Annotated in this window: 104 protein-coding genes, 1 pseudogene and 1 riboswitch (1 of these 106 running past the window's edge); of the genes and pseudogenes, 60 read left to right on the forward strand and 45 right to left on the reverse strand. The window is 69.3% G+C overall.

Annotation, left to right across the window (positions count from 1 at the left end):
* Positions 1–87 precede the first annotated feature (87 nt).
* Positions 88–1,683 (reverse strand): class I adenylate-forming enzyme family protein, encoded by a 1,596-nt coding sequence (locus tag CHC08_RS11830; RefSeq protein WP_089207283.1) that lies wholly within the window; start codon positions 1,681–1,683, stop codon positions 88–90.
* Positions 1,684–2,032: 349 nt separating this feature from the next.
* Between CHC08_RS11830 and CHC08_RS11835 the strand changes: the two genes are divergently transcribed.
* Both CHC08_RS11835 and CHC08_RS11840 read left to right on the forward strand, forming a co-directional pair.
* Positions 2,033–3,682 carry a thiamine pyrophosphate-binding protein gene (locus CHC08_RS11835; protein ID WP_089207284.1) on the forward strand — a complete coding sequence of 550 codons (1,650 nt, stop codon included), beginning with the start codon at positions 2,033–2,035 and terminating at the stop codon, positions 3,680–3,682.
* A 249-nt stretch (positions 3,683–3,931) separates the two neighbouring features.
* Positions 3,932–5,332: an MFS transporter gene (locus CHC08_RS11840; protein WP_089207415.1), complete on the forward strand. Its 1,401-nt coding sequence runs from the start codon at positions 3,932–3,934 to the stop codon at positions 5,330–5,332.
* A 94-nt stretch (positions 5,333–5,426) separates the two neighbouring features.
* On the opposite strand, the gene CHC08_RS11845 is transcribed toward CHC08_RS11840, so the two are convergent.
* Together CHC08_RS11845 and CHC08_RS11850 are read right to left on the reverse strand one after the other, a co-directional pair.
* A complete protein-coding gene (locus tag CHC08_RS11845) occupies positions 5,427–5,744 on the reverse strand; it encodes an endonuclease/exonuclease/phosphatase family protein (protein WP_338055674.1) in 318 nt (105 codons plus the stop codon).
* Positions 5,745–5,844: 100 nt separating this feature from the next.
* A complete protein-coding gene (locus tag CHC08_RS11850; protein WP_089207286.1) occupies positions 5,845–6,918 on the reverse strand; it encodes an LLM class flavin-dependent oxidoreductase in 1,074 nt (357 codons plus the stop codon).
* 110 nt (positions 6,919–7,028) lie between these two features.
* Here CHC08_RS11850 and CHC08_RS11855 point away from each other — a divergent pair, with 110 nt between their 5' ends.
* The gene (locus CHC08_RS11855; RefSeq protein ID WP_089207287.1) at positions 7,029–7,739 is read left to right on the forward strand and encodes an HAD family hydrolase; all 711 of its coding nucleotides are present in this window, start codon (positions 7,029–7,031) and stop codon (positions 7,737–7,739) included.
* A 42-nt stretch (positions 7,740–7,781) separates the two neighbouring features.
* Here CHC08_RS11855 and CHC08_RS11860 read toward each other — a convergent pair whose 3' ends face one another.
* Both CHC08_RS11860 and CHC08_RS11865 read right to left on the reverse strand, forming a co-directional pair.
* A complete protein-coding gene (locus tag CHC08_RS11860) occupies positions 7,782–9,005 on the reverse strand; it encodes an MFS transporter (RefSeq protein WP_089207288.1) in 1,224 nt (407 codons plus the stop codon).
* Between the two features lie 143 nt (positions 9,006–9,148).
* A complete protein-coding gene (locus tag CHC08_RS11865) occupies positions 9,149–9,949 on the reverse strand; it encodes an IclR family transcriptional regulator (protein WP_245878282.1) in 801 nt (266 codons plus the stop codon).
* A 132-nt stretch (positions 9,950–10,081) separates the two neighbouring features.
* On the opposite strand from CHC08_RS11865, the gene CHC08_RS11870 reads away from it, so the two are divergent.
* The 10 genes from CHC08_RS11870 to CHC08_RS11905 are packed head-to-tail and all read left to right on the forward strand — an operon-like array spanning position 10,082 to position 17,988.
* Complete coding sequence (locus CHC08_RS11870) at positions 10,082–11,614, forward strand: ABC transporter substrate-binding protein (RefSeq protein ID WP_089207290.1); 1,533 nt, start codon at positions 10,082–10,084, stop codon at positions 11,612–11,614.
* The gene (locus CHC08_RS11875) at positions 11,611–12,627 is read left to right on the forward strand and encodes an ABC transporter permease (protein ID WP_089207291.1); all 1,017 of its coding nucleotides are present in this window, start codon (positions 11,611–11,613) and stop codon (positions 12,625–12,627) included. The genes CHC08_RS11870 and CHC08_RS11875 overlap by 4 nt, the downstream gene beginning before the upstream one ends.
* Complete coding sequence (locus CHC08_RS11880) at positions 12,624–13,469, forward strand: ABC transporter permease (RefSeq protein WP_089207292.1); 846 nt, start codon at positions 12,624–12,626, stop codon at positions 13,467–13,469. Before CHC08_RS11875 ends, CHC08_RS11880 begins: the two co-directional genes overlap by 4 nt.
* Positions 13,459–14,610, forward strand: a complete 1,152-nt coding sequence (locus CHC08_RS11885) for an ABC transporter ATP-binding protein (RefSeq protein WP_089207293.1) — start codon at positions 13,459–13,461, stop codon at positions 14,608–14,610. The genes CHC08_RS11880 and CHC08_RS11885 overlap by 11 nt, the downstream gene beginning before the upstream one ends.
* Positions 14,607–15,608: an ABC transporter ATP-binding protein gene (locus CHC08_RS11890; protein WP_089207294.1), complete on the forward strand. Its 1,002-nt coding sequence runs from the start codon at positions 14,607–14,609 to the stop codon at positions 15,606–15,608. Before CHC08_RS11885 ends, CHC08_RS11890 begins: the two co-directional genes overlap by 4 nt.
* On the forward strand, positions 15,584–15,742 hold the full coding sequence (locus tag CHC08_RS49475) for a hypothetical protein (RefSeq protein WP_179281992.1): 159 nt from the start codon (positions 15,584–15,586) through the stop codon (positions 15,740–15,742). Before CHC08_RS11890 ends, CHC08_RS49475 begins: the two co-directional genes overlap by 25 nt.
* Before the next feature lie 11 nt (positions 15,743–15,753).
* On the forward strand, positions 15,754–16,845 hold the full coding sequence (locus tag CHC08_RS11895; RefSeq protein ID WP_089207295.1) for an LLM class flavin-dependent oxidoreductase: 1,092 nt from the start codon (positions 15,754–15,756) through the stop codon (positions 16,843–16,845).
* Positions 16,842–17,009 (forward strand): hypothetical protein, encoded by a 168-nt coding sequence (locus tag CHC08_RS49480; protein ID WP_179281993.1) that lies wholly within the window; start codon positions 16,842–16,844, stop codon positions 17,007–17,009. The genes CHC08_RS11895 and CHC08_RS49480 overlap by 4 nt, the downstream gene beginning before the upstream one ends.
* On the forward strand, positions 17,006–17,527 hold the full coding sequence (locus CHC08_RS11900) for a flavin reductase family protein (RefSeq protein ID WP_089207296.1): 522 nt from the start codon (positions 17,006–17,008) through the stop codon (positions 17,525–17,527). Before CHC08_RS49480 ends, CHC08_RS11900 begins: the two co-directional genes overlap by 4 nt.
* Positions 17,527–17,988: a cupin domain-containing protein gene (locus CHC08_RS11905; RefSeq protein WP_089207297.1), complete on the forward strand. Its 462-nt coding sequence runs from the start codon at positions 17,527–17,529 to the stop codon at positions 17,986–17,988. The genes CHC08_RS11900 and CHC08_RS11905 overlap by 1 nt, the downstream gene beginning before the upstream one ends.
* 161 nt (positions 17,989–18,149) lie before the next feature.
* Here the strand turns inward: CHC08_RS11905 and CHC08_RS50620 are convergent, their stop codons facing one another.
* Entirely contained in the window at positions 18,150–18,554 is a 405-nt protein-coding gene (locus CHC08_RS50620) for a PASTA domain-containing protein (RefSeq protein WP_218825259.1), read from the reverse strand.
* A 368-nt stretch (positions 18,555–18,922) separates the two neighbouring features.
* Here CHC08_RS50620 and CHC08_RS11915 point away from each other — a divergent pair, with 368 nt between their 5' ends.
* From CHC08_RS11915 to CHC08_RS11925, 3 genes are read left to right on the forward strand one after another with little or no spacing between them, the layout of a single operon-like run.
* Positions 18,923–19,957 (forward strand): NAD(P)-dependent alcohol dehydrogenase, encoded by a 1,035-nt coding sequence (locus CHC08_RS11915; RefSeq protein WP_089207417.1) that lies wholly within the window; start codon positions 18,923–18,925, stop codon positions 19,955–19,957.
* A gap of 1 nt (position 19,958) precedes the next feature.
* A complete protein-coding gene (locus CHC08_RS11920) occupies positions 19,959–20,999 on the forward strand; it encodes an amidohydrolase family protein (protein ID WP_089207298.1) in 1,041 nt (346 codons plus the stop codon).
* Positions 20,996–21,877: an iron-sulfur cluster assembly protein gene (locus CHC08_RS11925; RefSeq protein ID WP_218825260.1), complete on the forward strand. Its 882-nt coding sequence runs from the start codon at positions 20,996–20,998 to the stop codon at positions 21,875–21,877. Before CHC08_RS11920 ends, CHC08_RS11925 begins: the two co-directional genes overlap by 4 nt.
* 15 nt (positions 21,878–21,892) lie before the next feature.
* Here CHC08_RS11925 and CHC08_RS51455 read toward each other — a convergent pair whose 3' ends face one another.
* From CHC08_RS51455 to CHC08_RS11940, 3 genes are all read right to left on the reverse strand, one after another.
* Complete coding sequence (locus tag CHC08_RS51455; protein WP_245878269.1) at positions 21,893–22,243, reverse strand: hypothetical protein; 351 nt, start codon at positions 22,241–22,243, stop codon at positions 21,893–21,895.
* Between the two features lie 81 nt (positions 22,244–22,324).
* Positions 22,325–22,693 (reverse strand): hypothetical protein, encoded by a 369-nt coding sequence (locus CHC08_RS11935; protein ID WP_089207300.1) that lies wholly within the window; start codon positions 22,691–22,693, stop codon positions 22,325–22,327.
* Positions 22,694–23,038: 345 nt separating this feature from the next.
* Positions 23,039–23,503 (reverse strand): hypothetical protein, encoded by a 465-nt coding sequence (locus CHC08_RS11940; RefSeq protein ID WP_089207301.1) that lies wholly within the window; start codon positions 23,501–23,503, stop codon positions 23,039–23,041.
* Positions 23,504–23,663: 160 nt separating this feature from the next.
* On the opposite strand from CHC08_RS11940, the gene CHC08_RS11945 reads away from it, so the two are divergent.
* A complete protein-coding gene (locus tag CHC08_RS11945; RefSeq protein ID WP_218825261.1) occupies positions 23,664–26,744 on the forward strand; it encodes an AfsR/SARP family transcriptional regulator in 3,081 nt (1,026 codons plus the stop codon).
* Between the two features lie 65 nt (positions 26,745–26,809).
* Here the strand turns inward: CHC08_RS11945 and CHC08_RS50625 are convergent, their stop codons facing one another.
* The gene (locus CHC08_RS50625) at positions 26,810–27,076 is read right to left on the reverse strand and encodes an IS110 family transposase (protein ID WP_245878270.1); all 267 of its coding nucleotides are present in this window, start codon (positions 27,074–27,076) and stop codon (positions 26,810–26,812) included.
* 118 nt (positions 27,077–27,194) lie between these two features.
* Between CHC08_RS50625 and CHC08_RS50630 the strand changes: the two genes are divergently transcribed.
* The 3 genes from CHC08_RS50630 to CHC08_RS11960 all read left to right on the forward strand — a co-directional run bounded on the left by CHC08_RS50630 (position 27,195) and on the right by CHC08_RS11960 (position 29,299).
* Entirely contained in the window at positions 27,195–27,374 is a 180-nt protein-coding gene (locus tag CHC08_RS50630; RefSeq protein ID WP_218825263.1) for a hypothetical protein, read from the forward strand.
* A 309-nt stretch (positions 27,375–27,683) separates the two neighbouring features.
* Positions 27,684–28,604 carry an NADP-dependent oxidoreductase gene (locus CHC08_RS11955; protein WP_089207419.1) on the forward strand — a complete coding sequence of 307 codons (921 nt, stop codon included), beginning with the start codon at positions 27,684–27,686 and terminating at the stop codon, positions 28,602–28,604.
* Entirely contained in the window at positions 28,601–29,299 is a 699-nt protein-coding gene (locus CHC08_RS11960) for a GNAT family N-acetyltransferase (RefSeq protein WP_089207303.1), read from the forward strand. The genes CHC08_RS11955 and CHC08_RS11960 overlap by 4 nt, the downstream gene beginning before the upstream one ends.
* Positions 29,300–29,397: 98 nt before the next feature.
* On the opposite strand, the gene CHC08_RS11965 is transcribed toward CHC08_RS11960, so the two are convergent.
* Positions 29,398–29,994, reverse strand: a complete 597-nt coding sequence (locus CHC08_RS11965; RefSeq protein ID WP_089207304.1) for a DUF7711 family protein — start codon at positions 29,992–29,994, stop codon at positions 29,398–29,400.
* Positions 29,995–30,351: 357 nt separating this feature from the next.
* On the opposite strand from CHC08_RS11965, the gene CHC08_RS11970 reads away from it, so the two are divergent.
* The 6 genes from CHC08_RS11970 to CHC08_RS11995 all read left to right on the forward strand — a co-directional run bounded on the left by CHC08_RS11970 (position 30,352) and on the right by CHC08_RS11995 (position 35,695).
* Positions 30,352–30,909: a hypothetical protein gene (locus tag CHC08_RS11970; protein WP_089207305.1), complete on the forward strand. Its 558-nt coding sequence runs from the start codon at positions 30,352–30,354 to the stop codon at positions 30,907–30,909.
* Between the two features lie 129 nt (positions 30,910–31,038).
* Positions 31,039–31,620 (forward strand): copper resistance CopC family protein, encoded by a 582-nt coding sequence (locus CHC08_RS11975; protein ID WP_143653181.1) that lies wholly within the window; start codon positions 31,039–31,041, stop codon positions 31,618–31,620.
* Positions 31,617–32,189, forward strand: a complete 573-nt coding sequence (locus CHC08_RS11980) for a hypothetical protein (RefSeq protein WP_089207307.1) — start codon at positions 31,617–31,619, stop codon at positions 32,187–32,189. Before CHC08_RS11975 ends, CHC08_RS11980 begins: the two co-directional genes overlap by 4 nt.
* A gap of 203 nt (positions 32,190–32,392) precedes the next feature.
* Entirely contained in the window at positions 32,393–32,965 is a 573-nt protein-coding gene (locus CHC08_RS11985) for a copper chaperone PCu(A)C (RefSeq protein ID WP_245878271.1), read from the forward strand.
* Positions 32,965–34,209 carry a Dyp-type peroxidase gene (locus CHC08_RS11990; protein WP_089207309.1) on the forward strand — a complete coding sequence of 415 codons (1,245 nt, stop codon included), beginning with the start codon at positions 32,965–32,967 and terminating at the stop codon, positions 34,207–34,209. Before CHC08_RS11985 ends, CHC08_RS11990 begins: the two co-directional genes overlap by 1 nt.
* A gap of 313 nt (positions 34,210–34,522) precedes the next feature.
* Positions 34,523–35,695: a cytochrome P450 gene (locus CHC08_RS11995; protein ID WP_218825264.1), complete on the forward strand. Its 1,173-nt coding sequence runs from the start codon at positions 34,523–34,525 to the stop codon at positions 35,693–35,695.
* A gap of 108 nt (positions 35,696–35,803) precedes the next feature.
* On the opposite strand, the gene CHC08_RS12000 is transcribed toward CHC08_RS11995, so the two are convergent.
* The 3 genes from CHC08_RS12000 to CHC08_RS12010 all read right to left on the reverse strand — a co-directional run bounded on the left by CHC08_RS12000 (position 35,804) and on the right by CHC08_RS12010 (position 40,552).
* Positions 35,804–36,985, reverse strand: coding sequence for a metal-dependent hydrolase family protein (locus tag CHC08_RS12000; RefSeq protein WP_089207311.1), 1,182 nt, complete (start codon positions 36,983–36,985; stop codon positions 35,804–35,806).
* 460 nt (positions 36,986–37,445) lie between these two features.
* A complete protein-coding gene (locus CHC08_RS12005; protein WP_245878272.1) occupies positions 37,446–38,687 on the reverse strand; it encodes an MFS transporter in 1,242 nt (413 codons plus the stop codon).
* A gap of 104 nt (positions 38,688–38,791) precedes the next feature.
* Positions 38,792–40,552: a CocE/NonD family hydrolase gene (locus tag CHC08_RS12010; RefSeq protein WP_089207312.1), complete on the reverse strand. Its 1,761-nt coding sequence runs from the start codon at positions 40,550–40,552 to the stop codon at positions 38,792–38,794.
* A 113-nt stretch (positions 40,553–40,665) separates the two neighbouring features.
* Between CHC08_RS12010 and CHC08_RS12015 the strand changes: the two genes are divergently transcribed.
* The 11 genes from CHC08_RS12015 (at position 40,666) to CHC08_RS12065 (ending at position 56,200) form a co-directional block, all read left to right on the forward strand.
* A complete protein-coding gene (locus CHC08_RS12015; protein WP_089207313.1) occupies positions 40,666–41,259 on the forward strand; it encodes a TetR/AcrR family transcriptional regulator in 594 nt (197 codons plus the stop codon).
* Positions 41,260–41,682: 423 nt separating this feature from the next.
* Positions 41,683–42,723: a serine/threonine-protein kinase gene (locus CHC08_RS50635; protein WP_218825265.1), complete on the forward strand. Its 1,041-nt coding sequence runs from the start codon at positions 41,683–41,685 to the stop codon at positions 42,721–42,723.
* Positions 42,623–43,369 carry a hypothetical protein gene (locus CHC08_RS50640; protein WP_218825266.1) on the forward strand — a complete coding sequence of 249 codons (747 nt, stop codon included), beginning with the start codon at positions 42,623–42,625 and terminating at the stop codon, positions 43,367–43,369. Before CHC08_RS50635 ends, CHC08_RS50640 begins: the two co-directional genes overlap by 101 nt.
* A gap of 260 nt (positions 43,370–43,629) precedes the next feature.
* On the forward strand, positions 43,630–45,414 hold the full coding sequence (locus CHC08_RS12030; protein ID WP_089207315.1) for a serine/threonine protein kinase: 1,785 nt from the start codon (positions 43,630–43,632) through the stop codon (positions 45,412–45,414).
* Positions 45,415–45,706: 292 nt separating this feature from the next.
* Positions 45,707–49,084: a type 2 lanthipeptide synthetase LanM family protein gene (locus tag CHC08_RS12035; RefSeq protein WP_089207316.1), complete on the forward strand. Its 3,378-nt coding sequence runs from the start codon at positions 45,707–45,709 to the stop codon at positions 49,082–49,084.
* A 60-nt stretch (positions 49,085–49,144) separates the two neighbouring features.
* Positions 49,145–51,325, forward strand: a complete 2,181-nt coding sequence (locus CHC08_RS12040; RefSeq protein ID WP_089207317.1) for a peptidase domain-containing ABC transporter — start codon at positions 49,145–49,147, stop codon at positions 51,323–51,325.
* Between the two features lie 57 nt (positions 51,326–51,382).
* Positions 51,383–51,631, forward strand: a complete 249-nt coding sequence (locus CHC08_RS12045) for a hypothetical protein (RefSeq protein WP_143653182.1) — start codon at positions 51,383–51,385, stop codon at positions 51,629–51,631.
* 319 nt (positions 51,632–51,950) lie between these two features.
* Positions 51,951–52,403, forward strand: a complete 453-nt coding sequence (locus tag CHC08_RS12050) for a hypothetical protein (RefSeq protein ID WP_218825267.1) — start codon at positions 51,951–51,953, stop codon at positions 52,401–52,403.
* Between the two features lie 57 nt (positions 52,404–52,460).
* Entirely contained in the window at positions 52,461–53,213 is a 753-nt protein-coding gene (locus CHC08_RS12055) for a helical backbone metal receptor (protein WP_089207320.1), read from the forward strand.
* A 302-nt stretch (positions 53,214–53,515) separates the two neighbouring features.
* Complete coding sequence (locus CHC08_RS12060) at positions 53,516–55,285, forward strand: CBM35 domain-containing protein (RefSeq protein WP_179281994.1); 1,770 nt, start codon at positions 53,516–53,518, stop codon at positions 55,283–55,285.
* 345 nt (positions 55,286–55,630) lie between these two features.
* Complete coding sequence (locus CHC08_RS12065) at positions 55,631–56,200, forward strand: DUF4142 domain-containing protein (RefSeq protein ID WP_089207322.1); 570 nt, start codon at positions 55,631–55,633, stop codon at positions 56,198–56,200.
* A 162-nt stretch (positions 56,201–56,362) separates the two neighbouring features.
* On the opposite strand, the gene CHC08_RS12070 is transcribed toward CHC08_RS12065, so the two are convergent.
* Both CHC08_RS12070 and CHC08_RS12075 read right to left on the reverse strand, forming a co-directional pair.
* Entirely contained in the window at positions 56,363–57,727 is a 1,365-nt protein-coding gene (locus tag CHC08_RS12070) for an APC family permease (protein WP_089207323.1), read from the reverse strand.
* Positions 57,728–57,750: 23 nt separating this feature from the next.
* Positions 57,751–58,620 carry a carbon-nitrogen hydrolase family protein gene (locus tag CHC08_RS12075; protein WP_089207324.1) on the reverse strand — a complete coding sequence of 290 codons (870 nt, stop codon included), beginning with the start codon at positions 58,618–58,620 and terminating at the stop codon, positions 57,751–57,753.
* 111 nt (positions 58,621–58,731) lie between these two features.
* Between CHC08_RS12075 and CHC08_RS12080 the strand changes: the two genes are divergently transcribed.
* Positions 58,732–59,568 carry a FadR/GntR family transcriptional regulator gene (locus tag CHC08_RS12080; protein WP_089207325.1) on the forward strand — a complete coding sequence of 279 codons (837 nt, stop codon included), beginning with the start codon at positions 58,732–58,734 and terminating at the stop codon, positions 59,566–59,568.
* On the opposite strand, the gene CHC08_RS12085 is transcribed toward CHC08_RS12080, so the two are convergent.
* Entirely contained in the window at positions 59,460–60,950 is a 1,491-nt protein-coding gene (locus tag CHC08_RS12085) for an amino acid permease (RefSeq protein ID WP_089207326.1), read from the reverse strand. The two genes, CHC08_RS12080 and CHC08_RS12085, sit on opposite strands and share 109 nt — an antisense overlap.
* Before the next feature lie 272 nt (positions 60,951–61,222).
* On the opposite strand from CHC08_RS12085, the gene CHC08_RS12090 reads away from it, so the two are divergent.
* The gene (locus CHC08_RS12090) at positions 61,223–61,789 is read left to right on the forward strand and encodes a GNAT family N-acetyltransferase (RefSeq protein WP_245878273.1); all 567 of its coding nucleotides are present in this window, start codon (positions 61,223–61,225) and stop codon (positions 61,787–61,789) included.
* Between the two features lie 64 nt (positions 61,790–61,853).
* Here the strand turns inward: CHC08_RS12090 and CHC08_RS12095 are convergent, their stop codons facing one another.
* Positions 61,854–64,598, reverse strand: a complete 2,745-nt coding sequence (locus tag CHC08_RS12095; RefSeq protein WP_179281995.1) for a DUF7507 domain-containing protein — start codon at positions 64,596–64,598, stop codon at positions 61,854–61,856.
* Between the two features lie 514 nt (positions 64,599–65,112).
* Positions 65,113–65,937 carry an NAD(P)H-binding protein gene (locus CHC08_RS12100; protein ID WP_089207422.1) on the reverse strand — a complete coding sequence of 275 codons (825 nt, stop codon included), beginning with the start codon at positions 65,935–65,937 and terminating at the stop codon, positions 65,113–65,115.
* Positions 65,938–66,037: 100 nt separating this feature from the next.
* On the opposite strand from CHC08_RS12100, the gene CHC08_RS12105 reads away from it, so the two are divergent.
* Complete coding sequence (locus tag CHC08_RS12105) at positions 66,038–66,442, forward strand: winged helix-turn-helix transcriptional regulator (RefSeq protein WP_245878274.1); 405 nt, start codon at positions 66,038–66,040, stop codon at positions 66,440–66,442.
* Here the strand turns inward: CHC08_RS12105 and CHC08_RS50645 are convergent.
* A complete protein-coding gene (locus CHC08_RS50645) occupies positions 66,403–66,582 on the reverse strand; it encodes a hypothetical protein (RefSeq protein WP_218825268.1) in 180 nt (59 codons plus the stop codon). The genes CHC08_RS12105 and CHC08_RS50645 overlap by 40 nt on opposite strands.
* Before the next feature lie 179 nt (positions 66,583–66,761).
* Between CHC08_RS50645 and CHC08_RS12115 the strand changes: the two are divergent.
* A pseudogene (locus tag CHC08_RS12115) lies at positions 66,762–67,043 on the forward strand (sigma-70 family RNA polymerase sigma factor); the annotation flags it as partial.
* A 77-nt stretch (positions 67,044–67,120) separates the two neighbouring features.
* Complete coding sequence (locus tag CHC08_RS12120) at positions 67,121–67,882, forward strand: isocitrate lyase/PEP mutase family protein (protein WP_089207329.1); 762 nt, start codon at positions 67,121–67,123, stop codon at positions 67,880–67,882.
* A 56-nt stretch (positions 67,883–67,938) separates the two neighbouring features.
* Here the strand turns inward: CHC08_RS12120 and CHC08_RS12125 are convergent, their stop codons facing one another.
* From CHC08_RS12125 to CHC08_RS12135, 3 genes are all read right to left on the reverse strand, one after another.
* Complete coding sequence (locus tag CHC08_RS12125) at positions 67,939–68,775, reverse strand: aldo/keto reductase (RefSeq protein ID WP_089207330.1); 837 nt, start codon at positions 68,773–68,775, stop codon at positions 67,939–67,941.
* Positions 68,776–68,935: 160 nt separating this feature from the next.
* Positions 68,936–69,442: a nucleoside deaminase gene (locus CHC08_RS12130; RefSeq protein WP_089207331.1), complete on the reverse strand. Its 507-nt coding sequence runs from the start codon at positions 69,440–69,442 to the stop codon at positions 68,936–68,938.
* Positions 69,443–69,513: 71 nt separating this feature from the next.
* Complete coding sequence (locus CHC08_RS12135) at positions 69,514–70,023, reverse strand: NUDIX hydrolase (protein WP_179281997.1); 510 nt, start codon at positions 70,021–70,023, stop codon at positions 69,514–69,516.
* A gap of 61 nt (positions 70,024–70,084) precedes the next feature.
* On the opposite strand from CHC08_RS12135, the gene CHC08_RS12140 reads away from it, so the two are divergent.
* Together CHC08_RS12140 and CHC08_RS12145 are read left to right on the forward strand one after the other, a co-directional pair.
* Positions 70,085–70,654, forward strand: coding sequence for a pyridoxamine 5'-phosphate oxidase family protein (locus CHC08_RS12140; RefSeq protein WP_089207333.1), 570 nt, complete (start codon positions 70,085–70,087; stop codon positions 70,652–70,654).
* A gap of 312 nt (positions 70,655–70,966) precedes the next feature.
* Positions 70,967–71,908: a DUF5996 family protein gene (locus tag CHC08_RS12145; RefSeq protein WP_089207334.1), complete on the forward strand. Its 942-nt coding sequence runs from the start codon at positions 70,967–70,969 to the stop codon at positions 71,906–71,908.
* Positions 71,909–72,017: 109 nt separating this feature from the next.
* On the opposite strand, the gene CHC08_RS50650 is transcribed toward CHC08_RS12145, so the two are convergent.
* Together CHC08_RS50650 and CHC08_RS12155 are read right to left on the reverse strand one after the other, a co-directional pair.
* A complete protein-coding gene (locus CHC08_RS50650; RefSeq protein WP_218825269.1) occupies positions 72,018–72,818 on the reverse strand; it encodes a cytochrome P450 in 801 nt (266 codons plus the stop codon).
* Positions 72,819–73,074: 256 nt separating this feature from the next.
* Positions 73,075–74,334 (reverse strand): MFS transporter, encoded by a 1,260-nt coding sequence (locus CHC08_RS12155; protein ID WP_218825270.1) that lies wholly within the window; start codon positions 74,332–74,334, stop codon positions 73,075–73,077.
* Positions 74,335–74,572: 238 nt separating this feature from the next.
* Here CHC08_RS12155 and CHC08_RS12160 point away from each other — a divergent pair, with 238 nt between their 5' ends.
* The gene (locus tag CHC08_RS12160; RefSeq protein WP_089207337.1) at positions 74,573–75,052 is read left to right on the forward strand and encodes a hypothetical protein; all 480 of its coding nucleotides are present in this window, start codon (positions 74,573–74,575) and stop codon (positions 75,050–75,052) included.
* On the opposite strand, the gene CHC08_RS12165 is transcribed toward CHC08_RS12160, so the two are convergent.
* The 3 genes from CHC08_RS12165 to CHC08_RS12175 form a co-directional block, all read right to left on the reverse strand.
* Positions 75,015–76,073 carry an MsnO8 family LLM class oxidoreductase gene (locus CHC08_RS12165; protein WP_089207338.1) on the reverse strand — a complete coding sequence of 353 codons (1,059 nt, stop codon included), beginning with the start codon at positions 76,071–76,073 and terminating at the stop codon, positions 75,015–75,017. The genes CHC08_RS12160 and CHC08_RS12165 overlap by 38 nt on opposite strands.
* A 1,132-nt stretch (positions 76,074–77,205) precedes the next feature.
* Positions 77,206–77,487, reverse strand: coding sequence for a hypothetical protein (locus tag CHC08_RS12170; protein ID WP_089207339.1), 282 nt, complete (start codon positions 77,485–77,487; stop codon positions 77,206–77,208).
* A gap of 296 nt (positions 77,488–77,783) precedes the next feature.
* The gene (locus tag CHC08_RS12175; protein WP_089207340.1) at positions 77,784–79,385 is read right to left on the reverse strand and encodes a phospholipase D family protein; all 1,602 of its coding nucleotides are present in this window, start codon (positions 79,383–79,385) and stop codon (positions 77,784–77,786) included.
* A 220-nt stretch (positions 79,386–79,605) separates the two neighbouring features.
* Between CHC08_RS12175 and CHC08_RS12180 the strand changes: the two genes are divergently transcribed.
* Both CHC08_RS12180 and CHC08_RS12185 read left to right on the forward strand, forming a co-directional pair.
* The gene (locus CHC08_RS12180; protein ID WP_089207341.1) at positions 79,606–80,376 is read left to right on the forward strand and encodes a DUF899 family protein; all 771 of its coding nucleotides are present in this window, start codon (positions 79,606–79,608) and stop codon (positions 80,374–80,376) included.
* Positions 80,377–80,582: 206 nt separating this feature from the next.
* Positions 80,583–81,737: a phospholipase D-like domain-containing protein gene (locus CHC08_RS12185; protein ID WP_089207342.1), complete on the forward strand. Its 1,155-nt coding sequence runs from the start codon at positions 80,583–80,585 to the stop codon at positions 81,735–81,737.
* Positions 81,738–81,842: 105 nt separating this feature from the next.
* Here CHC08_RS12185 and CHC08_RS12190 read toward each other — a convergent pair whose 3' ends face one another.
* From CHC08_RS12190 to CHC08_RS12200, 3 genes are read right to left on the reverse strand one after another with little or no spacing between them, the layout of a single operon-like run.
* A complete protein-coding gene (locus tag CHC08_RS12190; protein ID WP_089207343.1) occupies positions 81,843–82,499 on the reverse strand; it encodes a 4'-phosphopantetheinyl transferase family protein in 657 nt (218 codons plus the stop codon).
* Positions 82,496–83,335: a metallophosphoesterase family protein gene (locus CHC08_RS12195; protein WP_089207344.1), complete on the reverse strand. Its 840-nt coding sequence runs from the start codon at positions 83,333–83,335 to the stop codon at positions 82,496–82,498. The genes CHC08_RS12190 and CHC08_RS12195 overlap by 4 nt, the downstream gene beginning before the upstream one ends.
* Positions 83,332–83,541, reverse strand: a complete 210-nt coding sequence (locus CHC08_RS12200; protein WP_089207345.1) for a hypothetical protein — start codon at positions 83,539–83,541, stop codon at positions 83,332–83,334. Before CHC08_RS12200 ends, CHC08_RS12195 begins: the two co-directional genes overlap by 4 nt.
* 220 nt (positions 83,542–83,761) lie before the next feature.
* On the opposite strand from CHC08_RS12200, the gene CHC08_RS12205 reads away from it, so the two are divergent.
* From CHC08_RS12205 to CHC08_RS12215, 3 genes are all read left to right on the forward strand, one after another.
* Positions 83,762–84,850, forward strand: a complete 1,089-nt coding sequence (locus CHC08_RS12205) for a M4 family metallopeptidase (protein ID WP_245878275.1) — start codon at positions 83,762–83,764, stop codon at positions 84,848–84,850.
* 25 nt (positions 84,851–84,875) lie between these two features.
* Positions 84,876–85,196 carry a protealysin inhibitor emfourin gene (locus CHC08_RS12210; RefSeq protein ID WP_143653185.1) on the forward strand — a complete coding sequence of 107 codons (321 nt, stop codon included), beginning with the start codon at positions 84,876–84,878 and terminating at the stop codon, positions 85,194–85,196.
* Positions 85,197–85,676: 480 nt separating this feature from the next.
* Entirely contained in the window at positions 85,677–87,482 is a 1,806-nt protein-coding gene (locus CHC08_RS12215; RefSeq protein ID WP_245878276.1) for a S8 family serine peptidase, read from the forward strand.
* 130 nt (positions 87,483–87,612) lie between these two features.
* Here the strand turns inward: CHC08_RS12215 and CHC08_RS12220 are convergent, their stop codons facing one another.
* Positions 87,613–88,668 carry a sigma-70 family RNA polymerase sigma factor gene (locus tag CHC08_RS12220; protein WP_245878277.1) on the reverse strand — a complete coding sequence of 352 codons (1,056 nt, stop codon included), beginning with the start codon at positions 88,666–88,668 and terminating at the stop codon, positions 87,613–87,615.
* A 73-nt stretch (positions 88,669–88,741) separates the two neighbouring features.
* Between CHC08_RS12220 and CHC08_RS12225 the strand changes: the two genes are divergently transcribed.
* Complete coding sequence (locus tag CHC08_RS12225) at positions 88,742–89,581, forward strand: alpha/beta fold hydrolase (protein ID WP_089207348.1); 840 nt, start codon at positions 88,742–88,744, stop codon at positions 89,579–89,581.
* 427 nt (positions 89,582–90,008) lie between these two features.
* Positions 90,009–91,337: an acetamidase/formamidase family protein gene (locus CHC08_RS12230; RefSeq protein WP_089207349.1), complete on the forward strand. Its 1,329-nt coding sequence runs from the start codon at positions 90,009–90,011 to the stop codon at positions 91,335–91,337.
* Positions 91,338–91,554: 217 nt separating this feature from the next.
* Here CHC08_RS12230 and CHC08_RS12235 read toward each other — a convergent pair whose 3' ends face one another.
* The 3 genes from CHC08_RS12235 to CHC08_RS12245 form a co-directional block, all read right to left on the reverse strand.
* Positions 91,555–93,594, reverse strand: coding sequence for a cellulose binding domain-containing protein (locus CHC08_RS12235; protein ID WP_089207350.1), 2,040 nt, complete (start codon positions 93,592–93,594; stop codon positions 91,555–91,557).
* Between the two features lie 218 nt (positions 93,595–93,812).
* Positions 93,813–95,042, reverse strand: coding sequence for a sensor histidine kinase (locus CHC08_RS12240; protein WP_089207351.1), 1,230 nt, complete (start codon positions 95,040–95,042; stop codon positions 93,813–93,815).
* 28 nt (positions 95,043–95,070) lie between these two features.
* Positions 95,071–95,736, reverse strand: a complete 666-nt coding sequence (locus tag CHC08_RS12245; protein ID WP_218825271.1) for a sensor histidine kinase — start codon at positions 95,734–95,736, stop codon at positions 95,071–95,073.
* A 650-nt stretch (positions 95,737–96,386) separates the two neighbouring features.
* On the opposite strand from CHC08_RS12245, the gene CHC08_RS12250 reads away from it, so the two are divergent.
* Positions 96,387–97,142, forward strand: coding sequence for an SDR family oxidoreductase (locus CHC08_RS12250; protein ID WP_089207352.1), 756 nt, complete (start codon positions 96,387–96,389; stop codon positions 97,140–97,142).
* A gap of 192 nt (positions 97,143–97,334) precedes the next feature.
* Positions 97,335–98,405 carry a ferritin-like domain-containing protein gene (locus tag CHC08_RS12255; RefSeq protein ID WP_089207353.1) on the forward strand — a complete coding sequence of 357 codons (1,071 nt, stop codon included), beginning with the start codon at positions 97,335–97,337 and terminating at the stop codon, positions 98,403–98,405.
* A 101-nt stretch (positions 98,406–98,506) separates the two neighbouring features.
* Here CHC08_RS12255 and CHC08_RS12260 read toward each other — a convergent pair whose 3' ends face one another.
* The 6 genes from CHC08_RS12260 to CHC08_RS12285 are packed head-to-tail and all read right to left on the reverse strand — an operon-like array spanning position 98,507 to position 104,683.
* Entirely contained in the window at positions 98,507–99,481 is a 975-nt protein-coding gene (locus CHC08_RS12260; protein WP_089207354.1) for a M24 family metallopeptidase, read from the reverse strand.
* Complete coding sequence (locus CHC08_RS12265) at positions 99,478–100,392, reverse strand: ABC transporter ATP-binding protein (RefSeq protein WP_089207355.1); 915 nt, start codon at positions 100,390–100,392, stop codon at positions 99,478–99,480. Before CHC08_RS12265 ends, CHC08_RS12260 begins: the two co-directional genes overlap by 4 nt.
* Positions 100,389–101,162, reverse strand: coding sequence for an ABC transporter ATP-binding protein (locus CHC08_RS12270; RefSeq protein ID WP_089207356.1), 774 nt, complete (start codon positions 101,160–101,162; stop codon positions 100,389–100,391). Before CHC08_RS12270 ends, CHC08_RS12265 begins: the two co-directional genes overlap by 4 nt.
* Positions 101,159–101,998 carry an ABC transporter permease gene (locus tag CHC08_RS12275; RefSeq protein ID WP_089207357.1) on the reverse strand — a complete coding sequence of 280 codons (840 nt, stop codon included), beginning with the start codon at positions 101,996–101,998 and terminating at the stop codon, positions 101,159–101,161. The genes CHC08_RS12270 and CHC08_RS12275 overlap by 4 nt, the downstream gene beginning before the upstream one ends.
* Positions 101,995–103,086: an ABC transporter permease gene (locus CHC08_RS12280; RefSeq protein ID WP_245878278.1), complete on the reverse strand. Its 1,092-nt coding sequence runs from the start codon at positions 103,084–103,086 to the stop codon at positions 101,995–101,997. The genes CHC08_RS12275 and CHC08_RS12280 overlap by 4 nt, the downstream gene beginning before the upstream one ends.
* Positions 103,076–104,683, reverse strand: coding sequence for an ABC transporter substrate-binding protein (locus tag CHC08_RS12285; RefSeq protein WP_089207358.1), 1,608 nt, complete (start codon positions 104,681–104,683; stop codon positions 103,076–103,078). The genes CHC08_RS12280 and CHC08_RS12285 overlap by 11 nt, the downstream gene beginning before the upstream one ends.
* 119 nt (positions 104,684–104,802) lie before the next feature.
* Between CHC08_RS12285 and CHC08_RS12290 the strand changes: the two genes are divergently transcribed.
* Positions 104,803–105,486 carry an Lrp/AsnC family transcriptional regulator gene (locus CHC08_RS12290; RefSeq protein ID WP_089207359.1) on the forward strand — a complete coding sequence of 228 codons (684 nt, stop codon included), beginning with the start codon at positions 104,803–104,805 and terminating at the stop codon, positions 105,484–105,486.
* Positions 105,487–105,591: 105 nt separating this feature from the next.
* Here CHC08_RS12290 and CHC08_RS12295 read toward each other — a convergent pair whose 3' ends face one another.
* Positions 105,592–105,942, reverse strand: coding sequence for an avidin-fold protein (locus CHC08_RS12295; RefSeq protein ID WP_089207360.1), 351 nt, complete (start codon positions 105,940–105,942; stop codon positions 105,592–105,594).
* Between the two features lie 511 nt (positions 105,943–106,453).
* Here CHC08_RS12295 and CHC08_RS12300 point away from each other — a divergent pair.
* Positions 106,454–106,891 (forward strand): cupin domain-containing protein, encoded by a 438-nt coding sequence (locus CHC08_RS12300; protein WP_089207361.1) that lies wholly within the window; start codon positions 106,454–106,456, stop codon positions 106,889–106,891.
* 100 nt (positions 106,892–106,991) lie between these two features.
* Here the strand turns inward: CHC08_RS12300 and CHC08_RS12305 are convergent, their stop codons facing one another.
* Positions 106,992–107,924 (reverse strand): SDR family oxidoreductase, encoded by a 933-nt coding sequence (locus CHC08_RS12305; RefSeq protein ID WP_089207362.1) that lies wholly within the window; start codon positions 107,922–107,924, stop codon positions 106,992–106,994.
* 334 nt (positions 107,925–108,258) lie between these two features.
* Here CHC08_RS12305 and CHC08_RS12310 point away from each other — a divergent pair, with 334 nt between their 5' ends.
* Complete coding sequence (locus tag CHC08_RS12310) at positions 108,259–109,776, forward strand: CehA/McbA family metallohydrolase domain-containing protein (RefSeq protein ID WP_089207363.1); 1,518 nt, start codon at positions 108,259–108,261, stop codon at positions 109,774–109,776.
* Positions 109,777–109,914: 138 nt separating this feature from the next.
* On the opposite strand, the gene CHC08_RS12315 is transcribed toward CHC08_RS12310, so the two are convergent.
* Positions 109,915–111,948: an MMPL family transporter gene (locus CHC08_RS12315; RefSeq protein ID WP_218825272.1), complete on the reverse strand. Its 2,034-nt coding sequence runs from the start codon at positions 111,946–111,948 to the stop codon at positions 109,915–109,917.
* Positions 111,949–112,094: 146 nt separating this feature from the next.
* On the opposite strand from CHC08_RS12315, the gene CHC08_RS12320 reads away from it, so the two are divergent.
* On the forward strand, positions 112,095–112,562 hold the full coding sequence (locus tag CHC08_RS12320; RefSeq protein ID WP_218825273.1) for a MarR family winged helix-turn-helix transcriptional regulator: 468 nt from the start codon (positions 112,095–112,097) through the stop codon (positions 112,560–112,562).
* Between the two features lie 17 nt (positions 112,563–112,579).
* Here CHC08_RS12320 and CHC08_RS49490 read toward each other — a convergent pair whose 3' ends face one another.
* Positions 112,580–112,753, reverse strand: a complete 174-nt coding sequence (locus CHC08_RS49490) for a hypothetical protein (RefSeq protein ID WP_179281999.1) — start codon at positions 112,751–112,753, stop codon at positions 112,580–112,582.
* A gap of 36 nt (positions 112,754–112,789) precedes the next feature.
* Between CHC08_RS49490 and CHC08_RS12325 the strand changes: the two genes are divergently transcribed.
* Both CHC08_RS12325 and CHC08_RS12330 read left to right on the forward strand, forming a co-directional pair.
* Positions 112,790–113,302 carry a hypothetical protein gene (locus CHC08_RS12325; RefSeq protein ID WP_143653186.1) on the forward strand — a complete coding sequence of 171 codons (513 nt, stop codon included), beginning with the start codon at positions 112,790–112,792 and terminating at the stop codon, positions 113,300–113,302.
* Positions 113,303–113,376: 74 nt separating this feature from the next.
* Positions 113,377–113,461: riboswitch (ZMP/ZTP riboswitch) on the forward strand.
* A 34-nt stretch (positions 113,462–113,495) separates the two neighbouring features.
* A protein-coding gene (locus tag CHC08_RS12330; RefSeq protein ID WP_089207367.1) for a phosphoribosylaminoimidazolecarboxamide formyltransferase crosses the window boundary here: on the forward strand, positions 113,496–114,175 show its 5' portion. Its footprint extends 478 nt past the window's final position; only the first 680 of its 1,158 coding nucleotides appear in the window; the start codon lies at positions 113,496–113,498; the stop codon falls past the right edge of the window.

Raw genomic sequence — 114,175 nt, forward strand, 5'->3', positions numbered from 1 at the left:
CCTATTTTCCGCCGCCTGCGACGGTCGGCGGCCTTGGCGGTGCGCGAACGCGGCACGCCGGCCGGAACCGTCATGGGCCCTACCGGTTCACCCCGAGGACCGGGAGTCCCGGGCGTCGGGGAGCTCCGCGTACCCGGCTCTCAGTTCGCGATACAGGATCTTGCCCGTGGCGGTCCTGGGCATCTCCTCCTCGCGGATGATCGAAAGCGATCGCGGCCGTCTGTATCCGGCGATGCGGTCCTTGCACCAGCCCAGCAGTTCGTCGGGTGAGGATGACGAGCACAACACGGCGTCGCGCAGGATGACGACCGCGTGCACGCGTTCGCCCCATTTGGGGTCGGGGACGCCGATGACGGCCACGTCCTTCACCTTCGGATTGGAGCGGAGCAGTGCCTCCACCTCGGAGGGGTAGATGTTCTCTCCCCCGGAGATGATCATGTTGCTCTTGCGGTCGACGAGATAGATGTATCCGTCCGCGTCGCGGCGGGCCAGGTCGCCGACCGTGCAGTATTCGCCCCTGAACGCCTCCCGCGTCTTCTCCGGCAGCCGCCAGTAGCCGTCGAACGTGTGGGGGTTGCACGAGTACAACTCGCCGACGTCGCCGTCGGCGACCTCGTCGCCATCCGAGTCGAGCAGTCTGATGGGTGCCGAGCCGACGTATTCACGGCCGACCGAGCCGAGCTTGGTGAACTGCTCGCCGGGATGGAGCATCGTCACAAAGCCCGCCTCCGTCGACCCGTAGAGCTCGAACAGACCGGAGTTCCTGAAAAACTCCATGGTCTCCAGCTTCGTCTCGCGGGGTGCGGGCGCCGAGGAGATCATCAACTTGCTGACCCTGTCGACGTTGTGTTTCTCACGAACGGACGCGGGGAGATCGAGCATCATCACATAGTGCGTCGGCACGAGTGACGTGAAGGTCGCCCCGTCCTCGGCGAGCGTCCGCACCAGGTGTTCGGGATCGAGGCTGTTCCTGCTGTAGATCGAGCAGGCGGCCCCGCGGCAGGTGAAGGCGCTGAAGAAGTAGAGCGAGTTCGCGTGGAACATCGGCATCACCAGCAGCGCACTGTCGTCCCTGCGGAGGTTCAGCTCGATGTCCGTCGTGAAGGACAGCAGGGCGATGCCCCGGTGGCTGCGGATGGCGCCCTTGGGTTTCCCCGTCGTGCCGGAGGTGTACATCAGCGTCCATGGATCTTCGGGACGCACCGGGACGCGCGGCTCGCCGTCCCGGGCCGCGACCAGAAGATCCTCATAGCCCCGGTAGCCCGGCGGGCAGACGCTCCGGCCGAAATGGATGTAGTTCCGCGGTGCGATCGGGAGCTCGGACCGGATCTCCTCGACCGAGCCCACGAGGTCGTCCTGAACGATGAGGGCGGCGGCCTCGCAGTTCTCGACGATGTAGCGGATCTCCGGCCCGAGAAGACGGAAATTAATGGGAACGGCCACCAGGCCCGCCTTCGCGGTCGCGGCGTAGATCTCCGCCCACTCCAGGCAGTTGAAGGCGAGGACGGCCACCCGGTCGCCTTTTCGCAGGCCGAGCCCGAGAAGCGCATTGGCGAGCCGGCAGGAGCGTGCGTTCCACTGGAAGAACGTCATGGCTCTTTCCAGGTCGCGAACGCCGATCTTTTTCGGAAAGAACCTGGCGTTCGCCGTGAGAACTTCGCCGATATTGAGGAGATCACCCATGCGACCCTCCCGCGTTCGGATTCTCCCTGGTGCGCTCCGCAGACGGCAAAAACATCGTATCGCCGGGCCCCTTACGCCTTGCCGCGCTTTTACCTCCCAAAGCCCGGGCGGAACGCGAGGCCGGCAGTGGGATATCGGAGGAGACCGCCGCCCGGACAGGCGGAAAGCGGTGCCATAATGCCGACGGGAAAGCGATATCCGCTTGTCAAACGGATCGGCTTCCATTGGCGGTCCATATAATGATTGAGCGTCTTCCGTAAATTATGATCTTAGCCCTCCAATGTATCATGGAAGTCTGACCGACCGCAGATGACCAGTGGCGGAGTTGATCGGGTGGAGGCTGACATCAATGGCATTAACCGGTTCTGATCTGGTCGCACGCGCATTACAGAAAGAAGATGTCGACACTTTCTTCTACATTATGGGTGCGCCAATGTTGTCGGTTGAGTCCGCCGCCCTGGCGCTCGGCCTGCGGGGCGTCGACGTACGGCACGAGCAGGCCGCGGCGATGGCCGCCCACGCCTACGCGAGACTGCTCAACCGCCCCGGCGTCTGCATGGCGGCCTCGGGGCCCGGAACGACCAACCTGATCACCGGGGTCGCGCACGCGTTCGCCGACTGCACACCCGTGGTGGCGCTGGGTGGGTCCTCACCGGAGTCGCAGAGCCACAAGGGGACATTTCAGGAGATCGACCAGCTGGCGATGCTTGCACCCTGCACCAAGTGGTCTGATCGGGTTCACCGTCCCGAACGAATCCCCGAGCTCCTCGACCGGGCGATCCGCGAGGCGATGAGCGGGAAGCCCGGACCCGTCTATCTCGACCTGCCGGCCGACGTGCTGTTCGCGGAGGTCGACGAGGAGAGGGTCGAATGGCCCGCGCCCTGGGACCCGGCCGGGCGACCGCGTCCGGCCGCCGCTCCCGCCGAGGTCCGGGCACTCACCGACCTGCTCGCGGAGGCGGAGAGACCCGTCGTCGTGTCCGGCACGGGTGTCCTGTGGTCCGAGGCGGAGGCCGAGCTCCAGACGTTCGTCGAGGCTGCCGGAATCCCGTTCTACACGACGCCGCAGGGCCGGGGTGCGATCCCGGAAGATCACGAACTCTGCTACCTGACGGCTCGCTCCACGGCCTTCCGCGAAGCGGACCTGATCCTCATCGTCGGGACGCGCATGAACTACATCATCGGGCATGCCTCCCCGCCGCGGTTCGGCGCCGACGCGAAGATCGCCCGTATCGACATCAGCGCCGAGGAGATCGCGACCAGCCCCCGCCGACTGGACGTGGGTGTGGTCGCCGACGCGAGGACCGCCCTGACGCAGCTGACGGGCGCCATTCGCAGCCGCGTCACCCGGAAGAACTTCGCCGCCTGGCGCGACCGGTTGGCGGAGCAGAACAGATCCAAGCTCGCCGAACACGAAAGAACGCTCGCCGACGACGCCGTGCCGATCCATCCGCTCCGGCTCTGCCGCGAGCTACGTGATTTCATGGACCGCGAGGCCATTCTCTGCGTCGACGGCCAGGAAATCCTTAATTATGGCAGGCAGGTTATTCCAACCTACGTGCCACGACATCGATTGAATTCAGGAACATTCGGCACGATGGGCGTGGGTCTGCCGCTCGGCGTGGGTGCGAAGGTGGCCTGCCCGGACAGGCCGGTCATCGTGCTCCACGGGGATGGATCGTTCGGTATGAACGCGATGGAGTTCGACACCGCGGTCCGGTGCGAATTGCCGATCCTTGTTGTCATCAGCCTCAACGGCGGCTGGACGGGCGATCCCGGGAAAGAGCGGCCGGGGCGCGAGCTCGGCTACACCCGCTTCGACAAGATGGCGGAGGCGCTCGGCGGATACGGCGAATATGTCGAGAAGCCGGATGACATCCGACCGGCCCTGGAGCGCGCCATGGCCGAGGTCGACTCGGGCCGGCCGGCCCTCGTCAACGTCGTCACCGACTGGCGCGCCCGAGCCACCACAGCCGCATTCACTGAATACGTGACATAGTCTCGACCCTTTGTGGTCTTCGTATGGCCGGTTGACGCTGTGACCATGGCGATCGGCACCCGGCCGATCGCGGAGCCGAACTTCTCATCCCGGTAAGGGCGAGACAGGGCGGGCCGGTCGCTTGTAAGGTCGGCGTCATGACCTGGCGACATTGATCCACAATCAGAGGTCGAGGCGGGACACGCTGCCGCGGACCCCCGGAGATGCCGAGCATCCCGAGTCCGCACAGTCCCCGTGAAGAAGGACCTCATGAACATCTCTTTTCTCCGTGCGCCCGACACACGTGACGCGCGCGCGAAGCGCCTGGCCGCGACGTTCTACACTTATACCTTTTTCGACCAGTTCATCCTGCTCTACCCGTTCTACGCGCTGCTGTTCGTCGACACGGGTCTGTCGACCGCGGAGATCTCCTCACTCCTGGTGATCTGGTCGGTCACCGCCATCGTGACGGAGGTCCCCTCCGGAGTGTGGGCCGACGTCGTCTCGCGGCGCCGGTTGCTCGCCCTCGCGCCGCTGCTGGCCGCCACGGGCTTCGCCCTGTGGGTCGTGGCTCCCTCCTACTGGGTGTTCGCCGCGGGCTTCGTCCTGTGGGGCACCTCGGGGGCGCTGCAGTCGGGCGCGACGGAGGCGTTGGTCTACACCGAGCTCGACCGCCTGGGCGCCGCCGACCGCTACGCCGCGATCACCGGTCGCGCCCACGCGATCGCCACCGCCGCCGTCATGGCGTCCATGGCCGTGGCCGCCCCGCTGTTCGCCCTGGGCGGCTACCCGCTGGTCGGTGCCGCCAGCGTCCTGGCGTGCGTGCTCGCCACGGCGGTCGCGACGACCTTCCCCGAGCATCGCGAGCGGGCCGGGAAGAGCGAGGAGAGCGAGGAGGAGACGTCGCCGGGCGGCTACGCCGCGATCCTGCGAGACGGGCTGCGGGAGGTGCGCGCGCACCGGTCGATCCGGCGGGCGCTGCTGCTGGTGGCCGTGGTGACGGCCCTGTGGGGGGCACTGGAGGAGTACATTCCCCTGCTCGCGGTCGGCACCGGCGTCGCCGAGCACGTCGTTCCGCTTCTGGTGCTCCTCGTCTCCGCCGGAACCGCGGTCGGTGGCGTGCTCGCGGCGACCGGGCGGCGCTTCACGGACCGGGCACTCGCCGGAATCCTCGGATTCGGGGCGCTGGCGCTCGCCGCGGGGGCGGCCAGCGGGCTCGCGGTGGGATTTGTCGTCATCGCGGCGGCGTTCTGCGCCTTTCAGATGGCGAGTGTGCTGGCCGCCGTGCGGCTGCAGCAGAGCATCACGGGACCGGCCCGCGCGACCGTGACCTCGCTGGCGGGGCTGGGCGTCGACGTGATCGCCATCCTCTTCTACGGCGGCTACGCCGCGGCCTCGACGGTGACCGGGAACGCCACGATCTTCGCCGTCTCCGCGGTGCCGTACGCCGTTGTCGCCCTCGTCCTGTTTTTCGGAGGGTTCCGTTCGCGGAGAACGGCCGCCCGCACCGATCTCGGCGACTCGCGGATAGAGGTGAACCACACCGATCTCGGCGGCTCGCAGAAGGCGGCGGACCGTACCGATCTCGGCGGCCCGCAGAGGGCGGCGGACCGTACCGATCTCGGCGACCCGCAGATGGGGGTGAACCGTACCGATCTAGGCGGCCCGTGAACGGGGACCGCGTGCACAGGTCGCGGAGGCCCGTGAGCGGGGAGCGGATCGCACCGATCTCAGCGCCCGTGAACGGAGACGGACCGCGTCGATCTCAGTGGCCCGCGAACCGGGGCAGGCCGAGTTCGGCGAAGATCGGGCGGTGATCGGTGTCCGGCAGGGCGTGGACGCCGAAGGCCTTGATCGCCATCCGTGAGTCGGCCAGCACATGATCGATCGTCACACCGGGAACGGATTCCCAGCGCTGCTGCGGCCAGGTGGCCGTCAGGCCGTTCCCGGTGGCGTCGGCCGCGTCGTGATAGCCGCTGCCGAGCAGGTCGTTCATCGGGCTGTGGTCGAGGGTGGCGTTGCAGGGCGGCGGGCGCTCGTCAGAGGCTCGCCACAGAACGGCGGGGCCCCCTTCGTCAGGGATTCTGCCTCAGGGCGGGACCCCGTTCCGTCGGAGGTTCTGCCTCAGAGCGGCGGGGCCCCGCTCCATCAAGAGGCCCCGCCTCAGGACCAGAGGCCCCGTCTCAGGACGCGGGGCGCTCGCCGGAGGCTCCGGGGAGGTCGTAGACCTGGGCGACCAGCTCGTAGGAGCGGATCCGGTCCGCAGGGCTGTGAACCATCGTGGTGATCATCAGCTCGTCGACCCCGGTGCGCTTGCGCAACTCCTCCAGCCCGTCCCGCACCTCGGCGGCGTCGCCGTACACCACGTTGGACAGGTAGTCGCGGAGGAAGTCCTCCTCGATCGAGCTGTACTGGTAGGCCTCGGCCTCTTCCGGCGTGGGAACCGGCTGGGGAGCTCCACGGCGCAGGCGGATCATGGACAGCCCTCCCGAGCGGGCCATGCGGAGCGCCTGCTCGGACGTGTCCGCGGCGACGGCGGAGACACCGATCATCGAGTACGGCCGGTCGAGCACGTTGGAGGGCTGGAAGGACGACCGGTACAGATCCAGGGCGGGAACGGTGTTGGCCGCGCTGAAGTGATGGGCGAACGCGAACGGCAGGCCGAGCATGCCGGCGAGCTGGGCGCTGAAGCCGCTGGAGCCCAGAAGCCAGATCGGCGGGCGTCCCGACTCGGGCGAACGGGGGGTGGCGACGACCCTCTCCAGCTGATGGCCCGGGGGGAACGCGCCGTCCAGGAAGGCGGTCAGCTCGGCCAGCTGCTGGGGGAAGTCGTCGGCGTCCTGGCCGTGCCGGCGCAGCGCCCGCATCGTGGCGGGATCGGTCCCGGGGGCCCGGCCGAGCCCGAGGTCGATGCGGCCGGGATGCAGCGCGTGCAGGGTGCCGAACTGCTCGGCGATGATCAACGGAGCGTGGTTGGGAAGCATCACGCCACCCGACCCCAGCCGGATGCTCTTGGTCGCGGCCGCCAGATGGGCGATCAGCACCGCGGGGGAGGAGCTGGCCACGGAAGGCATGCCGTGGTGCTCGGCCACCCAGATCCGGTGGTATCCCCACTCCTCCGCTCGCCTGGCGAGCTCGGTGCTCGCCTTCAGGGTCTCGGTGGGGGTCACTCCGGCACCGACCACGGCCAGTTCGAGGATCGACAGGGGAACCTCGGCGGAGCCGCGAATCACGCCGCGGATATTGTCTTCAGCCATAACCAGGGCAACCTGGCTAAGCGGAGCTTTATTTCCGCTTAGCCGGGCCGCAGGTACGACCCGGTACCCGGCCTCGGGTGACCTGCGGGTCCTCCCGGATAATCGACGGTATGAGCCAGGAACTGACGTATCCGGATCCGCCTACGCCTGCCTTCCTCTTCGACCTCGACGGTACGCTGATCGACAGCGTCTACCAGCACGTGATCGCCTGGCGCTCCGCGCTGGCCGGGCTGGGCATCGACCTGTCGGTCTGGCGCATCCACCGGCGGATCGGGATGAGCGGCGGACTGTTCGTCACCGCCCTGCTCCGGGAGACGGGCCTGTCGCTGGACCAGGGGCAGATCAAGGAGCTGCAGAAGGCACACGCCTCCGCCTACGCCGAGCAGGCCGACTCGGTGCGGCCCCTGCCCGGGGCGATCGAGCTGCTCTCGGAGCTGACCGCCCGCGGGGTGCCGTGGGCGATCGCCACGAGCGGCCGCGCCGCCACGGCGCGCCTCGCGCTCGGCATGCTCAAGCTTCCGGAGGACACCCCGATGATCACCCGCGATCAGGTGCGCCATGCCAAGCCCGACCCTGACCTCTTCCTCGCCGGGGCCGCCCTGCTCAAGGTCGACCCGAGGTTCGCGATGGTCGTCGGGGACAGCGTGTGGGACCTGCTGGCCGCACGCCGGGCCGGTTCGCTGGGGATCGGCCTGCTGTCCGGCGGCTACGGCCGCGACGAACTGGAGCGCGCCGGTGCCTTCCGGGTCTACGCCGACCCCGCCGACATGCTCGACCGCCTCTACGAACTCGGCGTCCGCAAGGCCGGCAGCGAGGACTAGGCATTTGGGGACCAGGCATCAACGGGCCGGCCGGGGGTCAGGTCACGTCACACCCGAACGCGGTGATGCCGCTTCGGGCACGGCTCGTCCGGCGGTGACCGTCAGCACCATGAGGGTCGCGATCACTCCACCGAGCACCATGACGGTCGAGGGGGAGGCGGCGTCCACCACGACGCCTCCGAGCAGGGCTCCAATGGCGATGGTGGCCTGGAAGGATGAGGTGAAGAGGATGGAGGCCGCCTCCGGCGAGTGGGGGGCCGAGGTGGAGAACCAGGTCTGCGAGCAGACCGGGACGGCGCCATAGGCCAGCCCCCACACGATGAGCAGCACGATCGCGCCGAGATCTCCCCCGCCGAGGACCGGAAGCAGCAGGGTCGCGCCGGCGAGCATGCAGCCACCGACGACAAACGTGGCCCGCAGACTACGTGTCACCGTCATGCCCGCGATGAAATTGCCGACGATGCCGGCGACGCCGTACGCGAGCAGGAATGTGGTGATCAGACCGGGGCTTACCCGGGTGACCTGCTGCAGGAAAGGAGTCACGTAGGTATAGGTCCCGAAATGGGCCAGAACTATGAGAAACGTCAGAACCAGCCCGACCCGGACGCCGGCACTGCGGAACAGGTCGCCAAGAACCTTCAACCGCGTCACCTGGACGGCGGGCAGCGGCGGCACCAGCACGATCAGCGCGAGGAACACCCCCACCGTCATCACCCCCATGACGACGAAGGCCGTCCGCCAGCCCGCGAGGTGCCCGATGAGGGTGCCCGCGGGTACACCGAGTACGGATCCCAGCGGGACGGCGGAGAAGATCACCGCGGTCGCCGTGCCGACCCGCTCCGTTCGCACCAGCCGTACGGCGAGGCCGGCGCCGATCGACCAGAAACCGCCGATGACCAGCCCGACCAGAACGCGGGAGATCATCATGACCCAGTAGGCCGGAGCGGCGGCCGCGAGGAAGTTCGCGATGGCCAGAAGGAGCATCAGGGCGCACAGCATCAGGCGCCGGTCGAGTCGCCCGGTCGCGACGGTGACCGCCGGGGCGGCGATCGCGGCCAGGATGCCGGGGGTCGTCATCATCAGGCCCGCCGCACCGTCGGAGATGTCGAAACCGGACCCGATGGACGTCAGCAGGCCGATCGGCAGGATCTCCGCGGTGACGATCGAGAAGATCCCCAGCATCACGGAGACGACGGCCAGCCAGCCGATCAGCGGTGATCGTGCCGGTACGGCGGAGGCGGCGGTGGGGAGAGTGGTTGTGGGCACGCGCCCAGTCCAGCAGCGATCACGACCGGGGGCTGGCGGGTTTGAGACCTCACCGTCGGATCCCGGAGCGGGCGGTCCTGGACCCAACGCCGACCGGGTGCGTCAGCGCTGGTCCTCGCCGGGGGACCCGCTCCGTTACGAGGTTACGAGCCGGCCGCCGAGGCGTGGGCGGGCGGGGCGATGTAGAGGCGGTGGCCGACGCTGAGCCGCTGGGCGGTGGCGATGAGCTCGGCGGTCAGCTCGGGGAGCCGGTCGTCGCCCAGCCGTACGGCGGGGCCCTGGATGGCCAGGGCGGCCAGCACGTTTCCGTGGCCGTCGCGGATCGGCACGGCGACGGCCCGCACACCGACGATGCGCTCTTCGTGGTTGACGGCGCTGCCGCGGGCACGGATGAGGTCCAGCTCGGCGTCCAGCCCCGCGCGGGTGGTGATCGTGGCGTCGGTGTAGCGGGCGAACGGCTCCTCCATGCCCACCCGGGGGTCACCGAAGGCCAGGAGCGCCTTGCCCATCGCGCACACGTGGATCGGGTTGCGCTGGCCGGGCTCCTGCTCGTAGCGGAGCGGCTGCCGGGACGGGACCTGGAGCAGCACGGCCACCTCGTCGCCGATCCGCACCCCCAGGTTGACGGCCTCCCCGGTCAGGTCGCGGAGCCGTTCCAGCTCCGGGAGCATCGTGGTCGCGCCGAGCCGCTCCAGGGCCAGGCGGCCCAGCGTGGCGGTGGTGATGCCGAGGTGGTAGCGCTCGGTGACGGGATCCTGGCCGAGCATCCCCGCGGAGTGCAGCGCGCGGATGATGCGGTGCGCGGTGCTGACCGACAGGTGGAGCCGTTGCGCCATCTCGGTGGGGGAGAGGGTCGCCGACCGCTCGAACGCGCGCAGGACCGCGATGGCGCGTTCGATCGCCTGGGTGCCCCTGCGGGTGGCGTCTTCCAGCTTCGGCTTCATCAGATCCACCCGTCCACCTTACGATGAAAACCTATTTCCTACACTCTTGACGGGTTTTTAGGGGATTACTACTATGTGGAATAAAGATCTTGCCATGTGGGATCTAACTCGTTCCCGTGAGAGGACCCCGTCATGTCTGTCCGTCGGCTTCTGCGACCACTGGCCCTGCTCTTATCGGTTGTTCTCGCGCTGACCGCCTGCGGTGGCGGCACCCAGTCGGCCACCCCCGGAGATCGGAGCGAGGGAGGGACACTCAAATGGGGCTGGACTCTTCCCACAACGTGGGATCCGGTCACCTCCAGCGCCGGTAACGATGTCAACGCTCTCTCCCTGGTCTACGCCGCCATCACGCGCCTGGACGACAAGGGCGGCGCCGTCGCGGGCCTGGCGAGCGGCTGGAAGTACGGCGACGGCGGCAAGAGCGTCACCTTCACCCTCAGGGCCGGGCTGACCTTCTCCGACGGCTCCCCGCTGGACGCCACCGCCGTGCGCAAGAGCATCCTGCGCGGCCGGGACCAGAAGGACTCGCTGATCGCCTCGCAGCTCCACGGCGTGACGGACGTCAAGGTCGTCTCGCCCACCGAGTTCGAGGTCCTGCTCGACCGCTCCGACTACCAGGTCCCCAACCTGTTCGCCGGCAAGACCGGCATGGTCGTCAACCCCCGGGCCTTCGAGGCGGACGCCAAGGCCGTCAGCACCAAGCCCGCCGGCGCCGGGCCGTTCACCCTCGTCCAGCTCGTGCCGGGGTCGCACGCCAACCTGGACCGCAACCCGTCCTACTACGACGTCGCCAACATCCACCTGGCCAAGTTCGAGCTGAAGACGATCTCCGAGCCCGCCACGGTGGTCGCCGGGCTCCAGTCCGGCCAGTTCGACGTGGCGCTGCTGCCCGCCGCCCAGATCGACGCGGCCAAGGCGGCCGGGCTGGAGGTCGACCTCATCCCGTCGCTCACCGTCCGGGTCCTCGACGTGAACAACAAGATCCCCCCGTTCGACAACCCCAAGGTGACCGAGGCCCTGAAGTACGCGGTGGACAGGAAGGCCCTGCTCGAGACCACCGGCTTCGGGGTGGGCGAGGTCAACGTCCAGCCGTTCCCCAAGGGTCACGCCGGCTACAACCCCGAGCTGGAGAACCTCTACCCCTACGACCCCGCCAAGGCCAAACAACTCCTCGCCGAGGCGGGATTCCCCGGCGGCATCGACATCCCGCTGACCACCTCGGACCCCGAGGGCCTGCCCGAGCAGGTGCAGGAGCAGCTCAAGGCCGCCGGGATCAGGGCCACCATCAAGCTCATCGCCCCGGCGCAGCACACCCAGCTCGTCTACGTCCGGCACAACGTGGCCCTCGCCCCCGACGGGTTCGTCGGCCGCGAGTCGCCGCTGCAGGCGCTCGGCGTCGTCTACGGGCCCGAGGGCCTGATGAACCCCGGCCGCAACACGCCCAAGGCCCTGCTGGAGCAGTTCGACAAGATCCGCACCACGCCGCTGGACGACCCCGGTTATGCCAAGGCGATCCAGGACGCGACCGCCATCGGCGTCAGGGAACTGCCCAACGTCTGGCTGTTCAGCACGCCCCGGATCTTCGCCCGCAACCCCAAGGTGAGCGCGCTGCCGACGAACTTCGCCGTGCAGCGCTTCGACGGCGTCAAGGTGGCGACCCCATGACGTCGCTGCAGACGCGCGCCGCGACCGTGGAAGCCCGCGGAGCCCCCGGCAGAGTCCCTACGGCCCGCCGCCCCCGCCGGTGGCGGGGATGGGCGGGAGGGGCCGCCGCCCTGGCGGTGGTCGCGCTCGCCTCCACCTTCATCACCTACGGTCTGGGCGCGCTCGGCGACGCCAACCCGGCGGCCGCCGTACTGGGGGAGACCGCCACTCCGGCCGACATCGCCAGGATGAGCCACGAGTTCGGGCTCGACCGCCCGTTCCTGGAGCAGTACGTCACCTGGCTGGGCCACGCGCTCACCGGCGACCTGGGCCGCTCCTGGTTCACCCAGATCCCGGTCGCCGAGAGCATCGCCGAACGCCTCCCCGTGGACCTGTCGATCACCGGCCTGGCCGTGCTCATCGCGGTCCTGGCCGGCGGCGCGGCGGGCATCGGCGCGGCGGTGAGCAACGGCGGCAGGTTCGACCGGATCGTGACCGCCGTCTGCGCGCTCGCCTCCACGCTGCCCGCGTTCGTCGCCGGCATCGGGCTGATCGTGGTGTTCGCCGTGATCGTTCCGGTGTTCCCCTCCGGTGGATACGTGCCGCCCGGCGAGGACCCCGTCCAGTGGCTGCGGCTGATCACCCTCCCGGCGGTCGCACTCAGCCTCGACACCGCCGCCGACCTGGCCAGGCAGCTGCGCACCGGCCTGGTGGCCGCGCTGCGGGAGAACTACGTGACCGGCGCGGTGGTCCGGGGGCTCCCCGCCAGGCGGGTGCTGCTGCGGCACGCGCTGCGCAACGCCGCCGGTCCGGCGATCACCGTACTCGGGGTGCACATCCCCCGCCTGATCGGCGGCGCGGTGGTGACCGAGGCCGTGTTCGCCCTGCCGGGCCTGGGCCAGCTGACCGGTGAGGCGGCGCTCAAGCACGATGTCCCGGTGGTCCAGGGCGCGCTGCTGGCCACCATCGCGCTGGTGCTCGTCTCCAACCTCGTGGTCAACGGGGTCGTCGCCAGGCTGCGAGGTGCGCGATGACCTCCTTCTCCCGCGCGTGGCGGCTGCCCTCGGTCAAGCTGTCCCTGGGAATCCTCGCCGTCGTGCTCCTGGTCGCCGTGTTCGGCGGCTGGCTCGCCCCCTACGACCCGATCGCGCAGAACCCGCGGCTCCGCCTGCTGGGGCCGTCGGGCGAGCACCTGCTCGGCACCGACTACCTCGGCCGCGACGTGCTCAGCCGCCTCCTCGCGGGCGCCGGCCTGTCGATCGCCGGCGCGGTCGAGGCGGTCGCCGTCGGGCTGGTCCTGGGCGCGGTCCCCGGTCTCGCCTCGATCTTCTTCGGCAGGGGCTTCGAGTGGGCGACGGCGCGGGTGGCGGACGCGCTGCTCACGCTGCCGTTTGTCATCTTCGCCATCGCCGTGGCCGGGATCGTCGGCAACGGCCTGCACCAGGCGATGGCCGCCATCGGCCTGCTGCTCGCGCCGGTGTTCTACCGGGTCACCCGTACGGCGGCGCTGAGCTTCACCCGAGCCCAGTACGTCGAGGCGGCCGAACTGCTGGGCGCGTCCCGATCCCGGATCCTGCGCACCCACATCGTGGGCAAGGTGCTGCCCACGATCGCGGTGACCGCGGCCGGCGCGTCCGCGGCGGCCCTGCTGGTCGTCTCCTCCCTCTCCTTCCTCGGCATCGGCGTCGAACCTCCGGCTCCCACCTGGGGCGGGATGCTGGCCAGCGACCTGGGATACCTCCACCAGAGGCCGCTGGCCCCGCTTGCGCCCGCCCTCGTGATCATGATCACCGTGGGCGCGCTCAACGCCCTCGCCGACGCCGTCCGCGACACGACAGGCCTCCACACCGAGAGCGAGGAGCTCCATGTTCGCTGAAGCACCGGCCGAAGCACCGCAAGCACCGGAAGCCCCGAAAGCGCTGCTGAGCGTGCGCGACCTGCGCGTGACCGTCTCCGCGGGCCGGGCGGAGGCCGTCCGAGGGGTCTCCTTCGAGGTGGCGCCCGGGGAGGCCGTCGGCCTGGTCGGCGAGTCGGGCAGCGGCAAGACCCTGACCTGCCGCGCGGTCCTCGGCGCGCTGGCCCCCGGATGCGCGGTGAGTTCCGGGGAGATCGAATTCGGCGGCCACGACCTGAACCGGGCGAACCGCCGGGAGTGGCTCGCGATCCGGGGCGGCAGGATCGGCGCGGTCTTCCAGGACCCCGCCTCCTACCTGAACCCGTCGCTGCCGGTCGGCGACCAGCTCTCCGAGGTGCTCCGGGTCAAGCTCGGACTCGGGCGGCGCGAGGCCCGCGAACGCGCCGTCGAGCTGCTCACCGCCATGGGCCTGAACGCCCCGGCCCGGGTCTACGGCCAGTATCCGCACGAGCTGTCGGGCGGCATGCTGCAGCGCGTCCTGATCGCCGTCGCGGTCTCCTGCGACCCCGAGCTACTGATCGCCGACGAGGCCACCACCGCGCTCGACGTGACCGTGCAGGCCGAGGTCCTCGAACTCCTCGCCCGCCTCCGCGCCGAGCGCGGCCTGTCGATCGTGTGCGTCTCCCACGACCTGGCCGTGATCGCGGCCCTGTGCGACCGGATCGTCGTCTTCTACGGCGGTGAGATCGTCGAGTCGGGCCCCACCGAGGAGGTGCTGGCCAACCCCCGGCACCCCTACACCGAGGCCCTGCTCCGGGTCGCCTCGGTCGGCGACTGGGGCCGGCGCACCCTGGAGGTCATCCCCGGCCAGCCGCCACCCGCCGGCGCGGACCTGCCGGGCTGCCGCTTCGCCGCCCGCTGCGCCCTCGCCGTCGACGCCTGCTCGTCGGCCCCGATTCCCCTCGGCGTCCACCCCGACGGCCGCGAGGTCCGTTGCCTCCGGGCGGGGACGGCGGGAGAGGGCCGGCCCGAGGACTCCTCCGGAGGGGTTCGGCCCGAGGACGCCTTCCTCACCGACGCCCCCTCGACCGGCACGTCTTCCGGTACGGCGGGGCGTGACGCGGTGGCCGTCGGCGCCGAGACACGGGGGGTGGTCCGATGAGCGCGCCGTTGCTGGCCGTGCGGGGCGTGAACGTGTCGCTCGGCAGGCCCGCCGTGCCGATCCTGCGGGAGGTCGACCTCACGGTCCGGGCCGGGGAGATCGTCGGGATCGTGGGGGAGACCGGCTCGGGAAAGACGACCCTGGCCAGGACCGTCGTCGGACTCGTCCGCCCGGACACGGGCTCCGTGGAGGTGGAGGGGACCGAGATCTCCTCGCTCAGAGGGAAGGCGCTGCGGGCGCATCGCCGTACGGGCACGGTGCGGTTCGTCTTCCAGGATCCGCTGCGCTCGCTCGACCCCGACCACGACGTGGAGACCGTCATCGCCGAGGGCCTGGCCGTGCGGGGGGTCCCCCCGGTGGAGCGCGCGGCGAAGGTGCGGGCGGCGCTGGAGCTCGTCGGCCTGGACCCGGAACTCCTGGGCAGGACGCCCGGCCAGATCTCCGGCGGGCAGCGTCAGCGCGTCTCGATCGCCCGCGCGATCGTGTGCGAGCCGTCGCTGCTGATCTGCGACGAGCCGGTCAGCGCACTGGACGCCTCCAACCGCAACCACATCCTGCGCCTCCTGGACGACCTGCGCGACCGGCTCGGCGTCGGCGTGGTCGTCATCTCCCACGACCTCAGCTCCCTGGCGGGCGTCGCCGACCGGGTCGCGGTCCTCTACCGGGGCCGGATCGTCGAGGAGGGGCCCATCGGCGAGGTCTTCGACGACCCCCGCCACCCCTATACCGCCCTGCTGGTCGCCTCCGCCCCCCGCGTCACCGGCACCGCCCGCCACCCCCTCCACCGGCTCCGGGCGGTCTCGACCGGGGCCACGGACGGGTGCGTCTTCGCCCATCGCTGCCCGTTCGCCACCGAGGCCTGCTCGGTCGTGCCCCTGCCGGTCGTCCGGGACGGCCGTACGGCCGCCTGCCACCACACCGGCACCTGGCCCGGACAGGCCGGCATCGACCCCACGACGGAAGGAGCCCGGCCATGGTCGAGTTCGTCGGTCTCGTGAGCACCCGGGAGAGCCGGATCGCCCACGGGCGATCCGTCCACCCCGATCGCACGCGTAAACCCGCCGGGGTCCATTTCGGCCCGACCCGCCCCGCCGCCCACGACAACCTCGTTCTCCGATCCGTTCTGAGCTAGGGAGCATTCACATGTCCATCGAGATTCTCGGCATGGTAGGCACCAAGGAGTTCTCCGAGACCCATGGGTCCTTCCTCGACGGCCCGCCCATCGACCCGCCCTACCTGACCAGGTTCGCCCGCGCCCACGAGGAGGCGGGGTTCGACCGGGTGCTGATCGGCTACGGCGCGTCCTCGCCCGACGGGTTCGCCGTCGCCGCCTCGGTCCTGAACACGACCGAGCGGCTGAGCGTGCTGATCGCGCACCGCCCCGGCTTCGTGACCCCGACGCTGGTGGCCAGGAAGCTCGCCACCCTGGACCAGCTCACCGGCGGAGGCAGGGTCGCCATCCACCACATCACCGGCGGCGACGAGGCCGACCAGCGCCGCGACGGCGACTTCCTCGACCACGACGCCCGCTACCGGCGCACGGGCGAGTTCATGGCCGTGCTGCGCCGTACGCTCACCTCGGCGGAACCCTTCGACCACGAGGGCGAGTTCTACCGGTTCGAGGGCGCCTACAGCTCGGTCAGGGCCGATATCCCGCTCTACTTCGGCGGAGCCTCCCCGGCGGCCGTCCAGGTCGGCGGCGAGCAGGCCGACGTCTACATGCTCTGGGGCGAGCCGCTGGCCCAGACCGCCGAGCGCATCGAGCAGGTCCGGGCGGAGGCGGCCAGGCACGGGCGGGAGATCACCTTCAGCCTGTCCACCCGCCCCATCGTCGCCGCCACCGAGGCCGAGGCGTGGGAACGGGCCGAGCGGATCAGGGCGGCGACCGCCGAGCGGGTCGGCGGCGGCGCGTGGAGCTGGGGCAAGGGCCGCGGCGAGTCCACCTCCGTCGGGGCCGCCAGGCTCCAGGAGCAGGGGGCGGGCCAGGAGGTGCACGATGAGCGGCTCTGGTACGGCGTGACCAACCTGACCGGCCCCGGCGGCAACTCCACGGCCGTGGTCGGCACCGCCGAGCAGGTCGCGGAGGCACTGCTGAAGTATCGCGACCTCGGCGTCACGACCTTCCTCATCCGCGGCTTCGAGCCCGTGGACGACGTCGTGCAGTGGGGTGAGGAGCTGGTCCCGCTGCTCCGGCAGGGCGCTGTCCGGCGCGAACCCGCGAGCGTCGGCGCGTGAACACACCCATCACGTCGCGCCGGGGCGCCTGCCACGTCACCCCCGAAGGCGAGCGGGTCGGGATCGCCCCCCACCCGGCCGACCTCGATTCCTCGCCTTCGCTCGGCAACGTCGCGGGAACGCCGCCGCGGGCCGTACATCGCGCAGAGGAGGGCGGCCGATGAGCGCCGAGGCGATCGACGGCGGCGAACAGCCGCGTGACGTCTTCCTGGCCGCCTTCCGCAGGCACGCCGCCGGGGTCGCCGTCGTCACGGCCCCGGGGCCCGTCGGATTCACCGCGACCTCGCTGACCTCGATGTCGCTCGATCCGCCGCTGCTGTCGTTCGGCATCTCGGTCGGCTCGTCGAGCTGGCCGGCGATCCGCGACGCGAACGGGTTCGTCGTCCACATCCTCGCGGACGGCCAGCGGGACGTGGCCGAGCTGTTCGCCAGGAAGGGGGCGGACAGGTTCGGCGACCGGGAACGCTGGGAATCCCTCCCCACGGGAGAGCCGCTCCTGTACGGCACGGCCGCGTGGATGCTCTGCCGCATCCAGGAGCGGTTCATCGCGGGAGACCACCGGCTGATCGTCGGCCGGGTCGTGGAGGGCCACGCCGACTCGGCCCACCCCCCGCTGCTGTACCACGATGGAGACTTCGGTGTGCTCGCGCCGCACCCCTCCAACAAGACCAGGAGATCCTGATGCCGATCACCATTCCCGAGGACCCGTTCCACCGGCGACTGCACCACATCGCGCCCGGTGGGCTCACCTCGGAGACCGCCCAGACCGGTGGCATGCACCGCCGCGCGGCGATCAGCGGCAAGACCGTCGGATCCAGCCGCCTGTGGATGGGCCAGACCCACGTCGCCCCGGCCACCTCCTCGGCCAACCATCACCACGGCGAGTCCGAGACCGCCATCTACGTGGTCAGCGGCACCCCGTCGTTCGTCTTCGTCGACATCGAGAGGGAGGAACCCGTGGAGGTGCGCATCGACACCAAGCCGGGCGACTACATCTTCGTGCCGCCCTACGTTCCGCACCGCGAGGAGAACCCCGACCCCGACCTGGAGGCGATCGTGGTGATCGCCCGCAGCACCCAGGACGCCATCGTGGTCAACCTCGACGAGCTGACCTGGAACGGCCCGGTCCTGACGTCGCGGTGAGGAGGACCTGAGGATTCTCGGACCTGCCCGTTCTGACATCGCGGTGACCGGCGGGGGTGACGACCCGGATCGGCCCGGTCCGGGCGTCGCGGTGACGGGGACCCGAAGTTCCCGGACCGGGGTCGGAGGCGGCAGATGCCGCCTCCGCAGGGCCCCTCGTCCTACTCGCCGTACTTCTTGGCGTACAGCGTGATCTTCGTGTCGGTCGAGACCTCCTGGCCGGCGGCCGGATCCTGCTCGGTGATCACCCAGTTGCGGTCAAGGATCTGGAACCGGTTCTGGCCGGTGGCGTCCTTGTCGTCCAGGAGGTAGAAGCCCACGGTCTGCAGGGTGTTCTGCCCGTCCTGCAGATTCAGGCCGACCACGTTGGGCAGCGTCTTCGTCTCCGGATCGGGCTCGGCGACCTTCGAGGGTTTCGCCGTGGCGTCATTCGCGGCCGTGGCGGTGGCCGGAGACGCGAGGACGGTCGCGGCCGGGGCGGCGGCGTCCGCGCCGCCCCCGCATCCGATGAGCACGGCGCTGAACACGGTGGCGGAGAGGGCGGAGAGTAGGCGGCTGACCTGCATCGAAGATCTCCCGGGGTGAGGGAACGGACGGACAGGAGACGTACCCCGATCGCTCTGCGTTTATCTAAAGTAACTCTCCGCTATTTACCTTGTCGCTTCCAAGATTCTTGCCGGTCGGCCAACGCCGATTTCCCCTCCCTGACGACCCCGGCGGTCGTGCCGCGGGGCCCGGCGCTGACACGGTGGGCCGGGAATCAGATCATCGGGAATTACCGGAGCCGCGTGGTGAATCGGTCCGGTAACCACCCCGAAATTCGAGCTATGTGAAATATCGGGCAAATATCCGGCTGTGTGAAACCTCAGCCTTGACCGCCGCCGGTGGCCGAACCAACGATCGAATGACAACCTTCGGCGGCCGGGGAGTGACGATGAAAGCCGTACGAGTACACGAGTACAACAAGCGGCCGGTCGTCGAGGACGTCCCGGACCCCAAGGTCAGCGAGCCGCTGGACGTGCTGGTCGAGGTCGGCGGGGCCGGCCTGTGCCGTACGGACCTGCACATCGTCGAAGGCCAGTGGGCCGAGAAGTCCGGGGTGACCCTGCCGTACACGATCGGGCACGAGAACGCCGGCTGGGTGCGGGAGGTCGGCTCGGCCGTGACGAACGTCGAGCCCGGTGACGCGGTCATCCTGCACCCGGTCGCCACCTGCGGACTGTGCCGGGCGTGCCGCGCGGGCGACGACGTGCACTGCGCCGACTCGAAGCTTCCCGGTATCGACACCGACGGAGGCATGGCCGAGCTGCTGCTCACCAACGCCCGGACCGTGGTCAAGCTGGATCCCTCCCTGCGGCCCGTGGACGTCGCCGCACTGGCCGACGCGGGCCTCACCGCCTACCACGCGGTCCGCAAGGCGGTGCCGCTGCTCTATCCGGGCACGCGGGTCGTGGTGATCGGCGCCGGTGGGCTGGGCCACATCGGCGTGCAGTGCCTGGCCGCGATGGTGCCCGCCGAGATCATCGTCGTCGACCGGTCACCGGCCGCGCTCGAACTCTCCAGGGAGCTGGGCGCCACGCACACCGTTCAGGCCGACGGCGGGCAGGTCGACGCGGTCGCCGACCTCACCGGCGGGGAGGGCGCGCACGTGGTGCTGGACTTCGTCGGTGAAGGGGGCGCCGAAGCCGAGGGCGTGAGAATGCTGCGCCGCGCGGGCTCGTACTTCGTGATCGGCTACGGCGGACGCATCGAGATCCCCACCATCGACATCATCTCCAGCGAGATCAACGTGATCGGCAACCTCATCGGTTCCTACAACGACCTGGACGAGCTGATGGCCCTCACGGCGCAGGGGAAGGTCAGTCTGCACACCAAGACGTATCCCTTGGAAGCCGTCAACGACGCCATGGACGACCTGGAGAGCGGTCGCCTGCGGGGCCGCGGAATCCTCGTACCGTCAAGGAGTTGAGATGTACGAAAAGGACGGTCAGAAATACTTCATCGTCGACGGGCACATCCATTTCTGGGACGCCAGACCGTCGAACCAGGCCAATCGCTATGGAGAGGGCTTCATCAACTGCTTCTACGACTACCACCGCAATCTCTCGCCGGAGTCGGAGGTCTGGTCGCTGGAGGATTTCTGGCGGCAGAGCGAGGAACGGGTCCTGCACGATCTGTTCGAGGTCGGTTACGTGGACAAGGCGATCTTCCAGCCGACCTACCTCACCGACTTCTACGTGAACGGTTTCAACACCACCGAGCAGGACGGGGCGCTCGCGGAGAAGCATCCGGACAGGTTCATCGTGAACGGGTCATGGGATCCGCGCGACGGCGAGGAGGGGCTCGACAAGCTCGAGGCGCTGGCCGAACGCTGGAACCTCAAAGGCGTCAAGCTCTACACCGCCGAGTGGAAGGGCGCGTCGAAGGGCTGGAAACTGTCCGACCCGTGGTCCTACCGGTACCTCGAAAAATGCCATGAGCTCGGGATCCGCAACATCCACGTCCACAAGGGACCGACGATCTACCCGCTCAACCGGGACGCGTTCGACGTGGCCGATGTGGACGAGGTCGCGACCGCGTTCCCGGAGCTGACGTTTGTCGTCGAGCACTGCGGGCTGCCCAGACTGGAGGACTTCTGCTGGATCGCCACGCAGGAGCCCAACGTCTACGCCGGCCTCGCGGTCGTGTTGCCGTTCATTCACACCAGGCCGCGCTACTTCGCCCAGATCCTCGGCGAGCTGCTGTACTGGCTCGACGAGAACCGGCTCACCTTCGCCAGCGACTACGCGATCTGGACGCCCAAGTGGCTCATCGAACGGTTCGTGGACTTCCAGATCCCGGAGGACATGCGCGGGGAGTACGGCGAGATCACCACCGCGGTGAAGAAGAAGATCCTGGGTCTCAATGTCGCCCGGCTCTACGACATCCCGGTGCCGCCCGGGCTGGAGGTCGCGGACGCCCATGTGGGCAGCGGCGAGCCCGTCGGATCCGGGCCGAAGAGGCCGGCATGAGCGTGTCGTCTCCCGGCCGTGACGGGGTCGTCGAAGGCGTGTCGTCTCCTGGCCGAGGCGGGGTCGTCGAAGGCACCGGCATGAGCACGCTGTTTCCCGGTCGCGACGGGTTCGTCGCAGGCGCCGGCATGAGCATGTTGTCTCCCGGTCGCGGCGGGGTCGTCGAAAGCGCCGGCACGAGCGTGCCGCCTCCCGGCCGCGACGGGATATGGGACGCGTTGGCGACCGTGCGGGATCCGGAGCTGGACGAGCCGATCACCGAGCTCGGGTTCGTCAGGGAGGCCGAGGTCAGCGAAGGACGCGTGTCGGTACGGCTCCGGCTGCCGACGTACTTCTGCGCGCCGAACTTCGCCTACCTCATGGTCGCCGACGCCCGTGACGCGGTGCGAGCGGTCCCCGGCGTGGTCGCGGCGGAGGTCCGGCTGGAGGACCACTTCGCGTCCGACGAGATCAACGCGGGTGTGGCCGGGGACGCGGGGTTCGCCGGGTCCTTTCCCGGCGAGGCGTGCGAAGAACTCGACGAGCTGCGCCTGACGTTCCGGCGCAAGACCTATCTGGCGAGCCTCGACCGGCTGTGCGCCCGGTTGGCCGCCGAGGGCCAAAAATCCGTACCGCTACTGCTGGGCGACGCCCCGGAGTCCCCGGAGCTGGCCCGGCTGCTTCGCCGCCGGGCCGAGCTCGGGCTGGACTGCTCGCCGCGGTCGCCGCTGCTTCTCGACGAGCGCGGGGAGCCGATCCCCGCCGAGCAGGCCGTGCCACGACTGCGCTTCGCCCGCGCCGTGCGGGTCAGCATCGAGGGCAACGCCGATTTCTGCCGCGGGCTGCTGCGTACGCGCTACCCCGAATCGGCTGCCGATCGGCGAGAGAAAGGCCCGTGAGGCGCGGTCGCCGGGCTAGTCGATCGCGTGCAGAAGGCTGCGGAGGGACCGGTCGAGGGCCTGCCTCTCCTCGGGGGTCAGGCAGGAGACGAGCCGCGCCACATTGGCCGCGTGCTCGGTCAGCCTCGGCGGCTCGCTGCAGGTCCTGACCGGCGAGGAGGTCGTCTCCGCCTGTACCTGCGACGGCGCGGCATCCAGGCGGTCATCCCCGAACGCAAAGACCAGATCGCCAACCGCAAGCGCAAAAGCAGCCAGGAAGGTCGTCCTTTCGCCTTCGACGCGGTCACCTACAAAGACCGCAACCTGGTCGAGCGGTGTTTCGCCAAGCTCAAGCGGGTGGCGAGCCATCGCCACCCGCTTCGACAAGCTCGCCAGCCACTACCTCGCAGGCGTCACCCGGGCATCCGTCATGCTCTGGCTCCGCCACTTCGAATTGTCAGACAGGCCTTAGCTCAGCTCCAGTGACACGGAGGCGGAACAGTTTCCGGTCCCCGTGCGGCAGATGCGGATCTGGTCCTCGTCCAGGGCTCCCGCGTACACATACGTCTCTGTTCCGGTGCACACCCTGTTTCCGTACCAGGCCCAGCTACCTCCGGGATGCTTTATCTGCCACTGCGCGCAGTGCCCGTCGCTCAGCGGGTCGCGTGCGAAGAGATCCCAGCCGCCGGATCCTCTCACGTATTTGTACGCTCCCACGGCGCCCGTGGTGCTCAACGTGCCGTTTCCGGTGAACGCGGGAGCGGGTGAGGCGGTGAACGCGGAGGCAGGTGAGGCGGCGAACAGCGTCGCCACTGCGACCACCGCTGCCCAGGTCATCGCAGTACGCTTTCTCAAATACATGCTTCCTCCATGGATCGATGACGTTCTCGTACTGGATTCCTCACCGCCGGCGAGGGGGAAGCCCGGCGGACGGTGATCGACCTCGCGGTTTCGCACGGGACGAAAAGATCTCTTTCGTCACCGACCGCCGATTTCGTCGAACCGCAGACGCGCGAGGAAGCCCCTGTCGATCTCGCGCGGGGCCGACCGGCGACACGGGTACGCCTTCCGTCGTGATCCGGCGAGCACCCGCACGCCGGTGGGTGAGAGGCATGCTCGCCCCCCACCGGCGTACGGGGCCGCGGGACCATCAGATGTCAGGGTTCCGCTCGGCGAAAAGTGTTACCACCAGGCGGCACACTTCGTGCTTCCGCCAACGATCTGGCCGCACGCGCGAAACTGCCACCTGGAATCGGTAGACGTCTTCTGTGCCGCGCTCGTGTTGGTCAGGCCGTTCGCCTGGACACTGAAAGGACCGCACTGCAGCCAGCCTCCTTCACGGGCAGTGGTCGTCCAGTCCATCCAGACCTTGTCGCCCGCCTTCGTGCTGCCCGTGATGATGGCCCATCCGCGGTCGCCGTTGACCTGGCCTCTGTGCAGTTCCGCCTTTCGCCCGCCGCCGAGGTCGACGCTGTTGACGAGCGATCCTCTCTTGTTGTAGGCGATGTTGGCGAAACCGTTGGCGCCGTTGACGCACTCGATCGTGGCCGCACTCGCGGGACTCGCTGCGAGAACGCCCGACAGCGTGCTTGCGGCGAGAGCCCCCGCCACGGTGGTGACCGTCAGGAACTTACGGATGAATTGCATTTTCCCCGCTCCATACGTAGGCGACAGAAATAGCCGTTGGGCCCGATACAGCTGCGGCGAAGGCCGCAGCGGATTCTGCCTTTCCGGTCCCGTTTGACAAGCATGCAACCTTCGAGTTGCCGTTAGGGTTGACAAAAAGTTGGCAGCGGCCTTTGGGGGAATGGCTATGCGGTTCCGGGTGCTCGGTCCGGTCGAGGTGCACGCTGATGATGGCCGGGTGCTGAGCCCGGTGCGCAGGCAGGAACGTTGTCTGCTGGGAATCCTGCTGCTGGAGGCGGGCCGGGTGGTGTCGGCCGAGCGATTGTGCGGCCTGCTGTGGCAGGACGACCCGCCCGAGCGGGCGCGTCAGTTTCTGCGCAGCATGGCCTCGCGGATACGCGCGCTGCTGGCCGAGGCCGGCGAGGCGGAGCCCGCGGTGAGGTTGGTGTCCGACGGGGGCGGCTACCGGCTGGTGGTGTCTCCGGACATGGTCGACGCGCACCGGTTCCGTCGCCTGCTCGAGATCGCGGCCGCCGCTACCGAGCTGGGTGAGCGGGATCAGGTGCTACGAGAGGCGCTCGCCCTGTGGGCCGGTCCGGCGCTGCACAACGCCGCCGGAGAGCAACTGCGACAGCGGATCTGCGCCGATCTGGACGAGTTGCGTTTGTACGCCGTCGAGGAATCCGTGGCGGCCGGCCTGGAGCTGGGCCGCCATCACGAACTCGTTCCCGAGCTCGCGCGACTGACCGGCGAGCACCCGCTCAGGGAACGCCTCGTCGGCGGCTACATGCTCGCCCTGTACCGGGCCGGACGCGCCGGCGACGCGCTCGAGGTGTACACCCGGACGCGCGACCTGGTGTCCGACCAGCTCGGTCTGGACCCCGGCCCTGCCTTACGCGAGCTGCACCAGGCGATTCTCCGTGACGAGGTCGAGCTTCCAGCGCCGGCGGCAGCACCGAACCCTTCCCGATTACCCACGCCCGGCGTGCCCGCGCAATTGCCTGCCGATGTGCCGAACTTCATCGGCCGCGAAACCGAACTGGCCCAGCTCAGTGATCTTCTCGGTGCGGAGGTCACATCACCGGCGACCGCCGGGACGCTCGCCGCCGGCTCGCCGGCGGTGGTGATCTCGGCAGTGTCGGGCACCGCCGGTGTGGGCAAAACCGCCCTGGCGATTCGATTCGGGCACCGGGTGCGCCCCCGGTTCCCCGATGGGCAGTTGTATGTCAACCTGCGCGGCTACGACCCCGATCGGCCGATGACCGCGGGCGACGCGCTGACCCGGTTCTTGAGAGTCCTGGGCGTGCCCGAGGTGGAGATCCCCTTGGAGGTGGACGAGCGATCGACCCGCTACCGCAGCGAGATCGCCGATCGGCGTATGTTGATCCTGCTGGACAACGCCTCCTCGGTCGAGCAGGTTCGCCCGCTGCTGCCCGGCACCGGGACGTGCGCGGTCGTGGTGACCAGCCGCGACAGCCTCGCCGCGCTGATCGCGACGCACGGCGCCCGCCGTGTCGAACTCGACCTGCTCACGCAGGACGAGGCGGTCGCCCTGCTGCGAACCCTGATCGGTCCGCGGGCCGACGCCGAACCCGACGCCGTCGCGACTCTCGCCCAGCAGTGCGTCCGTCTGCCGCTGGCTCTGCGGGTCGCCGCCGAACTGGCCGTCTCCCGTCCCCTGACTCGCTTGGCCGAGCTCGTCGCCGAACTGGCCGACCTCCAGTGGCGGCTGGACCTGCTGGACGCCGGTGGTGATCCTCGCGCGGCCGTGGCCACGGTCTTCTCCTGGTCCGTGCGACACCTCTCCGCCGAGACCGCTCGCGTGTTCCGGCTGCTCGGCCTGCATCTCGGATCCGGCTTCGACACCTACAACGCCGCCGCGCTGGCCGGCGGCTCGTTGCCGGAGGCGCGCCGCGCCCTGGACACGCTCGCCCGGGCCAACCTCGTGCACCACGCCGGCGCCGGCCGGTACGGCATGCACGACCTGCTACGCACCTACGCCGCCGACCTGAGCGCGGCCCGCGACGGGCACGAACAGAGCGGGGCCGCGCTGGAGCGGCTGTTCGACTACTATCTGGCCACCTCCGCGGCCGCCATGGACACGCTGTACCCGGCCGAAGTCCACCGCAGGCCCCGGATCCCCGCGCCCGCGACCCCCGTCCCGGACCTGGCCGACCCGGGCGCCGCCCGCGGCTGGCTGGAGGCCGAACAGCCCACCCTGATCGCGGTGGCCGCCCACACCGCCGCCCATGGCAGGCCCAGCCACACCAGCCGGCTGTCCACCACCCTTTTCCGCTACTTCGAAGCCGGCCACAACACCGACGCACTGACCATCCACCAGCACGCCCTGGACGCCACCCGGCAGGCCGGGGACAAGGCCGGACAGGCATACGCGCTCCACGGCCTCGGAAGCACCTACCTGAAGTCCGGCCACTACGGACAGGCCACCGATCACCTCGAACTGGCTTTGGATCTCTTCCGCCAGGTCGGCGACCATGTCGGTGAGGCGCGCGCCCTGAACAACCTCAGCGGTGTGGAGGACAGCCGGGGCTGCTACGGCCGAGCCACCGAATACGGCTGGCAAGCCCTGGATCTCTACCGGCGTATCGGCGACCGTGTCGGGGAGTCCCGCGCGCTGGTCAAAATCGGCGCGACCGAGATGCGCCAAGGACACTACGGCGAGGCGACCCACCACTTCGAGCAGGCGCTTCTTCTGTGCCGGCAGACCGGCGACCGTCTCGGTGAGGCCGACGCGCTCGACATGCTCGGGAGCGTCGAGTGCCGGCAGCGCGCCTACGACCGAGCGGCTGACCGTCACCGGCAGGCCATGAACCTGTACCAGGACACCGGCGACCGGACCGGTGAGGGAGTAGCGCTGGCCAACCTCGGCATCGACTACCTGGGCCTGGGGAAACACGAAGACGCTGCCGCGTTCCTCCAGCAGGCTTACGCCCTGTTCCTTGAGAGCGGCGACGACGACGGACAGGGCGTGGCGCTCAACGGCCTCGGCGAAGCCGCGTACGCCGCCGGGCACCACGCCGACGCCGTCACCCACCACAGCGCCGCCCTGGCCATCGCCGACGACAACGGCGCCGTGGACGAGCAGGCCCGCGCCCACGCCGGCCTCGGCCGGGCCCGTCAAGCCCTGGGCGACCCCGCTCGCGCCCGCCTTCATTACGATCAGGCGCTCACGTGCTACGCCGATCTCGGCGTGCCGGACACCGACGACGTACGAGGACATCTCGCCGCCCTAGATGAGTGAGCACCAGCCGGCCGTGACCGCACCTGTTCAGCGGGCCAGCCCTCGCTCCCCTCGCCCGCGGTCCCTCAGACGCTTCCCAGGAAGACCCCCGGCAGGCACTTCGCCTGAAGTGACCAGCGCCGCTCCTTTTCGGAGCGCTCGGCTTCGTTTCTGTGCGGCAACGCGCTGAAACCGCCCGCTATGCCGGTGACGTGCTGCAGATGGTTGCCGTAGAGCGCGGCGACGTACTTCTTCTTCCCCGAAGCTCGGGTGATGGGACTGGTCCCGGCGTAGTTGCGGCGGGCCTTGGCCGAGACATACCGGCCGTCGGCGTCACCGAACTCTGCGATCACCCGAGCACCCAGAATCGGCCCCAAGCCGGGCTGGCTGAGGATGACTTCAGCGGCCGGGTGCTGGCCGAAATGCTCTTCCACCTGCCCTTGCAGAGCCGCGATCTGCTCGTTAAGGACGGTGAGGATCGCGGTCTGGGAAAACGACTGCGGCAGCGTAGGCGGCGGCCACGACGCCGGACTGGCCGAGGTGGCCGGTGCGCAAGGCCTGCTGGATCCGGGCGGCCTTCTCGCCGATGTCGCGGCGGCGGGCGCGCTTGAGGGTCGCGCTGATCTGGCCGATGGTCAGTTTGGCAGCTGACACCCTTAAGGGAGCCCGCGGGAGAGCCATCGGCGACCTAATCAAGGAGTGCTCACCCCTCGGGGTGGGCACGACATCCCAGCAGCGATCACCTCTCCCGGCCGACCGGTAGGGGCACGATCTTTTAGCAGGGCTCCCGAAGGGCTCAGGGGGACGAAGTGCTCGCCCGCCGGCGGCTACCGGTTCGAGTCTGCCCAGCAGCAGACCCGATAATTCTGATTGGGGATACTGGAAACGGAGGAATAAAGGCTGACGCGATGCGATTATCTCTACTATTCATGTAGGAATAGAAGGCATATGGAGGATCGGATGCCCAAGGCGTACGCGTTCACCCAGTACGGTGGCCCGGAGGTGGAGGCGTTCATCGACCTTCCCAGGCCGGTCCCGGGCCCCGGTCAGCTCCTGGTCGCGGTACGGGCGGCAGGGGTCAACCCCGTCGACTGGAAGAAGCGGACGGGCTATCGCCCGGCGGGCGCGGCGCCGGCGGAGTTGCCGTCCGTGCTCGGTAACGAGGTCGCCGGAGTGGTCGAGCAGGTCGGCGAAGGCGTCGAGGGGTTCGACGTCGGCGACGCGGTCTTCGGTAACTCCATCACCGGCGGCTACGCCGAATACACCCTGCTTCCTGTCGAGGTGAGCGCGCACAAGCCCGAGGTCCTGTCGTTCGTGGACGCGGCGACCCTGCCCATCGCGGCGGCCACCGCCTACGACGGTGTCCACCAGCTGGAGCTGGCGCCCGGCGCGACGCTGCTGATCGTCGGTGTCGGCGGCGGAGTCGGGGTGGCGGCCGCGCAGATCGCCAGGCATGCCGGTCTCACGGTGATCGGCACCGCCGGCGCCGGTAAGAAAGACTTCGTCGAATCCCTCGGCGTGGTCCATGTCGAGCCGGGGCCGGGAGTCGCGGACCGGGTGCGGGCCGCCGCGCCGGACGGTGTCGACGCGATCTACGACCTGGTCGGAGGCACGGCGCTGGAAGAGGTGGCCGAGGTGCTTGAGGATCGGTCGAAGCTGATCACCGCAGGCGACAGGGAGACCGTCGCGAGGCTCGGTGGTTCACCGGTGCGGCGGGTGCGCGACCGGACGGTGCTCGACGCGGTCGCGCAGCTGGTCGTGCAGGGCGTGCTGCGGCCGTTCGTGACCGCGACGTTCCCCCTTGATCAGGCATCCCAGGCGTTGCGGGAGGTAGAGGACGGACACGCCCGCGGAAAGATCGTGATCGAGGTGGCCCGGTGAGCGAGCCGCATCCTCTGGACAACCCCGCGTGGTCGTCCTTGACGGGGCCGCACGCCCACTTCGCCGAACGGCGCGGCAACGTGCTGCGCTACCCGGTCGACGTCTCCCCGTTCGTCGCGCTGCCGCTGGAGCCCGACGCCGCCGACTGGAACGACATCGCCGCGCTGGCCGGTCCGGGGGCGTTGGTTCCGCTCGCGGGCGTGGCGGTCCCGCCGCCGGACGACTGGGAGGTGGTGATGCGCCTGGCCGGTGTCCAACTGGTCGACGACGGTATCGCCGCCGCGCCGGACGACGAGGCCGTCCGGCTGGAGGAGAAGGACGTGCCCGAGATGCTCGATCTTGTCGAGCGCACCAAACCGGGCCCGTTCCTGCCCCGTACGATCGAACTGGGCGTCTACCTCGGCATCCGCCGTGGCGGCGCGCTGGTAGCGATGGCCGGCGAACGGCTGCACCCGCCGGGCTGGACGGAGATCAGCGCCATCTGCACCGACGAGGCCTTCCGCGGCCAGGGGTTGGCGACCCGGCTGGTGCATGCCGTCGCCGCCGGCATCCGGGAGCGCGGGGAGACGCCCTTCCTGCACGCCGCGGCCGACAACACGAACGCGATCCGGTTGTACGAGTCCTTGGGATTCCGGCTCCGCCGCTCCGCGACGTTTCTCGCCGCACGCGTGCCTGCCGGGGTCCCCAGCCGGTGACGTCTCTCGCCGCGCGGGTGTCTACCGAGACGCCCAACCGGTGACGTAGCCGAGGCGGCCGTGGCCGCCTCCGGATCCGGGTGTCCGGCAGGGGAAAGCTACGTGCGGTTCACCGCGTCGAGCACGTCGAGGTAACCGTCGCCGGCTCGCCACAGCGCGTCCGCGACCGGTTCGAGCTTCCCCGGGCTCCAGCGCCGTTTCTCGTACGTCTGCGTGCACGCGCGGAGGGCGCGCAGGCTGACCGCCAGCTCCTCGCGTACCCGCGCCGACAGCAGATCGTCGGCGGGGGCGGCCGAGCGGACGGTTTCGCCGCGCCCGTCGCGCAGCGCGGCCAGCGTGTCCTCCCGCACCCCGCCCGCGTCGTCCCAGACCAGGGCCGGCCGATCGATGCGGTGGTTCCAGACCGGCACGTGCGCGGATCTCCACCAGACCAGCACCGGGTTCTTGGCCAGGCGGGTGGCGTTCGCCCAGTGTTGCGCGCCGGGCGGTTCGCTCCACCAGGGGACCTCGTCGGCCGGAAGATCGACGCACAGGGCGACCGTCACGGTCTCCAGATCACGCGGCGGACCGAGGAGGTCTGCGACCGCCCACATCTGGGTCACCCGCAACGGGAAGATCGAGGATGGCCGGGTGGCCATCGCGGCGCACTCCTGCGCCAGCGACTCCACATGATGTACGGCGCGGGTCCATTTCATGCGGCCATCCTCGCCCATGCGGGTGGACCGCCGAGCCGCGCCGGCACCGGCCCATCAGGCGGGGAGCCACCGGCAGGAGGGCGTCATCCCCGTTCCCGGCTCATGTCTCGTGCGTCGTCATCGTTGCCCGTCCTGCGGCGACAGCGAAGCCGAGGAGGCCGGAGCCGGAGCCAGGCCGCCTCCCCGCTTCAGCCACGCCGCGCCGGCGGCGTTCAGGCCCACACCGCTGCCCACCACTCGGACGCCCTCTACCGATATTCCGAGCCCATCCGTTCGGAGATCCGCGTCGGCGTGCCTGAGCGCGGGTCCCGGTCCCCGGTTTTCCGGGTGGGCCACTCGGCTGGCAGGATGGCGGCTGTGACCTCTGCGGCGTCGGCACTGCGCGTGCCACGAGCCATCGTCTTCGCGACGTTGTGCATCGTGGTCTCCGCGGGCGGCCACGCCCTGGCCGGTGGGGGGCCGCTCCCGCCGCATCTGGCCGTTCTCGGTGCGGTGATCGCCTTCGGTGTGGCGTACGCGCTCAACGGACGTGAGCGTGGCGTGGAAGTCGTGCTCGCCGCGACCCTCGGTGCCCAGGTGCTGCTGCACGAGCTGTTCAGCCGGGCCGCGCCCGCGCCGCACATGACGGTCTCCGCCGATCACGCTCATCCCGGCCTGGGGATGGCGGCGATCCATCTTGTGGTGGCGCTGGGCACGGGATGGTGGCTGTATCGCGGCGAGAGCGCGCTCTGGCTCATGATCCGGCTGTACGGCGGGCGGATGCCGGTGATCCGGCTGATCCTCGCCGGCGCCCCCGAGGTGACGCCGCCCGCGTGGCAGGCCGTACCGGCCGCCGACGTCCGGCCGTACGGCGGCTGGGAGATCCTCCCCGTGCTGCGGCGGCGTGGTCCGCCCCCAGCACGACACGCCGGCTGAGGGACTTGGAAGGTCCGGCGGCCGGTGTGCCCCGTGACCAGGCGCTTCCTTCCTCCGCCGAAGCGCGTCCTCCAGGCTTTGCCGATCCGCGACGACGGCGCGGACCGGGAGTTTCCTTTGGAGCCCGTGATGGCATATGTGCCACGATTCATTCGCAGGACGGTTCTGGCGACGCTCTGCTGCGGATTGTTCCTCATGTTCGCCGCGCCCGCCGCGCTCGCCCACGACAGCCTGAAGAGCAGTTCTCCGGCCAAGGACGCCGAGGTCTCAACCGTCCGGCAGATCGAGCTGGAGTTCAGCGCCCACGTCCTGTTTCCCACAATCGTCCTGCGCGGGGCGGAGGGCAGGCCCGTGTCCATCGGCAAGGCACGTGCCAACGGGCCCAAGGTCACCTCCGACGTTCCGGAAAAGCTGCCCAAGGGCAAGTATGTGATCGCCTGGCGGGTGGTCTCCTCCGACGGGCACCCGATCGAGGGGGAGATCCCCTTCACCGTGACCGGCTCGGCGTCGTCGTCCGCCGCGGATCCCGCGTCGTCCGCCGCCGCGTCGACGTCAGGGCAGAGCCTGCCCAGCCCGGTCTCCGCCGGTGATCAGAAGAGCACCCAGGGCCTTTCGAGCTGGGTGTGGGTCGCCCTCGCCGTGATCCTGATGATCGGCGCGGGCGTCTGGCTCCGGACCTCCCGCCCGGACCGGTCCGGAAGCGCGGAGTGATCCCCCCGGCCACGCCGGCGGGCCTGACGTTCCGCCTCGCCCGCGCCGCCGCTTTCTCCGCGGTCTGCCTCGGGTTGAGCGTGACGGCACACGTCCTCGCGGGAAGCTCGGTCTCCGCGCCGAGCGCGGCCGGCGGGCTGGCACTGGCGTTCCTGACGGCCCTGGCCGTGTCGGGACGCGAACGCACGACGGCTGTGATCCTGCCGGTTCTTGTTGCTCTGCAGGTCGCCTTGCACCTGCTTTTCTCCTTCGCGCACGCCGCGTCGTCCGTTGCGATGGCCGGGCACGCGCACTCGGCGCTGCTGCCCGATCTGGGCATGCTGGTGATGCACGGCTGGGCCGTCGGGCTGACCTCGCTGTGGCTGGCACGCGGGGAGGCGGCTCTCTGGGCGATGCTGCGGCGTCTCGGCGTACGGCTCCGCCTCGTGCTCATCGTGCACGCCGATCCCGCGTACGCCTCTTTTCTCACACCATGCACGGCCGAGCCGGAGATCCTCCGTCCGGAGATCCTGCGTCACGCCGTAAGCCGGCGTGGTCCTCCCTGGTCCGTCACCGGCACCTCCGGCTGACCACCCAGGTCGCCGGGGGACATCACTTCGCTCCCGAGCCCGCACGCGCGGGCATGGACCGAGCCGTCATCCGGCTGCTCGGTGGATCGAACCTGCGTGACAATCCCGGGCTGTCCGTCCGGCACGGCCATATCGAGGCGGTATTCGGCCGCGGCCTGCCGGCGCCAGCCAGAAGACCAGAAGACCAGAAGAAAGGCATCAACGTGCTTTCTCCTCGTGTTGCCCCTGCCGGAATCCTGCTCGCGGCCGTGACGGCGCTCAGCGGATGCGGTTCCCAGAACACGACCGCGCCATCGGCCGCGCTGGAAGGCCCCGCACCCGCGGCCGCCCTGGAAAGCCCGGAACTCGTGGCGGCCACCCCTTCGGCGACGGCCTCCGGGCTGACGATCACCGATCCGTGGGTGAAGACCGTCAAGAAGGGCATGACCACCGCCTTCGGCACCCTGGTCAACGGCACCGGAGCCGCCGTGACGGTCGTCTCCGCGACCTCTCCTCTGTCACCGATGATCGAGCTGCACGAGATCGCGGACTCCGGCGGCAAGATGGTCATGCGCCCCAAGGAGGGCGGTTTTGTCATCCCGGCCCGCGGCACGTATCGGCTTCAGCCCGGCGGCGACCACATCATGCTGATGGGCGTCACCGAAGAGGTGAAGCCGGGCGCCCGGATCCCCTTCACCCTCACCCTCGCCGACGGCGGGAAGGTGGCGTTCACCGCGGTCGGCAAGGACTTCGCCGGCGCCAAGGAGGACTACCAGCCCGGCATGGGTGACGGCTGATGCGCGAACCTCAGCTGACCCGCAGGGGGTTGCTCGCGGGGGGCGCCGCCACCGCGGTCGGTGCCCTCGCCGCGTGCGCCCCCGAGCAGGCCGTCTTCTCAGGCCGTTCCGTCTCCGGGACCGCATCTGTTGGGACCGCATCTGTTGAGACCGCGTCGGATGTCGCCGGCGGCCTGGCGGTGGAGCCCTTCCACGGCCTCCACCAGGCGGGCATCGCGACGCCGCCGCAGGCCCACGCGGTCTTCGTCGGTCTCGACCTGCTCCCGGGCACCGATCGGGAGGCGGTGGTGCGGATGATGCAGTTGCTCACCGACGACGCCCGGCGGCTGACCGGAGGCAGGCCCGCGCTGGCCGACACCGAGCCGGAGCTGGCGGTGCTGCCCTCCCGGCTGACCGTCACCTTCGGCTTCGGCCCCGGGCTTTTCGCGGCCGCCGGGGTGGAGAACCGGCGCCCCGCGTCGATCGCGCCCCTTCCGGCATTCACGATCGACAAGCTCAGGAAGGAGTGGACCGGCGCGGACCTGCTGCTGCAGATCTGCGCCGACGACGCCCTCGCCCTCACCCACGCCCTACGAATGATCATCAAGGACGCCCGATCCTTCACCCGGGCACGCTGGACGCAACGGGGCTTCCGGCACAGCCCGCAGACCCAGACCCCCGGACTGACCCAGCGCAACCTCATGGGCCAGCTCGACGGAACCGTCAACCCCCAGCCAGGCACCCCCGACTTCGACCGGGCCGTATGGGTGAGCGAGGGCCCCGGCTGGCTCCACGGCGGCACGACCCTGGTCCTGCGGCGCATCCGCGCGGAGCTGGAGACCTGGGACGCCGCCGACCGGGTCGCCAGGGAGTTCACCATAGGCCGCCGCCTGGACACCGGCGCCCCGCTCACCGGCCGGAAGGAGCACGACGAACCCGACTTCGACCGGCTCACCCCGGCCGGCTTCCCCGTCATCTCCGAACAGGCCCACATCCGCCGGGCCCACGTCCAGGATCCGGGCCTGCGCATCCTGCGCCGGGTCTACAACTACGACGAAGGCCTCACCCCCGAAGGACACGCCGACTCCGGGCTCCTGTTCGCCTCCTACCAGGCCGACGTCGCCCGGCAGTTCCTCCCCATCCAGAAACGCCTGGCCGAAGCCGACCTCCTCAACCAGTGGACGACGCCCATCGGCTCCGCCGTGTTCGCCATCCCACCCGGATGCTCACCCAGCGGATGGATCGGGGAGACCCTGCTGTCCTGACAGGCCCGACCTCTCACCCAGGGCTCGCCGGCCGTATCCGGAGCCAGGAAGGTCAACCGCAGATCGTCGGCCGCGGCAACCGCCGTGACCGTTGCCCTCCACCGTCCGGGGCTCCCCTTCCACGGAGCCCCGGACGCCAGGAACACCCACAAGCCGGGCTGGAGTCACCAGCACCCCTGGAAGCAGGGGTTCGCACACCGTACGGCTGACACCCCAGGCGACCGCCCCCCGCGCCGGTCCGAGATCCGCGCGGATCCACGCCGCCGCCTGGCACGACAAAACCTCCCTCCTGCGACAATGAGGATCTGATCCGATGTCAGAAACAGAATTCCCGCTCATGCAGTTCATGCGCGACGGCCTGGACCCGGTGGCCGAGCTCGGCCGCATCCGCGATGAGCAACCCGTCTGCCCGCTGCACATGCCCGGCGGATCCACGGTATGGCTGGCCACCCGTTACGACGATGTACGCTCCGTACTCGGCGACACCGGCAGGTTCAGCAACGACTTCGGCAACGTGACGGCCGTCGGGTCCGCGCAGGAGGACCCCGGCGGCCTCGGCTTCCGCGACCCGCCGGAGCACACCAGACTGCGCAAGTTGCTCACGCCGGAGTTCACCATGCGGCGGCTGCGCAGGATGGAGCCCCGCATCGAGGCCATCGTGGCCGAGCATCTCGACGCGATGAAGAGATCAGGTTCCTCCGCCGACCTGGTGCCCTCCTTCGCGCTGCCCATCCCCTCGCTGGTGGTCTGCGAGCTGCTGGGCGTGCCGCACGCCGACCGCGCCGACTTCCTGCGCCTGAGCACCGACCGGTTCGACCTGTCGGCGGGGCCCGAGGCCTCGCTGCAGGCGGTCAACGACTCGATGTCCTACCTGACGGAGCTGGTCGCCCGAGAGCGCAAGGATCCGGGCGACGGACTGCTCGGCATGCTGCTGCGCGAGCACGGCGACCAGGTCGGCGACCGGGAGCTGGCCGGTCTCGCAGACGGCCTGCTCACCGGCGGGCACGACACCAGCACGAGCATGCTCGCGCTGGGCGTTCTGTGGCTCCTGCGCAACCCCGATCATCTCGCCCTGGTCCGCGACGGCGACCAGGTCGAGGTGATGGTGGAGGAACTGCTGCGCTATCTGACGGTGGTGCAGGTGGCCTTCCCGCGTTTCGCCCGTGAGGATCTCGTTCTGGCCGGGCAGCCGATCGCCAAGGGCGAGATGGTGCTGTGCTCCCTGACCGGAGCCAACCGCGACCCGGCGCTCGGCCCCGACGTGGACACCGTCGTCCCCGGTCGTAAGGCGGCCTCCCATCTGGCCTTCGGGCACGGCATCCACCGTTGCGTCGGCGCGCCTCTGGCCCAGATGGAACTGCGCATCGCCCTGCCGGCGCTGCTGAGGCGTTTCCCGGACCTGCGCCTGGCCGTGCCGTTTGAGGAGATCCCGTTCCGGAAGATCTCGATCGTCTACGGGGTCGACTCCCTGCCCGTCGCCTGGTGACGAGCTCCGGGACCCGTCAGGGAAAGGGGACGGCGCAGAGGACCGATCCCGCATGATCGAACGGGTTTCACCTGGTTGAGGATGGGGGCGGTGCCGCGATGCGGGTGGTCATCGCACGCGGACACCGGCCCGGAAAACGGCCCGCACATCCAGGAGAGCGGCGGGGTCCTGCGAGGGGTTGCCGTTGACGGCGAGGAGGTCTGCATCGGCGCCGGCGGTGATTTGTCCCTTGCGGCCCTCCATACGACACAACCGGGCCGCCATGCCGGTTACCGAGATCAGCGCGTCGAGGGGAGGGACACCCAGCCGGGCCAGGTCGCCGACTCCGTGGGGAAGGACGTTGTGGGGCTTGTCCGGAGCGATGCCCGCGTCCGATCCGATGACGATCTTGGCACCGAGTTTGTGCAGGTCTCGGAACACCGTGAGGATCTCCTCAAGGTGTGCGGCTATGGCCTTGGGGAGTTCGACCGCCACGCGGCGATCCCAGCCCAGCGTCAGGCTGACGAAGCTGCCGCTCTCCACGATGGCGTCAAGCAGGGCGGGGTCGGAACCCACTCCGTCGGGGGTGAGGAAACTGACGTGCTCCAGACTGTCGACACCCGCTCTGAGCGCGTCGTTGATGGCCTGGAGGCCATGGGCGTGCGCGGCCACCGGCAACCCGAGTCGGTGCGCTTCGTCTACCACCGCGCGCAGGTCCTCAAAGCTGTACTGCGAGGCGTGCGGCGGCACGGAACCGGGCGTCAGGTTGCCACCACTGGCCATGATCTTGACGACGGCGCAGCCGCGTCTGTGCCGTTCGCGTACGGCGGCTCGCAGTGCCTCCGGGCCTTCGACCTCACCCCCGAAAAAGTGGCCGTGACCGCCCCGCGTCGTCAACGGGGGGCCGGAGGTGAGGATCTCCGGGCCCTGCTCCGGGTGCTGGGCAAGCTCTTCGACGAGGGCCAATGAAAGATAGTCGCGGTCACCGAGGTCGCGGATGGTGGTGATGCCCGCGTGCAGGGCGGACCGGGCGGCGGCCCGCATGTGTGTCAGCAGATCCGTGTCATCGGTCGCGGCCAGCGAGGTCACGGGGTCCGGACCGGCGTCGAAGGCGAGGTGGGTGTGGCTGTCGATGAGGCCGGGCAGCAGGCAGGACCGCGAGCCCAGGTCGATGACGCTGCTGCCGTCGGAGGGCAGTGCGCCCGTGCGGTCCACGCGCACGATGCGGTCGCCGGTGATGTACACCGTGGCCGGGCCGGAGGCCGTGAAGCCGTCGAACAACGAACCGGCGTGCAGGGCGAAGGAATTCATCAAGGGATACCCATCGGAAGTGGTGTGTCATCGCGTCGCCGAGAGACTTCGCCGGGGAGACGGCAGGGGCCTCTGACGACCTTCGGATTCGCGGTGCCGACCGGTGTCCGCGTTTTTTAGTGAGTGCTAAAAAACTAGCTCCGGCGAGGGGCGCATGTCAAACGGAAGGGGAGCATGTTGCCCGATCGCACCCCCGCGGGCGACGGACGGTTGGCGTCATGGAGCGCGGCGTTGTGGTCCCGGCCCGCCCGCCGGGCGTGCCTGACGCCGCTCGCACCTGTCACTCGTGAGCGGATTGCGAGTGGACCATGGGTAAGCTCGTCGAGGGCCCGCATCGGCCCTTCTCGCCCAGCCGCCCGAAGAGGTCGCGCACGAACGCGACTCTGCTCTCCTCCGGATCGCAGATATCGGTCATCGCTTCCACTACGGGCTTGTCCATGTTCACCGGACCCCGACCCGGTCAGCCGCGGCGGGCGGTGACGACAGCGGCGACGGCGCCGAGGGAGAGTACGGTGGCGAAGCCGATCATCGTGGGCGCGAGGGCCGCGTGCTGGATGACGAGGCTGAACGCGATCGAGGGCAGACCCATGCCGAGATAGGCGATGACGAAAAACACCGCCAGGACGCCCGCGCGGGAGGCGGGATCAGCCGACATCGCGCTCTGGGTGACGGCCCCCTTGAACAGCAGGCCCGCTCCGGCGCCCGCCAGGGTGGCGGCGACGAGGAAGAGCCAGAGCGCGGGCCGGTAGATCGAGAGCGCGGTGAGGGCGAGACCGGCGGGGAACAGCAGAGTGCCCGTGTCGAGAAGACGGCGCCGGGAGAGCTTGCTGAGAGCCAGCTGGGCCACCGCCGAGGCGGCGAAGGCGGCGAACGGAGCGAGCCCGAGCGCGAACGGGGACGTGATGCCGAGCCGTCCTCGCACGATGATCGCGCCAAGCGAGGAGAACAGGCCCATGACCGCGAAGGCGAAGAAGCCGACGGCCGACGCGGCGCCGAAGGCGGTACGGAAGCCGGGGCGCAGAGCGAAGCGGGCCGGACGATCCTGAGCCTTGAGCTCGGTGTCCACCGTCTCCGGGCTGGCGAGCACCAGCACCAGGAGGACGACCATGACGATGGCGAAGACGATGTAGGAAGTCGCGAGGGGGGCGGGGGTCCACTCGGCGAGCGTGCCGGCGACGAGGGGCCCCAGTGCGAGCCCGCCGAGGTTGGCGGCGGTGGCCACGAGCCCGGGGACGGGCGAGCCGGCACGCTCGGGGTGCGCCTGGTGGTGAAGGTCGGCGATGTACGCGGTGGCCGTGGCGGCCATGAGCCCCACGGCTACGCCGGTGAGCACCCGCCCGATGATCAGTCCGGGAAGGGCGGGCCACGTCACCAGGATGAGGGCCGCCAGAATGGCGATCAGCAGGGCGGGCACGACGATTCGGCGGCGTCCGAGCCGGTCGGACAGGTGACCGAGGGCGAGGAAACCGGTGGCCGCGCCGACGACCATGACGGCGAACGCCACCGTGACGGTGGTCGGGCCGAAGTGGTCGCGCACCTGGTAGAGGGGCCACAACGGGGTCGGGACGGTGCCGAAGGCCATCAGGGTGGTGAAGGCGGCGGCGACCGTGCAGAACCCGAACATGTACGAGACCCGCCCGCCGCCGCGTGCCGCACGACCGGGCGAGAGCGGCGAGCGGGGGGCGGGCGTGGTGGTGCTCATTGCGTGGTGCCTTTCAACGAAGAGATCAGTGAACGGGGAGCCGGGTACAACGGCCTCGGCAAACAGACGCCATGGCAGGCGCAAGAGCGCGAAGACGGTATGAGCTAGACGTCGGTGGTCGCCTCGGCCGTACGAGGGATGACGGGCAGCAGCAGGTAGGACGGCCGGTCCGGACCGGAGACGAGCGTGGTGGTGCCGCCATAGATGTCGGCCGGGCGGTCATCGGGGTCCTCGTGCAGGAAGATGCCCTGGCCCTTCATCTCCACGCCGTACGCGACCGGCCACGGACCGTCGCCTGGGAACTCGAAGTCCCGGCCCGTGACGGTGAGCGCGAGCCGGTAGCCGGTCGGGATGACGACCGAGGTGGGCCAGATCTCGATGTCGAGCTGAACGGTCTCGCCGGGGGCCAGCGGCTCGGCGTGGTCGTGCGGGTGCCAGGGGCGGTAGGGCAGGCTGCGCTCGGGGTCGACGGCGCGGTGCGAGGCCCGCAACCATCCCATGCCGACCGGGCCGGCCGGGTCCACCGCGTGGACGAATCTGACGTCCTTGCCGCCGGTGTCCAGGACGCGCAGGGTGAGGAAGAGGTCCGCGTCGGCGGTCGTGGAGGAGGCGAAGAGCCGGGCGGCGGCGGGCCCGGTGATCTCGACCTCCTCGGTGAAGGGCTTGGTGGTGAAGGTCACGCCGTCGCCGAGGGCCTCGAACGCGACGCTCCCGTCATCAGCCGGGGATCCCTCGGCCAGGCTCCGGCCCTGCGGGTGCACGTAGAACCTGGTCCAGTTGGTCCGGGCGAGCGGCCACTCCTGCTCCGCGCGCGGCTCGAAGCCGCCGTCGACGTGGCGGACGTTGAGCTGGACCGGCGGCTGCTGGTCCCAGCCGGTGTCCTCGCCCTTGAGGAAGTGCCCGAAGAATCGCTTCTGCAGGGCCAGCCCGTGCCCGGTGTAGAACTCGGTGATGTGGTCGAGGCCGTGGACCTCCAGCCACTTCTGTTCTGACGAGACGCGTACGTAGCCCTCGAAGCCGCCGCGGGTGTGCAGATGGTGACCCCAGTTCACCGCCGACAGCACCGGTACGGTGATCTTCTCCAGGTCCGCCGAACGCTCCCTGTAGTACTCGCCGTCGAAAGGGTGGGCGCGCAGCTCGATCCTCGGATCGTGGCGGTTGACGGCCAGTTCCTCCTCCGTCAGGGTCTCGGGTCCGGCGACCGGTTCCCCGGTGTTCGGGTTTCGAGCCCCCCGCTCGCCGATGCCGTGCTGCACGGACGACACGTGGGCCGGGTACCAGCGGGAGACGAACGTGCTCGGGATGCCCGCGTGGTGGGTGAATTCCCGGTAGTGGTCGCTCGCCCCCTCCCACGGGATGATGGCCGCCAGGTGAGGCGGCTGCAGCGCGGCGACCTGCCACTGGCTGACCGCATAGTACGAGATGCCCAGCAGGCCGACCTTGCCGTTACTCCACGGCTGCGTGCCCGCCCACTCGACGACCTCGTAGTAGTCCCTGATCTCTCTCGGGGAGAAGATGTCGAGGTGGCCGGGGGAGCGGCCGGCACCGCGTGCGTCGACGCGGATGACCACGTAGCCGTCCGGTACCCACCTCTCCGGGTCGACGGTCTCCCAGTTCTGGTATTTGTTGGACGACTCGGCCAGGGCCTCGGGATGATTCGTGGCCAGGGCCTTCCACGGCCCCGCGAACCCCTCCTGGAACGCGAGCCCCTTGCCGTACGGGCCGTGCGTCGCGATCACGGGGTACCGGCCGTCGCCGATAGGCCGGTACACGTCCCCCCGGAGCACCATGCCGTCCTCCATGGGAATCGGTACGTCCCACTCGACCACCATGCCGTCGCGGATCTCGCTCTTGTGCTGAGTCATGCTCACCCCTCGTCGCATGCGTTCTATGGCCGCATGCCTTGTACTGTACTATTTAGTACAGCGAAACTGTACCTTATAGTACAGAGAGAGGTTCGAGAGCGAGGAGGGGACGAATGAAGCCGTTGCCGTCGACGAGCCGAGGGCGCCGTACCCGGGCCGCCATCGTCAGCGTGGCCGCGGATCTGATGCACAGGCGGGGACTGGCCGCGCCGTCCATGGACGATGTGCTCGCCGCCAGCGGCACCGGGAAGTCGCAGCTCTACCACTACTTCGACGGCAAGCAGGACCTGACCGTCGCGGTGCTCCAGCACCAGTTCGAGCGGGTCATGGCCGGGCAGCCCTCCCTGAGCGACCCCACCTGCGACGACCTCCATCGCTGGCGCGAAGAGGTGCTGGAGGCACACTGCGCCCACGGCATGGAGACCTGCCCCCTCGGCGCGTTCGTCGGCCAGGCCACGGACGATCCGGTCGTGCAGAAGACGCTCTCCGAACTCTTCGAACGCTGGCAGGACGCCATCGCCGACCTGGTGGCGCGGGCGCTGCGAACGGGCCGGGTCCGGCCGGGCGTCGACCCGGCGGACGCCGGGTGCGCCCTGCTCACCGCCGTGCAAGGCGGCACCATGCTCTCCCACCTGCGCGGCGACGCCCAGCCGCTGGCCCGCGCCCTCGACGCCGTGGTGAAAGGCCTCTCAGCCCCGGCCGCCTGAGCGTTGGCCGGTTGAAGAGCGCTTTCCCGGGAAAGTCCGATGAGGCCACGTTCGATGGCAAGCAGATCCGGAGCGTAGGACCGCTAGGCCCGAGCGCAGGAAGCCGCGCGGCAGTCGATCACCCCAGCCATGTATGCGAGCACCGAAGTGAGTGATCGTCACGGCCTTGGCCGGCGGCTGGTGCTCGCCTCTGGGGCGCGTGGGCGGCGTGTTGCGCTCTTTAGCTCTCCGTTCGCCGGCGTGAGGCCAAGTACACCGGCTACTCGTTGGCTCAGTCCAAGACTCATGAACGCGGTTGGGTACCGATCCGGCAGTGTGATCACTAGCTTGTGGAAGGTCCCCGGTTTCGAGTGACTTGTGACGCGAGGGCTGCCGGGCGGCGTCGAGGAAACGCACGGCCTATCCACGTTGTGAGGTGAAGACTTGGTTGAGGCGTTGGCGTCAGAGGATCCCTGGGAGATCGCTGGGTACAAACTGCGGGGCAGGCTTGGCTCGGGCGGAATGGGGATCGTCTATCTCTCCTACAGCCGGGGCGGCCAGCCGGTGGCGCTCAAGGTGGTCCGGCGCGAGTATGCCGAGGATCCGGAGTTTCGACGCCGGTTCGCCCGGGAGGTGGAAGCGGCCCGCCGGGTTCAGGGCGCGTACACGGCGCCGGTTCTCGACAGCAACGTCGAGGGCACGCAGCCCTGGCTGGCCAGTGCCTACGTCCCGGGGCCATCGCTCGCCGACGCGGTTCACCGGCATGGACCGCTGCCGCCGGAGACGGTGCTGTCACTGGTCGCCGGAATCGCCGAGGCGCTGCAATCGATTCACGGGGTGGGGGTCGTCCACCGGGATCTGAAGCCGACGAACGTGCTGCTGGCCTCAGACGGGCCCCGTGTCATCGACTTCGGCATCGCCCGTTCCGCCGACGCCACGGCCTTGACCGATACCAACGTACGGCTGGGCACACCCGCGTACATGTCGCCCGAGCAGGTGACGGGACGCGGTATCGGTCCGGAGACCGATCTGTTCGCTCTGGGCCTGGTGGCGTTCTTCGCCGCGACCGGAAGGCACCCCTTCGGAGAGGGCGACGGAAACGCGCTGCTGTTCCGGATCCTGTCTCAGGAGCCGGAACTGACCGCCTGTCCCGAGCCACTACGTGAGATCGTCGCTCGCTGCCTGGCGAAGGAGTCCTCCGAGCGGCCCACTCCGACCGAGATCATCGAGCTGTGCCGTGGCGGTGCGGGCGCGGGCTCGTTCGATCGGGGGGGCGAACTGGTGGCTGCCACAGCCGATCGCCGCGGAGATAACCCTCCAGGAGACGGCATCGCTGCCGACGCCGCCAGCGGTCACCACTACCGGTACGGCGCGGCGGCCTGTCGTGCTGGCGTTCGTGGTCGGGGCGCTCACCACCCTGCTGATCGGTGGTGGTATCGCGTTCGTCATCATGCAACTGCTGCAGGAGCGCGATCCGGCAGGTAGCGGTTCCACGACCGCCGCCACCAGTCAGACCGACAACCCTGACCGCTCTCCAGCAGACACCTCGCCCCCAGCCACATCCGGCACCTCCTCCCAAGCCGACTCCACCGACCAAGCCGACCCCATCGACAGGGCCACGACAGCGGCCGGTTGGCGGCTCACGAAGGACGACGAACCGCTCGTCATCCGTCCTCCAGGCGCCGAAGGCGACGCGTTCGCCAGTTGCGCGGCTTCCCCGTCGACGTTCGTCGAGCTGAATAACCTGACGGTCATCACGGACAGCAACCACGGCAGCTACGTCGCGGACGGGCAGACCTTGGAGTACATGAATTGCGGCGAGAACGGCACCGCTCCAAGCAGTGGCATCAAGCTGCTCGACGGTCAAGGCATCATGGGCTCGGTGCAGAAGCGGAACATCTCGCCCGCAGAATGCCGGGACGCCGCCCGCCAGGCCAACCTGCCCAACCCGATCACCATCAGGCAGATCCAAGATGACGCCGTTTTGAAGAAGAACACGGGCATCTGCGTGGAGACGAGCGCGAAGAACGTCGTCCTGCTCTGGATCAACCGCGTGGACGCGCACCCGGACAACCACGACCTCCGGACCTACCTCATCACCGCCACCCAGTGGAGCCCGGAAAGCTCCTGAAGGTCATGCCACCACGCTTCGCAGCGATCTCAAACAGACCGACGCCGGGCTTGCGAACGCCCTCGATCGAACCCACCGAATGGGCGGATTGCGATCACATTCAGGCAGTGCGATTCGGTAGGGTAGCGACGGTTTCTCGTCGGGCGCACCTTCGCCATGCGAGAGACGGACACTCTTTCACCGTGCTCGGGGCCTCTTCCGTCAACGAGGCTTCCGCGGAGTGCCTGAATTATCCTGCTGGTCGTTGAAAGGGTCGGCGATTGTCCAGTCCGAGCCCGCTGGAGCCCGATGGACCTGAGCGGATCGAGCCCTACCGCCTTGCCGGTGTGCTGGGAGAGGGCGGGCAGGGCACGGTCTACCTCGGCCACTCAGCCTCCGGAGCACCGGTGGCCATCAAGGTGCTGCACGCCCGGATGGCCGCCGACGCCGACGAGCTCCGGCGGTTCGCCCGGGAGACGGACATCGCCGGTCTGGTGGCCACCTTCTGCACCGCCAACGTCATCGACGTGGGCACCTTTCGCGGGCGTCCCTACATCGTCAGCGAGTACATCCCCGGCCCCTCGCTCCAGGAGCTGGTGAAAAGCGAGGGGCCGCGGACCGGCAGCGGCCTGGAGCGCTTGGCGGTCGCCACGCTGACCGCTCTGGAGGCGATCCACCGGGCCGGGATCATCCACCGCGATCTCAAACCCGCCAACGTGATCATGGGGCCAGAAGGCCCGGTGGTCATCGACTTCGGCATCGCCCGGCTGCTGGACCAGGTCACCACTCGCTCCGGGATCGTGGGCACCCCCGCCTACATGGCCCCCGAACAGTTCCAAGGGCAGGTCGCCGCCCCGGCCTCCGACGTGTTCAGCTGGGCCGCCACCATGGTGTTCGCCGCCACCGGTCAGGCCCCGTACCCCGGAGTCACTCCGGCCGCCGTGATCCACGCCATCATGACCCGTGATCCAGATCTTACGGGCGTCCCTGATCCTTTACAGTCCCTGATGCTTTCCTGCCTGGCCAAAGACCCCGATGCCCGCCCCACGCCCCAGGAACTGTTGGCCAGGCTCACCACCAGGCACCTCCGACCGCAGCACAACCCTCGGGTCTCCGCGGAGGCCCGGCCCACCGATGCAACCGGCGACTACCGGCGATCTCCCAACCCCAACGCCGTCGGCCCGGCATCGCAGGGCACGGGAGCCGGGGCGCCTGACCTCGACCCCGGCACCACGGGCGGCCGGGTTTCGCCGCCGAGCCATGTTTCCGGTCCGAGTGCCGCCTCGGCACCGACGGACCCGGTCCGGCCGCGTGGCCGAGGCAGGGGGGTGATCGTCGCTTCGGCGGTCACCGTACCGATCCTTGTCATCGGCATCGTGTTCGCGGTCGTACAGTCCCGTAAGGATCACATCGTGGTCGGCGGATCGATTGCGACGCCGGTTGCGATGGCTTCGAACACCACTACTCCTCCCGCGCCGGAGTCGACAACATCGGCGACAACACCGCCGCCCGCCGCTGCGTCCGAGCCGGCCAAGAGCGCGTCCTCGTCTACGGGGTCGGCCCCGTCGCGGCGGCCGAAATCGACGCACCAAGCTCCGCGGACGTCGCCTTCCTCGTCGGCCCCGTCGCAGCGGCCGAACCGGACGAGCAAGGCGATGCTTACGCAGCCTACGGACAAGCCGTCCGCGGCGTCGGACTCGCCACGGCGGTCAGAAGTATCGAGCGAGGCTCCACAGCCGCCGCCTTCCGGCGGACACGCCGTGAACATCAGCACCAACTACGCATGGGCTCGCGGATCCGTTTCCTGGAACGGGACGACGGCCACGGCGAGTGGCAGCGCGCAGGACACCAAGCAGTACGAGTCCCGTTCCTGGCTGCGGATCGCCTACCGGAAGAACGTGGGCGGCGTCTGGAAGGTTCACTACGCTGAGCGCGATCCATGGGCCGAGGTCTCGAACGGGGAGCACACGGACTTTGAGTGGTCCATCGGCGGCCCCGTGAAAGACGTGCAGTGGGATCTCTGCTCCAACCGATCGGGCAAGACATATTGCACCGGATGGAAATAGCGACGGCGGATGTCGTCTCGCAAACGTACGACCTGTAGATGCCCGTAACTCGGCGATTCGCGGTATCCCCAGGTCGGATTCCCGGCTGCCAGGCGCAGCGTCGGCGCGCGGATCGTCAGCCGTGGCGGCGACCGGCCTGGCGGTGACAGCGACTCCATAGTTCACCGAATACTACGTAGTTCAACGGATGTTGTCTGATACCAGCAGATTCATGCTTATTTCGGTCCCGGGCCGGAGGTGATGCCGCAGCCCGGGGTTTCGGCTCTGCTGGATCAATCAGTGAGGAATCGCCATGCCCCAGGCTGGTTCTGTCGACGCGCGGCCACCTGCTCCCGGTTCACCGGCTCAGGACACGGCGGCCGGGCTGCCGCCGCACTGGTGGGTGGCGGGTCTCACGTTGGCGGAGCGGCTCCGGCTGTCCGGACAGCCGGAGCGACCGGCGGAGAACGAGCGCCTGGAACGGGCGCGGCGCAGGCTGGGGCGCTGGAGGGAATCTCCCGGGCTGGGGAAGGACGGCTACTTCGCCAGGCTGCTGGACGAACGTGGACTGGACACCGACAGGCTGCTGGCACTGCTCGCGGAGGACCCGAGAGACCTCGCCGACCGGGCGGCGCCGACGACGGGCCGACCGGCCTGGGCCGAGACGGTCGAGGCGGTGCTCCGCGCGATGCCCGCCGAGTCCGCGATACCCGCCGAGCAGATTCCTCCATCGGACGAGGAGTCGGCCTGGCAGCTCGGCTTCACGAAGATCGTCGCCCCGTTCCTTCGCGTCGTCGTCGGCCGCCTCGTCGCCGCCGTACATGACGAAGGAATGGACGATCTGGTCGACGTGCACCAGCTGAGCCATCAGCTGGCCACGCAACTGGGACAGCAACTGACCACGCTGGCAGGCCGCACGCTGGTTCTGGAGCTGAACGTGCTGCGCGTCACCGATCGGCTGCGCGGCGAGACGGCGCGAGAACGGTTCTGGTCCTTTGTCGAGCATTTCTCCACCAGGGACGCGCTGGCGGGCTTGATGTCCGAGTACGTGGTCCTGGCGCGGCTGCTCGCCCAGGCCTGCGACCAGGCGGTGGAGGCGTACCACGAGCTGCTGGTCAGGCTGGCCGAAGACCGTGCCGAGATCGTCACCTCGATGCTCGGCGGCGAGGATCCCGGCCGCCTGGTGGAGGTGCACATGGGCGGCGGGACCGGCGACCTGCACCAGGGCGGGCGGGCGGTGGGGCTGCTGCGGTTCGCCGGCGGTGCCCGCCTGGTGTACAAGCCGCGTCCGCTGGCGGTGCACCGGCACGTGAACGACGTGATCCGCTGGCTGGACGAGCGCCTGCCGGGCTACGGCCTGCGGTCCCTCGTCGTCGTGGACCGCGGCCGGTACGGCTGGGTGGAGTTCGTCGAGCACAGCCCCTGCGAGAACGTCGACGGGGCCCGCTTGTTCTACCGCCGTCAAGGCGCCCTGCTGGCACTGCTCTACGCCCTCGACGGGGCCGACTTCCACTACGAGAACCTCATCGCGAACGGGGACCAGCCGGTCCTGGTGGATCTCGAGGCGGTGTTCCACCCGAGAGTTCCGCGCCCTTCGGGGCTGGACTGGATGAACGGCGACCCGGCCGTCTCCGTGCTGGCGGAGTCCGTTTCCCGTATCGGGTTGCTGCCGTCCGTCCTGTGGGGCGAGGACGGCGACGCCATCGACATGGGCGGGGTGGGGGGTGACGCGGGGCAGCCGTTACCGTTCAAGGTCGTCGGCTGGGGCGGCTCCGGGACCGACGAGATGCACCTCACCCGCGAGAACATCCTCTTCCCCGGCAGCCAGAACCGCCCGAGCGTCGACGGCCAGGTGGTCAACCCCGCGCACTTCGTGAGCGAGCTGATCTCCGGGTTCCGGGACGGGTACGAGGCCATCGCCGCCCACCGTTCCGAGCTGGTCGGCCCCGGCGGCCTGCTGGAACGCTTCGCCGACGACGAGATCCGCGTGGTGATGCGGGCGACCCGGCTCTACGGAACGCTGCTCATGGAGTCCACCCATCCGGATGTGCTGCGCGACGCCCTCGACCGTGAGCGCGTCTTCGACTTCCTCTGGGGGTTCGCGGCCGACGATCCGATCCGTCGCCCGCTGGTGCCCGTCGAGAGCGAGGAGCTGTGGTCGGGGGACGTCCCGATGTTCACCACCCGCCCGGCGACGCGAGACCTGTGGAACGGCCGGGGCGTGAGAATGCCCGGCGTGCTGGACCACGACAGCCTGACGCATGCGATGGACAAGGTCCGGGCGATGGGGGCGCGCGACCGGGCCCAGCAGGAGTGGATCATCGAGGCGTCGATGGCGACCCGCCCCGATCAGGCCGCCTCCATCGGCACCGGCCCGGTTTCGCTTCCGGTTCCGGTTGAGCCGGCCGTTTCCCCGTCTCCCGTGGCGCTCGACCACGAGCGTGTCCTCGTCGCCGTGCGAGGCATCGCGGACCAGGTGGCCGCGATCGCGCACGCCGACGGCTCGCGGGTGAACTGGCTCGGCATCGATCTCATCCAGGAATCCCAGTGGATGGTCAACCCGCTACGGCTCGACCTCTACAGCGGGATTCCCGGTGTCGCGTTGTTCCTGGCCCAGGCCGCGTCCGTCCTCGGTGACGATCGCTACGCCGACCTGGCCCGCCGCGCCCTGACACCGTTGCCGGAGATCGTCGACTCCGTCGTGAACGCACCGGCCGGCGCCCCCATGACGACGTGCGGCCCGTTCTCCGGATACGGCGGTCTGGCGTACGCGCTCACGCACCTGACGCGGGAACTCGGCGACCCCTCCTTGGGAGACGCGATCGAACCGCTGGTGACCTCACTGACCGAATCCATCCCGATCGACGAGATGTTCGACGTCATCGGCGGCGCCGCCGGCGCTCTCGGCGCGTTGCTGGCCATACACGAGGCGACGGGACTGCCCGTCGCCCTACGGCTGGCACGCGCGTGCGCCGACCGCCTGGTCGAGACCGCTCGACCGCAACGGCGGGGTGTCGCCTGGCCGGGCGCGATATCGTCCTCCCTGCCCCTCACCGGCTTCTCGCACGGGGGCGCCGGCATCGGCTGGGCGCTGTCACGCTTCGCCGCGACGCCGGACGGCGCCACGACGGGTGCGCGCTACGCCGAGACCGCGCGTGCCGCCTTCGCCTACGAACGTGACCTGTACGACCCGCGCGTCCGCAACTGGCCCGACTATCGGGACATTCCCGGAGAGCGCGCCGACGGCACGCCGCCCGCTCCCATGCAGGCGTGGTGTCACGGCGCGCCGGGCATCGGCCTGGCCCGCGCCGACCTGCTGCGGCGGGGGGTCACCGGTGGCCTCGCGGCCGACGCCCAGGCGCTGACGGCCGATCTCGATCTCGCGCTGGCATCGTTCCTGGCCGGTCCGACGGCGCTGGGCGGGCACAGCCTCTGCCACGGGGAACTCGGAAACCTCGAACTGATCACCACGATGATCGCCGCCGGCCGTACCGACCTGGTCGAAGCGCGCGACCGTCGCCTCGGGGTGGTGCTGGACCAGCTCGAATCCGGCCCGCGTTGCGGCACACCTGCCGGAGTGCCCACTCCCGGCCTGATGAGCGGGCTCGCCGGCATCGGGCACGGCCTGCTGCGCCACGCCTTCCCGGACCGGGTGCCGTCGGTGCTCCTCCTCGAACCGCCGATCGGCTGATCCCGCGCCGCCTGCCGCGCCGCCGTTGCCGTCGTCCCGCGTTTCCTCCGAGGAGAAGCCGTGCGCCACCGTGTTCCCGTCCGCCTTCAGATGACCCGTACCGAGTGCGGCGCGGCATGCCTCGCCATGGTGCTCAGCTACCACGGCAGGGACACGTCGGTCTCCGGGTGCCGGGACCTGCTCGATCCCGGCCGCGACGGCGTCTCGCCGGCGAGTCTTGTCGCGGCGGCCGAACAGCACGGGATGCGGGCCACCGTGGAGCGCGTCGAGGACCTGCTCGCGACGCCGCTGGAGAACCCCGTCATCGCCTATTGGGAGAAGCATCACTACGTCGTGGTGGAGCGGGCCGGCCGGACCCGGGTACGCGTCGTCGATCCCGCGAAAGGACGGCGCTCCCTCTCCCGCGAGGAGTTCGCCGAGCAGTACGGCGGGGTGGTGATCAATACCCGGCCCGGAGAGGACTTCGTCCGGCGCCGTACCCCGCTGCGGCAGAAAATGCTCATGCGATACCTGCGCGAGTTCATCGGCGTGGCCGGCGGGCGCCGCATCCTGCTCGGCATCCTGCTCCTGGCCGCCGCCCTGCAGGTGCTCGGGCTGTCGCTGCCGTTGGCCACCAAGGTGGTCGTCGACCAGCTGGTGCCCGACGGACGCCACGACCTGCTCGGAGTGCTGGGCGCCGCGGTCCTCGGGATCACCGTCATGCAGGGAGCGCTGAGCGTCCTCCGGTCCCGGATGCTGCTCAGGCTCCGGGCGCTCGCGGACGAACAGCTGACCGGCCGGTTCGTCACCCACCTGTTACGCCTGCCGCTCGGTTTTTTCCTCCAACGGAGCCGGGGAGACCTGTTGATGCGGCTCAGCAGCGTGTCGACGGGCCGGGAGGCGGTCACCCAGCACGCGCTGACGATGTGCTTGGACGGCGTACTGCTCATCGGGTACGTCACGGCCCTCACCTTTCTCAGCCCCTGGTACATACTGATCGTCAGCACGCTCGCGAGCATGCAGGTCTGCCTGATGCTCAGCTCTTACAACCGGGTGAGCGTGCTCACGCAGCGGGAGCTGACCGCCCGCGCCGAGGAGCAGGGCTACCTGATCGAGGCGCTCCAGGCGATGCTTCCGGTCAAAGCCAACGGTGCGGAGATGCAGGCGCGGCGGCGCTGGCACGAGCTGTTCGGCGCCTACCAGGTGGCCATGCTGCGCCGAGGCCGGGCCACCTCCTGGTTCGAGGGCGGCCAGGCGGCGCTGTCCATGCTCGCGCCCCTCTCCCTGCTGTGGTGCGGCGTGTGGCTGGTGCTGAGCGGTCAGATGTCCCTGGGCTCCATGCTCGCCGCCAACGCCCTGGCCATGTCGGTGCTCTCGCCGTTGATGGCGTTCGTGGGCGTCATCCAGCTTCTCTCCATGCTTCGCGGCCAGATCGAGCGCGTCTACGACGTGCTCGATTCGGCTCCCGAGATCAGCGGTGACCAACTGCTCTCCGGCGGCCAGCCGGTCTCCGTGCAGGCGCGCGACGTCACCTTCCGGTACGCGCCGGAGTCACCGCCCGTGGTCAGGAGCGTGTCGTTCGCCGTGCCCGCCGGGGCCAAGCTCGGCATCGTCGGGCGTACCGGTTCGGGGAAGAGCACGCTGGCACTGCTGGTACTCGGCCTGTTGCGGGCGGAGGCGGGCACGATCCGCCACGACGGCATCACCGTCGACGACCTCGACGTCGGCGAGCTGCGCCGTGGATGCGGCGCGGTGCTTCAGGAGCTGTCCCTGTTCAACGGCACGATCCGCGACAACATCACGCTCGGCAGTCCGGATGCCACGGACGCCGACGTCGTCGACGCCGCCACCATGGCGGGACTGCACGAGGACGTCCTGCGCCTGCCCATGGGGTATCGGACCACCGTCGGCGAAGGCGGGGCATCGCTGTCGGCGGGGCAGCGCCAGCGCGTGGCGCTCGCCCGTGCGCTGGTCCACAAGCCCAGACTGCTCATCCTCGACGAGGCGACGAGCCACCTCGACCCCGAGACCGAACGGCGCGTCGACGCGGCGCTGTCGGCGCTGCGGGTGACCAGGATCGTCATCTCGCATCGGCTCAGCGCCATCCGGAACGCCGACGAGATCGTGGTCATGCGGGAAGGCCGGGTGGCCGAGAGCGGGAAACACGAGGAACTGGTGAACAGGCCCGGCGTCTACCACGAACTTTTCGCCGATGTGACCACCTTCGAGAACGCCGGAGTCGTGCACTCGGCTCTCCCATAGCTGCGCGGCGCCCGTCGCGCGACCTGAAAGCACCATCCACCACAGAAAGGAACCCCCATGTCAATGGAAGAGGCCCGAGATCTGGTCCGGTCCTGGAAGGACCCCGACTTCCGCGAGGACGGCGTGGAACACCCCTCCGGCGACATCAGCTTCACGCTGGTGGGCGCGGAGAGCGCCGACAGCACCCCGGCATGCACGGTGACCATCGCCACCGGAACGCTGAGCTGCTTCCCGTGGTGTGGCAACACGGTCTGGAACGGCACCTGCACGTTCGCGTCGTGCAGGCCCCACTTCGAGCCCGCCTAGGTTTGATCCGTCGTCCCGGCGGGCGCCGTACCGGACTTGCTTGACAGGTCACGACTTGTTCGATCACGTGACGCCGGCCTGCGCGTGACATACCCGGTCAGGCCCGGGAGCCCGGCGAGAAGGCAATGATCATGTAGAACGTGTGGGTGGCGGCCTGGCCGCCACCCACATCACCCGAGGGGGAGACGTTCAGCCCGGTGACTCGGCCGGCTCTACCCAAACTGGGGTAACTCCGGGAGCGTCCCTATATGATCTTCCGATGCCGATGCGGAAGAACACGTCAACGGGCCATCGCTCGTGGGCGTGTTTCGTGGTGGCAGTGAGCGCTTCGCTGGTGCCGTGGGCGTTGCTCGCAACGACGGAGAGCGAATGGTCCAGCCCTCCCTTGCCTTTGGCGATGCTCGCCACCTCCTTCCCCGGGGTCTCGAACCGAGAATTCATAGCTCTGGACGTCTTTGTCATCGGCGTCCTGCCGCTTCTGACAGGCATCGCCGCCATGAAGAGATCTCGCACGCTGATCGGCGCCACCAGCGCAATCTGCGGAGTCCTGGCCCTGCTCCATCTGGTGCCCGTGCTGGGAGCGCTGCCGATAACCCTTCCGCCGGCGGACGCCACCGCGGACATGCTCGCCGGCAGCCAACCGGACTTCTATTTCGGTACGCTCCCCGACGGAGGGGTCTGGGCACTGGCGCCCGTCGCCTATGCGGCCAGCGTTATCGCACTCCTTGTCGCCGCCCGGCAGAGAGGTCGCAGAGTGACGGTCGTAGCCTGACAAGCCCGGAGCCGTTTCCGGGCCGGGCCGGTTCCGCGCCGTGAACGGAGGACCTCGATGCCGCTCGACGACCTCGGCACTCCGTTCACGTCGCACGGTTCCGCACGCCGCGTGGTGTCGCTCGTCCCGTCGCTCACCGAGTCGCTCGCCGAGACCGCTCCGGAGGTGCTGATCGGCGCGACCGACTGGTGCACCCACCCCGCGGAGTTGCGCGTACGGAGGATCGGCGGCACCAAGAACCCCGATGTGGCCGCGATCGTCGCCCTCCGGCCGGACCTGGTGCTGGCCAACGAGGAGGAGAACCGCCTCGCCGACCTGGAGGCGCTCCGGTCGGCCGGGGTGCCGGTCTGGGTGACGAGGATCCGTACGCTGGAGGACGCTTTCGCCTCCCTGCGCCGGATGCTGACGATGGCCTGCGGCCTGCCCGAGCCGGACTGGCTCGCCGCCGCGGAACGGGCCTGGCCGACTCCGCGGACCACCGGCGTACGGCGGGCGGTGATCCCCATCTGGCGTAAACCGTGGATGGTCCTCGGGCGCGACACCTTCGCGGGCGACCTCCTGCTCAGGCTCGGCGTCCGCAACCTCTACGCCGGCCACGCCGAGCGCTATCCGAAGATCGCCCTGCCCGACCTGCTGGCGGCGGGTGCCGACCTCGTCGTCCTTCCCGACGAGCCCTACCGTTTCACCGCGGAGGACGGCCCCGGATTCTTTCCCGCGACACCGGCCGCGCTGGTCAGCGGCCGGCATCTGACCTGGTACGGCCCGTCCCTGGTCGAGGCGCCCAGCGTGCTCGGGACCGCCCTGGGATGAGACGGCGGCCTGAGGATTCTGGGGGATCAGGGGTCGCGAAGGCCGTCCTCGCCTCCGGAGAGCTTTTTTTCAAACGTCGCGGGTCTTGCTCCGCAGGTCAGTGACACCTGCGTGACATAAGCGGATTTAGGTCTCCAATTACCCCTTGACTCCCATGACGCCGGAGTGGTCAGATCTCTTTTCATTAGGAAGCTTTCCTAACTATCTGGCCAGATTATCGGCCCTCGCCACCAGCGAAGATGCTTGGCCGGCTCGCCCAGCTCGGGGGCAGCGGAGCGTACGGCTCGGCAGAAAGGCAAGTCGTGCATCCAGCCACCTCGGCGCTCCGGCGCCCGCCCCGTGCCGTCCTGATACTGTCCGTCCTCCTGGCGCTCGTCTCACCGGTGTTCACGGCCGTGTCGGCGAAAGCCGCCACGAACCGCTACGAGGCGGAGAGCGCGACCGTCTCCCAGGGACTCGTGGAGGCCAACCACACGGGTTTCTCGGGGACAGGTTTTGTCAACGGCGACAACCTCGCCGGTAGCTACACCGAATGGGCGGTGAACGTCCCGTCGGCGGGCAGCGCGACCCTGGTCCTCCGCTACGCGAACGGCGTCGCCGTCAACCGGTCCGCCGACGTATCGGTCAACGGCACGGTCGTCTCGGCCGGCCGGGCCTTCAACGGCACCGGCAACTGGGACACCTGGGCCACCTCGACCCTCACCGCCTCGCTGAACGCCGGGTCCAACAGGATCCGGATCTCCGCCACGACCGACAACGGCAACCCCAACCTCGACTATCTCGACGTCGTCGCCGCCGACGCGCCGGCCTCGGACTACCAGGCCGAGGCGGCGACGCTCTCGCAGGCGACGGTGGCCACCAACCACACCGGTTTCACCGGCACCGGCTTCGTCGACTACGTCAACGCGCCCGGCGGTTCCATCGAGTGGACGGTGAACGTCGCCTCGGCGGGAGCCCACACCCTCACGTTCCGGTACGCCAACGGCACTCCGGCGCCCCGACCGATGGACATCTCCGTCAACGGGACCGTGTCGGCCGCGGGCAAGGCCTTCCCCGCCACGGCCAACTGGGACACCTGGGCCGACGCCACCGTCGCGGTCACCCTCAAGGCCGGAGTCAACACGATCCGGGCGACGGGCACGGACGCGCTCGGCGGGCCCAACGTCGACAGGCTCGCCGTCAGCGGTTCCAGCGGAAGCGACGGTCAGGCGCCGAGCGTCCCGGCCTCTCCCAGGGTCACGGGGACCTCGGCGAGCAGCATCTCGCTCGCCTGGAACGACTCCACCGACAATGTCGCCGTCACCGGCTACCGCGTCTACGAGGGCACCGCGCTCAGGGCCAGCCCGGCCACCGCCAGCGCGACCGTCACCGGCCTGGCCGCCTCCTCGGCGCACTCGTACACGATCTCCGCGGTGGACGCCGCCGGGAACGAGTCCGGGCGCAGCGCCGCCGTCACCGGCACCACGAGCGGCACGGGTGGCGGGGTCACCGCCGACCAGTTGCTCGCGAAGGTCACCACCTGCAGCCAGATCTCCAACGGCAAGTACAAGACCGACTCCGATGTCAGCAGTGCGACCGTGGCCGTGTGCAACAAGACGGGGGCGGTGTTCTGGAAGGCGGACATGGACATCGACTGCGACGGCATCCGTACCACCCAGTGCAACGAGGACACCGACTGCTGCTTCCTGCCGGAGACCGCCTGCGAGACGAGCGGCGGCGCCGCGCTCAACGCCGCGCAGCTGCCGTACGTGGTGGTGCCGAGTTCGAGCGGCATCTGGAACTACACCACCAAGGGAATCGGCTGCGGCACGGTCGTGGCGGTGATCTACAACGGCCAGATCGAATACGCCGTGGTGGGCGACACGGGGCCGAGCGAGATCATCGGGGAGGCGTCCTACCGGACGGCCGCCGACCTGGGCATCAACCCCGACCCGAGCAACGGCGGCATCGACACGGGTGTCACCTACATCGTCTTCACCGGCTCGGGCACCAAGATCGCGACTGAGGAGAACCACTCGCAGGCGGTGACCCTCGGGCAGCAACTCGCCCAGCAGTTCGTCAACAACAACTGACTCTCCCCTTCCGATCCCGTACGGCTCGGCGACAATTGACCCCCTCTTCCGATCCCGTACGGCTCGGCGGCATCTGGCACCGTGGATCACCTCTTTCGGATCCCGTAGGGCCCGGCGGCAACCGGTATCGCGGACCATCCGCCCCTGATCCCGTACGGCTCCGTGAATCGACCGCGGAGCCGTACGGGATCCTCATTTTTCGCGTTTTCCTTTTGCCGAGCGGAGGTGAAGCGCTTCAGGGAGTTTTGGGCATCATTTACGACTTCATGTCGCTATATCGGCAAATATGCGTGCATAGGGGAGGGGTAGTTGATTCCACTCATGAGCTGATCGCCGGAGGTCCTCATGGTTCAGAGAATGCTCGCCCTGCTGGCCCTCGCCGTCCTCGTGCTGGGTGGCACGGTCAGCGGCGCCGCCGCCGTCGCCGCTCAACCGGCTCCCAACGACCAGGACAGGCATTTCCTGGTCCAGGTGCACCGGATCAACCTGACCGAGATCGAGGCCGGGAAGACCGCTCAGAACAAGGCGAGCGACCAGACCGTCCGTGACCTGGGCGACAAGTTCGTCACCGATCACATGAAGCTCGATGAGAGCGTGCAGAAGGTGGCCAAGGCACTCGACGTGAAACTGCCCGACAGGCCCGGCCCCAAGCAGCGCGCCGTGCTCGACAAGGTGTCGGGACTGAATGGAGCGGCCTTCGACCGCACGTGGATAACCACGGAGATCATAGGTCACCGGGAGGCCCTCGCCGCCGTGAACACCGAACTGCAGGACGGCTCCTCCGCCCAGGTGAAGCAGGTCACCACGGACGCCAAGCCGGTCGTGCAGGAGCACCTGAAGCTGCTGGAGCAGGCCCGGGGCGCCAAGACCACGCCCGGGAGCACGCCGAGCGCCAGTAGCAGCCCCGGCTACTGACCAGACCCGGTGACGACCCCGGCCGGTCCCGGCGGCAACCCGGGTGCCGGCCGATCCCGGAGGTGATCCGAGCCACCGCTCGACCGGTCCCGGTATCCGCCGGTGCCGTTCGCCCGGCCGGTTTCGGTCCGCGTGGCCCGGGGCGCCGGTCGGACGGCCGGTTCAGTTCACGTGGGCCGGGGGAGCGGGCTCTTCCTCGGTGAACTCCATCTCGGGCGGGGGGAGCCGGAACAGGCGGGTGAGGTAGGCGAGGTAGACCACGCCGATGGCGAGCCAGATCAGGCCGAGCATGATGGCGTTGCCGTCGAGCTTGGTGAGCAGCCACACGTCGACGATCGCGCCGATCGCCGGTGCCAGGACGTACGGCAGGATCCCGGGCCGGCGCCCCGCGCGGCGTTCGCGGAGGTAGAGGGCGATGACGCTGAGGTTGACGAAGGTGAAGGCGGTGAAGGCCCCGAAGTTGATGAACGACGTCGAGGTGGCGACGTCCAGGCGCAGGGCGATCATTCCGACGATGCCGGTGAGCAGGATGCTGAACGCGGGCGTGCGGAACCTGGGGTGGATGTAGCCGAAGATTCTGCGGGGCAGGACGGAGTCGCGTCCCATGGCGAACAGCAGCCGCGAGGTGCTGGCCTGCGCGGCGAGGCCGGAGGTGAACTGGGCGATGACCAGACCGGCGAGGAAGACGGCCCCGAACAGGTTGCCGCCGATCGTCTTGGCGATCTCCGAGGCCGCCGAGGAGGAGTCGGTGAAGGTGCTGCCGGGATGCACGAGCTGGGTGAAGTAGGCGACGAGGATGAAGATGGCGCCCCCGATGAGCGCGATGAGCAGGATGGCCCGCGGGATCGTTTTTGTGGGTTGGACGGTCTCCTCGGTGAGGGTGGTGACCGCGTCGAAGCCGAGGAAGGAGTAGGCGGCGATGGCGGCGCCCGCCGAGATGCCGGTCACGGTCGTGGCCGAGTTGAAGAACGGGGCCGGGTCGACCAGCGCGCCCGCGCCGTCCGAGCCGACCAGGTGACCGATCGACAGCAGGACGAAGAAGACCAGGACCAGGATCTGGAAGATCATGAGCAGGGAGTTGGCCCTGGCCGCCACCTTGATGCCCAGCAGGTTGAGCCCGGTCGTCACGACGATGAAGCCGATGATCCACAGCCACGAGGGGACGCCGGGGAACTGCGCGGACAGGTAGGCGCCGCCGATCAACCAGATGACCATGGGCAGGAAGAAGTAGTCGAGCAGCACCGCCCAGCCGACGAGGAAGCCCACCCGGGAGTCGATGGTCCGCCGCACGTAGGTGTAGGCGGACCCGGCGATCGGATACGCCGCCGCCATCTTGCCGTAGCTGAGGGCGGTGAACAGCATGGCCACCAGGGCGACGGCGTACGCGGCGGCGGTCGCGCCGCTCGTCGTCTCGGCCACGATGCCGAAGATGCCGAGCACGATCAGCGGCGTCATGTAGGCCAGGCCGAACAGGACGACGGATCTGAGCGTGAGGGCTCGCCTCAGAGTTGGTTCGCTGGCTTGCATGGCGAGGTTCCCTCCGAAAGGGGTCAGTTGTCCGCTGGTTTCCAGCGCGCGGGGTCGATGCGCCCGCCGTACAGGGGGAGTTCGAGGGGGTCGTCGGCGGGACCGAACTGGTCCCACATGCGGTTGAGGCCCGCGGTGCCGTACCTGCGCACCCGCGTGACGTCGTCCAGGTCGAGGACGTCGGTGAGCACGGTGGGAGCCTCGCCCGCCTCGACCCTGACCCGGCCCTCGGGATCGACGACGAGACTGCGTCCGGTGCCGGTGGGGGCGGCCGTGTTGACGCTGACGACGTAGACCTGGTTCACGATCGCGTTGGCGCGCGCCAGCACCAGTTCCTGGGCGCGGTCGGAGGTCGTCGTCATGACCGGGTTGACGATGACCTCCGCGCCCATCCACGCGAGGTGGCGCGCGACCTCGGGAAACCAGACGTCGTAGCAGATCGCGAAGCCGACCCGGCCCGCTCCGGGGACGTCGAAGACCACGAAGCGGTCGCCCGGCCGGTAGGGCTCGTACGGTCGCCAGGGGAAGATCTTCCGGTACCAGGCCGCGAGCCGGCCTTCGGGGGAGAAGGCCAGGGCCGTGTTGTACAGCGCGCCGTTCTCCCCGCGCTCGCAGACGCTGCCGGGCACCAGCCAGATGTTCAGATCACCGGCGAGCTGGGCGAGCACCTTCGACCGCGGCCCGTTCAGAGGCTCCGCGGAGGCCTCCAGCTCCGCGGTCCTCTGGCGGGGCGGCGTCCGGGTGCCGTGCAGGTGCAGCTCGGGGAAGACGACAAAACGGGCCTCGGGAAAATCCGCGACGAGTGCCTCGACCTCCCGGGCGAAATCCGAGATCGACCCGTCGATCGGGTGGGGCGTCGCCTGGGCGAGTGCGACGGGAAGAGGGCGGGACACGTGACACCTGGTTTCTGGCTTCCTAGCTATGAGATGTGAAAATAGCTCATTCTGAGCAGTTAAATCAATAGTGTTCACAATGAACTGTTTTCTGGCGAGTACGGTGATGGGATGACGCCTGGTAGCCCCCTGACCGCGCTGAAAGCCCCCGTTCTCGCGGGTATCCGCCGGCTCAACGCGCTGGACACCGTTCGCGCCCGCATCGCCATGGCCGTTGAGCTCGGCCTGCTGAAGCCGGGGGAGCGGCTGCCGCCGACCGATGAGATCGCCCGATCCCTCGGCGTCGGAGAGATCACGGCCCGGCGCGCGCTCGTCTCGCTGTGCGACGAAGGCGTCCTGGAACGGCGACGCGGCCGGACCGGCGGCACCCTGGTGGCCCACCGGCCCGTCACCGGCCGGGTCCTCGAGATCGAGGCATACCGGTCGGCCGCGGACGAGGTCCACCGGCTGATCGACGAAAGGCTGCTGCTGGAGTGCGGGATCGCGCACCTGGCGGCGTCGAACGCGGGGCCGCGCCAGCTGGAGGAGCTGGAGGCCCTCGTGGCGCAGATGGACCGGGTTTCGAGCTGGGCCGAGTTCCATACGTGCGACGAGCGTTTCCACACGGCGATCGCGGCGGCCACCGGGCTGCCGTCGGCGGTGGGCCAGTACGGTCCGGCCCTGCGGGAGCTCTACCGCTACTACCTGCCGTACCCGCTGGACTACCTGCGGGAGTCCAACGGCGAGCACGCCGAGCTCGTCGCGGCCCTGGCCGGCCGTGATCCGCTGAAGGCGGTCGACGTCACGCGCCGCCACGTCCAGACGCTCCACCAGACCATGTTCGTCGGGCTCATCGGCCCTCAGCCGCCCGCCGGCGTCCCGCTCGCCGGGGCCCCGTCACCTCCGGGAGGCCCATCCCCGTCCCCGGACGCGGCCGCCTCGGCTCTGGCCAGCTCGGAGTGCCGGTAGGAGTATCCGAAGTACACGATCAGGCCGATCACGAACCACGCCGCGAAGCGTACCCAGGTCTGCCACTGCAGGAAGGTGATCAGCCAGAGCGAGAACAGGATCCCGATCGCCGGCACGACCGGCATGCCGGGGCAGCGGAAGGTCCGGGGCAGGTCGGGCCGCCGGTAGTGCAGCACGATCACCGCCGCGCACACGACCACGAAGGCGAGCAGGATGCCGATGTTGGTCAGCTCCGCCACCTGCACGATGGGCAGGAAACCGGCCAGGAGCGCGGAGATGACGCCGACGATCCAGGTCACACGGGTCGGCACGTGCCGGGTCGGATGCGTCTTGGCGAACCACTTCGGCAGCAGCCCGTCCCGGCTCATCGAGAACCACACGCGGCTCACCCCGAGCATGAACGTGAACATGACGGTGAGGATGCCGACGATCGCCCCGACCGCGATCACGTTCGCCAGGCCGTGCAGGCCCACCGAGCTGAACGCGGTGGAGAAACCGCTCTCCCTGTCGATCTCCGTGTATTTCTGCATGCCCGTCAGCACCAGGCAGGCCAGCACGTAGAGGACCATCGAGATGGCGAGCGAGTACATGATCGCCTTCGGCATGTGGCGTCTCGCGTCCTTCGACTCCTCCGCCGCGGTGCTCATGGCGTCGTAGCCGAAGACGGCGAAGAAGACCGTGGCCGCGCCCGTGAACGCACCACCGATGCCGTAGGGGAAGAAGGGGGTGTAGTTGGACGGGTTGATGAAGAAGAACCCGACGACGATGACCACCAGCACCACGACGACCTTCAGCGCGACGACGGCCATCTCGAACCGGGCCGCGTTTCTCATGCCGAGGTTCAGCAGATAGGCGATCAGCAGGCAGAGCAGGGCGGCGATCAGGTCCACCCGATGCCCCCCACCCGTCCCCGGAGCCCCCAGCATCCACACGGGCATCTCGACGCCCAGGGCGTCGAGCAGGAACGAGAAGTAACCGGAGATGCCGATGGCGACGACCGCGACGATCGCGGTGTACTCCAGCAGCAGGTCCCAGCCGATGAGCCAGCCCACCAACTCGCCGAGGACCGCGTAACCGTAGGTGTAGGCGGACCCGGCCTTCGGGATGAGCCCCGCGAACTCCGCGTAGGAGAACGCCGCCGCCGCGCTCGCCACCCCGGCGATCAGGAACGACACCACGACGGCGGGGCCGGCGATGCCGTTGGCGACGGCCCCCGCGAGCGTGAAGATGCCCGCGCCGATGATGCCGCCCACCCCGATCGCGGTGAGCTGCCACAGTCCCAGCACGCGGGTGAGCTGCTCGCCCCCGGCGGCCTCGGGCTCCTCTATGTGCTCGATGGGCTTACGGCGAAGGACGCCCGATCCCACCCGGAGTATGGCCATGACGCATCCCCTCACCACGACGGCCGCGGCGGACTGTCCGGATCCGCCATCAGGCCTAACGGAGATCCTTCCCCGCTTGACCTGCGGTGATGTCAGGTTCTTCACCTGTTGCGCGAGGAGAAACCGGGTCCCGGGGCAACGCCTGCTTTCTGCTGGGCGGCGATACGCCAACGCGGCTCGGCCGGCGTGCCTGCGGGCGCGGGGGCGGCCGATCTCCCATGATCAAGGGCCCATGATGGCGGTATACGCCGCGCACCATCCATGATCAAGCTATGACGACAAGTGTGCGGTTCGATCGGATGGAGACCGAGCGGCTCATCATGCGACGCTGGCAGGAGTCCGACCGGGCACCGTTCGCCGAGTTGAACGCCGACCCCGAGACCATGCGGTTCTTCCCGAACACGCTGGACCACGAGGCCAGCAACGCGCTGATCGAGACGATCGAGACGCGTTTCGACCGGCAGGGGTTCGGATTCTGGGCGCTGGAAGTGGCCGCGACCGGCACGTTCATCGGCTTCACCGGCCTCAACCCGCTGCCGGACGGCGTGCCCGGCGCCGGCGGTTTGGAGGTCGGCTGGCGGCTGGCCAGGCATGCCTGGCATCACGGATACGCCACCGAGGCGGCCAGGGCCGCACTCGGCGTCGCCTTCGACACCATGGGCCTGCCCGAGATCTGGTCCCTGACCGCGGTCCTCAACGAACCGTCCCAGGCCGTCATGCGCCGGCTGGGGCTGACGGAGGCGGACCGGTTCGACCACCCCCGGATCCCGCCGGGCGATCCGCTCCGGCCGCAGGTGGCCTATCACGGCACCCGCCCGGCTGCGTCCAGGCTCCCATGATCATGGGTCTATCCGGCAGGGCGCCCACTCGCCGCCCGCCGGATAGACCCGATGGTCCGGAGCACTAGTAGCGTTCCGCCACGCCTGAGTTGATCTCGGTGAGAACAAGGGTGGTGTTCGTGTAGCGGATGAGGTTGGACAGGGTCGGTGGCTGGGCCAGGGTGGCCTGGGCGTAGCGGACGGCGTCGCCGACGGTGTTCAGGCCCAGGCCGCGGATGGTGAGCGTGTTGACGGCGGTGCCCGCGTTGATCCGGCGGGATGCCAGGTTGAACATGGTGGCCAGCAGTTCCGCCCGCACCGTGCGCGGCTGCGTCACCGGCAGGAACAGGACGGCCGAGGCCTCCTGCTGGGACAACGTGCCGTTGGCCGCGGAGTTGTCGGCCCCGTCGAAGCGCGTGTCGGTGGCCTGGACACGGGCCAGCACCTCGGCCGTCCTCAGGTCCGTCCGCAGCCCCCACAGCGTCGAGAGCAGCGGCAGCCTGCTGGGCGTGACCGCGGTGATCGAGGTCTGCGCCGAGGCCGTGACCGGGGCGAAGGTGCACGCCCCGCCGGCACTCTTGTAGCTCACGGACACCTTGTTGATGTGGGTCGCGCCCGGTAGCGACAGCAGCGTCGGCCGCGCCGTGAAGACGATCGTCCGGTCGCCGGACGTGGCCGGCACGTCGCCCACGTTCCAGACCAGTGTCCGGGTGCCGTCGGCGTTGAGCGTCACGGAGTTCGGCTTCGGGCCGGTGCCCAGGTCGAGCGCCGGGCTGTAGTAGACGCCGGCCGGCAGCGTGTCGGTGACGGTGACCTCGGACGCGCCGTCACTGCCGGTGTTGGCATAGGTGATGGTGGAGGTGATCGCCTCGCCGGCGTTGACCGTCGGGGACGCTTTTTTCGTCAGGGTCAGTCGCGGCGCGTGCACCGTGGTGGTGGCGGTTCCGGTGTTGTTCGTCGTGTTCGCCTCGGGGCCGCCGTCGAGGTTCGTGGCGGTCGCGGTGGCCTTGTTGGTGAGTTTCGTCCCGTCCTCGGTGGCGCAGGGGACGAGATAGGTGAACGACGCGGTCGCGGTCGCGGACGGGCCGAGGTTGGGCAGTGACCGCGTCGCGGTCGTGGCGTCGGGGAAGGTGTCGGTGAGGCCGACCGCGGTCGCCGTACCCTTTCCGACGTTTTTCACTTGTACGGTGTAACCGAGGGTGTCACCGGACTTGGCATCGGTCTTGTCGACGGTCTTGGTCACCGTGACGTCGGGGTCGTAGAAGTCGTGGAAAGCGGTTCGCCGCTTCTGGGCGGTGTCGAAGCCGATATCGGGGCCGTGGCTGACGCCGGCCCCGTTGGCGGTCTGCGCGGCGGCGGCTCTGAACTTGAGGCTGTGCCAGTCATCGTGCCCGGTGAGCTCGGTCCGCTGAGTGGAGGCGTCGTCTCCGGCGTTGATGTTGACGTCCACCGGATTCGGGTCGATCACCGGCAGCATGGTCGTCGGGTCGACGTTGTTGTTCCAGTTGAGCGCTGCGTTGCCGCGCCCGAACTGAGGGCTTCTATCGGGAGCCGTCCAGCTGGTCATGTCGGTGCCGTCGCCGATTCCATTGGGCTCCAGCAGCGCGGTCTTCTTCAGCGTGGGGAGAGAGGCGCGGGAATAGTCGAGACGGTCCGGTGCGCTCCCCGGGCCGGTCGGGATGCCGTCCGGATCGAAGGAGTAGTTCATGACGCTCAGATAGTTGGGCTTGTAGTTGGTGTCGTCGCTTCCGCCGTGATCCAGGCCGAGCGCGTGCCCGAGCTCGTGCATGATGCTGCCGGACTGCTCCCGTGTCGTGCCCACGCCGCCGGTCCACGAGCCGAGGGTGACGAGAAAGTCCTTGTTGTGGCCGCGTTCCGGTTCGCAGCATTGACCCGAATCGTCTTTTCCGGCCCTGAGGTCATGCGCGAAGATCGCGTAGTGGGCGTATATGGCGAGGCTGAAGTTGAAATTGGCGTTCCGTGCGGATCGGTAGTCGTCGCCGAGATCCTCATCCTCGAAGTTCATCACCGGCTGCTCGCCGATCGCCTTGCCCCGGACATGGATGAAGTCCATTCCCGTCGCCTTGTGATCCCCGGGGTAGGGGCAGGGCGACACCGCGTCAACCGGCGCGGCGTCGAAGGCGGCTTTCACCTCACCGATCGCGTTGGGGTCGGGTTCGTGTGAATGGCCGGTGGGACCGGAATCGCTCATGTAGTCGATCTGGACGACGACCGACTTCCGGCACGGGTCCAGGCCGACGAGATCGGCCACCTTGAAGCCGTCCGGGCCGTAGACGGCGTCCTGCTGTTCCACGGCGTCGGGAATTCCGTCGCCGTCGATGTCGACGCTGGTGCCGTTGGAAATGCTGAAGTCGATCCGGGCTTTCCTGCCGTCGTTGTTGCTGGGGAAACCGTGGTCGCCGTCGCCCTGGCCCACGGTGAGGCTGTTCAGGAGGTCGCCCGACCAGGAGTTGCCTTCGACGGTGTCGTAATAGACGAGATCGAGATCGACGTCATCGTCCTGAGGGCTGATGTCCATCTTGTCGTCGCCACCTTCGGTGGGACCGGAGTCTTCGTCCCACAGCCGGATGAGGATCGGCACGCTGCTCTGTCCGGCGGGTAGGTTCACCGTCTGCGTGAACTGCCAGCCGGGGGAGAAGACGTCGTCCTCGATGACACCGCGTCGCTCCAGCGGGCCGTCACCGATGCGGACCTCGGGGAAGTAGTCTCCGTCGCCCGCTGCGGTGTCCGGGTTCTCGATCTGCAGCACATTGTTGATGCGAAGCGTGAGCGTGACGCTTGTGGCGGCGGAAGCCGTCGAAGAACTCAACGCCGGCAACATGGCGAACAGCAGCCCTATTGCGGCATATAGCGCGATTCGCGGCTTGCGACCCTTACGTCGCAATCCATGTGAAGTGAAATGCGCCATCTTTCTCCTTTTTAAATGTTGGTGTATGGCATCCCCATTCTGGTAATTCACCATAATTGTCACCGCTTAATTCGACATGAGTAGGGCTATACTCATTTCTCGCCGCTTCGCTCAGGGTGCTCGCCGGGGTCGCGGCGCTGATGCGTCCTCCTGTGGTGAGACCGGGCAGCCGGCAAGAGCAGCGCCTGACGCGTTACCGAGCAGGTCGTGCTGCCGTTCCACGGGAGGTCGTACCTGTTCCCGCGGTCGGCATTGACGGCCCGGGGGCGTCGTGAGCGTCGGGTGAGGGTTTTTTCAACGGACATCTCCATGATCCGGATCGTGGACGACCCCGTCATCGGGCGGCGAGGTGCGGCCTCGGCCAATAGAGCTGTGACCGAGGCCGCAATGGTGTCCTGTCCGTCTCCGGACGGGGTTATTTGAAGGCCGCGGTATTGCGCGTCGCCCACTCGGCGAAGGTGCGGGGCGGCCGGCGGAGAAGCCGTTCGACATCAGGGCTGACGCGCTGCTCGGCAGCGGACGGTGCGCCGAGGGCGCCGAGGGTGGCCTCCACGACCGGCTCGGGCATGTATCCCAGCATCTGCTCCCGCGCCTCCGCGTGGCTCAGCTCGATGAACCGTACCGACTCGCCCAGCGCGTCCCCGATCGCCGCGGCCTGCTGCCGGGGTGAGATCGGCGTCGGTCCGGTCAGCGTGTAGACGTTGCCCTCGTGGCCTGGCCCGCGCAGTGTGACGGCGGCGACCTCGGCGATGTCGGCCGGATCGATGGCCGGCAGCGCGACGTCGCCGAACGGCGCCGCGACCGCCCGTTGTGTGCGGACCGAACCGGCCCATTGAAGCGCGTTGGAGTCGAAGTTGCCCGGCCGCAGCATCGTCCATTCCAGGCCCGACCGCCTGACGGCGTCTTCCAGATCCGAGGGGTGGCGTTGCGTGCCCACGCCCTGGGAGGACAGCAACACGACCCGCCGGACGCCGGCCTCTCGCGCGACATTCATGACGTCACTGAGATCGCCGTTCGCCATGAAGTCGGGGGAGGTCAGCAGGAGCAGCGCCTCGGCTCCATGAAGGGCGGGCCTGAGGCTGTCCGGCTTGGCCAGGTCGGCCTGCCGGTATCGCGCCCCGGACGGCACGTCCTGCGCTGAGATTCTTCGTGACACCGCCGTCACCTGCTCGCCCGCTGCCATAAGCGTCTGTACGAGCGGCCGTCCCACGTTGCCCGTCGCTCCGGTCACCACGATCATGTTCACTCCCAGTTGTCGAGTCCCTCTGCGGGCTCGTCGGAAGCTATCGGCACTGTGGTAGTAGGTACCTAGAGGAAAGTATTGGAAAGAAGGGCTTATTGTGACTAACGACACAATTCCGGCGGCTCGTATCGACGTCGCCCCGGAGGAGGCGTGCCCGATCACCCCGGTGGTCGGCATCGTCTTCAGCCGCTGGACCACTCCTATCCTCTGGGTGCTCAATGAATACGGGCGGCATCGGTTCGTGGAGCTGGAACGCCGTATCGCCACCATCACACCCAAGGTGCTGACCGAACGGCTACGGCAACTGGAACGTGACGGGCTTGTCGTGCGTACCTACCACCCCGAGGTTCCGCCGCGGGTGGAGTACGAGATCAGCGAACTGGGACGTAGCCTGGCGCCACTGTTCGCATCACTCGCCGGGTGGTCGATCAACCTGGGCAAGGTCGAGCAGGCCCGGCTGGACTACGACGCCAGGGAACCGGTCCGCGGCCGTCGAACCTGATCCGACGGGTTCACCGGAGACAGCTTGCCGCAGTTGCCGCCGCCCTGGCGGATCACGATGTAGACGGCGAACAGCACCGCGTTGGCGAAGGCGAACACCAGCCCCAGCGGTTCTCCGGCCAGCCGGATGCCGGTCAGCACGTAGACACCGCCGACGGCTGCCAGGAGTGCGGCGAGGTTGCGTGCCGTGCGGGCGCCGACCGCGGCCTACGGCCCGGCTCCGATGGCGCGGGGCTGGGCGTCACCGACCGGATCTCCCATCTGGCCCACGCGCTCATGGCCGCGGCGATGGCCGTCATGATGGGATGAGCGGAGAGATGATGACGTGTACCGCGCAGTGGCGGACGGACCCGCCCGCCACCAGACCGGACGAGGAGTTCGCCCGGCTGAGCGAGCCGTACCGGCGGGAGTTGCTGGCGTACTGCTACCGGATGCTCGGCTCGATTTACGACGCCGAGGACCTGGTCCAGGAGATCTACCTGCAGGCGTGGCGCGGCTACGGCGGTTTCGAGGAGCGTTCCTCGCTGCGTACCTGGCTGTACCGGATCGCGACCCGGGCGTGCCTGAAGGCGCTGGCGGGCAAGGGCCGCCAGCCGATGCCACCGGTTGAACAAGCGTTCGTCAAAAATGCCCGATGATCTGTATTCCACCCCTATGACGTTTGACCTGGAGGATATTGATGACCGCTGACGTGACGGATTTGAAGGCCCACGCCGAAAGGCTTCGCGAGCTGCACGGCGGAGAGATGCTCGTGCTGCCCAACGCGTGGGACGCGGCCAGTGCGACGATCGTGGCCGAAGCGGGGTTTCCCGTGGTCGCCACCGCCAGCGCGGCCATCTCGGCGATGCTCGGTTATCCCGACGGTGAGGGTGCGCCGTGGCAGGAAATGTTCGCCGCCGCCGGGCGGGTCGCCCGGGCGGTGTCGGTCCCGGTCACGGTGGATGCCGAGGCGGGATACGGCATGCAGCCGCGTGAACTGGTGGACCGGTTGCTGGACATCGGCGCGGTCGGCTGCAACCTGGAGGACACCGACCATCGGGCGGGCGGCCTGGTCGAGGCCGGTGCGCACGCCCGATGGCTCGCGGACGTCCGCTCCGCCGCAGACGATGCCGGAGTTCCGATCGTCATCAACGCCCGCGTCGACGCCTTCCTACCTGCCGGCGGGATACCTGAAGCGGATCGGATGGCAGAGGCGACACGACGGGGCCGGCTCTACCTGGACGCCGGCGCCGACTGCGTCTACCCGATCGGCGTGCGCCACAAGCGCGACATCGCCACCCTCGTCACCGAACTGCCCGGCCCGGTCAACGGCAACACCGGTGAACATCTGGACCTGGCCACGCTCCGGGAACTGGGCGTGGCGCGAGTGTCCTATGGACCCCGCTTCTACCGCGCAGCCATGGCCGACCTGAAAGCCACCGTTCAGGAGTTGCTGGCCTGACGACGCGATATCGAGCGCGTATCCGCGCCGCCGGTTACGAGCGAGGCGCTGACGGCTTATCGCGGCTGGAGCCGATCGAGCCGTCGCCACTGATCGTCGCTCAGCCGCAGGCTCGCCGCGGCGACGTTCTCTTCCAGGTGGCCGAGCGTGCCGGTGCCTGGAATCGGCAGCACGACCGGCGAACGGTCGAGCAGCCACGCGAGCGAGACCTGCGCCGCGGTGGCGCCGAGTTCGGCCGCCACTGCGGCTATCTCGGCCGTCGCCTCCGATACCGCGGGGTAGACGGGCCGCCAGGGCAGGAAGGCGATCCCCGCCGCGGCACAGGCGTCGAGCACGGCCTCGTGCTCGCGATCGAGCATGCTGTAGCGGTTCTGCACGCTCACGACGTCGATGATCTGCCGCGCCTCATCGAGCTCGGCGACGGTGATCTCGGACAGTCCGAGGTGGCCGATCTTGCCTGCGATCTGGAGCTCGCGCAGCGTCCCCAGCTGGTCGGCGAGCGGCACCTTCGGATCGATGCGATGCAGTTGGAGCAGCTCGAGCCGTTCGACCCGAAGTCGGCGCAGGCCCTGCTCGACCTGATCCCGCAGGAAGTCCGGCCGGCCGCAGATCTCCGCGTCGTGCGGGGGGTTCGGCGGCGCGACCCCGACCTTTGTCGCGATGAGGAGGTCGTCCGGATAGGGATACAGAGCCTCGGCGAGAAGTTCCTCGTTGGCCCCCCACCCGTACAGGTGCGCGGTGTCGATCAGTGTGACGCCCAGGTCGACGGCACGTCGGGCCACCGCGATGGAGGTTTCCCGAGCCGGTCCGGGTTCGGTCGGCAGGCGCATGGCCCCGAACCCGAGCCGCCGTACGCTGCGTTCGCCCCCGATGCGGAACGTGCTCGATGTCATGTGTCGGTTTCGCCCCTCGCTCGAAGTCGGTCACGATAACAGCTTTTCGCCCAAAGATCGTTACTTGATTTCCCGGTCCTGCTCTGGCGTGAAGTCGGGGAGGGCGTAGCTCATCTCCTGTCGGGCCCGGGTGAGGTGCGCGGTGGCGCGGGGGTCACCGTCACTCCGGCAGATCGGCCAAGGTACGCGCCCACCGCTGGAACCCGGACTCCCGCGCTGTATCGGCGTAACGGGCGAACTGAACGCGGCACTGTGTTCGCCGGATGCCGCCGATCAGCTTCGGAGGGTGCGAGAAGGGCATGTCCGGGGTGGTCGGCTGCCAGAGCGCGGGCAGACCGGCAGCCCCGTCGCCGGGTGATTCAAGGCCGTAGTAGATCTCCGAGACGCCGAGCGCCATCGCCGCACCAAGGCACATGAGGCAGGGCTCAAGGTTGATGGCCAGTTGCAGCGGCGCGGAACGAGGCGCCCAGCCGAGTCGTCGATCCGCCTCCTCCATCGCCAAGAGATCCGCGTGCGCGATACGCCGCCCTTGGCCCCTCTCCTGCGTGTGGGAGCGGCCGACGATGACGTCTTCCATGACGACCACGGCGCCGATCGGCAGCTCACCCGCGATCAACCCTTCTTCGGCGACATCGATGGCAAGACCGACCAGCTCATCAGGCGTCATACACCGATTCTAAAAGTTCACCGATGCCGTGACCGGAAATGTTCGCCGGGTCGGGGGCGCGCTGCGTGGCTTCACCAGTCGAGAGTGACAGGCCACTCGTGCCGCGCTCCTTGGAGCAAGTCTTTCAGCAGCACGGCCAGCCCGGGCGGAAAGACCCGCTCCGTGGTCGCGTCGAGCTCGGTCGCGGTCCACCATCGGTGCCCGAAGCCATCATCTCCGGATCCGGAAACCTCCGCCGTTGAGACTCGGGCGAAGAAGTACGTGTGCACGGTGTAGTAGCGGCTTCCCTGTAGGGACCACCCTCCCTCGTTGACGGCCACCGGTTCGCCCAGGTCTTGGCGTGTGATGATGAAACCGGTCTCTTCGTAAACCTCTCGACAGGCCGCTTCCACCGCTGATTCGCCTGGTTCGATCCCGCCGCCGGGTAGGTGCCATGCGAGCTCGCGGGGCCAGGGGTCTGGCGGGATGAAGCGAAACATCAGCGCGCGGTCGGCGGGGTCGACGAGGATTACGCGTCCCGTGGGGCGGCTCGTGATCATTTGTTTGAGGGTACCTGCCGACCCGGCGAAGGTTTCCGTCACGGCGCTAGGTTCACCGGGTGGGCGCTGCCGGATACCGGTGGCGGCGACGGTAGGGTGCCGCATGGTCGATGATCAATTTTCGGTTTCCGTGACATCTCCGTGGCTGGTGGGCCCGGCTCCGACGACATCGCTGACGCGAACGCGACTGGAAGAGCGGATTCTCAATCTCCTGTCGTCGCAGAACATGTGCGTGCTGGCGACCGCCGGCCCGGGTGGCCCGCTGGCTACGCCGGTCCGCTACTACCACCGTGACCTGACGTTGTTCTTCACGTCCCAGGCCGGGACGCCGAAGCTGCGCAACATCCGGCAAGAGCCGCGTGTCTCGATCGGCGTATTCGCGCCACTGGTCGGTCAAGCCAGCTCGCGGGGCGCTCAACTGTTCGGGATGGCCGAGGTACTGCTACCCGGTTCCCCAGGCTTTGACGAGGGAATGGCCGTTTACCGCTGGCAGTCGGATGCGGCTGAGCGAGGAAAGTCGGTGCTGGAGGTGCCACGAAACCCTCTCGTGCGGGTGGTCGCCGACCGAATCGTCTACACCGAGCACTGGCTGCGCCGGGAAGGTTTCGCGCCGCGCCAGCATTGGTCGCGCATCAGTGCCGACGACGATGAGACGGAGCCCTCACGCGGCTGAAAGGGCGGGTCGTCCGTCCCAGCGGATGCTTCCTCGCCGAGGCGGCTTGGCCTCGATCGGATCTGTGCGTGCCTATGGATATCGTCCACGAGACCTACGCCACCACGGCGGAAGAGGCGGGTGGATCGAACCACGCCTCGGAGGCGCCTGGATGTCTGAGTCGATGCGTCGGATTTGCTGATCCGTTTCAGTCTCAGCGAGCTAAGACAGAGAGCGCCGATCTATCCATGATCTCGGTGTAATCATATGAAGATCTTTTTTTCTTGGGCCTGACCAGGTCTCCGATGTGAACGGCGGGGGAACGCTGCTGTCATGGAGCTGTTTCCCGCGATACCACTGGCCGAGTGGCAGGACACCAAGGCCACACTGCACCGGTTCTCCCAGGTGGTAGGAAAGATCCGGCTCGCCGTGGGGGTCCGGCGTAACCACTGGTGGAACGTGCCGTTCCATCTCACCGGGCGTGGTCTCACCACCCGTCCCATGGGACAGACGGACAGCAACCTGATCTTCGCGATCGACTTCGACTTCGTCGGTCACCAACTGATCGTCACCACGGTGGACGGCCAGGCGGTGTCGTTTCCGCTCCACGGTCAGTCGGTGGCGTCCTTCTACCGGGGTGTCCTGTGGGCGTTGGGAGCCCTGGGCGTGCGGGTGAACATGGACATACCCCGGCCGTACGACCTGCCCGACTCCGGACGGCCGTTCGCCGAGGACACCGAGCACGCCGCCTACGATCCCGCCATGGTCACCCGCTACTGGCAGGTCCTCAGCCAGGTGAACCTGGTGCTGGAGGAGTTCGCGGCCGGCTATTCGGGCAAGGTCAGCCCGGTGCACCACTTCTGGCACACCTTCGACATCGCCTGCACCCGATTCTCCGAGCGCCGGGTCGACCAGCCGCCCGCGGTCGACCCTGTGACCAGGGAGGCCTACTCCCGGGAGGTGATCAGCTCTGGATTCTGGTTCGGCGACGACGCCTTCGGTGAGCCGGCCTTCTACTCCTACACCGCTCCCGAGCCCGAAGGGCTGGACAGCGAGCCCCTGTCTCCGGAGGCCGCGCAGTGGATCGCACAACGAGGCAGCCATCTGGCCGTGCTCCGCTACGACGACGCCCGGTTCGAGCCCGACCCGCGCGCCGCCGTACTCGCCTTCTACGAAAGCGCCTACCAGGCCGGAGCCCGGCACGCCGGCTGGGACATCGCCGGACTGGCCTGCCCCGGCGGGATCACCGATCCGCAGCTGAGCGTCAGGCCCTGACGGCCTCATCCCGGCTCACGCTCCTGTCAGGCCCTGACGGTCTCGGCCCGGCTCGCGGCTCGTGCCGGGAGCTCGATCCCGTCTACGGCCCGGTGTTCCCGTACGGACGTCATCGGGCCGCCTCGACCGCCCCGGCTGCCAGCGCCAGCGCGATCCGCTGTGCCGGACAGCTCCGCGATCCCGCCCCGAACGTCAGATGCTGCGGCTCGCGCCCCGGCCGGAAGCGGTCCGGATCGGCGAACACCTCCGGATCCCGGTTGGCCGCCGCCACGTCGAGGACCACGGCCTTCCCCTCCCCGGCTGCCGTACGGCGCAGCACTCGGACCGGAGGGTCGAAGCGCAGCGTCTCGACCAGCAACTCCTCCACCGTGCACGGCACCGGCTCGGCGGCCAGCGCGCCGCGGACCAACCCGGCCGTCGCGCCGTACGCCTGGGCGAGCAGCCCCGCCAGTACGGCCAGGCGCTCCGGATCCGGATCGCCCAGCAGGTGCGAGAGCCGTACCAGGCCCTCGTCGGCCGCCTCGGCGTCCACCTCGCCCGGCCCGGGCAGGTAGGCCAGGGCGATCATCGCGACGGCCTCCACGGCCCGCGCCCCGTCTTCGGCCCGGACCCCCAGCGCGACGGCCAGCACCCGCACCGGAACCAGCTCTGCGGACTCGGGGTCCTCCGACGCGAGCCGGAACGCCTCGGCGCGCAGCGCGTCCGGATCCAGCCGGGCCAGCACGGCCACGCCCGCGGCCCGGCGCTTGTCGTGCACGGCACCCTCGGCGAAGCGGCCCACCGCGCCGCGCAGCCACGCCACGGTCAGCGCGAACGGCGGGTGGGGCACGGGATCGACGGTGAACAGGGGGTCGGACAGTACCGCGCGCACCTCGGCGTGGCGGCTCACGACCGGTGAATCGGAAGTCATGACCAGAACGCTAGAGGCCGGACACTTCGGCGCCGGCCGAAGCGTTCCCGCGCCTCAGCGGGCTCTCCCGGACGACGAGGTGGTGGCTCACTCTCCTGAGGCAGTGGGCTCTCCCAGATGACGAGATGGCGGCCCGTCCTCTTGAGACGGCGGGCTCTCCTGGACGGCGAGGCGACGGCTCACCCTCCTGAGGCATGAGCCGCTGCCGTCTCCTCCTCGCGGGGCGTTGTACGCTCGGCCGTCACCTGCCGGAACGTCAGTCGGCACTCACTAGGTGTTCGGGATTGGGCTGGCGGACAGGCGTGAAGAGCGCGATGATCGCGATGATCAGGCAGGCGGCGCCGGCGAACAGGCAGACAACGGTGACGCCGTAGCGCCCCGCCCCCCAGGTGAGCACGGCGGCGCCCACCGGGCCCAGGGAGAAGTGGATGGTCCAGAACGCCGAGGTGACGCGGCCGAGCAGGTGGTCAGGGGTCACCTGCTGGCGCAGCGACATCGAGCAGATCCCGCCCACGCTGACACAGGCGAGGTAGACGGCCATCAGGGCGGCGATCACCGGGATGTCGCCGGAGACGCCGATCCCGGTTATGGCGAGCCCGCCCACCGCGATGCCGCCGATCCACGCGGTGCCGAACCCCAGCTTCCGGCGGATGGGCGCCACGAGCAGGGAGCCGGCGATCGTGCCCACCGCGGCGACCGCCAGGACCATGCCGACCATGCCGTCGGACTGGCCGAGGTCGTGCTTGAGGTAGTAGATCAGGACATCGGTCAGACCGAGGGTGAAGAAGATGAAGAAGGACAGCAGGATGGTCAGGGTGCGCAGCACCGGGTGCCGCCAGAGAAATCGGGCGCCGGCCAGCAGTTCCTGCCAGGGCTTCTGGCGCGGCGGCGCGGACGCCGAGGCGGTGGCCTGCCCGCCGAACCGGACGAAGTAGATGCACGCCGCCGACAGTGCGAAGCTCACCGCGTTGATGGCGATCGCCGCCGTCGGGCCGAACTGCCCCGAGACCACGCCGGCCAGCAACGGGCCGCCGATCCCGGCCATCGCGGAGGTCGCGTAGAGGCGGCCGTTGGCGGCGGTGATGCGATCGTCGTCGACGAGGTTGCGCACCGCGGTCACGTAGGTGACCTGGAAGACCATCCCGACGGCCTCACTGATCGGCAGCACCACGTACAGCAGCCAGATCTGCGGGCCGAACGCCCAGGCCAGCGGAATGAGCCCGTACAGCACCATCCGGGCGAGGTCGCAGCAGATCAGCAGGGTCCGCCGGTCGAGGCGGTCCACCAGGATCCCGGCGAAGATCCCGGCGAAGACCGACGCGGCACCGGCCACACCGGTCAGCAGACCCATCTGGGTGACCGACCCGGTCACGTGCAGCACCAGTAGGGGAATGGCGATGTACGCGAAAGAGTCGCCGGTGACGGAAAGGATCTGGGCGACCCAGAAGACGTTGAAGTTGCGGTCTCGCCGTAGCGGAGACGCGGCCCCGTGCTCCGATTTCCCTGTCTGTGTCACCGGCCGACTATCGCCTATCCCGGGCGAGATTCATATTCGTTTTTAACGGCCGCGGCGGTCGCCCCACATGGTCGGCCCATCCGCGCACGGGTCACTCTATTTTCATCCGCACCGCCGCTCTCACCGGCCGCAGCGGTGCGTCCGCCCGGGGGTTTTCCGTCCGGGGCTCCCCATCCCTCCTCGGAACGAGACGCGGTAACGTCGTCTGTATCGGACTCAGCCACCGGGGGGAGCCGCTATGTCAAGCGATCCCGATCACGTGCTCGACGCCATCGATGGAGTCGTCGATGAATGGCTCGCCATGAGTGACGACTCCATGCGCTGGGCACCACCTGAAAAGACCCCGCCGAAGGCGCGGCTCACACTGCCGACACCGCCCATGCCTCACGTTTTCGAGGAACTGCTGCAGGAAGTCGGCGCGCAGGCGCATACGGCGATGGAGGCGTTCCGCCCCCTGGGGGAGGGGGTGGTCGGCGTTTTCACGGCGTTCTTCGACAGTGCCCCGGTGCGGCACCTGATCGAACTGGCCAACCCGCCTGAGCGGCACGAGTCCTTCGACGAGGCCGAGTTCGGTGAATTTCAGCCCGAACCGTTCGGTGAGTCTCAGCCCGAGCCGCCGTCTGCGGAGCCGCCGTCTATAGAGCCGCCGTCCGCAGAATCGCCGTCTGCGGAATCCCCGTCTACGGAGTCGCCGCCCGCGGAGCCGCCGGAACGGTGACCGCGGGATATCCGGCGGCGGGATGGGCCAGCTGGGCCAGGCGACGGTAGGAGTCGAGCCGCTCGTCCTGGTCGAAGGTGTTCATGGTGATCAGCACCTCCTCGGCGCCGCTGCGCTCGACCAGGGACCCCAGCGCGGCCTCGACCTCGTCCTCGGTGCCGTGGACCTGCCCCTTCCAGGCCTCCTCGAAGAGAGCGCGTTCCCTGGCGGTCATGGTCGAGGAGAGGATCTCTCCGGCCGGGGCCAGCGGCGGGAAGGAACCGCGGGTGCGGGAGTGGACGATCGACCAGGCCTCGGGCATCTGCAGCCGACCGGCCAGCTCGGTGGTCTCGGCGACCGCCACCGCGGCCGAGACGATGACGTACGGCCGAGGCGACCAGGCCGAAGGCCGGAAGTGCGCGCGGTAACGGTCGATCGCCTGGAGCATTCGCTCCTCGCCGCCCACCGCCGCGATCACCAGCGGTAGCCCGTGCTCGGCGGCCACGTCCGCCCCGGCGCCCGTGGCCAGCACGTAGGCGGGCACCCGAAGCCCCTCGGCAGGGAAGGCGTGCACGCCCGGATACACCCTCTGGTCGCCGGTGAAGTAGCCGAGTAGTTCGTCCAGCTGGGCGCCGAATTCCTCCGCGTCGCGCCTGTCGTGGCCGAGCGCGCGCCGTATGCCACCGGTGAAGCCGACCGACCGGCCCAGGCCCATGTCGATACGGCCTGGATAGAGCGATTCGAGGACTCCGAACTGCTCGGCGACGACCAGCGGCTGATGATTGGGGAGCATCACCCCGCCGGTGCCGACCCTGATGCGCGAGGTCGCCGCGGCGACGGCGGCGGCCAGCACCGTCGGCGCCGAGCCCGCCACTCCCGGCACGCCGTGGTGCTCCGACACCCAGAACCGGTGATAGCCGAGAGACTCGGCCTCCCGCGCGAACCGTACGGTGTCGCGTAGCGCCTGGCTGTGATCTTGACCCTGGCGGATGAGGGAGCGGTCCAGGACCGACAGCCGCGTCGCCTGCAGTGCTGCGTTCACCCTCACATCAACACGCGTGCTCGCCGGGGATTCCCGCGGCGGCCGGGCGTGGATCCGTTACGGCTCGGCGCGCCGGGCGGTGGCGGTCGCCGGATCGATCACAGGTCGCGTGCCGGAGATCGGCGGGTCGCGTGTCGGAACGCGCGGGTCCTTGCCTTTCCCGCGGCCACGGCACCAAGATCGGTAGCGGCTCTCCATGACGGGACGGGCACCGTGCGGGTAATGCGTGGTGGGTCGTCCGGCCGGACAGCGGTCATGTTCCCCGGCGATGACGGCGGTCTTTCACCGCATTTTTCCCTCTTTGGAACCCGGTGTTGGTAACGGATCGATAATGACGCACTGTCAGTAGCCCCATGCGGTGCGTGACTTTCGTCAGGCTGGGGGAGATCAGACGTGATACGGGAGGCGAGATGCACAGTGAGCATGATCGAACCCACGGCCACGGTCTGAGGGTGAGACAGCGTGGCCGCATGCCGTACACCGAGTCACGAGATCTGCCGTCGCCCGCGCCGGTCGAGCCACTGGTCGAACCGGTCGAGCCGCTGGTCAGGCCGATTGAGCCGCCGATCATGCCGGTTCCGCCGGTCATGCCGGTCGAGCCGCTGGTCAGGGCGTGTCCGTTTGGCGAACCGCCATGGTCCGAGACCGCCGGCGAGACGGGCGGCGTCTCCGATCCGTCCACTCGCCGATCATGGGTGGATATCGAGAGCCGTCCGTTCTCCATGCCTCCGCCACCGGGTCGCTGGGACCGGCCGTGGTCACAGATCTCACGTGACCAGCTCCTGAGGCCCGCGCTGATCGTCGGATTCCTCGCCGCCGCCGGCGCGGGCATCTGGTTGTCCGGCTGGTCCCCGTCGCCCGATCCGCCCATGGTCGAGGCGGTGCCCGGACCTACCGCCCGGCGCTCCCTCGCCGGTCACGACCTGACGGTCCCGCCCACCTCCGGGGCCACGCCTAATGCCCCGTCCCTTTCGCGGGCTCCGGCCCCGCCGGCACCCGCGTCGGGCGCGAAGGCCTCTGCCGAGCATGAGCGGGAGAGGAGAACCGCGCGCGGACGGAAGTCCGCGGCGTCGCTCCCGGCGCGGACGTCCCGTCCCCTCGTCGGCTCGGACCGGGGAGCGCACGGTGGAAATCAGGGGGATCGGGGGGAGAGGCGCTGGGAGATGCGCCGGGCCCCGAAAATCACCGGGAGACCCAGGGCCGTCGAGAGCGCCAGGCCCGCGCGGGCGGAGGAAGCCAGATCCGCGCCCGCGGCGAATGCCAGGAGTGCCCCGGCCGCGAACCCCAGATCCGCGCCGGCTGCCAGAGCCAGGAGCGCGCCGGCCGCGAACGCCAGAAGCGCGCCGCCCGCGAGTGTCAGGAGCGCGCCGCCCGCGAACGCCAGAAGCGCCCCGGCCGCGAACGCCACGAACACCGGGAACGCGCCGGCGGCGAAGGCCAGAACCGCCCCGGCCGAGAAGGCCGGACCGAGATCGGCGCAGGCGCCCGCGGCGCCGAGGACCAGGAACCCGGCACCCGGGGGCGCGAAGGAGAGCAGGGTAGGTGGCGGCGGCGGGGTCAGTGCGGCCTATGCCTGCCAGCATCTGGACCCGGGAGACTGGCGCTACGCCTACTGCGTGCAGGTATGGAACAACTACAAGGGGAGAAACGGCTCGCCGTGACCTCCTCGCTACTGACCGCTGCGGCGTGACCTCCTCAGTACTGACCTCCTCAGTACTGGCCGCTGCGGCGCATGGTGCGTGGGCGTCCGTCGGGATCGCACACGATCCGGTAGAACGGGGCGGCCCAGGCGACGGTCCAGGGCGACATGTGCGAGGTCTCGTACAGCCGTAGCCGTCCAGGCGGGCGCGGGCCGCGGCGGCCCTGCGCGTGCCAGCGTTCGAGGGCGGCGGCCGAGTCGGCGAAGGCGGCGAAGAAGGCGCTCGGATCGAGGAGGTCCGTGTCGGAGGCGTCGGTCACCTCGAGGTGTTCGTGCGCGAGGGTCAGCCGCAGGTCGCGCGGGAAGCGGCGTGCGCCGTCCCCGTGGCCTCCCGGATCCAGGGGCTCCCTGCCGTCGGGCGTTCCGTCGAGCACCGCGCAGGTGAGTTCGGAGTCGTAGGTCCAGGACCGGCGGTTGAAGTTGTCCGAACCGATGGTCGACCACACGTCGTCGATGACGCAGACCTTCGCGTGGACGTAGATCGGGGTGCCCTCCCGGTTCTCGACCCCGTACACCGCGACGCGGTCTCCGCCCGCGCGTTTGAGGATGGAGAGGGCCTGGTCGCGGCCCAGGATCTGGGGAACGCTGTTGAGCGCTCCGTCCTGGTCGGGATGGAGCGGCAGGACATTGATCATCAGCAGGTTCGGGTTGGCCTCCAGCGCGTCGGCGAAGGACTGGGCGACCTGGGGGGACCACAGATACTGGTCCTCGATGTAGATGAGGGCGCGGGCGCGGCGCAGGGCCTTGAGATAGCCGCGGGCGACGCTGCGCTCTCCCTGCGGGGCGAACGGATAACGGGTCCGGCGGTGGGCGTAGGTCCGCAGAAGCTGTACGGAGTGCGGCCCGCGGGCGGGTGGATCGGGGAACTGCGGCGGCAGCGGGTCCGGCAGGGTGTCCTCGTGGCGTATCAGGTCGGCCAGGCGGTGCAGGGGGTTGCGGGTCAGCGGCTGGGGGTCCTCCCATCGCTCCCGGAACACGGCTTCGACGTCGCCGACGGCCGGGCCCTGGATCGCGGCCTGGACGTCGTGCCACGGCGGGCGGGCGCCGTACACCTTGGCCATGGGGGAGGACTGTGGATCACCCTCGTGAGCGGAGTCGTCGCGGCGGCCCCAGCACAGGTCGATCCCGCCGACGAAGGCGATGTCGCGCTCCGGCTCCGCCCGGTGCCGCAGCACCACGAGTTTCTGATGGTGCGAGCCACCGGGCGGGACACGCATGTCACGCAGGCACTCCCCGCCCGCGGCCTCGATGTCCTCTCCGAGATGGCGGTTCTCGGCCTCGCTGAAGCGCAGCCGATCCCAGTGCGAGCGCCACAGAAGCCCCTTCACCACGACCCCGCGCCGCGCGGCGGCCGCGAACACACCGGCGACCTCCGAGCCGGGGCCGTCCAGCCTCTGGCTGGGATCGCCGCGCCAGTCGGTGAACAGCAGCAGGTCTCCGGCGCCCAGTTCTTTGACGCGGGCGAACAACTCGGTGAAGTACGGCGCGCCGTGCGGGATGGGCCGTACCGTGTTGCCGTCCGACCAGGCCAGCCCATCGTCATTCCGGGCATCGATCCCGGACGCCGGATTGCCACGCTCCTTACCGTTAAGAAACCAGTCTTTTGTATTCATTAAGCCCGCTATACCCGATTTTTGTACGACTTCACGTCTCGGGCTTGACGATCACTGTTCGTCCTCGGGGCGGTGGCAGGAGCGCTGCCGCCTCCTGGGCGGGTGGAACCCAGGGGATGGCCGGGGTGATCGACGGCTCCGGCATTTCCGGGATCAGTATCCGACCATGATCGGTCGAAGGGGTTGTTCCGCACTCTCCAACTGGGCTAGAACGGGTCGCATGACAGAGACGCCGGCAGCTGGACGTCCCCTTCCACAGATCGCCGATCGGCGGACCTGGCAGGCGAGGATCGACGAACTCCGGGTCAAGGAGAAGGCTCATACCAGGGCCGGGGACGCACTGGCCGCCGAACGCCGCCGGCTGCCGATGGTCGAAGTCGATCCGCGGACTCCGCTGATCGGAGCCGGCGGTCCGGTGCCGTTGATCGACATTTTCGGTGGCCGGTCCCAATTGATCGCCTACTTCCAGATGTGGCACACCGGTAGGCCCGCGGCGGAGCAGTGCGAGGGCTGCACCTTCTCCATGACCCACATCAACGAGCTGTCCTACCTGCACTCGCGGGACGTCGGCTACGCGACCTTCTGTCAGGGGCCGTACGAGGAGAGCTCGCGTTATCGCGACTTCATGGGCTGGACGATTCCCTGGTATTCGGTGCCGCAGGACGCCGTGGACCGGTTGGTCGCAAACCGGTACTTCGGCATCCTGGTCGCCTATCTCCGGGACGACGACAAGGTTTATGAGACCTACTGGACCACCGGCCGCGGCAACGAGCCGATGGCGCCGTCGTACGGACTGCTGGATCTGACCGTCTACGGCCGGCAGGAGTTCTGGGAGGACTCGCCGGAGGGCTGGCCGCAGCGCTGGGGTTCCAGTGGCGGCCAGTTCCAGCTGGACGGCCGCCCGACCGCCCAGTGGTCACGGATCGAGGCCGGACGCAACGACGACCTCGGCGCCTCGTCCGATGATCATCGCAGGCCGCACTGCCACTGAGCGAGCGTCCAAGAACCCGGCAGGCGCATGGTGACCGGTGACCCGAGTTTCCGGACGCTCATTCAGTGAATCCGCCACTCCACGAGAACCTCTCGATCTTCAGGATGAGCGATGAAGATCCGGAGGCGTCGCCGGTCGGCGCGACACCTGGGCGGGATGGTTCGTGAAACCTTGATGGGAGTTCGACGGACTGTCACGCTGACGCCATGGCAGCATTCGCTGGTAACAAGATCGAGGCGTTCGTCGGGCCGACCGAGCTCGGAGCGGCCGACAACCTCGAAGGTGTGATCGTCGATTTCATCGGCGGGGCCCAGCACTCACTGGACATCGCGGTCCAGGAGCTGGACTCCGAACCGATCGCCCAGGCCATCCTCGACGCTCGCTTCCGCGGGGTGAGCGTCCGCATCGTGCTGGAGCAGGACTACCTGCTCACCGCCAAACTGCCCGTCGTCACCGTGCACGCCGGAGAGGACGAGGTGGCGGCGCGCCGCCGCGTCCAGTGGGGGGCCGAGCCCGGCACCCGCAGTCTGGAGGCCAACCGGCGGATCCTGGCCGCGCTGCTACGGTGCGGCGTCGACGTCAAAGCCGACTACAACCCGGCGATCTTCCACCAGAAGTTCGTCATCCGCGACTACCGTGGGCGCACCTTTCCCACCTCGGCCACTCTGTCCGGGTCGGCGAACTTCACCGACACCGACTGCCACCGCAACCTCAACCACATCGTCGTCTTCCACGACGCCCGCATCTGCAACGAGTACGGCACCGAGTTCGAGCAGATCCGGGCCGGTAGCTTCGGCCGCGGCATCCACGGCAAGGTTCCCGCCGCCTACAACCTCGCGGGGATCCCGGTGAAGGTGCTCTTCGCCCCCGACCACGCCCCCGAGCTTGAGATCATGAAGCAGATGCTCAAGGCCACCCAGCGCGTCGACTTCGCCATCTTCACCTTCTCCGGATCCTCCGGCATCGACGACACGATGATCGCGCTGGCCGAGGCGAAGCGCACCGTCACCGGGGCGATGGATCCCGGTCAGGGCGCCCAGAAGTGGGCCGCCACCCACGACCTGGACCGGGCGCACATCGAGCTCTACTTCCCCAAGCGCAGCTCCGCCTTCGGCAAGCTCCATCACAAGCTCATGGTCATCGACGAGACCGTCGTCGTCGCCGGATCGTTCAACTACACGGCGCCCGCCAACAACTTCAACGACGAGAACATCTTCGTCATCGGCAGCCCCTACCCCGACCTGCCCAAACGTGAAGGCGGCCCCGTCGACCCCGAGGCGTGCGCCGAACTCGCCCGCTTCTTCCGCGCCGAGATCCAGCGCATCGAACAGGCGGGCGAACGATTCATCGGCGAGCCGTAGCCACCGCGTGAGGTGAGAGCGGGCCCGCGCCCGGAGTTCGTGAGGTCAGGGCCCGGGCGCGGGCCGGCCCCTGACATCCGGCTCGTGCGAACCGGGATCTTCCGGTTAGGCCTGGGGCGCGGGGCTCTTCGGGAGCGCGATGGCGGTTATCACCAGGCCGTCGGCCACCAGCCAGCGCCCGGTGAAGCCGGTCAGCTCCCGGCCGTCCACCAGGGGGCCCGGGACGAGGAGGCGGGCGGTGAAGGTGCCCGAGGGGACGAGGGTTATGTGAGCCTCCTCAAAGCCGAGCCAGCGTCTGGTCAGCGGGAACCAGGCCTTGTAGACGCTCTCCTTGGCGCTGAACAGCATCCGATCCCAATGGATCTGACCGCCGAGCCGCGTCAGCGCGTCCCGCTCCTCCTCCAGGGAGACGGCGGTCAGGACGCCGTCGGGAAGCGGCTCATGAGGTTCGGCGTCGATGCCGACGGCGAGGGCCTCCAGGGACACTGCGGCGGCGCGGTATCCGGCGCAGTGGGTGATGGAGCCGACCACCCCGTCGGGCCACTCGGGGGCGCGGCGCTCGCCGGGCAGGATCGGCACCGCGGGCAGCCCGAGCTGGGCCAGGGCCTGGCGGGCGCAGTGCCGCGCGGTGGTGAACTCGCGCCGCCGCCTGTCCACCGCACGCGCGATGGCGGCTTCCTCCTCGGGAAACAGCGTGACGCCGGGCGGATCGTCGAAGGCCTCCGCGCTCGCCACCCAGGGCGGCAGGATCTTCTCGATCATGAGGCGGGCTCCGGTACGGGCAGGATCTGGCGGAGCTGTCCGGGGACGGTCGAACGGGGCCGCCATTCGCGGGGGTAACCCAGGGAGACCTCCTCGAAGCGGACGCCGTCGTACCAGGTGGTCCGGGGGATGTGCAGGTGGCCGTAGACCATGGTGTGCACGTCGAAGCGCAGGTGCCAGTCGGCGGTGCGCTCGGTGCCGCACCAGATCGCGAACTCCGGGTGGTGCAGGATCAGCGTGGGGTCGCGGACCAGCGGATAGTGGTTGACCAGCACCGTGGGAACGCCGGGTGTGCGGGCCTCCAGGCGGCGCTCCGTCTCGGTGATCCTGGCCGCGCACCAGGCGTCCCGGGAGGGGTACGGGTCGGGATGGAGCAGCATCTCGTCGGTGCAGACCACGCCCTTGTCGTAGGCCAGGGCGAGCGCCTCCTCCTTCGTGGCGACGCCGGGCATGCGGAAGGTGTAGTCGTACAGCACGAACAGCGGGGCGACGGTGACCGGCCCGCCGGGGCCGGTCCAGATCGGGTAGGGATCCTCGGGCGTCACCACCCCCAGGTCCCGGCACACCTCGACTAGGTGGCGGTAGCGCTCCTCGCCGCGCAGTTGGACCGGGTCGCTGGGATGGGTCCACAGCTCGTGGTTGCCCGGTGCCCACACCACCTTCTCGAACCGGTCTCCGAGCAGTCGCAGCGCCCATTCGACGTCGGAGACCTTCTCGGAGACGTCTCCGGCCACCAGCAGCCAGTCGGAGTCGGAGGCAGGCCGTAGCTCCTCGACGATGCGGCGGTTCTCCTGGTAGCCGATGTGCAGGTCGCTTATGGCCAGTAATGACGTCATGCGCGGACCGTCCCGGTCGACTCGATGATTCTTCCGGCCCCGGCCGCCCGGCGATCGCCGCCGGCCCACGGGGGGACCGGCTCCCCTGACGCCCCGTCCTCCACGTCCTCCAGCACCGCCGCCTCCGTCCCGCCCGATTCCCTGGGCGTGGTCACGAATCCGTCGCCGAGCAGATGCACCTTCTCATGCCGGTCTCCGGAAGGCATACTCCGCCCCGGTGCCCGGCCCCGCCGCGGGTTCGCTCACACTCACCGGCGCGGACACCCGCCACTTGTGCATCTCGCTGCCCACTGGCCCGTCGAGGCCTGCTTTTCGGTGCGACCTGTTTACCCCGGTCCTCATGACCTTAGAAAACCGTAATCAACTGGTCTCCATGAGTAGCGCCATACCCGTGCGTCTGCCGGAAACGGAGGCGATTCTTGAGCCATGACCACTTTCAAAGACATGCCCATGTGCTGCATCGCGCCACCCGACCTCCTCGACGCGGTCGCCGAGCACGGCAGTCCCGAAGAGCGGGAGGCGGCGCTCAGGACCCGGGACATGGCGGAGACCGGCAGAGCGCAACGAGCCGTGGTCGCCGGCGCGCTGCGACTCAGCCTCACCATCGCGGACGTGGCTCCCGCGCCGGGAAAGGTCCGGACGATCTACGACGCCGAGAACGCCGGCGACTACCACCTTCCGGGGCGGAAGGTGCGAGGGGAGGGTGACTCGCCGTCCGACGACGATGCGGTCAACGAGGCCTACGACGGATCCGGCGCCACCTACGACTTCTACCGGGAGGTCTTCAAGCGAGACAGCATCGACGGGAACGGGCTGGAGATCGTGTCCTCGGTCCACTACGAGACCGACTACGACAACGCCGCCTGGATCGGTTTTCAGATGATCTACGGCGACGGCAGCGGGCAGGTCTTCCTCAAGGGATCTCTCACGAAGGCGATCGACATCATCGCCCACGAGCTGACCCACGGCATCACCCAGTTCACGGCGCAACTGGTCTACCGTAAGCAGCCCGGCGCGCTGAACGAGTCCTTCTCCGACGTCTTCGGCTCCCTGGTGAAGCAGTACAGCCGGGGGGAGACGGCCGAGCAGGCCGACTGGCTGATCGGCGGGGGCATTCTGGGCAGCGCCCTGCAGGGGACGGCCCTGCGCTCGCTGAAGGCGCCGGGGACCGCCTGGTCGACGTCCGGCGGCGGACGGGACAATCAGCCGGCGCACATGGACGACTACGTCAACCTGCCCGACGACGGCAACCCCGCGAACGACCACGGCGGCGTCCACATCAACTCGGGCATCCCCAACCATGCCTTCTACCTCGCGGCCACCGCCATGGGAGGAAACGCCTGGGAGCGCGCCGGCCGGATCTGGTACGTCACGCTCACCGAGCGGCTGGGGCCCCGCTCCGATTTCCTGGAAGCGGCCGCGGCGACCGTGGAGGTGGCCGGAGAACTGTTCGGTGTCGACGGTGACGAACAGAAGAAGGTGCGTGGCGCATGGCAGCAGGTCGGAGTCCTTTAAAAGGCATTCGTCTAGGATTGTCCCTATGAAGGTGACGATTGTTCGCGGTGGTGGTTTCGCCGGTCTTGTCACGATAATTTCGGTGGATTCGGCGTCGTTGACGCCCGAGGACGCCGCGACGCTGCGCGCCAAGGTGGAACAGTCCGGGCTGTTCGGGCCGCCGGGGCGGGAGAGTGGCTCGGACCCGCGGCCCGATCGCTTCGACTACGAGGTGACCGTGGAGGATCAGAACCGTGCCCGCACGGTGCGGGTGAGCGAGCAGGACCTCTCCGGCCCGCTCCGCGCCCTCATCTCATATGTGAGCTCGCTGCCCGGACGGCAGGAGCGGGTCGGCCCGCCCGGCTGATCGCCTGTGCGGCCTCCGTCCTCGCCGATGTCCGGCGCGCAAACGGAGGCCGCGCAGGGGCGTGGAACGGGCGACCGTACCGGTGATGGACGTCCAAGGGTCGGAGCCGGCGATGGAGCGGGCGTCCGGAGGGCCGGGGCCGGCGATGGAGCGGGCGTCTGAGCCGGTCTCGGTGTGTTGATACCGCCGCATACGCCGTTCTCCCGGCCGCGATGACGAGGGAAGCGCCGCCGTCTGCGTTTTGACGCGATTTTTACCCGAGGAAACTCGGCACCATCCTCCCAGTTCTGGTGTAGGAATTCTCTGTCGTGATTACCTCGGTGTGAGAATTCACGAGTATGAACAGGTTGTGCGGGCGGCGGAATTTTTAATGTTCGCTGGTTTTGTCATGCCTTGGCGACAATTGCCTTCATCTGGGAATTGGCGCCGTGCGTGAATTCACACCGGTGGGGGAGATATTCCGATTATACGGAGGTGTGTGTGAAAGGCGTCATTGTCATCGCCGCTGTCGTAGCTCTCGCGGCGGCCGGGTCAACGCCCCCGGCGCAAGCCTGGAAGATGGGCGCCGCACCCGGTGTGGAGACGGAGTACGTCGTCCTCTACAAACAAGGTGTCAGCGCCGCCGACGCCCGGCGGGCCGTGAAATCCGCGGGCGGGACCATCGTCAAGGAGAACGGCGCGGTCGGTGTCGCCACGATCACCACGACGAACGCGGACTTCGCCGGCGCGGTGCGCGACAGTGGCTCGATCGAGGGAGTCGCCCACAATCGTTCCATCAGCGATGTGCCGGCCCCCCGGAGGCGGACCGAGGCGCGCGAGGCCGCTCCGGACGGGGCGGTCGAGAAAGCGGGCGACGGCGCCCCGGCCGGCTCCGTACGGGGCAGGCCGCTGGCCATGCGGGCGGGTAAACCCTCGGGCAAGCCGCTGGGCATGCGAGCCGGCGGATCCCCGGGCAGACCGCTGGGCAAGCCGGCACCCGGCGCCGAGCCGCTGTCGGAGCTGCAGTGGGACATGAAGCAGATCCACGCGACGGTCGCCGGTTCCTACCGGCACCAGCAGGGTGATCCGGGGGTGCTGGTCGGCATCCTCGACACCGGCGTGGACGCGTCCCACCCCGACATCGCCCCGAACTTCAACCACAAATTGAGCCGTAACTTCACCGTCGACATCCCCGTCGACGCCAACGGCAAGGCGCTCGACGGTCCGTGCGAGGCCGAGCCGGACCACTCCTGCAACGACCCGGCGGACGTCGACGAGAGAGATCACGGCACGCACGTGGCGTCGTCGATCGCCTCCCCGATCAACCAGCTCGGCATCGCGGGCGTGGCTCCCAAGGTCTCGATCGTGAGCCTGCGGGTCGGTCAGGACTCCGGTCTCTTCTTCCTGCAGCCGACCGTGGACGCGCTGACCTACGCCGGCGACGTCGGCATCGACGTGGTCAACATGAGCTACTACATCGATCCGTGGTTGTTCAACTGCACCGACAATCCGGCCGACTCTCCCGCCGACCGGCTGGAGCAGGCCACGATCATCAAGGCCACCCAGCGGGCGCTCACCTACGCCCACGACAGAGGCGTGACCCTGATATCGGCCGCGGGCAACGGCTCCACCGACTACACCAAGGAACTCACGGACGCGTCCAGCCCCGACGTGGCCAGCACACCGGGAGAGGCCCCCTACAAGCGCAGGATCACGCCGAGTTGCGTCTCCATGCCGACCGAGGGCAACCACGTGATCTCGATCTCCTCGACCGCCATCAGCGGGCGCAAGGCGTACTACTCCGACTACGGCAACGGCTACGTCGACCTCGCCGCGCCCGGTGGGGACGTCTTCGACACCGAGGCCGGCGCCCGTGACGTCTCTCTGGCGACCCTCGCGGCCTATCCCAAGGCGGTGGCCGAGGCACGCGGCCAGCTCAACCCCGACGGCACGCCCAAGGTCGCCAACGTGGTCCGCGACTGCAGGGGCACCGTCTGCGGCTACTACCAGTATCTCCAGGGCACCTCGATGGCGTCGCCCCGCGCGGCCGGTGTGGCCGCGCTGATCGTCAGCAGGTTCGGCCGTCCCGACCGGGTGCACGGGGGCAAGACGCTCGACCCGGCCGTGGTGGAGGAGCACCTCAGGAACTCCGCGACCAAGATGTCCTGCCCCACCGCGTCCGCTTCCACCTACACCAGGAGGCTCTCGGACGCCACCGTGACCGAGAAGCAGGTCTGCGAGGGCAGCGGGCCCCGCAACGGTTTCTACGGTTCCGGCATCGTCGACGCCCTGAGAGCCGTCCACTGACCCGAATCCGCCCGCCCGGCCCTGTCCTCATGTCGGCCGGGCGGGCAGGGCCGGAGGTCGCCCGGCCGCGCCGAACGGAGGCCTGTCCAGGCCGCCGCCGTTCGCCGTCCGGCGGGGCGTCGCTCCCGGATCAGGACAGTGAGGCGGGCAACCCGAAGGGCACGAAATGGCCGGGACCGATGAATGAGGTGACCTCGGCGATCCGCCCGCCGCGCAGGGTCAGCACGTCGATCGACCAGGCGAGGTGCGGGCCGCTGCCGTCGTGCCGGAGATAGCTGGCCACGGCGGGCTGGCCGTTCGCACCGGTCGGCAGATGACGCCAGTTTCCGCATATGGTCAGCGGGATCCGTACGGCGAAATCGGTGACGGCCTCGATGCCGCGGTACCAGTGCGCCAGCGGCGGCATCGACCAGGTGACGTCCTCGGTGAGCAGCGCGACCAGGGCGTCGGCGTCGCCGCGTTCCAGAGCGGCGGAGTAGCCGGTGACGATCTCCCGCACCCGGGCGTCGTCGATCTGGCGCAGCGTCCGCTGCTGGGTGGCGGGGGGGACCTTCTCCGCGACGACCCTGCGAGCTCGTGCCAGGGCGGAGTTCACCGACGTGGTCGAGGTGTTCATCGTGGTGGCGATCTCGGCGGCGGAGAAGCCGAGGACCTCGAACAGCAGCAGCGCCGCCCGCTGGTTGCCCGGCAGGTGTTGCAGCGCGGCGACAAAGGCGAGCTCGACGGCCTCGCGCTGCTCATAGTGCGCGCCCGGACCGGCCGGGCCGTCACCGAGGCCCGCATCGGGGTAGGGGCCCAGCCAGGCGACGTCGGTCAACGGGGTGTCGCCGATCACGGCGCGGTCGCTGGACGGGCCGAGGTCGACGGGCAGGGCCCGCCTGCCCCGGGTCTCGACGGTGTCCAGGCAGGTACGGGTGGCCACGGTGTAGAGCCACGAGCGCAGCGAGCTGCGGCCCTCGAAGCGCGCGAGCCCCCGCCACGCCCGCAGCAGGGCATCCTGCAGGGCGTCGTCGGCGTCGTGGGTGGAGCCGAGCATCCGGTAGCAGTGGGCGTGCAGCTCCCGGCGCAACGGCTGGACGAGGCGGGTGAACGCGGCGTCGTCTCCGTCGCGTGCCCGGGCCAGGTCGGGGTCCTCGGCGCCCGTCGCGGTCGGGCCGGCGGTCCGCGCGGAAAAAACTTCGCTCACAAACGACGATTCTGCCCCACGGCGGGAGTCTTCCCTTCGACCAAGCACCACAGCGCCGCTCCAGGAGATTTTGATGAACCACACGACGACCGTCACCGCCGGGTCCCTCAAGGTCCCCGACGCCACACTGCACTACGAGGTGCGGGGCCAGGGCCCCCTCGTGGTGCTCGTCGGCGCCCCGATGCACGCCGCGCACTTCGCGCCGCTGGCCGACCTGCTCGCCGCCGACCATACCGTGCTCACCACCGACCCGCGGGGCGTCAACCGCAGTTCCCTCGACGACCCCGACCAGGACTCGACCCCGGAGATGCGCGCTGACGACCTCTCCCGGATCCTGACCCACCTCGGCGCGGGCCCGGCCGCGGTCTTCGGCTCCAGCGGCGGCGCCGTCACCGCGCTGGCGTTCGCCCTCGCCCACCCCGAGCAGGTGCACACCGTGATCGCGCACGAGGCCCCGTTGAACTGCCTGCTCGACGACCGCGAGGAACGCGACGCCGCGGTCGAGGACATCATCGCCACCTACGCCTCCGGCGACGTCCCGGGCGCCTGGGGCAAGTTCTTCGCCAACGCCGACATCACGATGCCCGAGTTCGAGGAGTCCACCGGCGCGCCCCCGGAGGCGCCGGCCGAGCCCGACCCGCAGGAGGCCGCGGACGAGCGCTTCTGGTTCATGCACGAGATGCGCGCGACCACTCTCTGGCAGCCCGACCTCGCCGCCCTGCGCGCCGGGCCGACCCGCATCGTGGTCGGCGTCGGGGACGATTCGGCGGGCGAGTTCTGCGACCGTACGTCGATCGCGCTCGCCGCGGCGCTCGGCACGGAGCCGACGGCCTTCCCCGGCGGCCACATCGCCTTCGCCGACGACCCCGAAGGGTTCGTCCCCCGGCTGCGCGAGGTCCTGCACGGCAACTGAACGGCGACGCCGCGTGCGCGAGCTCCCGTACGGGAGCTGAACGGCGACGCCGCGTGCGCGAGCTCCCGTACGGGAGCTGAACGGCGACGCCGCGTGCGCGAGGTCTTGTACGGGAGCTGAACACGACGCCGCGTGCGCGCGGGGCGGAACGGGGGCGTGGTGCCGCGAGGAGACGCCGTGGCACCGCATCCGCCCATGCCGGGGAGACCACTCTCACCGGCATGGGCGCCGCTCCGGCAGAGTCGGTCGCGTGCGGATGCCGCCGAGGCGCTGTCCCACCCTCGGTCCGGTTGCTGGGCGACCGGGCGGGCGCGGCCCGTCCCGGGTTCGTGGTGAGCGAGCGCACACCGGATTTTGCATGACCGTCATGCGGCCGAAACAGCGGACGGCGACTGTGGAGCGACCCCCCCGATGATCATCGGAAGGGGTGCGTCCGAGAACCCGGGAGCGGCTGCGGTCGGGCCTGCGGTGCCCTTGTCAGCGATGGGAGTTCGACATTTCCACCAACCACTGGAGCTCGGCAAGCCGGAGGAGCCTGCTGGCCGCCGGTCTGGCCGCAACGTTCGCGGCCGGCGTCGCCACCCCCGCACAGGCGTCGCCCGGTGACAAGGGCGGCCGCGGCGGTCCCAAGCCCGCGAAGTGGAACCATCACCTCAAGTCCACCCCGGACAAATTGCACTGGGGCGGCTACCCGATCGGCTGGAAGCCCGGCCTCACGATGAGGTCGGGTGAGACCGTTCGCGTCGACACCCTCTCTCACCAGGGCTTCACCAACCCTGACATCCACCCGCGCGACTACTTCGGTGCCTTCGGAGTCAAGCCGAACGAGATCCTGCCCGACGGGCTGGCGTTCTGGGAGACGCTGCCCGAGCGCCAGGCCACGGGCAAGCGGTACGGCGGGCACATCCTGACCGGCCCGATCTACATCGAGGGCGCCGAGCCGGGCGACACCATCGCGATCGACATCCTCGACATCGACACCCGGGTGCCCTACGGCTTCAACAACACCGCTCCGACCGGCGGTGTCATGGCCACGTTCTACCCCGGTTGGCGCGAGGGCGACGAGGGCCTCGACATACCCGCCGAGATCCCGCCCGGCCTTCCGGCCGGCGTCTGGCCCGACGTCCGCACCCACCTCTACCGGACCGGCGTGTACCGCGGTGAGGAGGTCGTCTTCTTCGCCGACGGCATCATCATTCCGACCCAGAAGTTCATGGGGATCATCGCGGTTGCCTCACCGACGGGCGAGTTCATCGGGAACACCGAGGGCGAGGCGCCGCCGGCCACCGGCGTGCAGAACTCGACGCCTCCGGGCAAGTTCGGCGGCAACATGGACGTCCGCGACCTCAACGTCGGGACGAAGCTCTACCTGCCGGTCTTCCAGCCCGGCGCACAGATCTTCATCGGTGACCCGCACAGCTGCCAGGGCGACGGCGAGGTCAGCGGCACCGCCATCGAGCACTCGCTCGCCGGTACGTTCCGCATCACCCTGATCAAGAACGTGGAAACCGAGCTGCCGTGGGCCGAGACGGACGATCACTGGATCATGATGGGCATCCACTGGGACCTCGACCGCGCCATGCGGATCGCGGTCGCGAAGACCGTCGACTTCCTCGTCACCACCCAGGGCTTGACCGCCCCGAAGGCCTACTCGTTCGCCTCGATCGCGGTGAACTACCACAACGCCGAGGTCGTCGACCGCACCCAGGTCGTGACCGGCTACATCCCGAAGAGCGTCTTCAAGGGCCGCCGCTGATCCGATCCCGGCGTACAGCCGATCTCGGCAACCTGCACGAAACGACAGGATGTGTCAGGCGAAGGGGGTAAGCCCTGGTCCTGACGGGGTGGCGGAGTGGATTCGCTGCGCCACCCCGAAGGGCGAAGTGAAGATGACTCAAACATCTTCCGAGGCGCCTGCGCGGGAGGCCCAGGGGAGGGGGCCGTCCAGGAGCGTGAGGACGGCCCCGCCGCTGCTACCGGGTCGTGCAGACGGTTCCGTTGAGGGTGAAGGTGGCAGGCAGCACGTTCGGGCCGCTGTAGTTGCCGACGAAGCCGATCGTGGTCGACGCGCCGGTGGCCAGCGAGCCGTTGCCGGAGTCGTTGACGACCTTGACGTCCTGCCCGCTCTGCGTCCAGACGGCACTCCAGCCGCTGTCCAGGCGCTGCCACGTCCTGGGCCAGCCGAAGTTCAGGGTCCAGCCGTTGATCGGCGCGCCGTGGTTGGTGATGTCGACGGCGCCGACGTAGCCGCTGCCCCAGTCGGACTGCTTGGTCAGGCGTACGGAGCACGAACTGGAAGCGGGCGTGCCGGTCGTGAACGTCAGCGGCGAGGAGGGCGACGAGACGCCACCGCCGCTGTCCCGTGCGATCACATTGATCGTGTAGCGCGTGCCCGGCCTCAGGTTGCTCGCGGTGAACGAGGTGCCGGCGGTCTCGCCGATCTGCTCGCTGACGGCTCCGTTCTGGCGGTGGACCTCGTACTTCACGATCGGACGCGCGCCGGCGGAGGCGGTGGGCCAGGAGATCGTGGCGGCCCTGTCCGTCACGTCCGAGGCCGTCGGCTGCCCCGGCGTGCCCGGCAGGCCGGCCTGGGCGGAGGCGGGACGCAGGATGATCGTGGTCAGTGAGAGCGGTGGCAACGTCTGGCCGGTCGCGCTACCCGTGGCCGAACCGGCGATGCTCGTGGCGCCGTTGGTGTGGGTCAGCACGGTGGGAGCCCCGGACGCCGGGCTGAAGCCGGAGTAGCCGATCGTGACGGGGTAGGACGTGTCGGACGAAGTGTTGATCAGCAGGACGGCCAGGTCGCCGTTGGGACGGCGCGCGGCGTGCGCGCTGACCTTTGCCTGGTCGGTCGCGGCCCGGATGAACCGGTCGCCGGGGCGGGCGAACCTGCTCACCATCTGGAGCGCGTAGTACGGCGCGAAGGGTGTGTTCACCGCCGGTTCGCAGACGCTGCCGTCGGAGGTGCACGCCCCGCTCGACAGCAGGCCGAAGTCGCCGTAGTCGGTGTGCCCCTCGACCTGAGTGACACTGCCGATGCCGTTGTGGACGTTCCACCAGTCGACCGTGAACACCCCCTGAGCCAGCAGCGTCGAGTAGGCGTCGGCGGCGGCCAGCGCACCGGGCTGGGTCGTCGTGCCGTTGCTGCTCGACCCGGTGTTGAACTCGGTCATCGCGATGCCGATCCGCTCGGAGCCCGGCCCCGCGTACCTCGCGATCTGCTGCCGGGTGAGCTGGATCATGTCCGGAATGTGTGCGGTCCTGTCGAAGGCGCCGGGGTACCAGTGCAGGATCACAAAGTCGATCTTCGATCCGGCGGCGGCCAGGACGACCTCGTTCCAAGTTCCGCTGTCGCCGTCGGCGACTATCCCGTCGGGCCAGTTGGCCGGCGTGGTCAGCACCGCGCCGATCTTGATGGTCGGGTCGACGGCCTTCATCGCGTCGGAGTAGGCCACGACATGGCGCGCGTACTCGGCCGGGCTCTTGTCGGCGTGGTTGTCCGCCTCCCAAGCGGAGCCGTAGCGGCCGTTGCCGTAGTTCTCGTTGCCGATCTCCCAGTATTTGACGCCGTAGCCCTTGGTGACGTTGGCGTGCCGCACCCAGGCCGCGGCCTCCTCCGCCGTGCCGGTGCCGTAGTTGGCGGTCACCATCGGCTGCGCTCCGGTGCGCCGCACGCCGCGCATGAAGGTGTCGAAGTCGGTGCCGGGAGCCACGTAGCCGCCGGGAGCGGTGTGGTCGGCCCAGTGGTAGATGTCGGAGTACGAGCCGCCGGGATAGCGCAGCAGCTTCATGCCCGCGTCCTTGAGCAGGTCGGCGGTCTCGTCGGTGCCCAGATTGGTGTCCCAGATCGCATGGTTGGTACCGATGCCGGTTTCGGGGACGGAGGCGAGCGCGGCGCGGGCGTTGACGGTCACCGTGACCGGGGCGACCTCATCGGCGTGCACTGTGGGGACGTTCAGGACGGCCAGCGTCAGCAGGACCGCGGACGCGGCCCGTGACAGAGTTCTTGGCATCGATGCACCTCGCAACGGATAGTGGCGTTCACTCGACACCCCCTCCTGACCCCGGAGGCAACATGATCATGAGCGGTCGCCTCATATCCGTCAACCGGCGGTGAAACTTTCAGACTCCGGCCCACTCCCGACGACGTGATGACAGAGCGTGGTGCGCCGTCAGGTGTCATGGAGCACGCGAATTCGCAGGAGATCGACGTGGCCGGGCATCCGGGATCTCAGGAACTCGATCCTGTTGACGGGGCCGTGGTCCCGGCTCGGCGGACAAGCGGTAGGCGGAGCACGAAGCACGCGCCGCCGCCGACCGCGCCCTCGACGTGCAGGCTGCCATGATGGGCGCGGGCGATTTCACGGGCGATGGCCAGGCCCAGCCCGGTGCCTCCACGGTCGCGGCTGCGGGCGGTGTCCAGGCGGACGAATCGCTGGAACACGCGTTCGCGGTCGGCCGGGGAGATTCCCTTTCCGTCGTCGGCCACCGCCAGCTCCGCGTGGCCGTCCGTGCGGCGCAGGTCGACCCTCAGCCTGCGGGTGGCGTGACGCCGGGCGTTGTCCAGCAGGTTGGCGAGCAAACGGGCGAGCTGCCAGGGCGCGGCCTCCACCGTCACCGCCGGCTCGACGGTGAGCCGCACGTCATGACGGCCGGTCCACCGAGTCGCCGCCGTCTCGACCAGGGCGGTCAGATCCATTTCCTCTCGCGTTCTGTCGAGGTCGGACTCGATCGTGGCCAGCGTGTGCAGGTCGTCGACGATGTTCTCCAGCCGGTCGAGGTCGTTCGTCACGTGGTTCAGCAGCTCGGGCAGGTCGATGTCCTCCGGGTGCAGTTGCGCCGCCTCCGTCTGCACGCGCAGCGCGGCGAGCGGCGTGCGCAGCTCGTGTGAGGCGTCGGCGGCGAACTGACGTTGCCGGTCCAGCAGGTGTTTCGCATGGGTTTGCGCCTCCCTGACCTGCTCGTTCAGCTGCCGCAGTTGTGTGGAGCGTGCGCAGAGCCGCGCCTCGGTCGCCTTCTTGCGCGTGCCCGGCCCGAGCGTGGGCGAACCTGCGTGCGGGGGCCGTTGGTCGAGCTCGGTCACGTCCTGCGTGTGGTGGACAAACAGCATCACCGCTCCGCTCGGGCCGAGAACGGAAGGGCCGATCGTGCTCCCGTGCCGATCCTGGCGCGCGCCGCCGGAGGGCGCCGTGGCGTACTTCTGCGGTGTGATCGCCTCGCCGGTCGCACGAGTACGGCCCAGCGACGCTTCGAGGTGCCGCAGTGCGCACCGGTCACCGGGATCGGTGCGGTCCTGGGGAAACGGGGCGGAGACATGCCGGCCCAGCACGTCCTCGCGCCGGCGTCCGCAGAGGTCAAGATAGGCCTGGTTGACGGCCACGACGATCATATCCAGGGTCATGACCAGGCACGGGCCGGAAACGGCCGCGAACAGGGCGGTGACGTTGACGTTGTGCACCATCGGGGTCCTCTTCTAACGTTCGGCGAGCTCATGGATCCAACGCTGTGACCACCGGGGCGACCGAACCCGCCAGGGGCAGCCGCAGCACGAAGCACGCGCCGCCGGTCTCGGCCTCCCGGACATGCAGGCTGCCGACGTGGGCCTGGGCGATGTCGCGGGCGATGGCCAGACCCAGTCCGGTGCCGGCGTGGTCAAGCCGGCACGCGGCTTCCAGACGGGTGAAGCGCTGAAAGATGCGTTCCCGTTCGGATTCTGCGACTCCTTCGCCGTCGTCGGTGACCGTCAGCTCGGCGCAGTCGCCGTCGTGACTCACCCGGACCTCGATATCGCGCCGGGCGTGCCGTTGGGCGTTGTCCAGCAGGTTGGTGAGCACCCGGCTGATCCGGATCGGGATGGCCGCGATGGTCACTCCCGTTTCCAGCCGGAGCTGGACCGCGACGCAGTCGGCTCTGCGGGCGATCTCGTCATGGACGAGTTCGGCGAGGTCGATTCGCTGCGGCTCGTTGGGCGGGCCGACCTCCAGTTCGGAGAGGACGTGCAGATCGGTGATGATCGCGTTCAGCCGCTCGACGTTCCTCAGCACATTGGCGAGCAGGCGGCAGAGGTCGGTCTCATCGGGATGCAGGAGGGCCTCCTCCACCTCTGTGCGCAGCCCCGCGACCGCCGTGCGTAGCTCGTGCGAGGTGTCGGACACGAAACGCTGCTTTTTCTGCAGTTCGCATTGAAGCTCGCGCACTATGTCGGAGGGGATCTGAATCGCCGGCGCGGTCCGGCCTTCACCGGCCGGACGGGGAGCCCCACGGCCGAGCCGGGGGCCTGAGTGTGTTGTCACAACACGGATTTCCTTTCATGCGATTTTGTGGGAGATGGCGCCCGATGGTCATCGAGGGGTGAATGCGGCACACCGTTGAGGGCGGTGTTCGGTGCGGCGGCCACGGCCGGCTCCGTCACGACATGGACCCGATCACGCCGGTCCCGCCGACCACAGACGTTCGGGGCGAACCTTTGCCGCCGGACAGGTGCTGCCACCCGGGCATCAGTTATGACAGGGCAGGCCGTCGTCCTGTGACAGATGCGCGTAAACGATCGTCACGGCGAATGTCACGGGACGGAACGCCGTCCTGGCATCCGCCGGTACGGACTCATGAAGCGACAGGAGCGAGCCAACCCCCGCACCAGAAGCCGGATCCGGACCTTCCGGCAAGGGCCGGACCGGCCACGAGCCGACGTGGGCGGCATGGGCCGCGGAAATTTTCTGCGGGATCTGTCACAGCCCGGAGGCCCGCCCTGTCTTAGCTGGCGACCGAGGGCGAGCAAGGGCCCCGGCGGACGGGAAGGCTCATCATGAAGATCGTGGTAGTTGGCGGGACCGGCCTCATCGGGTCGAAGCTTGTGGCAAAGCTGGGAGAGCACGGCCACGAGGCGGTCGCGGCGGCGCCGAGCACCGGGGTCAACACCCTCACCGGCGAAGGGCTGGCGGAGGTGCTGGCCGGCGCGCAGGTGGTGGTCGACGTGTCGAACTCGCCGTCGTTCGAGCGGGCCGCGGTGCTGGAGTTCTTCGAGACCTCCACCCGTAACCTGCTCGCGGCGGAGGCGGCGGCGGGCGTCGGCCACCACGTCGCGGTGTCGGTGGTGGGCACGGAGCGGATGCCGGAGAACGGCTACTTCGCGGCGAAGATCGCTCAGGAGAAGTTGATCGAGAAGTCGTCGATCCCGTTCTCGCTCGTGCACGCGACGCAGTTCTTCGAGTTCGTCCGGAGCATCGCGGACGAGGCCACGGACGGTGACAAGGTGCGGATCGCGCCCGTGCTGTTCCAGCCGATGGCGGGCGACGACGTCGCCCAGGCGGTCGGCCGGGTCGCGGTGGGGTCGCCGCTGAACGGCAGGGTGGAGGTCGGCGGGCCCGAGCGGGTCCGGATGGATGAGTTCTTCCGCGAGGCTCTGGCCGCCTGGGGCGACCCGCGCGAGGTGGTCGCCGACCCGCGGGCGCGCTACTTCGGCAGCGTGCCGGGGGAGAGCACGCTGGTGCCCGGTGACGGCGCCACCCTAGGCCAGATCCGATACCGCGACTGGCTCGACCGGACCGCCACCGGAAAGTAGATCAGCAAAAGGTGGTTCCGTACCCACGCCTCTGACCGCATCGGCGGTGATCGCCGAGTTCGACGGTGTCGCCGGTCGAACCGCCGGCGCGGTCCGGCGCCCCGGGCAGCCGCACGCCGTACCGGCCGCCCGGCGCCCGGGGAGGCCGCGCACCGTGTGGGACCGCCCCTTCCGACAATCGAGGTATGACACATGAGAGACCTGAGATCGCAGGAGCCTGCCGCTCCTGATTCTTCGGCCCGGATCACCACGCTCGACAGCCTCCGGGAGCACCTGCAGTGGGCGATCGAGCTGGAACACGCGACCCTGCCGCCCTACCTGTACGCGCTGTACTCGCTGGATCCGGAGCGCAACCCCGAAGCCGCCGAGGTGGTGGGCGGTGTTTTCATCGAGGAGATGTTGCACCTGGCGCTGGCGGCGAACCTGCTGAATGCGGTCGGCGGCCGGCCGCGGCTGGACACCCCGCAGATGTTGCCGCCGCATCCCCGGCGGTTGCCGCATGGTGATCGCTCTCTGAGGGTGGCGCTGGTGCCGTTCGGGCCCGAGGCGCTGGAGATGTTCCTGCGGCTTGAGCGGCCGGCGCCGCCAGGCGGGCCGGCCGAGGGTGAGGACTACGAGACGATCGGGCAGTTCTACGCCGCGATCGAACAGGGCCTGCGCTACCTGAGCGACACCCTCGGGGAGAAGGCGGTTTTCGGTGGTGATCCGGCTCGGCAGGTGAGCGCGGCGCATTTCCGGCACACCGCCGGGCAGTTGGTCGCGGTCGAGGGTCTGGATTCCGCGCTGGCGGCGCTGCGGGAGATCGTCGAGCAGGGGGAGGGCAGCGCCGGGGGTGGGGTCTGGGACGGTGATCAGGATGTCTTCCATCCCGAACGGGAGGAGGTGGCGCATTACTACCGGTTTCAGGAGCTCAAGGCCGGGCGGCGTTATCGGCGTGGTGACACCCCGCGGTCCGGGCCCACCGGTGAGGTGATCGCGGTGGACTGGGCCGGGGTCCGGCCGATGCGGCACAATCCGCGGCTGGACGACCACGCGGTGGGCAGCGCGATCCGCACCGCGCAGGAAGAGTTCAACCACACCTACCGTGATCTGCTTCACCTGTTGCAGCATGCGTTCAACGGCAGCCCGAACCTGCTCGCGGACGCCACCGGCACCATGTACGCGCTCAAGGCCCAGACCCTGGCCCTGTCACGGATGCCCGACGAGGACGGCACGACCGCCGGCCCCACCTTCGAATATCCGCCACCCGAGTCGCGCCGGTGAGCGTCGGGGACCGGCGGCGGATCGTCGTGCTCCGCGAAGGCCCGTACGTCGTCGACCACATACAGGAGTGACGCCCCGCAATCCCCGCGGCCCCGTCTCGCTCAGTGGTCGAGGACGTGGAGGGTCTGCGGGCTTCCGCTGAGTCGCCGCGCTCCGGCGGGAGTGCACACCACGACGTCGGCCACCCGCGCCCCGAACAGGTCGGGCAGGTAGATCGCCGGTTCGACGCACACCGTCATGCCGGCGGCGAGCACGGTCGTGTCGCCGGGGGCGAGCCACGGGCCCTCGTCGGGGCCGAGGCCGATGCCCCGCCCCGGCCGCTCCGCGGCGTAGTGGACGTAACCACTGCCCTCGATCACCTCCCGGGCGGCCCGCCCGGCCTCCTCCGCCGGCACGCCGGGCCGCAGCACGTCGAGGGCGGCGCGCTGCGCGGCGAGGACGACCGAGTACATCGCCTCGAAGTCCTCGGGTGGTTCGGCCACCGCGAACACGCGGGCGACCTCCGCGTAGTGGTCTCCCCACCTCCCGCACACCGAGACCAGGAGCGCGTCGCCCGGATTGATCACGCGGTCGCACGGCACATGCCGGGGGGCGGCGCTGTGCTCGCCGGCCGCCACGAGCACCGACAGCACCTCCTCGCACCCCGTCTCGATCATCATGGCCCAGAGCCGTCGAGCCATCGTGCGCTCGGTGGCGCCGAACCACGCCAGCTCGCGGGTCATGAGCAGGACCGCGTCCGCCGCCGAGGCCGCGCGTTCCGCCGCCGCGACCTGCGCGGGCCCCCTGGTCAGCCGGAGCGGGGCGAGCACGACCGACGCCAGCACAAGCTCGGCCTCCACCCGGAGCGAGAACAGCTCCCGGGCCCGCATCTCGGGGTCCACCCCGACGCGACGGGCGGAGGCGGGAATGAGCGCCGCCGCCTCCAACGGACCGGTCGCGGCGGCGGGCGGGCCGTCGAGGGTCAGGACGAGATAACCGTCGCCCTGACCGCCCAGGTAACGGAAGTCGGGGGAGGGACGCAGGACCAGGGCGTCGATCCCCTCCTCGGCCATCCTGAGACGAACCTCGTCGATCATGCAGGTTCGTGCAGCCAGCACGCGACCGGGCCGAACGCGGGCTCACGCTCCCGGCAGATGTCCATCGCCACCGGGCAGCGCGGATGGAACCGGCAACCGGACGGAGGGTCGGCCGGATCGGGCACGTCCCCGGGCAGCTCCTCCGGCAGCACCCCGGCGCCGTCGGGAGCGGGAATCGCGCCCAGCAGGGCCTTGGTGTACGGATGACGGGGATCGGCCCACACCTCGGCGGTACGGCCCACCTCCACGATCTTCCCGAGATACATCACCGCGATCCGGTCGGCGATCAGCCGTACCACCGACAGGTCATGACTGATGAAGAGCAGCCCGGCGCCCGAGGAGACCGCGAGGTCGCGCATCAGCCTGGCCACCTGCGCCTGGGCGGACGCGTCGAGCGCGGAGATGGGCTCGTCGCCGATCAGCAGGGCCGGCTGGGCGGCCAGCGCCCTGGCGATCGCGATCCGCTGCCGCTGGCCACCGGAGAACTCGTGCGGATGACGGCCGGCGAAGTCGCGCGGCAGCCCGACCCGCTCCAGCAGGTCGGCGGGGGCGGTCGTGGTGTCGCCCGCCGTACGCAACCCGTCGGCGATCTGCGCGCCCACCCGGCGGCGCGGGTTCAGCGAGGCGTAGGGATCCTGGAAGACCATCTGGATCCCGGTCAGTGACCGGTTCCTGCGGCGCAGGCCGAGCGGGGTCACCGGGTGCCCGTCGAAGGTGATCGTCCCGGACGCGGCCGGGTTGAGCCCGCACACCGCGCGGGCCAGCGTCGACTTGCCGCACCCGGACTCGCCGACGAGTCCGACGACCTCGCCCGCCGCGACGGTCAGGCTGGCTCCGGCCACGGCGCGCACCAGCGGGCGGCCGGGGGTGCGGTGTTCGACGACGAGGTCGTCCACGGTCAGCAGCGTCATGAGGTCTCCCCGGGCAACGACTCCAGCAGGGCACGGGTGTAGGGGTGACTCGGGTCGCGCAGCACCTGTCCGCGCGGGCCCGTCTCCACGACCAGGCCCTCCCTCATCACGCTCACCTCGTCGGCGACCGCCGACATCACGCCGAGGTCATGGGTGACGAGCAGTACGGCCAGATCCAGGTCGTCGCAGAGGCCGCGCAGCAGCCGCAGCACCCCGGCCTGGACGGTCACGTCGAGCGCGGTCGTCGGCTCGTCGGCGATGAGCACCTTCGGCGAGCAGGCCAGCGCGATCGCGATCGCGACGCGCTGGCGCATGCCCCCGGAGAACTGGTGCGGGTAGCGGTCGATCGCCGCCTCGGGGGCGGGGATGCGCACCTGGCCCAGCAGTTCGACGGCCCTGGCCCGCGCCTGTTTCCTGCCCAGACCCAGGTGGTGACGCATGTGCTCGGTGATCTGGCGGCCGACCGACAGCATCGGGTGCAGGCTGGTCGCCGGATCCTGGAAGATCATGGCGATCTCGCCGCCGCGCACCGCGTTGAGCTCCTTGGGCGGCAGGGTGAGCAGGTCACGCTCTCCCAGCGTGACGCGGCCGCTGACGCGGGCTCCGTGCGGGAGCAGTCCCAGCACGGCCAGGCCGGTCATCGTCTTACCCGAGCCGCTCTCGCCGGCCAGGCCGTGCACGCGGCCGGACCGCAGGTCGAGGTCGACACCGCGCAGGATCTCCTTGCCGCCGATGGAGACCTTCAGATCGGAGATGGCGAGAAGGCTCACAACGCACGCTCCTTGATGGCGCGGGCCGTCCGGGGGTCGAGGGCGTCGCGCAGCGTGTCGCCCAGGAAGTTGAAGGCGAGCACGACCGTCAGGATGGCCAGGCCGGGGAAGGTCGCCACCCACCAGCTGTCGAAGACCTCCACGCCGGAGGCGACCATCGCGCCCCACTCGGGAGACGGCGGCTTCGCGCCGAGCCCGAGGAACGACAGGCCCGACAGCAGCAGCAGCGCGGTGCCGATGTCGAGGGTCGCGAGCACCAGGATCGGCCCGGTGATGTTCGGCAGCACGTCCACCCGGAGCGAGCGCCAGGCGGAGAAGCCGAGCAGCCGCCCGCTCACCACGAACTCGCGTTCGCGTACGCCCAGCACCAGGCCGCGGGTGACGCGGGCGTAGGCGGGCCAGGCGACGACGAGTACGGCGAGCACGGCGTTGGTGAGGCTCGCGCCGAGTGCCGCGGCGACGACCATGGCCAGGATCACGGTGGGGAAGGCGAAGACGAGGTCGGCGAACCGCATGATCGTCTCATCAATCCATTTACCGAAATATCCGGCGCAGGCGCCGAGAAGGCCGCCGATCAGCACCGAGAGCACGACCAGCAGCAGCGTCAGCGGGATCGACAGCCGAGCGCCGTACATCACCCTGCTCAGGATGTCCCGGCCGAGCTGGTCGGTGCCGAACCAGTGGCCCGGTCCGGGTGAGGTCAGTCGCGGCAGGTCCTGGGCGAGCGGGTCGTGCGGCGCCAGCAGCGGGGCGGCCAGCGCGATCACGATCCAGGCGAGCGCGATCACCCCGCCGACGATCGCCAGCGGCTGCCGCCAGGCCTGGGGGAGTTTCACTGGAGTCTCACTCTGGGGTCGATGACGCCGTACAACACGTCGACGATCAGGTTGATGACGAGGTAGACGCCACCCACCACCAGGCCGACGCCCATCACGGCGGGCAGGTCGAGGGTGGTCGCGCTCTTGTAGGCGTACTGCCCGACGCCCGGCCAGGCGAAGATCGCCTCGACGAGCACGGTGCCGGACAGCAGGCTGCCGAAGGCCAGGCCCGCGACCGTGATGATCGGCACCAGCGCCGAGCGCAGCACGTAGCGGAGCAGGATCACCCGGGGTGGCAGGCCCTTCGCCCGCGCGGCGCGCACGTAGTCCTGGCCCAGCACCTCCAGCACCGCCGACCGGGTGAACCGGGTCAGCAGGCCGATCGTGTAGAGGGCCAGCACCAGCGCGGGAGTGAGGAGGTGGCCGACCGCCGAGGAGAACACGTCCCACTGTCCCGAGAGCGCGGAGTCGATCGTGTAGAGCCCGGTGACGTGGGGAGGCGGGCTCATGCTCGGGTCGATGCGGCCGCTGCCCGGGGTGATCTGCAACCGGTAGAAGAAGACGTAGAACGCCATCAGCGCCAGCCAGAACGTCGGCACCGAGATGCCGATCAGGCTGAGGACCCGGAGCAGGTGGTCGGAGAGCCGGTCACGGCGCAGCGCCGCGATCACGCCGAACGCCACGCCCGACACGAGGGAGATCAGGATCGCCACGCCGGCGAGTTCGAGAGTGGCGGGCACGAACTCCGCCAGGTCGTCGAGGACCGGGCGGTGACTCTGCTGGCTCATCCCGAGGTCACCCTGGACGACGCCCTTGAGGTGCAGCAGGTACTGCTCGGGGAGCGGCTTGTCCAGACCGTGCTCGGCCCGCCACTGCGCGACGATCGCCGGGTCGCCGAGGGCCTGCTGGCCGAGGTTGGCCGAGACGGGGTCGCCGGGGACCAGATTGGTCAGGACGAAGGTCACGAGGGTGATGCCCACGGCCAGCAGCAGCGCGGTGAGCACCCTGCGGACCAGGAAGCGCACCAGCGGGCTCCGATGACCGGCACGGCCGGTACGGCCCGGCTTTCGCGGGGCCGTACCGGCCTTCAGGTCCTTACTTGGCACCGAGGTCGGCGACATCGACGGTCCACACCGGGTGATATTCCAGGCCGGTGACGGACGCGGCCGTCACGATGTTCTGGCTGGGCTGGATCAACGGGATGAACGGGCCCGAGGCGTTCAGTTTCGTCTGGAGGTCGACGTAGGCCTGCTTCCTGGCCTCGTCGCCGATGGTGGCGGCCGTCGTGTCGCCGGCCGCCTCCAGTTCCTTGTCGGAACCGGCCTTCCACCCGGCCCGCAGGCCCACGAGCTTGCCGGGCAGGAACGCCAGGTAGTCGCTGGGGTCCGGGTAGTCGGGGCCCCAGTACCACAGGCCCAGCTCCTCCTTGCCGTTGCGGTAGTTGTCCAGGGCCGTGGTGACCGGCGCGGGAGTGAGCTCCACGGTGATGCCGACCTCCTTGAGGTTGGCCTGGATCCGCTCGGCGAGTGGCTGGAAGGACAGGCCGTTGACGGTCAGCTCGCTGGGGTACTCCAGCTTGACCGTCGGGCTGGCCTCGCCGCTCTCCTTGAGCGCCGCCTTGGCGCCCTCGACGTCACGCTTGGCCGCGGCCTCCGGGGGGAGCGCGCCCAGGAGCATCGAGGGGATCACCCCGGGCGCCTGCACCGAACCCTCGCCCGCCAGCTCCAGCAGCCCGTCGTAGTCGACGCCCTTACGGATGGCCTCGGCGAACTTGGGGTTGGAGGTGACCTTGCTGACCGAGGGGTCCTGGTTGGCGAGCAGGAAGATCACGTTGGCCGAGGCCGTCTTCTTGACCTGCAGGTTGGCCGGCATCCCGGCGACCTGGTCGCCGGAGAGGTTCAGCGCGACCTGGCTGTCGCCCCGCGAGATGTTGAGCTTCTGCGTCGCGGCCTCGACGTTGCGGATCACGACCTTGTCGTAGACCGGCTTGGCCGGGCCCCAGTACTTCGCGTTCGCCTTGAGCACGACCTGGCTGCTGACGTTGAACGACTCGATCGTGTACGGCCCCGAGCCGGCGGAGGCGGAGTTGAGGTACTGCTCGGCCTTGTCACCGGTGTCGGCGGTGGCGCCGTGCTCCTTGGCCACCTTGGAGTTGAGGATGCCCAGCGCGGGGTTGGGCAGGATGTACGGCAGCGCGGGGTTGGCGTTCTTCGACGTCAGCGTGATCGTGTTCGCGTCGGTCTTGGCCACCTCCACGCCGTCGAGCAGGAACGACGGCGTGCCCTTCATGTCGCGCACGCGGTCCAGCGAGAAGACGACGTCGTCGGCGGTGACCGGCGAGCCGTCGGCGAACGTGGCGCCCTGGCGGAGCTTGAGCGTCAGCGTCTTGCCGTCGCCGGACAGGTCGAACGACTCGGCGAGGGCCGGCACCGGCTTGGTGACGTCGGAGCCCTCGAACGTGAGAAGGGTCTCGTAGGCCGCCTTGCCGATGATCAGGCCGGTCGGCTCGTAGGTCCGTCCGGGGTCGGCCGTCTTGAGATCGAAGGAGGTGTCGATCACGAGCGTCTTGGCGGCGGCGGTGCCACCGCTCTGGGACGTCGTGGACGAGCCGCCGCTCGAGCAGGCGGCAAGGGCGAGGGCGCCGGTGAGCAGCACCGGCAGCAGGGCCGCCTTCGCCCCGGGGCGCCGTGAACGGATCGCCATTCTGTGTCCTCCGAAAATATGCCATGTGAGCGTTTAGTCGCCGATGGCCATGGATTGTCCGGCAGAACGTCCAGCTCATGGGGCTAAGCTGGGACAAATATGACTTAGGGGGCATTGAGATGACCGAAACGTCAAGGGGCACGGTTCATGAAGGCGGTCAACCTGGACGGATCGGCATCGGCCTGGAGCTCGACGCGACACATCTGAAGATCCTTGAGGTGCTGCGCGAGAACGGCAGGATCTCCGTGGCGGCCCTGGCCGAGCGGGTCGGCATCTCGCGGGCGAACGCCTACACGCGCTTCGAGGCATTGCGCGCCGACGGCGCGATCAAACGGTTCACGGCGGAGATCGACCATGTCCGCGCAGGTCTCGGCATCACCGCGTTGATCTTCGTGACCGTCCGGCAGCAGATGTGGCGCCAGTTCCGCGCCCAGCTCGCGACGATGCCCGAGGTGGAGTACTGCGCGATCACGACGGGCCAGCACGACGCGATGATTCAGATCCGCGTGACCGACGTCGCCGCCGTGCACGCGATGGTGACCGACCGGCTGGCGAACATTCCGGCGGTTAAGGCCACCGAGACGGTCTTCATTCTGGACGAGGTGCTCAGGCGGCCCTACGTCCTGCCGAGCGACCGCGGCCCCGGCCGGTCCGCCCGCCGCCCGGCCGCCGACCCCGTGGGAGGCTCCGGAACTTCCGGAGCCTCGGGAAACTCCGGGGGCTCGGGGGAAGAGGTACCCCTGGGCATGATGCGCTTCGTCGGTGCGGCCGAAGGCCGTGCCCAGCTCCAGCGGGACGCCTGAACCATCCGGTACGGCACCCAGCTTGACCAGAGGATTGTCTCCGTCCCCTGACCGGTTGCCTCAGGGGACGGGTGCCGTTCTCCGTGGTGGGAAACCCGGTGAAACTTACCCGCGGATCTCCGTGCACACGCTCACGTGCGCCGTGTCGTCCCCGGCGAACTGGAACTCCTCGACCAGGTTCAGCCGCCCGTCGGGGAGGGCTTCGATCCGGCTGCTGCTCTGCCCGCCGACGCGGTCTCCGTTCTTGGTCAGATGGACGTAGGTCAACTCGATCCGGTCATCGTCCCTGGTGCCGACGAAGCGTCCATGGACCACCGTGTCACCGGTGTAGTCGCCCCAGATGATGCCGCCGGACTCCCGGTAGGAGAACTCGGTGGGCCCGTCCGGATCCACCGCGCTCGCCGTCGAGCTGACCATGACGAACCTGCGGTCGTTGAGAAGGTCGTTGTCGTTCACGTCTCCGCATCGTGCCGCTCCACCGGGCATCCGCAACCGAGGTTGGACGTTCTGCTCACCTACGGCATTCGTGAGTGGTGATCCGTCCAGCCGGACGCCGATCCGGCGGGGGTGGGCGAGATCCATGCGTTCCCACCGGGGAAGGACATCCGCCTGACCGGCACCCGGAATCCGGCCTGCAATGCCCGGTGGTGCCGAGGCCGTCTCCCGAAGAACAGGGCGGTGTCCCGGGCCGTGACATCTCGGCGCAGGTGATCCGCGATCCGAAGAATTTTGCCGAAGCTGTCACAGACCGGAGGGCTGCCCTGTCTCAGCCGGTGATCGGATGGCAGTGGAGCACGAGCGCCACCTCGGAACGGAACCGGGCGAGCGGATCCCGTCGCCGGTCGGTGACGGGGAGGCTTCGGGGTTGCCCGGACCGATGAACCGCGAACCGACAGACCCGACTGGAAGGCCGGGTGCTGGAATCCCCGGTTTTCAAACCGGGGAGGACGTCAAGGAGGTGCTTCTCATGTCCGACAGTGATCCGACAACCACCGGGCGGAAGCCGAGATCGACCGCGTGGCAGACGGCGATCACCACGCTGCAGGAGGCGGAACCGCCCTTCATCCCGGCGGGAGCTCACGTGATGACCATCGTCGTCGAGTTTCCGCCCGGCGATCCCGGTACGCCGCCGCACCGGCACACCGGCCCGGCGTTCGGTTACGTGCTGGAAGGCGCGATGCTGTTCGAGCTGGAAGGCGAGTCGGAGCGGGTCGTGCGCGCGGGAGAGGCGTTCTGGGAGCCGGGCGGCGACGTCATCCACTACCAGGACGGCAACAACCGCGACGACGTCCCGCTCCGCTTCACCGTCACCATGATGTGTGAGCCCGGCAAGCCGATGCTCACCCTGGTCGACGACGAGGAGCTCGCCCAGCGCCGGGACCGCCGTGCCCCTCGGCGGTCCTGAACGGCCCGGGAAGAGTGCGGCCTTCGGCGGGCTGCCCTGGCCCGATCCATGAGGTGAGGTGGGCCTTTCCGCTCTGGGGAGGCGACCGCCGGTGAAAACCTCAGGCGGCGGTGAATTCGACCCGGGCCAGCCGCTCGGAGACGTCCCAGAGCCGAGCCGCGTCGGCCTCGTTGCGGGCCGGCTTGTAGACGGCCAGCTCGGTCGGGCCTCCGGTGAACTGGCCGAGGCCGTCGGGGCCGTAGAAACGGCCGCCCTGCGCCTGCGGGCCGGTGGCGGCGTACAGGGCGGGGAGGATGCCTCTGTCGACGGTCTGCACGAACAGGCCCAGGCGGAGGAGTCGCTTCATGAGCGATTCGTAGGGGGCGGGGCGCCGGCGGCCCAGGTTGGGGCCGGACGCGTAAAGGTTCGTCAAGGTCGTTCCGGGGTGCGCGACGTTGCTGACGACGCCCCAGCCTCCGGCCCGGCTGCGCCGGTCGAGTTCGAGGCCGAACATCAGGTTGGCCAGCTTCGACAGCCCGTACGCGCCTGTCGGTGAATACTTCCGCTCGCTCTGCAGGTCCTCCCAGTCGATCTTGCCGGTACGGGCGGCGCTGCTCGACATGGTGGTGACCCGGGCCTGGCCGGCTCGGAGCAGCGGCAGGATCCGTCCCACCAGTGCCATGTGGCCGATGTGGTTCGTACCGAACTGCAGCTCCAGGCCGTCGGCCGTGGTGTGGCGGGTGGCCGGTGCCATGACGCCCGCGTTGTTGATCAGGATGCCGATCGGCCGGCCCTCGCCGTTCAGCGTGTCCGCGAGCGCCGCCACGGAGTCCAGCGAGGCCAGGTCGAGCTCACGGAGGGAGACCACGGCGCCGGGAGCCGCCGAGCGAATCCGGGCGACGGCGGCGCTTCCCTTGACGGGGTTGCGGACCGGCAGTACGAGCTCGGCGCCCGCCCGAGCCAGCCGTACGGCCAGACCGAGGCCGACACCGTCGCTCGCGCCGGTCACCACGGCGAGCTTCCCGGTCAGATCGGGTACGGATACGTCCTTCATGACAACTCCCTGGTCAGCGAATGCTCTCGGCCGAGCCAAGCGTCGCGGACGCCGTGAGGCGGATCCATGTCACGGTTATCCGCGGATTAAAAGTCCGTGGATGAGCACGGCGCATCCGGGTGTGGCCGATCTTGCCCGGCGACCTCGGGCGGCTGAGCGGCTCGTTCTCGTCCGTAGGGCGATTTGGCGCTCCGCCGGCCGTCACCGATGATCTGCGGAAGTCACGCGCAGGCGGTTTTAGCATGTTGGTATTGATTGTTCTCGGTCATCCCGATCTTTGTTCATGCCGCGTTTGGCTTGCCCGTCGAAACTCATCCGTTGGCACCCCTGACAGATGGACGAAGGGCTTCACGTGAAGGACAAGAACACCGAAGATCGCGAGCGCTCGGCGGTCTCGCGGCGCCAGCTGGTGAAGTACGCCGGTCTCGGAGCGACGCTGGTCGCCGCGAGTCCGCTGGCGACCGGTGGACCGGCGTGGGCTGACGATGACGAGCGCAAGCAGGGCAAGCCCGGCGATTCCCGTAACCGAGCATGGCGCGCGGGCGACCACCATGTCCACTCGGAGTACAGCGGCTCGTTCGACACGAAGACGACGCCGCCGAAGTTCACCAAGGGTGGCGACGCCGTCTACCCGATCGTCACGAACGCGATCATGGCGAAGAACTTCGGTCTCAGCTGGGCGATGTGCACCGACCACGGTGGGCCGACGCACTCGAAGATCAACCTTGAGCAGGCCTACCCCGACCTGCTGCGCTCGCGCATCCTTGTACCCGAGGTGCTGCAGTTCTGGGGGATGGAGTTCGACGCCCCGGCCCTTGACCACCACACGCTGATGATCCCTCACCACGCGGACGAGGCGCAGCAACTGTTCGAGCTGGAGAGCCGCTTCGCCAAGCTCGACCCCTTCCCCGCCGACCCGGGCCGCGACACCGAGGCCAAGATGGTCGAGTTCCTGAAGGCCGCGAAGGGCATGCCGCGCCAGCCGCTGGTCATCGCTCACCACGCCTCCCGTTCGGCGACCGGCCTCGGCGTCTACGGGCAGGACACTCCCCGCGAGTTCCGCAACGGCAACAACGCCGCCCCGGAGATCTACGTCGGTTTCGAGGGCGCTCCCGGTCACCAGGCGGCCCCGCTCAACGGCGGCGCGCGCGGGTCGTACGGCAGCCACCCGACCTACGGCGGCTTCGACCAGATGACGGCTCGCGTCGGCGGGCTCTGGGACTCGCTGCTCGGTGAGGGCCGGCGCTGGTGGATCACCGCGACCTCGGACTCGCACGTGCACTGGACGCGCGGCGGCTCCGACTTCTGGCCGGGCGAGTACAGCAAGACCTACGTGTACGCCAGGCAGGACTACGCCGACATCATGGACGGGCTCCGCAACGGGCGCATCTGGGTCGGGACCGGAGACCTGATCACCAGCCTCGACGTCACGCTGAGCAACCAGGGCCGCGACGCCACCACGGGTGAGACCCTCACCGTGAACCGTCGCAACCGTACCGATGTCGACATCGAGATCAGGTTCCGGCCGCTGCAGGGCAAGAACGGCAACGGCGAGCGTCCGGAGGTCCGGCGCGTCGACCTGATCACCGGTCAGGTCACCGGCCCGAACGCCAACCCCGACGCCGACACCAACCCCACCACGAAGGTCGTGGCGCGGTTCGGCCCCCGCGACTGGCGCAAGCAGGGCGACGAGTACGTCATCCGCCACACCCTGCGCAACGTGGAGAGCGACCTCTACGCCCGCGTGCGTGGCACGAGCACCGATGAGGCCGAGCCGCTCGCCGACGGCAAGGAGAGCCCCTGGGACGACCTGTGGTTCTACTCCAACCCCGTTTTCGTCCAGCTCCGCTAGCACTCTGACCGGACGGTCATCTCCTGACGGGGAGGGCCGTCCGCGTCACCGCGGTGGCGAGCCGCCTATAGCGGACCGTCGACGGGGAGGGCGGCCTCCGTCATCGCGGTGGTGAGCCGCCGGTCGGTGGTCTCTCTCTCAGGGGCGCCGGTCCGCCGGCGCCCCTTTCCGTTCTTCGGACCCGCGTGCCGTACCCACCCCGCCGGGCCACCAGAAGCGCTCTCCCAGCAGGGTGATCAGGGCGGGTACCAGGACGCTGCGCACCAGGAGGGTGTCGAGCAGGACGCCGAAGCCGACGATGACGCCGAGCTGGGTGAGGGTGATCAGCGGAAGCACGCCCAGGACGGCGAAGACCGCGGCGAGCACGATGCCCGCGCTGGTGATGACGCCGCCGGTGACCGCCAGGGCGGTGAGGATGCCGGCGCGTGTGCCCTGTCGCGCGGCCTCCTCGCGGGCCCGATGGGTGAGGAAGATGTTGTAGTCGACGCCGAGCGCCACCAGGAACAGGAAGCTGAGCAGCGGCACCCCGAGGTCCATGGCGGGGAAGCCGAGGAACGTCCTGAAGGCGAACCAGCCGGCGCCAAAGCCGGCCGCGAAGCTGACGATCACGGTCAGCACCAGAGTGAGGGCCGCGACGACCGACCTCAGCAGGAGCAGCAGCACAAGCATGACCACGGCCAGCACCAGCGGGATGATCACGAGCTGGTCGCGGGTGGCGGCCCGGCGTTCGTCCAGGTCGGCCGCCTCCTGGCCGCCCACGAGCGCCTGCGCGCCGGGCACGGCGTGGACCGCCTCGCGCAGTTTTTCGACGGCGGCGAAGCTCGCCTCGCTGCCAGGTTCGGCCTTCAGCACCACGCTGATCCTGGCCAGTTCCGGGGTGCGCTCGCCCGGAGCGGCGGCGGTGACCCCGGGGGTCGCCCTGGCGGCCTGGAGCACCCGATCGAGGGCGACGCCTCTGGTGATCACCGTCACCGGCTGCGCGCTTCCCGCGGGGAAGGCCCGGCTCAGGGTCTCCTGTCCGGCGATGGCCTCCACCCGCTCGCGGAACTGCTCGGTCTGCGACAGGCCGCTCTGCACGCCCCAGGCTCCCAGCGCCAGTACGGTCAGGGCGCCGAGGCTCAGCAGGGTCATGGCCACCGGGCGGCGCGACACTCCCGTGCCGACACGCCACCACAGTCCGGTGCGCGTGGGGTCGGCCTGGCCGGCCTTCGGGGCGAAGGGCCAGAACAGCCCCCTGCCGAACAGCACCATCGCGGCCGGCAGTACCAGGAGCGCGTAGGCCACGGCGACCACGATGCCGATCGCGCCCGCCACGCCGATGGCGCGGCTGGAAGGTGAGAGCGCGAACAGCAGCGTGCACAGCGCCAGGGCGACCGTGGCCGAGCTGGCCAGGATGGCGGGCGCGGCCGAGCGCACCGCGCCGGACATCGCCCGGTGGCGATCGTCGTGTACGCGGAGCTGCTCGCGATAGCGCGCGATGAGCAGCAGGGCGTAGTTGGTGCCCGCCCCGAACACCAGGACCGAGGTGATGCCCAACGTGGAGTCGTCGACGGTCAGCCCGGTCACGCGGGTGAGCAGGGCGACGGTCTTGGCGGCGACCTGGTCGGCCACCCCGACGACGGTGAGCGGCACCAGCCACAGCCACGGGCTGCGATAGGTCAGCAGCAGGAGCAGCGCCACGACGCTCGCGGTGACGGCCAGCAGCGTGATGTCGGCCCCGGCGAAGACCGCCGACAGGTCGACCTTGAAGCCCGCGCCGCCGGTCACCTCCACACGTGCCCCGGACGGCAGGCCGGCACGCGCCTCGGCTCTGATCTCCGCCACCGTCTCGGTCAGCTCGGCGTTGGGCAGCGTACCCGGCAGCGGCACGGTCAGCATCGCGACGTCTCCGCCGGGCGACACCACCGGCGGCGGCACCTTCCCGCCCACGGCGCGCTCGGCCAGCCGCTCGGCGTCCGCCGCGATGGCCGCGCGGTCCTCGCCGGTCAGCGCCCCTTCCCGGCTGTAGACGACCAGAGCGGGGAGCACCTCCCCGCTGGGAAGATCCTGCTGCAGGCGTGCCACCGCCGCCGACTCGGACCCCCGGGGCAGCGCGTCGGCCGGATCGGTGCTCACCGTGGACGCGCCGCCGAAAGCCAGGGCCAGGCCGGACACCGTGAGGGCGAGAGCCATGACGACCCACCTGCCGGAGCGGCTCCACAGGAGGTCCCACCCACTATGATCTGCTCGCCACATGGGAAACTCTTTCCATCATGGAATATTTCTATGATGGAAAGAGTAGGGGGATCGCGCCCCCGGGGGCAATACGGAGGAGGATCGTGACGGCAGACACACCGGACGCGTTCGAGCTGATGCTGGCGATGCGCCGGTTCAACGTGGAGAGCGACCGATTCGTCGAGCGCTTCGCCGTCGAGCACGGCCTGCATCGGACCGACCTGAACGCGGTGGTGGTCATCCTGGACGCCTTCACCGCCGGTCGGCCGCTCACGCCGGGAGAGCTCGGCGCCGAGCTCAACCTGAGCCCCCCGGCCACCACCGCGTTGATCAACCGGCTGGAGCAGGTCGGCCACGTCGAACGACGGCGCAGCACCACCGACCGGCGCAAGGTCGAGGTCGTACTGCGGGAGCAGGCGATCCGCCTGGCCGGGCAGTTCTTCGCCCCGCTGGGCCGCCACCTCACCTCGGTGATCGAGGAGTTCAGCCCGCAGGAGCGCCAGGTGATCGGCAGGTTCCTGGCCGGCAGCACCGAGGCCACGGTGACGGCCCGGCAGGAGGCCGGCTCCTGAGCGCCTGCCTCCAGAGGCTACGACTTCGGAACGTAGCCGTCCAGGCGGGGGAACCCATCCTCGATCCACCGGAACATCCGCCGGTTGAGCTCCCAGAATCGCTCCCGGTCGGTGCCGAACAGGGCGACGGTCTCGGCGAACCACTCCCTGTCGCTGGTCCGCGAGTAGTCGGTGAAGCGGGGGAAGACCACCCGCGCCGCGCTTGGCTCTGGCTAACATGTCCCGGCATGGCAGACCTACATGAAGTGCTCATAACCGCCGAACTTTCAGCCGAGCTCTCGGAAGCTGAGATCTCAGAACTCCGCTGGCACCTCGGGCACGGCCCGAAGCCGGAGGAGTTGACCATCGTGACGGATCGCCTTCCCCTGGTGACCGTCGACGACGAGGGCGAACCGCTGCCCGAAGACCGGTGGGAGATCGACGCGTATCCGCTGCTGACAGGGCGGGGGCCCGCGGACCCAAGGGTCGGCGGAGTGGTCTTCTCCGAGCTGGCGCGTCGCGATGCGCCGGCCGACGCCGGTTGGGCCCTGTCCTCCCGCCAGGTCCTCCACGGTGACGACCTCACCCTGCTGACCCAGCTACTCCGGTGGCTGCAGGAACGAGCGGTCGGCTACGGGGGAGGCCCGGTCTGTTTCAGCTGCCACAGCCGGTTCCACGAGGACGACCTCGTCCTGAAACCGGTGTCCCTCGACGGGGAAGACCTGGTGATCCACGAGATCCTGGTGCTTCAGAAGGTCTGACGGTGGTCGAGCATGAGACCGGTCGCTCGGGCCCGTACCGGGAGTGGACTTCCGATCGATTCTCAATAGGATCGTGCCTGGGCCGCGACTGGCGAAGGTGGACAACCACCGGGGAGCGACCGCATTCTCGCGTGAGCGTCGACCGCCTGGGCGCCTGCGTCAGTGATGTCCAACTGACACAGGAGGCCACGACGTGGATCTGCGCTACGGAATCAACCCGCAGCAGCGAGCGGCCGCCGCCGCACCGACGCACCCCGGCCGGTGGCCGATCCGGGTGCTGCACGGCAGCCCGTCCTACATCAACATGCTCGACGCGCTCAACGGCTGGCAACTGGTGAGCGAAGCGGGCAAGGCCCTGAGCCGGCCGGCCGCTACGTCCTTCAAGCACGTCTCGCCCGCCGGAGCGGCCCTTTCTGGACCCGTCGACGACGTCACCGCCGAGCTCTACGGCATCGACCGCGCCAGTGTCGGGGCGCTCACCAGTGCCTACCTGCGGGCCCGCGACGCTGATCCGAAATCCTCCTACGGCGACTTCGCCGCCGTCTCACACCCGGTCGACGCCGAACTCGCCGAGCTGCTGACCCGCGTGGTCTGCGACGGCATCATCGCCCCCGGCTACGCCCCGGGCACCGTTGCGGCGCTCAGCAAGAAGAAGAACGGCCGCTTCCTGGTGATGGAAGCGGACGAGACCTACACGCCTCCGCGCCGCGAGGCACGGGAGGTGTTCGGCCTGCGGCTGACCCAGCGGCGCGACGAGGTCACGCTCTCCACCGCACTCCTGGACGACGTCGTGTGCGGCACACTGCCGACCGCCGCATCGGAGGACCTCCTGCTGGGCCTGATCGTCCTGCGCTACACCCAGTCCAACTCCGT

This window comes from Streptosporangium subroseum (genome assembly GCF_900188345.1).
In the GTDB taxonomy this organism is placed as follows: domain Bacteria; phylum Actinomycetota; class Actinomycetes; order Streptosporangiales; family Streptosporangiaceae; genus Streptosporangium; species Streptosporangium subroseum.

Coding starts and splice junctions, on each gene's coding strand:
- CHC08_RS11830 (WP_089207283.1), bottom strand. CDS start 1,683: ATGGGTGATCTCCTCAATATCGGCGAAGTTCTCACGGCGAACGCCAGG.
- CHC08_RS11835 (WP_089207284.1), top strand. CDS start 2,033: ATGGCATTAACCGGTTCTGATCTGGTCGCACGCGCATTACAGAAAGAA.
- CHC08_RS11840 (WP_089207415.1), top strand. CDS start 3,932: ATGAACATCTCTTTTCTCCGTGCGCCCGACACACGTGACGCGCGCGCG.
- CHC08_RS11850 (WP_089207286.1), bottom strand. CDS start 6,918: ATGGCTGAAGACAATATCCGCGGCGTGATTCGCGGCTCCGCCGAGGTT.
- CHC08_RS11855 (WP_089207287.1), top strand. CDS start 7,029: ATGAGCCAGGAACTGACGTATCCGGATCCGCCTACGCCTGCCTTCCTC.
- CHC08_RS11865 (WP_245878282.1), bottom strand. CDS start 9,949: ATGAAGCCGAAGCTGGAAGACGCCACCCGCAGGGGCACCCAGGCGATC.
- CHC08_RS11870 (WP_089207290.1), top strand. CDS start 10,082: ATGTCTGTCCGTCGGCTTCTGCGACCACTGGCCCTGCTCTTATCGGTT.
- CHC08_RS11875 (WP_089207291.1), top strand. CDS start 11,611: ATGACGTCGCTGCAGACGCGCGCCGCGACCGTGGAAGCCCGCGGAGCC.
- CHC08_RS11880 (WP_089207292.1), top strand. CDS start 12,624: ATGACCTCCTTCTCCCGCGCGTGGCGGCTGCCCTCGGTCAAGCTGTCC.
- CHC08_RS11885 (WP_089207293.1), top strand. CDS start 13,459: ATGTTCGCTGAAGCACCGGCCGAAGCACCGCAAGCACCGGAAGCCCCG.
- CHC08_RS11890 (WP_089207294.1), top strand. CDS start 14,607: ATGAGCGCGCCGTTGCTGGCCGTGCGGGGCGTGAACGTGTCGCTCGGC.
- CHC08_RS49475 (WP_179281992.1), top strand. CDS start 15,584: ATGGTCGAGTTCGTCGGTCTCGTGAGCACCCGGGAGAGCCGGATCGCC.
- CHC08_RS11895 (WP_089207295.1), top strand. CDS start 15,754: ATGTCCATCGAGATTCTCGGCATGGTAGGCACCAAGGAGTTCTCCGAG.
- CHC08_RS11900 (WP_089207296.1), top strand. CDS start 17,006: ATGAGCGCCGAGGCGATCGACGGCGGCGAACAGCCGCGTGACGTCTTC.
- CHC08_RS11905 (WP_089207297.1), top strand. CDS start 17,527: ATGCCGATCACCATTCCCGAGGACCCGTTCCACCGGCGACTGCACCAC.
- CHC08_RS50620 (WP_218825259.1), bottom strand. CDS start 18,554: ATGCAGGTCAGCCGCCTACTCTCCGCCCTCTCCGCCACCGTGTTCAGC.
- CHC08_RS11915 (WP_089207417.1), top strand. CDS start 18,923: ATGAAAGCCGTACGAGTACACGAGTACAACAAGCGGCCGGTCGTCGAG.
- CHC08_RS11920 (WP_089207298.1), top strand. CDS start 19,959: ATGTACGAAAAGGACGGTCAGAAATACTTCATCGTCGACGGGCACATC.
- CHC08_RS11925 (WP_218825260.1), top strand. CDS start 20,996: ATGAGCGTGTCGTCTCCCGGCCGTGACGGGGTCGTCGAAGGCGTGTCG.
- CHC08_RS11935 (WP_089207300.1), bottom strand. CDS start 22,693: ATGACCTGGGCAGCGGTGGTCGCAGTGGCGACGCTGTTCGCCGCCTCA.
- CHC08_RS11940 (WP_089207301.1), bottom strand. CDS start 23,503: ATGCAATTCATCCGTAAGTTCCTGACGGTCACCACCGTGGCGGGGGCT.
- CHC08_RS11945 (WP_218825261.1), top strand. CDS start 23,664: ATGGCTATGCGGTTCCGGGTGCTCGGTCCGGTCGAGGTGCACGCTGAT.
- CHC08_RS11955 (WP_089207419.1), top strand. CDS start 27,684: ATGCCCAAGGCGTACGCGTTCACCCAGTACGGTGGCCCGGAGGTGGAG.
- CHC08_RS11965 (WP_089207304.1), bottom strand. CDS start 29,994: ATGAAATGGACCCGCGCCGTACATCATGTGGAGTCGCTGGCGCAGGAG.
- CHC08_RS11975 (WP_143653181.1), top strand. CDS start 31,039: ATGGCATATGTGCCACGATTCATTCGCAGGACGGTTCTGGCGACGCTC.
- CHC08_RS11990 (WP_089207309.1), top strand. CDS start 32,965: ATGCGCGAACCTCAGCTGACCCGCAGGGGGTTGCTCGCGGGGGGCGCC.
- CHC08_RS11995 (WP_218825264.1), top strand. CDS start 34,523: ATGTCAGAAACAGAATTCCCGCTCATGCAGTTCATGCGCGACGGCCTG.
- CHC08_RS12000 (WP_089207311.1), bottom strand. CDS start 36,985: ATGAATTCCTTCGCCCTGCACGCCGGTTCGTTGTTCGACGGCTTCACG.
- CHC08_RS12005 (WP_245878272.1), bottom strand. CDS start 38,687: ATGAGCACCACCACGCCCGCCCCCCGCTCGCCGCTCTCGCCCGGTCGT.
- CHC08_RS12010 (WP_089207312.1), bottom strand. CDS start 40,552: ATGACTCAGCACAAGAGCGAGATCCGCGACGGCATGGTGGTCGAGTGG.
- CHC08_RS12015 (WP_089207313.1), top strand. CDS start 40,666: ATGAAGCCGTTGCCGTCGACGAGCCGAGGGCGCCGTACCCGGGCCGCC.
- CHC08_RS12035 (WP_089207316.1), top strand. CDS start 45,707: ATGCCCCAGGCTGGTTCTGTCGACGCGCGGCCACCTGCTCCCGGTTCA.
- CHC08_RS12045 (WP_143653182.1), top strand. CDS start 51,383: ATGTCAATGGAAGAGGCCCGAGATCTGGTCCGGTCCTGGAAGGACCCC.
- CHC08_RS12055 (WP_089207320.1), top strand. CDS start 52,461: ATGCCGCTCGACGACCTCGGCACTCCGTTCACGTCGCACGGTTCCGCA.
- CHC08_RS12065 (WP_089207322.1), top strand. CDS start 55,631: ATGGTTCAGAGAATGCTCGCCCTGCTGGCCCTCGCCGTCCTCGTGCTG.
- CHC08_RS12070 (WP_089207323.1), bottom strand. CDS start 57,727: ATGCAAGCCAGCGAACCAACTCTGAGGCGAGCCCTCACGCTCAGATCC.
- CHC08_RS12080 (WP_089207325.1), top strand. CDS start 58,732: ATGACGCCTGGTAGCCCCCTGACCGCGCTGAAAGCCCCCGTTCTCGCG.
- CHC08_RS12085 (WP_089207326.1), bottom strand. CDS start 60,950: ATGGCCATACTCCGGGTGGGATCGGGCGTCCTTCGCCGTAAGCCCATC.
- CHC08_RS12090 (WP_245878273.1), top strand. CDS start 61,223: ATGACGACAAGTGTGCGGTTCGATCGGATGGAGACCGAGCGGCTCATC.
- CHC08_RS12100 (WP_089207422.1), bottom strand. CDS start 65,937: ATGATCGTGGTGACCGGAGCGACGGGCAACGTGGGACGGCCGCTCGTA.
- CHC08_RS12120 (WP_089207329.1), top strand. CDS start 67,121: ATGACCGCTGACGTGACGGATTTGAAGGCCCACGCCGAAAGGCTTCGC.
- CHC08_RS12125 (WP_089207330.1), bottom strand. CDS start 68,775: ATGACATCGAGCACGTTCCGCATCGGGGGCGAACGCAGCGTACGGCGG.
- CHC08_RS12130 (WP_089207331.1), bottom strand. CDS start 69,442: ATGACGCCTGATGAGCTGGTCGGTCTTGCCATCGATGTCGCCGAAGAA.
- CHC08_RS12140 (WP_089207333.1), top strand. CDS start 70,085: ATGGTCGATGATCAATTTTCGGTTTCCGTGACATCTCCGTGGCTGGTG.
- CHC08_RS12145 (WP_089207334.1), top strand. CDS start 70,967: ATGGAGCTGTTTCCCGCGATACCACTGGCCGAGTGGCAGGACACCAAG.
- CHC08_RS50650 (WP_218825269.1), bottom strand. CDS start 72,818: ATGACTTCCGATTCACCGGTCGTGAGCCGCCACGCCGAGGTGCGCGCG.
- CHC08_RS12160 (WP_089207337.1), top strand. CDS start 74,573: ATGTCAAGCGATCCCGATCACGTGCTCGACGCCATCGATGGAGTCGTC.
- CHC08_RS12175 (WP_089207340.1), bottom strand. CDS start 79,385: ATGAATACAAAAGACTGGTTTCTTAACGGTAAGGAGCGTGGCAATCCG.
- CHC08_RS12180 (WP_089207341.1), top strand. CDS start 79,606: ATGACAGAGACGCCGGCAGCTGGACGTCCCCTTCCACAGATCGCCGAT.
- CHC08_RS12185 (WP_089207342.1), top strand. CDS start 80,583: ATGGCAGCATTCGCTGGTAACAAGATCGAGGCGTTCGTCGGGCCGACC.
- CHC08_RS12190 (WP_089207343.1), bottom strand. CDS start 82,499: ATGATCGAGAAGATCCTGCCGCCCTGGGTGGCGAGCGCGGAGGCCTTC.
- CHC08_RS12195 (WP_089207344.1), bottom strand. CDS start 83,335: ATGACGTCATTACTGGCCATAAGCGACCTGCACATCGGCTACCAGGAG.
- CHC08_RS12200 (WP_089207345.1), bottom strand. CDS start 83,541: ATGCCTTCCGGAGACCGGCATGAGAAGGTGCATCTGCTCGGCGACGGA.
- CHC08_RS12205 (WP_245878275.1), top strand. CDS start 83,762: ATGACCACTTTCAAAGACATGCCCATGTGCTGCATCGCGCCACCCGAC.
- CHC08_RS12210 (WP_143653185.1), top strand. CDS start 84,876: ATGAAGGTGACGATTGTTCGCGGTGGTGGTTTCGCCGGTCTTGTCACG.
- CHC08_RS12225 (WP_089207348.1), top strand. CDS start 88,742: ATGAACCACACGACGACCGTCACCGCCGGGTCCCTCAAGGTCCCCGAC.
- CHC08_RS12235 (WP_089207350.1), bottom strand. CDS start 93,594: ATGCCAAGAACTCTGTCACGGGCCGCGTCCGCGGTCCTGCTGACGCTG.
- CHC08_RS12240 (WP_089207351.1), bottom strand. CDS start 95,042: ATGGTGCACAACGTCAACGTCACCGCCCTGTTCGCGGCCGTTTCCGGC.
- CHC08_RS12250 (WP_089207352.1), top strand. CDS start 96,387: ATGAAGATCGTGGTAGTTGGCGGGACCGGCCTCATCGGGTCGAAGCTT.
- CHC08_RS12255 (WP_089207353.1), top strand. CDS start 97,335: ATGAGAGACCTGAGATCGCAGGAGCCTGCCGCTCCTGATTCTTCGGCC.
- CHC08_RS12260 (WP_089207354.1), bottom strand. CDS start 99,481: ATGATCGACGAGGTTCGTCTCAGGATGGCCGAGGAGGGGATCGACGCC.
- CHC08_RS12265 (WP_089207355.1), bottom strand. CDS start 100,392: ATGACGCTGCTGACCGTGGACGACCTCGTCGTCGAACACCGCACCCCC.
- CHC08_RS12285 (WP_089207358.1), bottom strand. CDS start 104,683: ATGGCGATCCGTTCACGGCGCCCCGGGGCGAAGGCGGCCCTGCTGCCG.
- CHC08_RS12290 (WP_089207359.1), top strand. CDS start 104,803: ATGACCGAAACGTCAAGGGGCACGGTTCATGAAGGCGGTCAACCTGGA.
- CHC08_RS12300 (WP_089207361.1), top strand. CDS start 106,454: ATGTCCGACAGTGATCCGACAACCACCGGGCGGAAGCCGAGATCGACC.
- CHC08_RS12305 (WP_089207362.1), bottom strand. CDS start 107,924: ATGAAGGACGTATCCGTACCCGATCTGACCGGGAAGCTCGCCGTGGTG.
- CHC08_RS12310 (WP_089207363.1), top strand. CDS start 108,259: ATGGACGAAGGGCTTCACGTGAAGGACAAGAACACCGAAGATCGCGAG.
- CHC08_RS12315 (WP_218825272.1), bottom strand. CDS start 111,948: ATGGCTCTCGCCCTCACGGTGTCCGGCCTGGCCCTGGCTTTCGGCGGC.
- CHC08_RS12325 (WP_143653186.1), top strand. CDS start 112,790: ATGGCAGACCTACATGAAGTGCTCATAACCGCCGAACTTTCAGCCGAG.